This is a genomic window from uncultured Selenomonas sp., from assembly GCF_963528755.1.
GTDB lineage: Bacteria > Bacillota > Negativicutes > Selenomonadales > Selenomonadaceae > Selenomonas.
This window is the reverse complement of sequence record NZ_CAURXA010000008.1, coordinates 1-92,432: the sequence shown is the minus strand read 5'-3', so window position 1 is coordinate 92,432 and position 92,432 is coordinate 1. Positions and strand designations below refer to the sequence as shown.

Genomic DNA, 92,432 nt, shown 5'->3' with positions numbered 1-92,432 from the left:
GCACGCGGGCAGCCTCGCGTCAAATTTCAATCCACGCGCCCACGTGGGGCGCGACCCTGGCAGCGACCATCTCACGGCTGCTTGACAAATTTCAATCCACGCGCCCACGTGGGGCGCGACAAAAAGCCGATCGACATCAAAGGTAAGGCTTCTATTTCAATCCACGCGCCCACGTGGGGCGCGACGCGGGGCTCGCGCACGGCATCCTGTTCGCCGTAATTTCAATCCACGCGCCCACGTGGGGCGCGATCGCCACATCAGATAAAATTATCCGCCGCGCTTCTTATTTCAATCCACGCGCCCACGTGGGGCGCGACTGGCTGATTCTGCGTGCCGCACGCCCGTCACGACATTTCAATCCACGCGCCCGCGTGGGGCGCGACCGTGTTCTCCCCATATTTCCGAACGAGTGTCTTAATTTCAATCCACGCGCCCGCGTGGGGCGCGACGATACTCGGTGCGATCGCCGTGCGTGTGATTGCTATTTCAATCCACGCGCCCGCGTGGGGCGCGACGTAATAAACGATATGAATAGAACCGATCTGACTGATTTCAATCCACGCGCCCGCGTGGGGCGCGACTGGTCGAGGTTCGGATTTTCGTCGCAATCCCAGAATTTCAATCCACGCGCCCGCGTGGGGCGCGACCGCCGATGACGCCGAGGATGTGCGTGGACATGCGATTTCAATCCACGCGCCCGCGTGGGGCGCGACAGTACCTTGTACGAAAATATTTACCTGCATAGATATTTCAATCCACGCGCCCGTGTGGGGCGCGACCGAGCCGCGTCTTGAAATATGCAAGCCCGTTTCGATTTCAATCCACGCGCCCGTGTGGGGCGCGACGAGGCGACGAGCAAAGTTTTCTGAAGTGCCGTCTATTTCAATCCACGCGCCCGTGTGGGGCGCGACTGCCGGGCACGACAGGATCGTTGCACTTGCAGCATTTCAATCCACGCGCCCGTGTGGGGCGCGACCTCAGAAAATACTGCGAACTCCTGCTCGTCCTCGATTTCAATCCACGCGCCCGTGTGGGGCGCGACCGCACTACATCAAAATGCCGCGATCCGCGCCCAAATTTCAATCCACGCGCCCGTGTGGGGCGCGACCCTTTGGAGGCTTGCCCTGCCTCCACGCAGACTGAATTTCAATCCACGCGCCCGTGTGGGGCGCGACTGTCCGCCAACATCTTGGGAAGCGTCGCCCCGCATTTCAATCCACGCGCCCGTGTGGGGCGCGACACTCGATGTTACACAGCAGGCTGTAGGGCGATGGATTTCAATCCACGCGCCCGTGTGGGGCGCGACCAACAAACGTCCTCTGACAGTGTACAGTCAAATAATTTCAATCCACGCGCCCGTGTGGGGCGCGACTCTTATCGCCCGCCCATCGCATCGAGCAATAAGATTTCAATCCACGCGCCCGTGTGGGGCGCGACAAAACAGGCAGCCGGAAGCGCCGTCGCTGATGACGATTTCAATCCACGCGCCCGTGTGGGGCGCGACGCCGTTCGGCAGCTTGATTTCCAGCAGTGGGACATTTCAATCCACGCGCCCGTGTGGGGCGCGACCTCCGTCTCGAGCGAGGGCGATAGTTCCCGACCATTTCAATCCACGCGCCCGTGTGGGGCGCGACCATTTGCCGAGTGGGCGGCGTTCTACGACAAAAAATTTCAATCCACGCGCCCGTGTGGGGCGCGACGGAAGCAGCACGCCATTGATGATCCAACCGATGAATTTCAATCCACGCGCCCGCGTGGGGCGCGACGGCGCAGTAATGCAAATTTTGCCTTTTCTGTGTCATTTCAATCCACGCGCCCGCGTGGGGCGCGACGCAAGCGTGGCGTACTCCTTCAGCGTGTTCAGGTATTTCAATCCACGCGCCCACGTGGGGCGCGACCGGCGTTGGGGAAACACTCCTCGATGAGTTTGTGATTTCAATCCACGCGCCCACGTGGGGCGCGACCGGGCGGCATTGACACCTTTGGCGCGATCAAACAATTTCAATCCACGCGCCCGCATGGGGCGCGACCTCATCCAATGCCGCGCGGACATCGCGCTCACGATTTCAATCCACGCGCCCGCGTGGGGCGCGACAGCGTGCAATCCGACGACATCCACCATGCACGCTGATTTCAATCCACGCGCCCGCGTGGGGCGCGACAAATCCGGCTCTTCGGTCGCCGGGCGGTCAATGAATTTCAATCCACGCGCCCGCGTGGGGCGCGACACTGTCGCAAGTCGATACATATAGTGATTTTATAATTTCAATCCACGCGCCCGCGTGGGGCGCGACTGCGCGTCCGGCTGCTGTACTCATTGCCGAGTGTATTTCAATCCACGCGCCCGCGTGGGGCGCGACGCTGACATCCGTCTGCAGGAGCGTGAGCTGAAGGTATTTCAATCCACGCGCCCGCGTGGGGCGCGACGAGAATGTGTGCGCATCCCGATTGAACTCATCTGATTTCAATCCACGCGCCCGCGTGGGGCGCGACCTGCATCACCTTGTTGCGAGGGGCACGATCGACATTTCAATCCACGCGCCCGCGTGGGGCGCGACGCATAAGATGGTCGCCATACTGCGCGAACTGCGAATTTCAATCCACGCGCCCGCGTGGGGCGCGACGAGCTTGCACAGCCCGATTCTATCCGATCTGCTTATTTCAATCCACGCGCCCGCGTGGGGCGCGACCCTGAACCATTTCTGCTTTTCGGTGGTCAATATATTTCAATCCACGCGCCCGCGTGGGGCGCGACAACCGCGTCGTTTCGATCGATCCAGTAGCTTAGACATTTCAATCCACGCGCCCGCGTGGGGCGCGACGACATTCTGGATCTCCCCATCGCGACAGCACAGGCATTTCAATCCACGCGCCCGCGTGGGGCGCGACGTACACCGACGGCTCTGCAAAATTCTATATCCTCATTTCAATCCACGCACCCGCGTGGGGCGCGACATGAGATGTGGATTTGGTCAAGGATGTTTGACCAATTTCAATCCACGCGCCCGTGTGGGGCGCGACTATACAGCAAAATTGCCGATGTCTGTGTCAGCATATTTCAATCCACGCGCCCGTGTGGGGCGCGACGTCTCGCACTGCGTGCGGGGTTGGCTGTCGAGAAATTTCAATCCACGCGCCCGTGTGGGGCGCGACGACCCGACAAATAATCCAGCACCATGGCACACAATTTCAATCCACGCGCCCGTGTGGGGCGCGACGGCCGGAGGTGTTTGAGGATCTCGTCAAGCAGATGATTTCAATCCACGCGCCCGTGTGGGGCGCGACCGGGGGTAATGACGGGTGATTGGGCTAGAGCATGATTTCAATCCACGCGCCCGTGTGGGGCGCGACGCAGATGCTCAGCATCCCCATGTTCTCCGCGCACATTTCAATCCACGCGCCCGTGTGGGGCGCGACTGCCCGTCTGCCCCTCAATGTCTGCGCGTGTGAATTTCAATCCACGCGCCCGTGTGGGGCGCGACAGATCAAGGACTATGGCGACATCATTCCCGTGTCATTTCAATCCACGCGCCCGTGTGGGGCGCGACGCAATCAGCTCGATGCGCCTCTGCAAACCCTTTTTATTTCAATCCACGCGCCCGTGTGGGGCGCGACTGTCCAACGTGCTCAAGGGCGTAGAGGACGCGCTATTTCAATCCACGCGCCCGTGTGGGGCGCGACGACCTCTCTATCAAGGTGGATCATGACAAAAAGATTTCAATCCACGCGCCCGTGTGGGGCGCGACTATGCCTGTTTACACTGGCTTAATTACAGCGGTCGCGCTATATTTTTCGCGAACCTCATTTTTGGCCGTGCTGTTACAGGCATTTTTCGTCGCAAAGTCCTCTGTGTGATACGGGTTCGCACAGAGATTTTGCGGCTATTCTCGCGAAGGAGACGCCTGCTACAGCATCAAAGTTCCTTCAGGCTCATAACTTGGTTTTGCACCGACGTGCTGCGTTTTTCCTGCGTATTTATTGCCCAAATTATAGAAACGCAGGCTGTCCTTTTCTTGGTCGATCAAAGTAGTCAATTCATGCCGCAGGGCGCAAAATTGCGCTTCATCGAGAACGCATTCAAACACGGAATTCTGCACGCGCTGTCCGTGGCGCACGCAGCATTTCGCCACTTTTCTCAAGCGTGTGCGGCCGGCAGGTGTTTCCGTATTGACATCGTATGTCACGAGAATCAACATTTCCGCCGCCCCCTCCATCTTTCCTGCTTATTTCCACAAAAACGCCGGATATTCCTCCAAGTCCCCGCGTAAATATCGTGCCAGCAGGAGGGATTGGGCATGGGGAACCAAGCCCCAAGGGAGTTTTTCCTTGAGAAACGGATGCGTGATCTGTTCCCGCTTCTTATCCTGCCATTCCTTGAGGACGAGCTTACGCCCAGCATCATTGAGCCAGACGGCGCCGTTCTCTTTTTTCTCAAAATGCTCCGGCTTGATGATGCGATTGTTGATCAGCGTGAGTACGAGGCGATCGACAAAGAGACTTCGCAGTTCCTCCATGAGATCGAGCGCCAAGGATTCCCTGCCCGGGCGATCGCGGTGCAGGAAGCCAACATACGCATCAAGTCCCACGCCTTCCAGCGCGGAGGCACAGTCATGCGCCAGCACGGTATACAGGAAAGACAGCATGGCATTGACGCGATCAAGAGGCGGACGCTTGAGGCGGCCTTCCAGGGAAAATGCGTCCTTGTTCTGCAAAATGAATTGATTGAACAACGAGAAGTACAGATGTGCGGCATTTCCTTCAATACCGCGCATTTCATCAAGCGACTGCACTCGATGCAAGCTCTGCAGGCTGCTTTTAAGTTCCGCGCTCACTTGCGCAAGCGCCGTCAGATCCAAGCTCAGCGGATGGTCGCGCTTCATTCTTTCGACAAGGGTACGCGTGTTGAAGATTTTTCCGAAAAGGAAATCCGCCGCGAGTTTCGCACTCTCCGCATCATCTTCCGAGCGGCGATACTGCTCCTTGCGCAGGAGCACATTGCCTCGCACTTCCCCACAGGAGCGCGCAAGGAATCGCCCACGCGGACTGAAAAAGCAAAGCCCGATTTTCGCTTGGGCGCACGCGCCCATCAAGGCAGGGCTCGCTCCCTTATAGGTGAAGCAAAGGATATTTTCCAAAGTGAGCAGCGGAATCCGTCCCAGCACTTTTTCTTCCTGCAGTACGACGACATTCTCATTTTCCAAAGCCACATACGCATCTTCGGTCAAAATGAACAGGGTATTGAGTATGTGACGCATAGCTCACACCCCCTTCAAGGCAGCTGCATAATAGTCGGAAACATCCACCGCTTTTTCCAGTTTCGGCAGGCACAGGTCTTTCAGCGAACAGCTGCGGCATTTTTTCGTCACCTTGACCTTGGGTGTCGCCCTACGGGAATATTCCTTGTGCATTTCAGCGAGCGTATGCAGAACGAAATCTCGCAAATCTTGCGTGATTTCCACCTTCTGCCGCCGATGGATTTCATCATAAAAAAGATAACCGACAGAGATATGGCAGCAAAGCATTTCCTCAAGGCAAAGCGCCTGCAGGACGAGCTGTGAAACATCCTCTTCGCCGTCTTTCGGCTTGCCACGCTTGTATTCAACGGGGACGGGACGCCAAAAACCTTCCTGCCCGTGCAGCCTCGCGCCTGTCTTTTCCCTGTGAAATTCCACGACATCCGAGACGCCGCTCACACCGAGCTTTGCCGAAGAAATGCGCAGAGCGCGCGCCACGAGCAAATCCCCGCGCGATTCGTGCAGACTGCCGTCATGACATTTCTCGTGGACAATCTGCCCCTCGACTGTACGCAAGTTTTCCTGCCATTGCTGCTCGATCTGAATGAGCGCCCACTGCCTGCGGCAAAAGAGGAAATGCTGGATGCCGGCGACATCCAGCCACTCCTCTTCGCGATATGCCATCAGCTCATGCGCGTGCAGGTCACACCTTCCGGCAGATCTGCTTCATCGACGGTGACCTCATAATCCTGATAGCTGCGCGCCGGCTCCTCCGCCGCCTTCTTTTTGACATGAATGCGCTCAAAAAGCTTGTAGGACGGCGCATTGCCAAGCTCGCTTTCGTGGCGGAAGACGATGAGTTCGCGCGTCGCCATATTGCCGCGCGCCGCCGAGCGGTCAAGCTCAAACATGCGCAGGATCGCCTGCCACAAGAGCGCCAAGTCCTCTTCGGAGAAGCCCGTCGTCTTGCGCGCAAGGTTTGCTGAAACATAGCCTTCGACCTTGTAGAGCGCATAGGGTACGATGAATTTGCGGCCGATTTCCGTCTTCTTCGTCTGCGCGTCCTTGATCGTCGTGATCGCCGTGCGCGTGATGGTGATCTCCTGCGGCAGAATGGGATCGATGCTGCGCGCAAAGCCGAGCTGTACAGGACCGCGTACCTGTCCGCAGTTCAGCGCTCCCTGCACGAAGGTCGTCATGACGGCGCCGAAGGTGCGGATATCGAAGAAATTGCTGCACATGAAGTCGCGAATCTTGCCGTCGATTCCAGGATCCGCCGCCTTGACCTTCTTGATGTCCTTGATGCCGAGGTGGTCACAGGCCTCTTGGTCGCTTTGAGCGAGCGGCACGTTTTCCTTGATGTAAATGCGATAGCCCGGCTTCCCTTCCTGCGCCGTTTCCACGTAGTTGCGAATCTTCCGCTTGAGGCAAACGTCGGTGACCAGTCCGTGTCCGGTCTCTTGATCGACGCGCGGCATGTTGCCCGCATCGGGATCGCCGTTCGGATTGCCGTTTTCGACATCAAAAAGAATGACAAAATCATACCGATTTTTGATTGCTTCCGCCATTTACTTTTCCTCCTTCTTTTCGTACCGCTTCTGCTTCTGATGATAGTAACCAAGGATGAATACACCCTGCTCCTCAAGCGGCAAATGACGCGGCATATCCTTGGCGTCCAGCTTTCCCATGATCTCCGACAGCTTCTTGTCCAAATAGACTCTGGGCGCCGTCTCCAACTTTTTCAAGTGATGAAGCGCGAGCTTCTGCAGCATCGGGAACACGTGCGCCGGCGTTCCACAGGCAGAATCAAAGAAACGGTCGCGAATCGTCGCCTTGATCTCAGGATTCGCCTTCTCCTGCACCTCTTCCAAAACGGCGAACCAGCGTCCGAGCAAATAAGCAACATCGGTCGAGTTTTCATCTAATGCCACAGCGATCTTCCTCCCTCGATTTCGCATCAAATATGCTTTCAAAAAGTCGGCGCGCCTTGCATTGATTTTCCGCTCTCCCTGCTCTGCATGAATGCGCAGCAAAATGTTTTGGAATACGGACACAGGATACTTGCCGCCGGTCAAAACGGCTCGCAGCATAGCTCCTGCCATGATGGGAGAAGCCATCTTCACCTTGGCGTTGGGATTCACCGTTTCGCGCAGGAGCTCCCACAACGGCACATTGCCGCGCGTCTCCCAGCTCGGGCGGACAATCTTCATCTGCTCCATGTGCAGGGCGAGGTTCTTCAAGAAATCCCCGAAAGATCCTTGCAGGAAGAAGCGTACGGAAAGCCGCGCCGCATTGGGCGCCAGACCCAGGATATAGAAGGGATTGGCATAGGAGATTGCCACGCCCTCGTAGTCGATAGCCGCTCCTGCCTGCACCTTTTTCAGCACAGCGTCCAGCAGATCATCGGTCATCTTATCTTCATCGCCAAAAAGCATGCCGCAAAGCAGGTCTTGCGCCGCCTCGCTCTCCTCCTCGGCCCAATAGACCATCGTCGTGTCGCCTATGATCTTCGTATGTTCGCGATCAGCAAGCAAGGCATTGAGCGCCGTACCGTAGGCAAACGCCGCCTTCTTCGACACGGGAGCATTGCCGCCCTGCTCGCCGTCGTGACCGTAGGATTCGTAGGCATTGGCATTGAAGGAGACGAGCATAGCTCCCGTTGCTTGGGCGCCCGTGACACCCTTGAGCGCCGGATGCTTGACGGCGATCGGCGCCAATGCACCCGTCACGAGGCAGCGGCGTTTTTCCTCAGCGCCGCTCGCATCGAGATGCGTTTCCCACGCCTCACGCACGGCCGGCTCTTCGTGCACGAAGGTGCTCGCCACACGGAATACGAGGTTCGCCCCGGCAAGAATCTCATCGGCATAAGACGCGAGAGCCGGATGCGTGCGCACCATCGATTCACCGCCCTGCCAGTGCCCGAAAAAAGCGATGACAGCGCGAGCAGCGTCCGACCCGGCACCATCCAGAATCTCCTCGTGCAGAGCCTTCGCAGCCGCAAAACATTCTGCCGTACGCTTGGGCTTTCCTTTCAGATCAGCGCCTAAAAAATACGACGAATTATCGCAAAGGAAAAACGGGGCTATGCCAGCCGTCCTCGTTTCTCCTGCCGGAACAATAAGTTCCTGCGGTCGATCCACTTCCTTCTTGCCACGCAAAACCTTCTGGATGAGCGGCAATACTTGAAGCAATTCTCCTTCTTTGGAAAGCAAGAGTGCAAAGGAAACATTACGCTTCTCCCAACCATCTCTGGGCAACCGTCCCTCTTTGCACTCCGTCTCATATCTTTCAACCAGTGCTTGGAGCATTTCAGCGGTACACCTCACAATCCCTAAGGTCGAGCACACCGTCCACAAGCTGTGCTTGGAAAAACATCGGCTGAAGATTCTTGGGATCCGAGTAGTCGATATCATAGAGCATGAAGCCCAGATCTTTCGTTTCCCCATTTGTCGGCGGAAGCTCCGCTTCCTCGTACAGCCGGAAGCGCGCGGGAAACTCGCGGCAGCCCAGATACGGTGCATGATAGCACTGTCCCTTACGTGCGCGTCGGCAGAACATCTCACGGAATTTCCCCTCGTTGTCCGATGCCGATGCCTTCTCCGTCATCTCGAAATGCGCTTCAATGATGTAATGCGGTTCCTTCAAGATGGTGGCGGCACGCTGCTGGATATCCTCCTTCGTAGACTGATAGAGTTCCCCACGCTCTTTCTCCGCAAAAGCCTTCACCGTACGCGCAGGAATCTTTGCCTTGAGCTCGTTGCGGCGGACGTTGGTAAACTGAATTTTAGATAGGATAAAAATCCTATCTATACGCCATTTTAGGCCTGGATGCCAAAACACGGCTTCCAAGACCCCTCGCGCTGCGCTCGGCGTCATGACGGCGTAGGAAAAGCGCTCCGCCTTCAACTCCGGCCGCGTGAAGCACGCCGCTTCGCCCCAAACCTCAAGGCGAACGCCATAGGCCATAAAATCACCTCCATATATTTTCTTTTGATATGTAACATGCAAGTAATAGCACAACGAATTACACCTGTCAATTCAAAATTCTATAAATCACTAAGAAAATTGACAGAGATACATAGAAATAATAAAATGATGTTGTCGTGAAGATTGTATCTCACGAGGATTGAAATTTTTGTTAAGTCACATGTTCGAGCAAAAGCGGGGAGATTTTTTCAGATCTCCCCGCTTTCGTCTGTGCGGAGAAACACGATTTCATGCAGCGAATCTACAGGAACATTCCTTCTCCCTCTCCAACATTATTCGATAGTCCCTTTTCTGAGTCATATACCGCCATATCAACGAGCACGGCGAGGTTTTCATCAAGCATGCGGATTTTTCCCTGCGCGGCAAGCTGTTCGAACGGCGCTTCGGCATATCCCGTATAGACAGTCACGATGTAGCGTCCGACCTTTCGCATAAGCGAACGCGATCTCTCTCCTTGTTCCAGCCGCGCCAAGAGCGCCTGTCCCTCCTCGGTTTGCGGAATGAAGATCGGCTTGGTACGATCCTCGATCAGGCGCACATCGTTTGCAATATTGGCAAAGGCAAACTTCCCCGACTGTCCCATGATGTCTTTCTTGTCCAGACGATTCTTACCGCTCAGATCGTACAGCTCTTCAAAGTAGCGGCGGATCGCTTCGGGACTTGCCAAGTCCTCGGCAAAACTCCGCGCCACATTCTTTGTGATCTCAGCTGCCAACTGCGCGCTTTGCGCCAGCTTTTCCAGAGAAAAGACATGCACAACGCTTTCCTCTGCCGACCTCCTGCCCTCGCGATTGCAGCGACCCGCCGCCTGCACGATGCTGTCGAGGCCGTTGATCTCACGGTAGACGCAGGGAAAGTCGAGGTCGACGCCGGCCTCCACGAGGCTCGTCGAAATGACGCGGCACGGCTTGCCGTCCTTGAGCCGTGCGCGAATCTCCTCCAATACCTGCTCGCGATGCACGGGATAGAGATTCGTGGACAAGTGGTATGTTCCTTCGTCTTCCCGCAGCAAATCGAAGACACTCTGCGCCGTCTTTTTCACATTGACGATACAAAGCACCTGCTCATGAGTCGCCAGCTCTTCGGCAAGCTCCTCTTCCGTCATCACCTCTTCGCGCAGCTCGATCTTCGTGCGCCGGAAAAACGCTGCATTTTCCATGAGCGCCGGGCAGATTTCCAGTGGCTGCATATCATCGGAGAAAAACTGTCCCAGAGGCGGCTGCGTCGCCGTACAGAGCACCGCCGTACACGCATAGTGCCGCACGAGCGCCTCGATTGCGGCGAGCGAAGGACGCAAGTAATCCATCGGAATCATCTGCGCCTCATCGAAGATCACGATGCTCTCGGCAAGATTGTGCAGTTTGCGGCATTTCGACGGGCGATTGGAAAAAAGCGATTCGAAAAACTGCACGTTCGTCGTCACGATGACGGGCGCATCCCAGTTCTCCGTCGCCAGCCGCTTGCGGTTCATATCCGTATCCTGCACATCGTCATAATCCACATTCTGATGATGCTCGACGACACTGTCCGACCCCAGCAAATCCCGAAAGACAGCCGCATTCTGCTCGATGATCGACGTATACGGTATGACATAGATGATGCGCCTGCGCTTTCTCTTGGCATGAGCTGCATAATGCAGAGCAAACGCCAGGGAAGAAATCGTCTTGCCCCCTCCCGTCGGTACGGTTAGCCGGTATAAATTCCCTCGTGCTTCTTTTCCTGCGGCGATGCTCTCGGCGAGGAGCGCGGAACGCTTTTCGTTGATCGGCAACCGCAGTTTTCGCTTTTCTTTTTCCGTCTTCGGCTTCGAAAATTTCTCTTCAAGGCTCTCCTGCAGGCGTTCGAGCAAGGTTTCCATAGAAGCAAAACCTTCCCGCTCGACATTCCCCGCCGACATGAAAGCTTCCGTGTCGAGAAAGTCCGCATCGACGAGACAGGAAAAAAGCATGCGCGTATAGAGCATCGCGGAGAGCGGCGCACGCGCGGCTTGCGCCAACAAGAGCGACGGCGGAGGCAAGGTCTGCGGCAGATCCACCTCGTGATAAGCACGGTAATCGGGCAGATTCCGTCGCTTGAGCCTGCCCAAAAGCGTGCCTTCTTCCGCTGTATTTGCCGCCGTACCCTGATTCGGTATGCCGCCATGATGGCCTGCGATGCAGAACGCCATCACCTGCGCCATGCCTCTGCCGAGCCGTCTGCTTTGCTCATCGTCCGCGCTCTGCCGCAGCTTCACGATTTCCTGCGCCCCCGCCGTCGAATGGTCGATGCGCCCCCTGCGCCGTTTCTTCTCCTCCTCGTCCGCACGCATATACGCTTGAAACTCGCGCGAATACTTGCCGATATCGTGGTACAAGCCCAGGAGTCGCCCCATCGCCTCCTCGCCGAAAGCGGCGGCAAAGCGCCCCGCAAGATCGGCAACGCCCGTCAGATGGTCGCACAAAAGCTGCTCGCGCCCCGTTTCCTCATCGAGATGCCCAAGATAAGCAGAAGATTTTGTCATTTCAAACACCTCCAAGAAATTACGAAGAAACTCGTCGGAGATAGAAATTTCCGCTTCCCTTCCAAAAGCCATACATGTTATTTCGACAAACAATTTCCATTTCCTGTATAGATGCTCCTGCACAGCTGGCAGGCAAGCGTCAAAAGAGCCGCCTCGCCATACGACGGCGGGCGGCTCTTTCCTATTTTCTTCAATCCTCAAGCGGCGTGTTGACGATCTTCTTGCGCTCGCGCCAGTCAGGGCAGAACTTGTCCATGAGGCTCTTGAAATGCGCATTGTGGTAGCGCTCCCATAGATGCGTAAGCTCGTGAATGATGATGTATTCGAGGCAGAAAACCGGATATTTGGCGAGCTGCAGATTCAGCCAGATGCGGCGCGCGCGGATGTTGCAGGTGCCCCACTTCGTCTTCATGTTCTTGATACGCCATTCAGCGGCGCTCTTGCCGACGATCGTCTCTGCGCGCGCCAAGAGCGGCGGCACGGCTCGCGCGAGTTCGCGGCGATACCATTCGTTCAGCAGAGCTTCACGCTCGGCGGGGCTGCTCTCGGCCTCCTGCGCCTTGAGGCTCAGGATGAGGCGGCTGCCATCTCGCAGGACGATGTTGCAGCCGCGTCCGAACTTCACGATGAGCCGGAGCGGCTCGCCCCAGACGAAGAAGCGCTCGCCGCTTAGGAAGCGGCGAGCGCTTGGCAGAGGTTTCGCGACGATCTTCGCCTGCTTTTCCTCGATCCATGCCCTATGCTTGGCGACGAAGCGTGCGAGCTCTTCGAGCGTCGCGCGCTTCGGTGCGCTCAGGCGCACCGTGCCTGCGGGCGGCACGACGCGCAGATAGATGTTCTTGATGGACTTTCGTTCAAGCTCGACGGGGATTCCCGCGAGCGCCAGAGATATGACGGGATTTCCCATATCAGTTGTTCTTCTGCTCCATCACGGCGAACGATGCTGCCTTGTCGCCCTCGCCGAGGCGCACGACCTTGACGCCCTGCGTGTTGCGGCTAATGACGGAAATCTCGTCGACCTTCGTGCGGATGACGATGCCGTCCGTCGTGATGAGGATCAGCTCCTGTCCCGGACGCACGACCTTGAGGCCGATGACTGCGCCCGTCTTTTCCGTGACCTTCATGTTGATGAGGCCCTTGCCGCCGCGCGTCTGCAGACGATATTCGCTCGTCTCTGTGCGCTTGCCGTAGCCTTCCGCCGTGATCGTCAGAACCTCGGCATTGCGCGCGAGGTTGTCCATGCCGACGACCACATCGCCCGCCTTCAGGTTGATGCCCTTGACGCCGCGCGCCGTGCGTCCCATCGAGCGCACATCGTCCTCGGCGAAGGCGACCGCCATGCCGCCCGCCGTACCGAGTATCACATGCTTTTCGCCGTCCGTGAACTTGACGCCGATGAGGTCGTCGTCCTCGTCGAGGTTGATCGCATTGAGCCCGCCTCTGCGAATCGACTGGAACTCGGAAAGGCTCGTCTTCTTCACGATGCCCTTCTTCGTCGCCATGAAGAGGTAGCGCTCGGGCAGGAACTCCTTGACCTGGATGACCGCCGTGATCTTCTCCTCGCTCTCAAGCTGCAGCAGGTTGATGATCGCCGTGCCCTTCGCCTGACGGCTCGCCTCGTTGATCTCGTATGCCTTGAGACAGTAGACGCGCCCGCGGTTCGTAAAAAAGAGGATCGTGTGGTGCGTCGTCGTCACGAGGATATTTTCGACGAAGTCGGCTTCCTTCGTGCCCATGCCCGTCACGCCGACGCCGCCACGCTTCTGGCGGCGATAGGTGTCGAGCGGCATGCGCTTGATGTAGTTGTTGTGTGTAAGCGTGATGACGACATCTTCCTGCGCGATGAGGTCTTCGACGTTGATCTCGGAGGTGTCGATCGTGATCTCCGTGCGCCGCTCGTCGCCGTACTTCTCGCGCACGGCAAGAAGCTCGTCCTTGATGATTTTGTCGATCTTTCCCTCGTCGGCGAGAACGGATTTGAGCCAGTCGATCATCTTCAAGACCTCTTGGTACTCTTCCTCGATCTTCTCGCGCTCAAGACCCGTCAGACGCTGCAGACGAAGGTCGAGGATCGCCTGCGCCTGCTTCTCGCTGAGCTTGAAGCCTTCCATCAGGCGCTCACGCGCGATGTCCGCCGTGCGGCTCTCGCGGATCGTCGTGATGACGGCGTCGAGGTGATCGAGCGCGATGGTCAAGCCTTCGAGGATATGAGCGCGCGCCTCGGCTTTCGCCAATTCGTACTTCGTGCGCCGCGTGATGACGTCCTGCTGGTGCTTGATGTAGTAGTGCAGCACCTCTTTCAGCGTGAGCACGCGCGGACTGCCGTCGACGAGCGCGAGCATGATGACGCCGAAGCTGTCCTGCAGCTGCGTGTGCTTGTAGAGCTGGTTCAAGATGACGTTGGCGTTCGCGTCGCGGCGCACGTCGATGACGATGCGCATGCCGCTGCGGTCGGACTCGTCGTTCAAGGCCGTGATGCCCTCGATCGCCTTGTCGCGCACGAGCTCGGCGATCTTCTCGACGAGACGCGCCTTGTTCACCTGATAGGGCAGCTCCGTCACGATGATGCGCGAGCGGCCGCTCGACGTCGTCTCGATGTGCACGCGCGCGCGAAGCTTGATGACGCCGCGCCCCGTCGTATATGCCTGACGTATGCCCTCCGTGCCGAGGATCAGTCCCGCCGTCGGGAAATCCGGCCCCTTGATGACCGTCATAAGCTCCTCAACGGTAGCATCGGGACGGTCAATAAGCATCAACGTGCCATCGATGACCTCGCGCATGTTGTGTGGAGGGATGTTCGTCGCCATGCCGACAGCGATTCCCGCCGTGCCGTTCGTAAGAAGCTGCGGGAACTTCGCGGGCAGCACGGTCGGCTCTTTCAAGGACTCGTCGTAGTTCGGTGCGAAATCCACCGTCTCCTTGTCGATGTCCTGCAGCATGAGCTCCGCGACCTTCGACATGCGCACCTCGGTGTAGCGCATCGCTGCCGCCGGATCACCGTCAACCGAGCCAAAGTTACCGTGACCGTCGGCGAGCATGTAGCGCATGGAAAAATCCTGCGCCATGCGCACGATCGCATCGTAGACAGAGCTGTCACCATGCGGGTGGTACTTACCGAGGACTTCGCCGACGATGCGCGCCGACTTCTTGTACGGCTTGCCCGAACCCATGCCTGCTTCCTGCATCGCATAGAGGATGCGGCGATGCACAGGCTTCAGACCGTCACGCACATCCGGCAGGGCGCGGGCGACGATGACACTCATCGCATAGTCGATATAGGAATTCTTCATCTCACTTGCGAGATTTACAGGAACAATCTTCCCCTCGCCAAAATCCACACTCTCACCCCAAAAATATAGTCGAAATAATATCTAACTCGAATAGTATATCATTTTTCAGTAAAAAAGTCCATGCGGCGAAAGGCGGGGAGGGCGTGCACAAAAGGCAATCTAGAACCACACGCAAAAAGCCGATGCGCGGAGAATCATCCCCCACGCATCGGCTTTCGTTCCCATATATTCCCATATCTATCAAAGTCGGAACTTCGAGACGCCGTCCTGCAGCTTCTGTGCAAGCTCCGCGAGCGTGTGGCTCGCGGCGGCGATTTCCTCGGTCGATGCCGCCTGTTCCTCGGAGACGGCGGAAACGTCTGTCGCCTTCTGCTGCACCGTATGCGACACCGCGCCGACCTGATGCACAATGTCCGTCGTACTCGCCGCATCCTTCGTCAGCTGCCCCGTGATCTTCGTGAGCTTCTCGATCTCCTCGATCAGCGCCTTGACGGCTTCCGCGATGCTTGCGAACTTCTCATCAGCCGCCTGCACCTCGCACACATTCTCCTTGACTGCGCCTTCCTGCTCCTTCGTCAGCGAGAATGCACTCTCAATCTGCGCGGAGTTCTTCCCGATGACATCACTGATTTGCTGCGCTGCCTGCTCGCTCTGCTCAGCGAGCTTTCTCACCTCGTCAGCAACGACGGCGAATCCCTTGCCCTGCTCGCCTGCACGCGCCGCCTCGATGGCAGCGTTCAAGGCGAGAAGTTTCGTCTGCCCCGCGATGCTCGTAATGAGCTCGTTCATTTCCGCGATATTCTTCGAGCCGTCGTAGAGGTGCTGCACAGCAGCGCCGACCTTCACAGCGCCCGATGCGAGGTTCTCAGCGCCTGCAACCGCCTTTTGGAGTGCCTCGCGGCCTTCTCTCGTCGCCTGTCCCGATGCGTCGGCGACGCGCTCGGACGCCGCAACGACCTTGGCGAGATCCTTCGTCTGCCCGTCCATGCTCGTCGCGATCTCTTGAGCATTCTCCACGATGTCATTCTGATGCGCCGCCTGCTCGGCAATGGCGATGACGTCTTCCGCTGCGGACTGTGAGGCATTCGCCGTCTGATTGGCGCTCGCCGTCAGTTCTTCCGACGAAGCGGACACCTGCTCGGCGGCCTTCGACGTATCCTCGACCATCTTACGAAGCGTCGTCATCATCTTGCTGCAACTCGTCTGCAGATCACCGATCTCATCGACACGGTCACTCGCAGGCAATTTATGCGTGAGATCGCCGTTCGCGATGAAGCCAACCGATGCCGAGAGGAATTCGATCGGCGTGATCGCTGCCGTTAGGAAGTAATAGGTGATGCCCCCGAGGAGCGCGAGCGCGACGAGGCAGATCGCCAAAATCACATACGCCATGCGCGTCGCGGCGGCAAACGCCTCCTTCTGCGGCACTTCGATAACGACATGCCAGCCGGTAGAGCCGACGGGCATCTCTTGATAGAACTTCGCCACGCCGTCGAACTCTGCCTCGAACATCTCGGGCTCCTTCGACGTGAAGCGTGCGGCGAGATCCTTGTACTTGCCGCCCTCCATCTCATTGAGCGGCGCGTCGGAAAGCGTGAACTTCTTATGGTAGATGAATTCACTGTTCGGCCCCAAGACGAAGATCGACCCCGTCTGGCCGACCTTCACATCCTTGAGAATTTCCGTCATATCATCGACGGAAATATCAATGCCGAGAACGCCGATGAGCTCGCCATTCTTACGAATCGCCTGACTTAACGTCATAACTTTGGCGCCGTCCGAAGGCGCCTGATAAACATCGGAAATATACAGTCCATCGGATGAGACCGCCGCCTTGTACCATGGACGCGTGCGCGGATCCCAGTCGGGCGCAAACGTCTTGCTCGCTGCATAGCTGCCGTCAGGTCGTCCAAAAAATGCCGCGCGCACGCCGTGCCTCGATGCGATGTGATCGATCGCCTTCTGCAGGACGTCCCCCTCAGGCATAATTTCCGACCAGTCCATCATGACGGTCTCCATCATGGAGATTTCCTCGCGTACATTGCCGTCGAGCTTCGCCGCGTAGTGGTTGGCGCGCTGATTCATGGCGATCTGCACCGTGTCGCGCAAAGCGGCGCTCGCCATCATATAGATGGTGAAGCCCATGATGATGAATACGACGATCAACGGGATGCCGATGCCCATGAGCATCTTCGGTTTTAGTTTCATCTCTCTGCCCCCTGTATTTCCCTTTGGATGGCTTTTCTTCTAATGGACAATTGAAGGGAGCATTCTCTATGCTCCCTTCAACCATCATCCTCCATATTCTTTATCGGAGTTTTTAACCATACCATAACAGGAGGATACACCCATATCCTATGGGTATCACAGCCTGAATTTCGCTACTCCTTGCTGCAGCTGCTGCGCGAGATCTGCGAGCGTGTGGCTCGCGGCTGCGATCTCCTCGGCGGACGCCGCCTGTTCCTCGGAGACTGCGGAGACATCCGTCGCCTTCTGCTGCACGGCATGGGACAGGTCGCTGACCTTCTGCACCGTGTCGACCGTGCTCTTGCAGTCCTTTTCGAGTGCACTCGTGATCTTCGTGAGCTTTTCGACCTGCTCGGTCAAGGCTTCAACAGAACCTGCGATGCTCGCGAACTTTTCATCAGCGGCGCGAACTTGACCGACATTTCCCTTGACTTCGTCCTCCTGCGATTTCGTGAGCGCAAATGCGCTCTCGATCTGCGCGGTGTTCTTGCCGATGACCGCGTTGATTTGCTGCGCCGCCTCCTCGCTCTGCTCGGCAAGCTTTCTCACTTCGTCAGCGACGACGGCGAAGCCCTTGCCCTGCTCTCCCGCACGTGCCGCCTCAATGGCAGCGTTCAAGGCGAGGAGCTTCGTCTGACCTGAGATGCTCGTAATGAGCTCGTTCATTTCCGCGATGTTCTTCGATCCATCGTAAAGATTCTGCACGGCGGCGCCAACCTTCGCAGCGCCCGTCGCAAGATTCTCGACGCCTGCAACCGCCTTACCGAGTGCCTCCCTGCCTTCTCTCGTCGCTGCTTCCGTCTCGTCGGCAACCTTCGTCGAAGCATCGACGACCTTGGCGATGTCCGCGGTCTGTGCTTCCATATTGTGTGCGACTTCGTTCGCCATCTCCGCGATGTTGCTCTGCTCCGCCGCGCGCTCGGCGATGTCGACAACGGCCTCCGCCGCAGACTGCGATGCATTCGCTGTCTGCGTCGAGCTTGCCGTCAGTTCCTCAGAAGACGCGAGCACCTGCTCGCTGGCCTTCGTGGTGTCCTCGACCATCTTTCGGAGCGTTGTGACCATCTGACTTGAACTCGTCTGCAGCACTCCGATCTCGTCGACGCGATCGCTCACGGGCAATTTGTGCGCGAGATCGCCCTTGGCGATGAAGCTCATCGTGTCGGACAGAACTTCGATCGGCGAAATCATACCTGTGAGGAAATAGTACGTGATGCCGCCCAAGAGCGCGAGAGCAACGAGGCTGATGAAAAGAATCACATACAACATCTGCGTTGCCGATGCGAACGCCTCCGCCTGCGGTACCTCGATGATGATGTGCCAACCCGTCGTGCCGATCGGCATCGATTCATAGAACTTCTGCACCCCGTTGAACTCCGCATCGAACATCTGCGGATCCTTCGATGTGAAGCGCGCTGCAAGCTCCTTGTACTTGCCGCCTTCCATCTCGTTGAGCCGCGGATCGTCAAGCGTGAATTTTTTGTGGTAGATGAATTCGCTGTCTGGCCCCAAGACGAAGAGCGATCCCGATTCGCCGACCTTCACACCCTTCAAAATCTCTGTCATACTATCGACGGAAGCATCCATGCCGATGACAGCGACAAGCTCGCCATTCTTATTATAGATCGCCTTGCTCAGCGTTATAACCCGCGTTTTGTCAGGGTCGCTCTGATAGACCTCGGAAAACTCCACATCTTTCGAGTTTACTGCATTCTTGTACCACGGGCGCGTGCGCGGATCGAAACCTTCCGACACCTGATCCTTCACCACGGACGAGCCGTCGGGGAAGCCGACGTAGAAGTCAAAGACGCCGGGGCGTGCCGAGATGTCGTAGACCGCCTGCTGCAGATCGTCTCCCTGAGGCAGGACGGCGCTCCAATTCTGGGCGATGGTCTCCACCATGGCGCGCTTTTCCTGCACGCTGCCGTCAAGCTCCGCTGCATAGCGGCCTGCGCGCTGCTCCATGCCGACCTCTACCGCGCTTTTCAGCCCCGAGCTTGCCATCAGATAGATGATCGTTCCCATGAGGGTGAAGATGACGATGAGCGGAATGCCGATGCTCAAGAGCATCTTCGGCTTGAGTTTCATTTTGTGCTCCTCCCTGTATCCTTCCAAAACTTGTACCTTGCTGCTTCTCTTCTTCTCTATTTTTAAATATTTTGTAATAAAACTCTAATATCTGACTCCAAGAGATCCAGCCGAAGGTGCAGACCGATAAGCTAGACCTCTGTAAATCATGCGGACATACATACCGCGTCTTTTTCAAAGCCGGAACTTCGAAACTCCCTGCTTCAGTTCCTGAGCGAGATCCTCGAGCGCGTGGCTCGCGGCCGCAATCTCCTCGGCAGACGCTGCTTGCTCCTCGGAGACGGCGGATACGTCCGTCGCCTTCTGCTGCACAGCGTGCGAGATGCTGCTGACTTTTTCCACCGTGTCGACCGTGCTCTTGCAGTCCTTTTCGAGTGCCCCCGTAATCTTCGTGAGCTTTTCGACCTGCTCGGTCAAGGCTGTAACAGAACCTGCAATGCTCGCAAACTTCTCGTCGGCAGCGCGAACTTGGCCGACGTTGCCCTTGACCTCGTCTTCCTGCGATTTCGTCAGCGCGAATGTGCTCTCGATCTGCGCAGAATTCTTGCCGATGACCGTGCTGATCTCCTGCGCCGCCTGCTCGCTCTGCTCGGCGAGCTTTCGCACCTCGTCGGCGACGACAGCGAAGCCCTTGCCCTGCTCGCCTGCACGCGCCGCCTCGATGGCGGCATTCAGCGCGAGGAGTTTCGTCTGTCCCGAAATGTTCGTGATGACCTCATTGATCTCCGCGATGTTCTTCGAGCCGTCGTAGAGGTGCTGCACGGCGGTGCCGACCTTCACGGCCCCTTTCGCGAGGTTCTCGACACCCGCAACCGCTTTTTGGAGCGCCTCGCGGCCTTCTCTCGTCGCCTTTCCCGTCTCGTCTGCGACCTTTGTCGAGGCATCGACGACCTTGGCGATATCCCGTGTCTGCTCGCCCATATTGTGCGCGACCTCGTTCGCCATCTCCACGATGTTGTTCTGCTCTGCCGCGCGCTCGGCGATATCAACGACGGCTTCCGCCGCAGACTGCGACGCATTTGCCGTCTGCGTCGAACTTGCCGTCAACGTCTCGGAGGATGTAAGCACTTGGTCTGCCGCCTTCGTTGTATCCTCGACCATCTTGCGCAGTGTTGCAAGCATCGCGTTGGAGCTGTTCTGCAGCACACCGATCTCGTCGACACGTTCACTCGTGGGAAGCTTGTGCGTGAGATCCCCCTTGGAGATGAAGCCCATCGACTCAGACAATATCTCGATGGGCGAAATCATGCCCGTGAGGAAGTAATACGTGATGCCGCCGAGAAGCGCAAGCGCCGCGAGGCTGATGCCAAGGATTGCATACGACATACGCGTCGCCGCCGCAAATGCTTCAGAGAATGGCATCTCGATGACAATGTGCCACCCCGTCGTCCCGATCGGCTCAGAACGGAAGAACTTCTTGACGCCTTGGAATTCCGCTTCAAAAGCCTGCGCTTCATCTGATGTGAAGCGTGCGGCAAGATCCTTGTACTTGCCGCCGTCGAGCTCATTGAGCGGCGGATCGTCAAGTGTGAACTTCTTGTGATAAATATACTCGCTGTTCGGTCCCAAGACAAAGAGCGATCCCGTCTCACCGACCTTGATGTCCTTGAGGAACTCTGTAATCTGCTCGACCGCGAGATTCATGCCGATGACGCCGATGAGCTCGCCGTTTTTGCGCACGGCACGGCTCAGCGTCACGACGTTCGATTGATCCGAAGCCGTACGATAGACGGGAGAAATCTCCACCTTGTCGGAGGCCGCCGCATTCTTGTACCAGTCGCGAGTGCGCGGATCGTAACCCGCAGGAAGCGATTGACTCGCTGCATAGGAGCCATCGGGTTTGCCAATATAGAACGACTGGACGCCCGGTCTGCTGCCCAGATGTGACACAACGTCCTGCAGCGCCTCGCCTTCGGGCATATTGTCTGCCCAGCTCATGGCGAGTGCCTCCATCGTTTCGCTTTTCCCCAGCAAATTTCCATCGATAATCGCCGCATTGTGACCGGAGCGCTCGGTCATGGCAATGAGGCGGCTCGTCTTAAGGCCGTCACTCGCCAACAGATAGATGATGACACCCATGACGGCAAACACGATAATCAAAGGTACGCCGATACTCAAGAGCATCTTCGGTTTCAGTTTCATGATCCTTCTCCTTCATTTTGCTTATGAAAATCTTTACCGAACCTTTCCATACAGGAAGATGGGACGCATACGAATACGCATCCCATCTCCTCATACGTTTCTCTTCTTTTATCGTGTTATTTACAAAATTTCCTAAGTGTGGCGCTCATGTTTTTGGATTAAATATCCATCGGCTCGATTTTCTCGTCCTGCATGAACTTCGCGAGCTTCTTGACACCGCGCATGACTTCGTAGTAGCTCTCAGGCGTCAGCGACTGCGGGCCGTCGGAAAGGGCCTTCGCCGGATTTGGGTGCATCTCCATGATGAGTCCGTCTGCGCCTGCAGCAATCGAGGCGAACGCCATCGGGCGCACGAAGCGCCACTTGCCCGTGCCGTGGCTCGGATCGGCGATGATGGGAAGATGCGACAGGTGCTTGATGGCGGCGACGGCGCTGAGATCAAGCGTGTTGCGCGTGTACGTCTCGTAGGTGCGGATGCCGCGCTCGCAGAAGATTACGTTCGGATTGCCTTCGTTCATGATGTACTCGGCGGCGTTCAGCCACTCGTCGATCGTCGCCGCGAGACCGCGCTTGAGCATGACGGGCTTCGTACTGCGTCCGACCTCCTTCAAGAGGCGGAAGTTCTGCATGTTACGCGCGCCGATCTGCAGGACGTCGGCATACTCGGAAACGAGTCCGACATTCTCGACCTCCGTGACCTCGGTGACGACCTTGAGTCCCGTCTTCTCACGTGCCTCGGCGAGGAGCTTCAAGCCTTCCTCTTCAAGACCTTGGAAGGAGTACGGCGATGTGCGCGGCTTGTAAGCGCCGCCGCGCAGGAACTCGGCGCCGCCCTTCTTGACGATCTCGGCCGCCTCCATGAGCTGCTCGCGCGACTCGACGGCGCACGGCCCCGCCATGACGACGGGCGTTCCTGCACCGATCTTGACACCGCCGACATCGACGACCGTCGGCATCGGATGGAACTCGCGGCTCGCGAGCTTGTAGCTCTTTGAGATGGCAACGCTCTGCTCGACGCCTGCCATCGCGTCGATCGCCAAGGAGCCCATGCGGCGCTTGTCGCCGATGACGCCAACAATCTTCTGCTGTGCGCCCTCCATGATCTTCGCTTCAAGTCCCACACCGTTGATTGCATGGATGACTTCCTTGATGTTTTCCGCTGTTGCGTCCGGATTCATAATGATGACCATAAAGATGCTCCTTTCAAATTTGCAGCCGTCAGCACGGGAAATGCGCCGAGGGTGCGCAGCCAGATGCTCTTTTGGCGCACCGCTTCCACCGAAGCGGCAAGCTCGGCGGCATCCGCCTCCAACTCAAAGAAAAAGATATAAGCTCCAAGCTCCGTGCGCGCGGGACGCGACTCGATGCGCAGCATGTTCACGCCGCGCACGGCGAACTCCTGCAAAACCTCGCACAGACTGCCCGCGCGTTTGCCGTCAATCTGGCAGATTACCAAGAGCTTCTCAGGCACAGGCTCATTCGAAAAACGAAGCGCCGGCGACTTCTTCCCCGCACGCTCAACGAGGAAGAAGCGCGTGCAGTTCGCCATCGTGTCCTGTATGTCCTCGGCCATGGGATAAAGGCCATACAGTTCGCCCGCACGCGCCGTGCAGATGGCGGCACAGCCATCCTTGGGACGGCTCAGAGCGACGAGGCGAGCTGCCTCTGCCGTTGAGGAGACGGCGACGAGTTTCGCCGCCGCATGGTGCTCCTTCAAGTAGGCGCGGCACTGCGAGAGCGGCTGCGCATGAGAGATGACGCTTCGCACCTCGGTTTTCGGGTACTTCATCATCAACTCGTTGCGCACGCCCCAGATGAGTTCCAAGTTCACGGCGAAGGCATCACTCGAACTCAAGGCATCGAGTGTGATGTTCACCGAACCTTCGAGCGAATTTTCCACTGGTACGAGCGCCCCATGTACCTGCCCTTCCTCCACCGCCGAAAGCGCCTGAAAGATGGCAGGAAAGGGCAGAAGCTCGCGCGGCTCATCGAGGAGCCCGTTCAAATGAAGCGCCGCCGCCTCACTGTGCGTACCCAGAGGGCCGAGAAAGCCCAACGTGTCCATTACCCGCCTCCTTCTCCACTTAGAAGGCACGGATAAATCCCGTGCCGCCTTACAAAAACGCCCCCTTGAGCAAGAACGCCAAGGGGGCAGATTGCTGAAAACGCTTCTATATTATCATAGAAACGACAGCTTTGCAAGTTTACAGTTCACGAGCTTTTCGTGTCGGAGTGGGCGGCTTTTTTCCCGCCAGGATCTCGACACACATCCGGCGCTTCGCCGTTCAATCGTTGAAAAGATCCGTCGAAAGATAGCGGTCACCCGTGTCGGGCAGGAGAGCTACGATCGTCTTTCCCTTCGCCTCAGGACGGCGCGCGATCTCGACGGCGGCGGCGAGAGCAGCGCCCGACGAGATGCCGACGAGCGCCCCTTCCGTGCGCGCGAACTCCCTGCCGTAGAGGAAGGAATCGTCGTTCGACACCGTGATGACCTCATCGTACACGCTCGTATTGAGCGTCTCGGGCACGAAGCCTGCACCAATGCCCTGAATCTTGTGCGGACCGGCCTTGCCTTCGCTGAGGACGGGCGAATTCTCCGGCTCGATGGCGATGACCTTCACGTTCGGATTCTTGCTCTTCAAGTATTCTCCGACGCCCGTCACCGTGCCGCCCGTGCCGACGCCCGCAAGAAAATAGTCGACCTTTCCTTCCGTCGCCTCCCAGATTTCAGGCCCCGTCGTCCTCTTGTGCACGGCGGGGTTAGCAGGATTCGTAAATTGCGACGGGATGAAGGCGTTCGGCGTCTCCTTCGCAAGTTCCTCCGCCTTCTCGATCGCGCCCTTCATACCCTTCGCACCGTCCGTCAGCACGATCTCTGCGCCGTACGCCTTCAAGAGATTGCGCCGCTCGACGCTCATCGTCTCGGGCATCGTAAGGATGGCGCGGTAGCCGCGCGCCGCCGCGACGCTCGCGAGACCGATGCCCGTGTTGCCGCTCGTCGGTTCAATGATGACAGAGCCGGGCTTCAGATCGCCGTTTTTCTCCGCCTCCTCGACCATCGCCTGCGCAATGCGATCCTTGACGCTGCCCGCAGGGTTGAAGTACTCAAGCTTCGCGAGGATCGTCGCCTCGACGTCATGCTTCGCGCTGAAATTCTTCGCGTGCAGGAGCGGCGTGCCGCCAATGAGTTCCGTAATGCTTTCGTATATTTTTGCCATGATGTTTTCCTCCCTAAAGTTCAATATATGTAATTCATATCTGTTTGATATGTTATATCTTACATCGTTTTTCCTAGTGTGTCAATAGGCTTTTTGAAAAATTATTCACATCAGGCAAAGCTTCACGCTCGCCAACCACATCGTCACAATCCCGAAACTTTGCGCCGCCGCTGCATCTCCCGAGTCACTTCATTAAGGAAGCACGAATAAATGCAGCACTTCCCTAAGAAATCGCACGGCAGAAAACATATTTCATCACTATGCAATTGACAAATTCACGATTCCCTTATATTATAAATACATAGATAAACTGTATGAAAAGAGGTATACCCTTATGAAAATTTCTGCCAAAGGGCGCTACGGACTGGCTGCCATGGCATTTCTCGCGCGAATCAGCCAGACGAACAGCCCAACGACGATCCTCACAATCTCCGAAAACCTCGGCATATCCAAGATCTACCTAGAGCAGGTCTTCTCCCTTCTGAAGCACGCGCGGCTCGTGAATTCAAGCAAAGGCTCGCAGGGCGGCTACCATCTCGCTCGCGCGGCGCAGGAGATCACAGCATGGGACGTGCTCGCTGCCATCGAACTTCCGCTGACAGAAAAGGCAGGTCCTGCGACAGGAGATGCACAGGAGGATCTTGAACAGGCGTTGACGAACTGCGTCTACGATCCTCTGGACGCCGCCATACGAAAATCGCTTCAAGGCGTGAACCTCTGCGCCATCCTCGAAGAAGCTGACCGACAAAAGTCCAAGGAAAATATCATGTATTTTATCTAGGTGCGAAAATTTCTTTTTCCATTCAAGGATATTCGGTATTCCTCCATCATCCAAATTCCTTTATCTTCCATCATTTTTAGGACTTTTCAGCGGGAAACAGAAAAACCTTGCAATTTTTGTTCGATGGTGTATAATGGGCGTGAGATTCGGAAGAATGATGTTTCTTTCTTCCTGTCTTGTTTCGAGGAAGTCCTACCCAAACGGATTTCCGGTACGGTTGCAACACCGCTGGAGGGATTTTTATGACGATTGACGATGTCACCGTCATCATCGAGAGCGGCGCTCTTTCTGCTAAGGAAGCGGAGCGCTACATCCGTAAAATCCAAAGGCACTCGAAAGGTCGCACGCTTAAGCGTGTTTCATTCAGGTTGGCTGATGGGCATTTGGATTTGCGCTATGCATTCGAGGGCATCCCCTTCGAGCGCATCCGCCGCATCTCGCATGAGACGCCAAAAGAGCGCAAGGCTGTCTGACCACCGCCGGATCGCACGAAAAAGCCGCTGTCGAGGAAACCCGACAGCGGCTTTTTCATTATGTGCATTTCCTGAACGCCAAGGGTCGCTCAGTCGTCCACACCGACCATGACGGAAGTCGCCTTGATGACGGCGTAGGCTTCCTTGCCGATCACAAGGCCGAGCCGCTCGACAGAGCCCATGCTGATGGTCGCCGTGACGACGTTTCCGCCCGCGATCTCGATGCCGACGATGGCATTGACCGCACCTTTCTCGATGGATACAACCTTGCCCTTGAACTGATTTCTTGCACTGAGCTTCATTTCTCACTTCTCCTTCACAAATAGACGAGATCCTCCCTCTGCACTGAACCTTAAAAGAGTGCAGTCAATGCAGTGGTCAGACCGAAGACGATTCCCGGGGCGTTGGCGATGATGATCGGCCAATCGCGCTGCTGCTTGAAGAAGCCGTACGTCACCCAGATCGTGCAGTTGATGAATGCGACGAACGGCTGGATCCAATCGCCTGGGTGACCGGACAGATTGCCGACGATCTGCGGGATATAAGAGACGTACATGCACACGGACAGAATGGATCCGATCGTTCCGACGACCTTCATCTTGTCCTGCACGGCGCTCTTCCCGAGATTGGCAGCCTTCTTCTCCACATGCTCTGCCTCAGATTCCATTTTTTTCAGCGATGTTTCCATTAGGTAAACTTCCTTCCTAAATATTGCAAGTATCGCTTCGCTGCTCATACTAAAAGAGTTCCTACCAAAAGTCAAGAGGCAATCTCAAAATCTTTCGATCTATATATTATATTATAGAAACGTCTCTTTGTGACCTATATAAAATAACCTATCAGAGAAATTTCCTCAAAGAAAACAAACGCCCATTCCTCGCGAATCCATTCTTGACTAACCCTGTAACATCGCATATAATAGGAAAAGTTATCGTGCGATGCACATTTTCTAAACTCTTTGGAGGGGGATTTTCATGATTTTCAGCAAGAAGAGCCTGCGGCTCGCCTGCGCCGTTCTCGGAGCGACACTCTTGGGCAGCGTCTTTGCAGGCTGCGGCTCGAAGGAGTCGGGCGATACGATCAAGGTCGGCGCGAACTTCGAGCTTACGGGCAATGTCGCGAACTACGGCAACGCCACGCTTGAGGGTCTGCAGCTCGCGATCGACGAGGCGAATGAGGCCGGCGGCATCAATGGCAAGAAGATCGAGCTTGTTTCCGTCGACGACAAGTCGGAAGCGGCGGAGTCAATCAATGCGGCAACGAAGCTCATCTCTGACGACGACGTCAAGGTCATCGTCGGCCCTGCGACGACGGGTCTCGTGCTCGCCGAAACGCAGACGGCGACGGACGCAAAGGTGCCGATCATCGCACCGTGCGCTACGAGTCCCGAGGCGACAGTGGAGAACGGCAAGGTCAAGCCCTACGTCTTCCGCAGCTGCTTCATCGATCCGCAGCAGGGCGAAGTAATGGCGACCTTCGCCGCGAAAGAGCTCAAGGCGAAGACGGCAGTCATCTACGTTGACAACAGCTCGGACTACTCGAAGAACCTCGGCAAGGTGTTCAAGGAGAAGTTCGAAGCGGCGGGCGGCAAGGTCGTCATGGAAGAAGCCTTCCTGCAGAAGGATCAGGACTTCAAGGCGACGCTCACAAAGCTCAAGACGGCGAATGCTGACGTCATGTTCGTGCCCGCTTACTACGAAGAAGTCGGCAAGATCGTCAAGCAGGCGCGTGAGATGGGCATCAACTCCGCGATCCTCGGCACGGACGGCTGGGACGACACGAAGGTCGTCGACATCGCCGGCGCGGACGCGCTGAACAACACCTTCTTCAGCACGCATTACTCGGAGAAGGACGCCGAGGTGCAGGGCTTCATCGAAGCGTACAAGAAGAAGTACAACCATGCACCGAACGTCTTCGCAGCTCTCGGCTACGATGCGGGCAAGATGCTCGTCGATGCGCTGAAGCGTGCGGGCAGCAGCGATACGGAAAAGATTCGCGAGGCGCTTGAGGCGACGAAGGATCTCAAGGTCGGTACGGGAACCATCTCTATGGATAAGAACCACAACCCGATCAAGACGGCGGTCATCCTTGAGATGAAGAACGGCGAAAAGGAACTCAAGGCGAAGATTGCGCCGGAGGGGAACTGATTCCGCTTCCAGGCAAGGGAAAAGGCCGCAGAGATGCGGCCTTTTCTATACTTTGATGAAAAATTCGTTTCACAAAAGAAAGGAGAAATCATGGAGCTTTCGGAGCAAATCGCCCAGCAGCTCATCAACGGCGTGTCGCTCGGCAGCATCTACGCCTTGATCGCGCTCGGCTATACCATGGTCTATGGTATCATCAAGCTCATCAACTTCGCGCACGGCGACATCTACATGGTCGGCGCATATCTCGGCTTTTTCGCCGTGACAAACCTCGGGCTTCCCATCGTACCCGCGCTCATCCTCGCGATGGTTATCACGGGACTCTTGGGCATCGTCATTGAGAAGCTTGCGTACAAGCCGCTGCGCCATGCGCCGCGCATCTCAGCACTGATCTCGGCGATCGGCGTCTCGCTCTTCTTGGAGTACGCGATGATGTACTTCGTCTCGCCGACGCCGCGCACCTTCCCGCCGCTCTTTCAGGACGTGGCCTTCAGCGTCGGCTCTCTCGTCATCAACGGACAGCAGATGCTGATCCTCGGCATCACATGCTTCCTCATGGTCGTCCTGACCTACATCGTGCAGTACACGAAGATCGGCAAGGCGATGCGCGCCGCGTCCTATGATACCGAAACGGCGCAGCTCATGGGCATCAATGCCGACCGCGTGATCTCCTTCACGTTCTGGATCGGCTCATCGCTCGCGGCTGTCGCGGGCGTGCTCGTCGGCGTCTACTACAACTCGATTGACCCCCTCATGGGCATCATGCCCGGCATCAAGGCGTTCGTCGCCGCCGTGCTCGGCGGCATCGGCATCCTGCCGGGCGCCGTCGCAGGCGGACTCATCCTCGGCATCGTCGAGGCGTTCGTCTCGGGCTTCGTTTCCTCGACGTTCCGCGATGCAGCGGCCTTCGCCATCTTGATCCTCGTCCTCCTCTTCAAACCTGCGGGGCTTTTCGGCAAGAACACCCGCGAGAAAGTGTAGGTGCGGCATGAATTTACGCAAGCAGGATCTCATCTTTTTCCTCTTCGGGCTCATCCTCTTTGCCGTTCTTCAGGGACTGATCACAGGGCGCGTCATTGGCTCCTTCTGGCAGCTGAACCTCCTGTTCCTCGGCATCAACATCATCCTGACGGCGAGCCTCAACCTCATCAACGGCTATACGGGACAGTTCTCGCTCGGCCATGCAGGATTCATGGCCGTCGGCGCCTATACCGCCGCCATCCTGACGACGAACTTTCATGTGCCGTTTCCTCTCGCACTCCTCGCCGGTGCCATCGCTGCAGCTTTCCTCGGCGTGCTCATCGGTCTGCCGACGCTGCGCCTTCGCGGCGACTACCTCGCCATTGCGACCTTGGGCCTCGGCGAAATCATCCGCGTCGTGCTCATCAACATCGACTACGTCGGCGGGGCGGCGGGCTTCAAGGGCATCGCACGCGACACGAACTTCGCCTGGGTCTTCTTCGCCGTGTTCTTCACCCTGTTCTTCATCAAGAACTTCGTGAACTCCACGCACGGCCGCGCCTGCATCGCGATCCGCGAGGACGAGATCGCCGCCGAGGCCATGGGCATTCCGACGACGCGCTACAAGGTCATGGCGTTCGCCATCGGCGCAGGATTTGCAGGGCTCGGCGGCGGGCTCTTCGCGCATACGCTGACATACCTGAATCCGACGTCGTTCACGTTCATGCAGTCGTTTTTCTTCCTCATCATGGTCGTCCTCGGCGGCATGGGCTCTCTGACCGGCTCTGTCGTCGGCGCGTTCTTCGTCACGATCCTGCAGGCGGCGCTCGCAAGCTGGCCCGAATTCCGCATGATCATCTTCGCCGTCGCCCTGATCCTCTTCATGCTCTACCGCCCCAAGGGAATCTTCGGCTATGTGGAACTCACGGCGTTCGGCCCGTTGAAGCGCATCTTTGGCAAAGGAGGTCAGGCGAATGGCTGAATTACTGAAAGCGGACGGTCTCGCGCAGGTCTTCGGCGGCCTACGCGCCGTGTCAAACTTCAACATGGTCATCGAAAAGGGCGAACTCATCGGCCTCATCGGGCCGAACGGTGCGGGCAAGACGACGGCGTTCAACATGATCACGGGCGTCTACCGTCCGACCGAGGGCGAGCTTACCTTCAACGGCAAGAGCATCGTCGGCAAGAAGCCCAGCGAGATTACGGCACGCGGCATCGCACGCACCTTCCAGAATATCCGCCTCTTCTCCGAGCTAAGCGTCCTTGAAAACGTCAAGATCGCCTACCACACGCGCACGAAATACACGGTCGCCGAAGCCGTGCTTCGCCTTGGCAGGTATTTCAAAGAAGAGCGCGAAATAGAAGAGAAGGCGAAGAAGCTTCTCGCCATCTTCCGCCTCGAAAAGCAGGCGCACGAACTCGCGAAAAACCTGCCCTACGGCGCACAGCGGCGTCTTGAGATCGCGCGCGCTCTCGCCGCGAAGCCCAAGCTCCTCCTCTTGGACGAGCCGGCGGCCGGCATGAATCCGCAGGAGACGCAGGAGCTCATGGAAATGATCCGCTGGATCAAGAAGGAATTCGGCTTGACGATCCTCCTCATCGAGCACGACATGAGCCTCGTCATGGGAATCTGCGAGCGCATCTACGTCCTCGAATACGGCGAAATCATCGCTGAAGGCACACCGAAAGAAATCAAGGAAAATCCCGAAGTCATTCGGGCCTATCTCGGCGGGGAGGCGTAAAGATGGCAGAAATCATGCTGAAAATCGACAACATCCACGTCTACTACGGCGCGATCCACGCGCTGAAGGGCGTGAGCCTCGAAGTCCATAAGGGCGAGATCGTCACGCTCATCGGCGCGAACGGCGCGGGAAAGTCCACGACGCTGCGCACGGTGTCGGGACTGCTCGCGCCCAAGAGCGGCGGCATCTCCTTCCTCGGAGAAAACATCGCGGGCATGCCTGCGCACGAGATCGTCAAGCATGGCATCTCACAGGTGCCTGAAGGGCGGCGCATCTTCGCTGAGATGAGCGTGCAGGAAAACTTGGAGATGGGCGCTTTCACGCGCAAGGACAAGGCGGGGGTAGAAAAAGACTTCGAGATCGTCTACAACCGCTTCCCGCGCCTTAAAGAACGCCGCAAGCAGCAGGCGGGCACGCTCTCAGGCGGCGAGCAGCAAATGCTCGCGATGGGACGCGCCCTCATGAGCCGCCCGAAGCTCCTCCTCTTGGACGAGCCGTCGATGGGCCTTGCGCCGCTCCTCATCAAGGAAATATTTTCCATCATCGAGGACATCAACCGCGAGGGCACGACCGTCCTCCTCGTCGAGCAGAACGCCAACATGGCGCTCTCCATCGCACACCGCGCCTACGTCATGGAAACGGGCAGGATCACACTCCAAGGCGCGGCAAAGGAACTCGCAGCAAGCGAAGATGTGCGAAAAGCCTATTTGGGCGGCTGAAATAGAGGAAAATCTGTTATCCGCGCTTCCTAAAGAAAGGATGCTGACAATGTTTGTAGCAAACCGCATGGCAAAAAATCCCTTCACCGTCACGCCGGACACGAAGGTCTCGGCCGCGAAGGATTTGATGAAGAAGCACCGCTTCCGCCGCCTGCCCGTCGTCGATGAAGACGGCAAGCTCGTCGGCTTCTTGAGCGACCGCGACATCATGCGCGTCTCGCCGTCACCCGCGACGACGCTCTCGCGCTACGAAATCACCTCGCTCTTGGCGAAAATGTGCATCGGTGAAATCATGCAGAAGGACGTCATCTCCGTCAAGGACGACGCGACGATCGAGGAAGCCGCGCTCATCATGTACAACCACAAGATCGGCGGCCTGCCCGTCGTATCGAGCGTAGGCGCCGTCGTCGGCGTCATCACGGAAACCGACATCTTCAAGACCTTCGTCGACGTCATGGGGCTGACGCACGGCAAGACGCGCTTCACCATCGCCGACGTCGGCGACAAAGTCGGCGTCGTGCGCGACCTCGGCGGTATCATCGCCGACTGCGGCTGCAACATCGACAGCCTCGTCACCTGCCAGCAGGAAGACGGCAGCTACGAAATCGTCGTGCGCTTCGACACGACGGACAGCGAAGCCGTGAAAAAGAAGCTCGAAGAAAACGGCTTCCATGTATCGCACGTCGTGAAGATCGGCTGCTGAACCGTCCAAGAGCCAAGTCCGAAGGACGCAGGCGATTGGGCAACGGCTCGTATGCGAAAACGTCCCAAGAACGCGAGCCAGCGGCGAAGCGCGATTGGATGACGTTGACCGCTGCTGAGCCGTCCAAGAAGCAAGCCCACCGGGCGTAGCTGATTGGGTAACGGCTCGTATGCGAAAACGTCCCAAGAACGCGAGCCAGCGGCGAAGCGCAATTGGACGACGTTAACCGCTGCTGACTGTATGCAAAACCCTCAGGGTTTCGATGCGCGAAAACCCGCCTGCCGTTAGATTCGGCGGCGGGTTTTCTTGTGCCTAGCTTGCTGCTTCGAGAAAAATCCTGTTTTCCCTCTTGCCACGAAATAACTTTTAAGGCATAATAGAGGAAGGAGGCACACCTATGTATCCACTATATTTTTACCGCGACAGGCACGGAACCTGCCCCGTTGAAGAATACCTGAACGCACTCTTTGCACGGAACGACAAGGACAGCCGTATCAAGCTGAAGAAGATTCAAGACTACATGAACATTTTACAACAGTATGGTATGTCAGCAGGCGAACCATATATGAAACACTTGGAAGGAAGTATATGGGAACTGCGCCCCTTGCGTGACCGTATACTTTTCGCGACGTGGTATAAAAACGGCTTCATATTGCTCCATCACTTTATGAAAAAGACACAAAAGACTCCTCGCAGTGAAATAGAAAAAGCTCAACGTGAACTGAAAGACCTCAACGAAAGGAGCGATTTATCATGATGAACTCTGCTATTGCAGGCACTTGGGAAGAATGGGAAAAATCCCACTTTACCCCCGAAGAAATCGCCGAGAGCAATCTGCGCGTCGCCTTGATCGGCGAACTCATCAAGGCGAGGAATGAGCGGGGCGTCACGCAGAAGCAGCTCGAAGAGATGAGCGGCGTCAGCCAGCCTGTCATCGCACGCTTGGAGCGCGGCACGACGAGTCCGAACATCTCGACCGTCATGAAGCTCCTCGCCCCCTTGGGCAAGAAACTTTCCATCGTTCCCTTGGAAAGCTAGGGATCACTGATAAATTCAGAGTTGCCCTAAAAAACCGCCCGCTGCAGAAACAAAATTTCCTGCAGCGGGCGGTTTTTCTCTTCTTTTCATTCCTGCCCCATCGCATCAAGCAGCCATTGGCGCAGTACGAGGACGTGATTTTCCACGGCGTTCTTGTTGGCGTAGACGAGCGTCACGGGAGATTCCTGCAGCCAATCCCGGCACTTCGCGGCGAAGGCGGCGGCGTCGGGGCTTTTTTTCAACTCTTCGAGATATGCCTTTCCGAAGAGATCAAAGTTCATCTCGCCACTGTGGTAGAGCTTGCGCAGTTCGGACGACGGCGTGACTTCCTTCGCCCATTCGCTCAAGGCGGCACGTTCCTTCTTCATGCCGCGCGGCCACAGACGATCGACAAGGATGCGTCTGCCGTCCGTCGGCGCAGGCTCTTCGTATATGCGCTTCATTTGCAGTTCGTATGCCATCGTGAAGACTCCTTTCCCTATTGGAACATCACAATATACCTTCTATTTTAGCACGAATGCAGGATTTTTCCAGATGCAGATGCTTCTCAAGAGGTCAGCAGAGCCTCCTGCCAGATTCATTCTCACGAAGAAAGTCCCTGTGTTACGCCTTGCTATCTCCTGCTGTTTCCGCTAGAATAAAAGTATCATTCATCAAATCTTCCCAAGGAAAAGGAGACAATTCGATGGAAAAAATGCTGGAAAACATGTTTCACTTGAAGGAAAACCGCACAACGGTGCAGACGGAGCTCTTAGCGGGGCTTACGACGTTCATGACGATGGCGTACATCCTCGCCGTGAACCCGCTGATCTTGAGCGCTGCGGGCATGGATGCGGGAGCCGTATTCACGGCGACGGCGCTCGCTTCGGGCATCTCGTGCGTCCTCATGGCGTCGTTCGCCAATCTACCGTTCGCGCTATCTTCCGCGATGGGTCTCAACGCCTTCTTCGCCTACACGGTCGTCGGGCAGATGGGATACTCGTGGCAGCTCGCATTGACGGCGGTTCTCATCGAAGGTCTGATCTTCATTGCACTCTCCATGACGAATGTGCGCGAAGCGCTCTTCAATGCGATTCCTCTGACCTTGAAGAGTGCCGTCACCGTCGGCATCGGCTTCTTCATCACATTCATCGGCCTTCAGAACGCACATGTCGTCGTCGCAGGGCCGAAGCTCGTCGCACTCTTCTCGTTTCCCAAGGCGATGGCAGAAGGGACGTTCCACTCCGAGGGAATCACTGTCCTCCTCGCACTCTTCGGCATCCTCCTGACCGCCGTGCTCGTCATAAAGAACATCAAGGGGCACATCCTCATCGGCATCTTCGCCACCTGGGGGCTGGGCATCATCTTGGAGCTTCTCGGCGTCTACATCCCCGATCCTGCACGCGGCTACTTCAGCCTCATGCCTTCGGGCATCATCGCGCCTCCCGTGTCGCTCGCGCCGACCTTCCTGCAATTCGACTTCCATGCGATCCTCTCGCTTGATTTCATCGTCGTCATCTTCGCCTTCCTCTTCGTCGACCTCTTCGATACGCTCGGCACGCTGATCGGCTGCGCCTCGCGCGCCGACATGCTCGACGAGAAAGGGCGTCTGCCGCGCGTCAAGGGAGCGCTCCTCGCCGACGCCTGCGGCACGGCGCTCGGCGCATGTCTGGGCACATCGACGATCTCGACCTACGTCGAGTCCTCGGCGGGCATCGTCGAAGGCGGGCGCACGGGACTGACGGCCGTGACGACGGCGATCTTCTTCCTCGTCGCGCTCTTCTTCTCGCCGCTCTTCCTCGCCGTTCCGGGCTTCGCGACGGCGCCGGCGCTCGTCATCGTCGGCTTCCTCATGATGCAGCAGGTCGCGAAGATTCCTTGGTCGGACATCACCGAGGCGATCCCCTCTTTCATCTGCATCGCCGTCATGCCGTTCGCCTATTCCATCGCCGAGGGCATTGCATTCGGCATCATTTCCTACACACTGCTGCACGTCGCCTCTGGCAAGTTCCGCAACGTGACATGGCTCATGTACTTCCTGACCGTGCTCTTCATCTTGAAATACGCTTGGCTCTGAGATATATCAACGTCAGAAAAGGGCGGAGTATCCATCAGCTCGATGGATACTCCGCCCTTTTTCCCATATTCATTCATACCTTCCGGCAAAGACCTTCTCGGCAGGCCCCGTCATGTAGACATGATTGTTCGCCGCCCACTCAATCTGCAGCCTGCCGCCGTCGAGCTGCACCTCAGCTTCTCTTTTCGTGCGTCCCGTGAGCGCGGCGGCGACAAGTGTCGCGCATGAACCTGTGCCGCACGCGAGCGTCACGGCAGCGCCGCGTTCCCAGACGCGCATGCGGATGTGGGAAGCGTCCTTGATTTCCGCAAACTCCACATTCGTCTTCTTTGGGAACTTCTCGTGCCGCTCAAGGAGAGGCCCGAACTTTTCCATCGGCACGGCTTGTGCATTCTCGACGAAAATCACGCAGTGCGGGTTGCCCATGGAAACGCAGGTCATGGAAAACGTCTCGCCCGCCGCCTCGATCGGCTGCTCAATGACGCGCGATGCGCCAAAGCCCAGGACAGGAATGCGCTCGCCTTCAAGAATCGGCTCGCCCATATCGACGCGCACGCCCGTGAGCCTGTTGTCCGCAAGCTGCAAGCGCGGCACGAGGATGCCAGCGCCCGTCTCGACTGTGAATTCCACCTCGCCGCTCAGCCCTTCCGTATGGACAACGCCCGCGAAGCAGCGGATGCCGTTGCCGCACATCTCCGCCTCCGTGCCGTCCGCATTGAAAATGCGCATGCGAAAGTCCGCCTGCTCCGACGGCAGCACGAGGATCAACCCGTCCGCGCCGATGCCATAGTGCCGGTCACAGACCCTTCGCGAGAGCGCCGCAAGGTCATCCGGGAGTTGCTCCCGAAAGCCGTTCACAAGGACGAAATCGTTGCCGCAGCCCTGCCATTTTGTAAAGGAAAACGCCATATTCTTACCCCCAGGAATGTTTTGCGAGGAATGACCAGAAGGACGCACCGAAAACCCGCTCCTTTTGGCGGCTTTCCTCCAGCACGCGCGCATCTGCCGCCATGCAGTTTTCCTTCATTGTAACGAAGAACGAGCGCTTTGCCAAGCCCTTTTTGTCCGTTTCCCCCTTCGCGGGCGGCAGAGGGCGGCGCACTTCTTCCTTCCCCTCTGCAGAATTCCAGCACAGGAGGATCGCCGAGCTGATGATGACGAGAATCGAGCCAGTGTTGTGGATGAGCGCGCCGAGGACGGGACCGATCTCTCCCGTGACGGCGAGCACGATGGCAAGGAAGTTCAGTGCGAGGGAAAAGCTGAGATTCCAGCGAATCGTCTTCATCATGCGGCGCGAGAGCGCGACGAGATGGGGCAGTCCCTCGACGCTCGCCTGCGTGATGACGATATCCGCCGCGTCCGCTGCGATGCCGTCGCTCGTCTTTGCCATGGCGATGCCGACGAAAGCGCTCTTCAATACGGGCGCGTCGTTGATGCCGTCACCGATCATAGCCGTCCGACTGCCTGCGGCTGCAAACTTCTCGATGATTTCAAGCTTGTCCTCGGGCAGGCAGTGCGCGTGTATCTCCTCGATGTCAAGGCTTTGCGCGACCATTGCCGCCGCGCGCGCATTGTCGCCCGTGAGAAGAGCCGGGCGAATCCCTGCCTTTCTCAGGCGGCGCACCATGGTTTTCGCACCCGCACGCAGCGTATCGGCGAGTGCAATAAGCGCGACGACAGAATCTCCTTCAATGAGATAGACGATCGCCCTGCCCTCGTCGAGCTGCCGCTCCGACGCTTGCGCCGCATGTGCCGTGAGCTTTATACCAAGACGCTTGAACAGGCGCGCATTGCCCGCAGCGAAGCGGACAGTCTCGCCCTCGCGCACCGCGATGCCCTCACCGGGCAGAATGTCGATGTCATGTAGGTCAGAGGCAATCCCGTCCTCCATACAAAACGTTTCAGCCTCGGTACACAACGCTTTCTTATTCCCCTCACAATAGGCGACAATCGCCTTGCCCAAGGGATGCTCCGAGTGGCTTTCAAGAGCGGCGGCAAGCGCGAGCGCGCGCCTCTCGCTCCAACCCTCGACGAGCGGCACGACAGCCGTCACCTGCGGACGCCCCTTCGTCAGCGTCCCCGTCTTGTCGAAAGCGACGGTCGTGACGCACGCGAGGCGTTCCAAGGCGTCCCCCTCCTTGACTAGGAACCCGCGGCGCGCCGCGTTGCCGATCGCCGCCATGACCGCCGTCGGCGTCGCGAGCACGAGGGCGCACGGGCAGAACACGACGAGCACCGTCACAGCACGCAGCACATCGCCCGTGACGAGCCACGATATTGCCGATGTCGCGAGCGCAAGGACGACGATCCACGTCGCCCAGCGATCGGCGAGGCGCACGATCTTCGCTTTGCCCGCGTCCGCCTCCTGCACAAGACGAATGAGACGAGCGAGGGCCATCTCCTCGCCGACCTTCTCGGCAACCATTTCAAACGTTCCGAACTGGTTCAGCGTGCCGCTCCTGACCTCATCGCCGGGATTCTTGTCGACGGGCATCGATTCACCCGTCAGAACGGCTTCATCGACCGCCGTATGCCCTGCCAAAACACGTCCATCCGCCGGAATCTTCTCGCCCGCGAGGACGCGCAGACGGTCGCCAACCGCCACCTCGTCCGCACGTATCTCCACCGGCTTGCCGCCTTCGATGCGCCACGCCATCTGCGGTGCAAGTGAGACGAGCCGCTCGATGCCCGAGCGAGCGCGCCCGACCGTATACTCTTCGAGAAAAGCGCCAAGCTGCATGATGAAGGCGATCTCGCCCGCCGCAAAAATCTCGCCGATGGCGAGCGAAGCGAGGAGCGCCAGCGATACGAGAAGATCGGCGCGAATGTCACGCTCACACACGAGTGCGAGAAATGCACCGCAGACGATCGGTGCGCCCGAGAAGAGGACGGCGCCCCACGCCAGATCGAAGCCGAAAGGCTCGATCCCCGCAAAGCTCAGCAGCAAGGCGGCTGCCGACAATGCGAGAAACGCTCCATCCTTTCTCATTCCACCCCATTCTAACATTTTCTCCAACGCGTCCATAGAGCTCCTCCTTTGCATATACCCCTATTGGTATTTTTATTATACACATGGGGGTATATGCTGTCAAGGAAGAAGTTCTTCTCCTCTTCATAGCGCCAACAGCAGGCGGATGTCCTGTCGCATACGAAAATCCATTCCTCACCTGTAACTATGTATACATAATACCTTAGCAAAACTGTATACTTTTTCTGCCATTTGCGCTATTATATATGAGTGCTTAGCCGCACGATAGTTTTTTCTTATGAAGTTTCAAAGCAAAGGGGTAATCACGCATGACGGAAATGCAGCAGTATGTAGAGGACATCCTCGCTTATGTCGCGAAGAAGGATCCGCAGGAGAAGGAATATCACAACGTGGTCAAGGAAGTCCTGACCTCGATCGTGCCTGTCTTGGAACAGCATCCCGAGTACAAGAAGCACAAGATCCTTGAGCGTATGGTCGAGCCCGAGCGCGTCGTCATGTTCCGCGTGCCTTGGGAGAACGACAAGGGCGAGATTCAGGTCAACCGCGGCTACCGCGTGCAGGCGAACAGCGCCGTCGGCACCTACAAGGGCGGCCTGCGTTTCCATCCGAGCGTGACGCTCTCCATTTTGAAGTTCCTCGCTTTCGAGCAGACGTTCAAGAACTCTTTGACGGGGCTTCCCATCGGCGGCGCCAAGGGCGGCTCGGACTTCGACCCGAAGGGCAAGAGCGACAACGAGGTCATGCGCTTCTGCCAGAGCTTCATGACGGAGCTCTATCGCCACATCGGCTCGATGGTCGATACGCCGGCAGGCGACATTGGCGTCGGCGGCCGTGAGATCGGCTACCTCTACGGCCAGTACAAGCGCATCGTCAACTCCTTTGATTCTGCTGTCCTCACGGGCAAGGGTCTCGGCTACGGCGGCAGCCTCGCACGCACGGAAGCCACGGGCTACGGACTCCTCTACTTCATGAAGGAGATGCTCGAAGACAACGGCAAGAGCCTTAAGGGCAAGACCGTCGTCGTCTCCGGCTCGGGCAACGTCGCGACGTATGCGATCGAGAAGGCCATCGAATTCGGTGCAAAGCCCGTGACCTGCTCCGACTCGAACGGCTACGTCTATGACCCCGAGGGCATCGACCTCGCACTCGTCAAGGAAATCAAGGAAGTGCGCCGCGGCCGCATCAAGGAGTACGTCGAAAAGCGCCCGAACGCCGAGTACCACGAGGGATGCCGTGGCGTCTGGACGGTCAAGTGCGACATCGCCTTGCCGTGCGCGACGCAGAGCGAGCTTGACATCGAAGGCGTCAAGGCTCTCGTGGCGAACGGCGTCATGGCCGTCGGAGAAGGCGCGAACATGCCGACGACGCTCGACGCGACGGAATACCTCTTGGAAAAGGGCGTTCTCTTCGCCCCTGCGAAGGCGGCAAACGCTGGCGGCGTCGCCGTCTCCGCGCTTGAGATGAGCCAGAATTCCGAGCGCCTGCACTGGACGTTCGAGGAAGTCGACAATCGCCTCAAGGGCATCATGAAGAACATCTATCAGAACTCCAAGAAGAACGCGGAGAAGTACGGCATGAAGGGCAACCTCATCGCCGGCGCCAACATTACGGCATTCCTCCACGTCGCAGATACGATGGTCGCACAGGGTTTAGTCTGACCGCCGCAGACAGCGGTATACAAGAAAGAGTGCGTATGAGCCGATTTCGGCTCATACGCACTCTTTCTTAAATTTTCTCATTCACTCTTGACATCTCTATATTATTTGAATACACTGATAACATGGAAATATATTGAAGCACTGTCTTCTTAGGTGCAGGTGAAGCGCTTGATGAAGCAGTTTTTCTTTTTTAGCGCTGAATTGCTGCCCATCCTGCACAAAGGCACCCTTCAATCAACGCGATATGCAAAGGAGGAGATCTCAATGGCAGACGAAAAGAATGTGCCGGTCTACTTGGAGGGAGAAGAGGGACACCATACGAAGAGTTTGATCGCAGCGACCTTGGGGTATGCTGCCGACGGCATGGACATGTTTTTCCTATCGTTCGTACTGGTCTTCATCATCAGCGATTTCGGCCTGACGCCTGGACAGGCCGGCAACTTGACATTGGCAACAACGCTCGGCATCTGGGCCGGTTCCTACATCTTCGGTATCCTGGCTGATCGGATCGGCCGCATCAAGGTACTCGCAGGAACGATCTTCCTATATTCATTCGCAACGGCAGGCATCTACTGGTGCAATGACTACTATGTGCTGCTCGTGCTTCGCGCTCTCGTCGGTCTCGGCATCGGCGGCGAATTCGGTATCGGCATGGCCATCGTCACGGAAACGTGGGCGCCCGCGATGCGTGCACGCGCAACAAGCTGGGTGGCACTCGGCTGGCAGTTCGGCGTACTCGCAGCATCGTTGATCGTCGCCGTCGCAGTTCCCTACATCGGCTGGCGCGGCGTGTTCCTCATCGGACTGATTCCGGCCGCAATCGCCATATATGCGCGCATGACGCTTCGCGAGCCGAAAATGTTCTTGGAGCGGCAAGCGCATCAAAAGGCGCTGCGGGAAAAGGTGGAGAGCGGCACGGCGTCCCATGAGGAGCAGGAAGAGTACGACCGCATCAACGGAACCCCAGTCAAAGCACTGTTCGAGGATCGCCGCACGACGATCACGACGATCGGCCTCATGGTCATGTGTCTCGTGCAGAATTTCGGCTACTACGCGGTCTTCAGTTGGATGCCTGCCATCTTGGCTCAGCAGTACGGCTACACACTCGCCAAGGCAAGCGGCTGGATGGCGATCTCGATTGCCGGCATGCTCGTCGGCATCACCTTGTTCGGCATCCTCGCCGACAAGCTCGGCCGCAAGAAGACGTTCAGCATCTGGTACATCGGCGGCACGATTTACTGCATCCTCTACTTCTTTTTCTTCACGAGCCAGGAGGCCCTGCTCTGGGGCAGCTTCCTGCTCGGCCTCACGGTCAACGGCATGATGGGCGGCTACGGCGCGATTCTCGCGGAGAACTATCGCTCAGAAGCGCGTTCGACGGCAGAGAATTTCATCTTCGGCACGGGTCGTGGGCTCGCTGGCTTCGGACCAGCCTTGATCGGCTGGCTCGCCGCAAGCACAGGGCTTCTGGGTGCTATGAGCCTCGTATTCCTCATCTATCCGATCGCATTCATCGTCATGCATCTGATGGTTCCCGAGACGAAGGGAAAAGTCATGGAATAGGAGGTGCGGCAGATGTTCGATCTTGCCATCAAGGGCGGCTGGGTCGTCGACCCCGTCCGACAGGAGATCAAAAAGCAAAACATCTATGTGAAAGACGGGCGCATCGCCGCCCTGGGCGAAAGTGATGCAAATGCGCAGGAAACGCACGACGCCTCGGAACTCTACGTGCTGCCTGGCGGCATCGATACGCACTGCCATTTTCGTGATCCCGGTGCGACGGAAAAGGAAGACTTCGCCCACGGCACATGCGCGGCGGCAGTCGGCGGCGTGACGACGGTCCTCGATATGCCGAACACAAACCCCGCCGTGCTGGACGGCGTCGATGTGCGAAAGAAAATCGCCTATTTTCACGATAAAGCTTATGTAGACTATGGCATCTGGGGACTCTCTCTCGGCGATCTTAACCTCGACAAGCTGCTCTCCATGAAAGAGGCCGGCGCTGCAGCAATCAAGTTCTTCTGGGGATACGCGATTGACGCCAAGACGCACGCGCTCATCTACAATTATACGAGGGGGCAGGAAAATGTGATTCCGCCTCTCGACGACGGGGAGGTCTACGCGATTTTCCGCCAAATCGCAGCCAATCGACAGATCCTTGCCATCCATGCGGAAAATTCCGCACTGATCCGTCGCTTGACGGAAGAGCTCGATACCAGTAAGACGGCAGACGACGACTATGCGGCATTCCTTTCCACACGCCCATCACTCGCGGAAGAGCTGACCGTCGCGACAGCCATTTCCATGGCGCGGGATACGGGCGCGCATCTGCACATCCTGCATATGACATCGCGACGCGGCGTCGAACTCGTCCGCCGCGCAAAGGCTGAAGGCGTCTCCGTCACAGCGGAAACGGCGCCGCACTACCTCTTCCTATCCGCAGAAGACTTTCCCGCCGTCGGCCCCATGATGAAGGTCTATCCCCTCATCAAGAGCAAGGACGATCAGGCGGCTCTTTGGGCAGGACTCTTGGATGGCACGCTCGACTTCGTTGCCTCCGATCATGCACCGCACCGCATCGAGGAAAAACGCGGCAGCCTCTTCAAGATGCCCTCCGGCATGTGCGGCGTGGAAACCATGCTGCCGTTGATGCTCGACGCCGTCAGCCGTGGGAAGATCACCCTGCCCTTTGTCGCACGCGTGCTCTCTCAAAGACCGGCGGAAATCTACGGCATCGAGCGCAAGGGCAAGCTCGAGATCGGCTTCGACGCTGATCTCATATTGGTCGACATGCAGAAAACGCGCCCCATCCGAAACAAAGACCTCCACAGCAAGCAGCCATTGACAGCGTTCGACGGACGGAGCATCACAGGCTGGCCCGTCAGCACTTACCTGCGGGGGAGGCTCATCGCGGCGGATCACGAGATTATCGGCGATCCCGGTGGACAGCCGACCCACTGCCGTGCAGCCGTATAGATGCAGGACCATGCAGCAAAGCGTACGAAACAGATAGAGAAAGGATCATTTCTATGAATATTCTTGTCATCAATCCTACAAGCGAATCCGAACTCAATGACACGATCTTCCAGGCAGCAGATCAAGCATCGAAGCTGTCGGCACGCAGCGCGGAAGAGTACACGCACACCTCGGCGATCTCACTCGATCAGGCGCCGCGTCGCGTCTCCTCGCCCTTGGAGATCATGGAAGCTTCCATGGCGCTCATGGAGAAAGTGCGTTCCCTCAAGGATGTCTATGACGGTTTCATCATCGCCCATACGGCAGAACTCGGCGCAGACGCCCTGCAGGAGCTGACAGGAAAGCCCGTCGTTTCGAGCGGCGCGGCTGCCGTTTACTCAGCGCCCCTCTACGGGCATCGCATCGCCGTCCTCAGCCGCTCGCTGCGCGACCTCGAAACGCATCGTGAAACGCTGCGCCACTACGGCATCCTTCACGACAATCTCACATTCCTGCCCGTCATGGAAGAAAACGCTCCGCTTGCCGATCTGCGTGAAGCAGTTTCAGAAGCTGCAGAAAAGGCGAAAAAGGAGCATCTCGCCACCGTGCTCGTCCTCGGCGATCCCTCGATGGGCATTCTCGCTGACGATGTTTCCCGCCTAACGCATCTGCCTGTACTCGAAGGCATCACTTCAGCCCTCATCCGCATCGAGTACATGGTCTACCAGCAGGAACGCCTGCGTGAGCACGCAGCCAAGCGCACATGATCAAACCGGAGCGCCTCGCAGCGGATTTTGCAGCGCTCGCTGCCATCACTGCGCCGGGAGGCGGCATCAATCGCTTGGCTTTTACGGACAGTGATTGGCAAGGACGCGCCTATTTCATGCAGGAGATGGAAAAGACGGGACTCACCCTGCATGAGGATGCATTCGGCAACGTCATCGGGCATCTTGAAGGGCGCGACGACAGTCTTCCCGCCGTCATGCTCGGCTCACACGGCGACAGCGTGCCAAACGGCGGCAACTACGACGGCACGCTGGGCATCGTCGGCGCCATCGAGACGGTGCGCAGCATGCAGGACGACGGCTTTCGCCCCCTTCATCCGCTCGAAGTCGTCATCTTCATGTGTGAGGAATCGAGCCGCTTTTCGGCTGCCACTCTCGGCAGCCGCGCCATGCGCGGCAGGATTTCCCGCGAGGACGTCTCCCGCCTGCGCGACCATCAGGGCAATACCCTCTATGATGTGCTGAAGGCGCGCGGTCTGCAGCCCGATGCACTGGAAACTGCCAGATACACAAAAAAGCTCAAGGCATTCCTTGAGCTTCACATCGAGCAGGGAAGAGTCCTTGAGCATGAGCGTCTCTCCATCGGCATCGTCACGGGAATCGCTGCGCCATCGCGCTTTTTCTGCCTGCTGCGCGGCACTGCCGATCACAGCGGCGCGACGCCAATGAATTTAAGAGCTGACGCCTCTTGTGCAGCGGCGGAAATCATCCTCGCCGTCGAGCAGGAAGCCCGCGCGGCGAAGCACACGCCCGTCGTTGGCACAGTCGGCATCGTCGAGGTACAGCCCAATGTCATGAACGTCATCCCGGGCGAAGTGCGGCTCGGCATCGACCTGCGCAGCACTTCCTCGGAGGATCGGGATAATGTAGAGCAGATCATCCGCACTCGCATCGAAGAAATCGCACTTCGGCGCGGCATCTCCTGCGAAATCTCTCCCATCAGCAAGGAGAATCCCGCACACATGGACACTTCCCTCATCCAATGCCTCGCAAAGATCGCCGATGACCTGCATCTGCCGCATCGCATGATGCCGAGCGGTGCGGGACACGACGCCATGCATTGGGCGGACTATGCCCCGACTGCCATGATCTTCATTCCCTGCAAGGATGGCATCAGTCACAGTGCAGCGGAATACGCAAGCCTCAGCCAGATTACAGCAGGCGTCAGGCTTCTTTCCGCCGCCGTGCGGCATCTGACGGCTGATGTATGAAATCAAAGTGCTTCCTACAAAGAGAGACCCAGCGCACATGAATCGTGTGCGCCGGGACTCTTTTCTCTTTTCTTCCGACCATCTACATGACGCCCTTCTGCAGGATCACGCAGCCGTAGGGCTGACGCTCGCCCGTGGAAATCGTCACGAAGGCCGTCTTCGCCTTGTCGTAGAAACTGAAGCGATCGATGAAGCCGATGCTCTTCCTGCCCTGCGGCACATGCTTCTCGACGGCGGCAATGAAATCGTCCCAAACCTTGGGGCGGCCGATCTTTTCGCGCATCTCTTCCATCACATCCATGATCAGCACGGGATGCTCCTCATACTCTGTATCGAGCGGCATGAGCTGCAGGATGCCGTCAATCATCTCGGCGGCGCCGATGCCGTCAGCGTTGATCGTGATTCCCTCGCGCGCCATCGACACGGCTGGATAGAAGTCATCGGCGACAACGACGAGATCTCCGTGTCCCATTTCGGCAAGAGCCTTCAAGAGATCCGGACTGATGCATTTTGGTATTCCTTTCAACATTGATTCTTCCCCCCACGTTTATTCTGCAGCTTTTTTCTGCAGGAATATCGCCAACTCTTCCTGCGTCGGATACGACAACTGCGTACCCTTGCGCGTGACGCTCAAGGCGGCGAACGCGCTCGCTTTCTTCATGGCGGCGAGCACGTCGCCGCCTTTCGCATACTCGCTCGCAAAGCAGCCGATGAAGGCGTCGCCCGCACCCGTAGTATCGACGGCAGTGACCTTGCAGGGCGCAACGTATTGCTTTTCCCGCTGCGTCATCCACAGAGCACCGCGCCCACCAAGAGTGACGATGATGTTCTTGAGACCGCGTACCAAGAGGTTCTTCGCCGCCTCTTCCACGTCCGCCATCGTTTCCGTAGGCAGACCCGTGAGGATAGAAAGTTCCGTCTCATTCGGCACGAAGAAATCGCAGACGCAAACCTTGGCGATGTCGAGCGCTTTTGTCGCCGGCGCCGGATTGAGCAGGACGGGAACACCATGCTTCCTGCCGAAATCGATGGCATGGTAGACGGTTGGCAGCGGCGCCTCAAGCTGCAGGATGATCATGGCGCAAGCCTTAAGATCCGCTGCTGCCGCATCGATGTCCGCCGGTGCGAGCAAATCGTTTGCTCCCTTGACGATCAAGATCCTGTTCTGGCCGCTCTCATCAACGAAGATCGACGCAATGCCGCTCGACGCATCGGGCGCTTTCGTGACATAGCGCGCATCAATGCCAAACTTCTTGAAATTCTCGATCGTATTGTCCGCGAAGAGGTCGCTGCCGACCTTCGATACCATCGTCACCTCCGCACCGCAGAGCGCGGCGGCAACCGCTTGATTCGCGCCCTTGCCGCCGCAGCCGATAGTGAAATCCGGCACTTCCAGCGTCTCTCCCGGCGCGGGCATGCGATGGATGTAAGCGCAGAGATCCACCATATTGGAACCGATGACTGCCAGTTTCATGCACATTTCCTCCCCTATCTTCTACCTCTCTCGCGGTGCGGCGACGCTGCCCCGCACGACGAGGTCGTTGACGATCTCGATGCGCGTCTTTACGGCGCGCGGCTTCTTGATCAGTTCGATGAGCCTCTTGACAGCGAGACGACCGAGCTCTTTCTTGTGCACGCGCACGGTTGTGAGGCCTGGCGAAAAGACTTCGCCGAAACTGATGTCGTCGAAGCCGACGATGGAGACGTCCTCGGGCAGACGCCAGCCATGCGTCTGAAATGCCTGCATGGCACCGAGGGCGATCATGTCGTTGTCGGCAAAGAACGCCGTGGGCATCTCGCACCTTTCAGCGAGAATTTGCAACATACGCTCGTGCGAACCTTGGATCGAGGGCGGCACCTCGAAGAGGAAGCGCTCATCGACGGCAAGCCCATGCGCCTCCATCGCGAGGCGGAAGCCACGCTCGCGCGCTTGGAAGTTCTGGATGCGCAGGCCACCCGAGAGGTAACCGATGCGCTTGTGACCGTGCTCGATGAGGTGCTCGACCGCCGCCATCGCACCGCCTTCATTATCCATGAGCACGGCATTGAAGGCGCGATGCGGCATCCATGCGTCGAGCAGCACGAGGGGTAGCACCGCCTCGTGGAAGGGACGTGCCGTCTCGTCTGTCAGCTCGGTGCCGATGAGCAGCACGCCCGAAGTCGTATCGTTGAGGACAGCCTTGACGCGTTCCTCATAGTCAGCATGACGGCGATAGAGGTTGATGATGGACGTCTCGTAACCGCACTTGCGGCTCTCATTCTCGACGCTCTCCAGAAGGACGGAAAAGAAGGGCGAATCGGAGAAGACTTCGCCGCTGTCACGGTATGTCACGACACGGATGCTCTTGACCTTGTCTTCAGTGATATAGCCTCTTTCCTGCGCGAGGCGCACGATCTGCTCGGCTGTCGCAGGATTGACGCCGCGCTTCTTGTTCAGGGCGTTCGATACGGTAGCGGGAGAAAAGCCCGAAAGCTCGCTGAGTTCCTTGATGCTGATCTTCTTTCCGCTGCCCTTCATGGCATGTCCCCCTCGCTGCAAACTTAGTTTTTCCTATCTTCACCTAATTTCTTTCATCATATTAACAGGATTTGACGCCGTCTGCAAATTTTTTGAAAAATATTTTCATGCGTGCGAGTATCATGCAGGTTTATGCTTCCTTCGACTCGTTTCTCGCCTGCAGTGCCATCTTTGCTTCCATGTTGCGCTGGAACTGGTCGATGATGACAGCGAGGATGATGACGAGTCCCTTGATGATCATCTGCCAGAACTCGGAAACGCCGCACATGACCATGCCGTCGGAGATGACGCCGATGACGAATGCGCCGATGATCGTGCCGCCGATCGTGCCGACGCCGCCCATCATGCTCGTGCCGCCGAGAACGGCGGCGGCGATGGCATTCATCTCCCACGTCTCGCCTGAAGCCGGATGCGAGGCTTCAAGCTGCGAGGCCGTGATGATGCCGACGATGGCGGCACAGATACCGGAGAATACGTAGACAAGAATCGTCACCTTGTTGACTTTGACGCCCGAGAGTTTCGCCGCCTTGCTGTTGCCGCCGATGGCGAAGATATGCCAGCCAAACGTCGTCTTCATGAGGAGCGCTGCAGCAATGACGGCGATGACGGCAAGGATCAACGCACCGACGGGCACGCCCGCGATGCGGCTGCCGAAGAAGTCGAAGCCCGTGTTGCCGAGCGCTGTCTTGCCGAGGATGCTCGAATACGTCGCACCGCCCGAGTGGAGCATGGCGAAGCCGCGCGCGATGTACATCGTGCCGAGCGTGGCGATGAAGGGGGCGACGCCGAAGCGTGTGATGATCGTGCCGTTCAGCAAACCGATGAGCGCACCCGCGAGAACTGTGATGGCGACGACGAGCGGCACGTCGAAGTAGAGCGTGACGCCGAAGGTCTGAAGTGTGACGCCGTTCTGGATCATACCGCCCGCGATCATGCCCGCGAGACCAACGACAGCGCCAACGGAGAGGTCGATGCCGCCCGTGATGATGACGTAGGTCATGCCGATGGCAAGGATGCCGTAGAGTGCGACGTGCTTGGCGAGCAGCAGCATGGTGTTCGCCGTGAGGAAGTTCGGCGTCGCAAGGCTGAAGAAGACGACGAGCACGGCGAGCACGATGAGCGTGCGCCCCTTGAGAAGCGTCATCGCCAAGGAGTTGTTGTTATTGATACGATTGAGGCTCATGATTCTCCCACCCTTTTCTTTCATAATATCAAGATGCTCTGCCCGTCGCATGCCCCTGGTAGGAAGCGAGGACGAGCTTGTCCTGCGTCACTTCTTCGCGCACGAATTGTGCCGTTTTGATGCCGTTCGACAACACAACGATGCGGTCGGCAATCGCTTCGATCTCTTCCAACTCGGAGGAGATGACGATGATGGAAAGCCCTTCGTCGGCGTAGTGGTTGATGATCTCGAAGACCTCCGTCTTCGCACCGATATCGATGCCTCGGCTCGGCTCATCGAGCAGCAGAATCTTCGGCTTCGTCAGGAGACCCTTGCCGATGACGACCTTCTGCTGGTTGCCGCCCGAGAGCGAGAGAATGGGCAGCCGCTTGTCCGCGACCTTGATATGGATGTCTTTGATCTCGGCATCGACGGCAGCATCCTCCTTCTTGTCACTGAGGAAAATGCCCTTAGCGTAGTTCTTGAGACTCGAAAGTGAGATGTTCTTCTTGATGTTCATCGTCTGCACAAGCCCTTCGCGCTGGCGATCTTCAGGCACCATGGCGAAGCCGCGCGCGATCTGCTCCGTAACGTTCCGAATCGCGAGCTTCTCGCCCGCGAGCCAGATCTCACCCGTATGCTCAGGGTGCAGCCCCATGATGCACTCGAAAATTTCCGTGCGCCCTGCGCCCATGAGCCCGTAGATGCCAAGAATCTCGCCCTCCTTGAGGTCGAAGCTCAGGCGATCGAGAAGCCAGCCGCCACCCTTCTTCGGCAGCGAGAGATCCTTGACTTCGAGCACGATCTTGCGCTTCTGCCAGTCAATCCCTTCCTTGCGCTTCGGATACGACTTCTTCGTGCCGACCATCTTCTTGACGATCCACGGCACATCGATGTCAGCGACGGCGGCGCTCGCAACGAGCTTGCCGTCTCGAAGGATCGTCACGAAGTCGCCGATCTGCATGATCTCTTCGAGGCGGTGCGAGATGTAGACGATGGAGATCCCTTCTGCCGTCAGCTCGCGCATGATCTTGAAAAGAACCTGCACTTCCTGCGCCGAAAGCGAGGAAGTCGGCTCGTCCATGATGAGGATCTTGAGGTCGTCCTGTATGAGGTTGCGTGCGATCTCGATCATCTGCTGCTGTCCCACGCGAAGGTCGCCAACGATCACATGCGGGTCGATGGGATGCTCAAGCTTCGCGAGGATTTCCTTCGTGCGGCGCACATGCGCTGCATTGTCGAGTCCGATCTTGCTCTTCGTAATCTCTCGCGCCATGAAGATATTCTGGTACACGCTGAGATTCGGAAAGAGGGAAAGCTCCTGATGGATGATGCCGATGCCGTGCGCACGTGCCGCCGATACGTCGGGGAAGCGGACGCTCTCGCCGCCCATCGTCATCTCGCCTGCCGACGGCTGCTCGATGCCCGCGATGAGTTTCATCAGCGTCGATTTTCCCGCACCGTTCTCGCCGATGAGCACGTTGACCTTGCCCTTGTAGACGTCGAAGGAAACACCGTCGAGCGCCTTCGTGCCCGGATAGATCTTGTCAACCTTTTCCGCATGAAGCACGACGGGAACGTCCGTATGGATGCGCTCCATAGCCTCTTTTTCCGCTGTCATCTCGCTCCCTCCTCACTTCACTTCAATCTCGACGGGAGTCACGAGAATCTCCTTGTCGCCCGCGACGCTGAAGCAGCCCGTAAACGAAATGTTCTTGCCCACAATCGTCTGCATGTCGAGTTTTTCGATGACTTCCTTGTCGACTGCCGCATGAATCGCCTGCGACACCTTCGCCCAGTCGACCTGATTCTTATAATCCTCGTACTTGATGAAGCTCAAAGTATCACGAACGGCAGAACCCTTGTAAACGGGGCCTATCTGCAGTCGCACGGCGATGGGGCCGTCGTAGCCCGCAAGCTTCAGCGTCATGAATCCCGCCTTCTTCTCGCGATTCACTTCCGTGACCGTACCCTCGCCCTTGACGATGTAGCTGAGTTCACCCTTGTCCCCCATCGAATAGCGGCCGTACTTGGCTGCCGGCGCCTTGAGATCGCCGCCTGCTTCAGCGAGCAGCGTCTTCAAATCAACGGCATTTTCCTTGAGTTCAGGCACCGCCTTGCTCGTCCAGATCGCCTCGACGTCCTCTGCGGCATTGAACGTTTTTTCTCCCGTAAGCTCGCCTTCGTGACCGATCTCGACCACCTTAACGCAGCCGCCGAAGGAAAAGGCGGCGACGATGAGCGCGAGCACCACGATCCATTTTTTCTTCATCTCATTTTCCCTCCCGACAAAAGCGCCCCAAGGCATGTGCCCTGGGGCGCTTCTCTGCCCTTGTTTCTGATGCTATTCCTTGTAAACGAACGCCTTGAGCTTCGCGACGTTGTCCTTCGTAATGATGACGCAGTCGACGAGCTGCTTCTCATCAAGTCCCGTCGAGCCGCTCTTGAGATACTTGTCCGCCTGCTCAACCGCCATCTCAGCGATGAGCGCCGCCTGCTGGAGCGCCGTGCCCGTCATCGCGCCGTCACGAATGGCGGCAGCCGCCTCGTCCGAGCCGTCGACACCGATGACGGCGATCTTGCCGGCAAGACCTGCGTTCTTGATCGCGGCAATCGCGCCCATGGCCATCGTGTCATTGCCGCAGATGACGCCCTTTATGTTCGGGTTGGACTGGAGGATCGTCTCGACCTTTTGGTTCGCTTCCGTCTGTTCCCAGTTCGCCGTCTGCTGTGCGACCATCTTCATGTCGGGGTACTGGTCGATAACCTCATGGAAAGCGCCCGAGCGAACGCCCGCGTTCGTGTCGGATTCCTTGCCGAGGAGTTCCGCATACTCGCCCTTCTCGCCCATCTGCTCGACGAACTTCTCGGCGATCCCCTTCGCGCCCTGGTAGTTGTTCGCGACGATCTGGCTGATGGCGATGCCGCTCGAATTGATCTCGCGGTCGATGAGGAACGTGGGACTGCCTGCATCACGCGCCTTCTGCACGGCGGCGACCGTAGCGTCAGCACCCGCATTGTCGCAGATGATGGCGGCAGCCTTGTCGGAGATCGCGTTGTCGAAGAGTTCGGACTGCTTCGTTGCGTCGTCGTCATGCGACACGGCCTTGACCTCGTAACCGAGCGCCTTCGCCTTGGCGGAAGCGGCTTCCGCTTCCGTTTTGAAGAACGGGTTGGAGTGCGACGGCGTGATGATGTAGATGATCTTCGAGCCGCCGCCTTTCAAAGGCTCGCCCGACTTGGCATTCGAAGCGGACTTCGTGTCCTGTGCGCCGCAGCCGGCGAGCATCGCCGCCATGAGGCACAGTGAGGCGACGGTGAGCAGGATCTTCTTGAACTTTTGCATTGCTTTTTCCTCCCCTTGCTTGTTCGTGCTCCGCGCCTTTTCGAAGACGGATCGGCGGGAGCATCCTTCTCAGTTTCTTCCCTTTAGTGCGTTGCCGCCCAAAGCACCTGCGCGACGGCCTTCTTCCAGCCGGCAAGCAGCTTCCCGCGCCTTTCTGCCTCCATCGCAGGGGAAAAGGCTCGGCGTTTGACTTGGGCGAAGATTTCTTCTTTATGATAAAAACCGACGGCGATTCCGGCAGCGAAGCCGGCGCCGAGCGCCGAAAGCTCTTCCGCTTCGGACGCCTCCACGGGGCAGTCGAGGAGATCGGCTTGCATCTGCATGAGGTAAGCGTTCTTTGTCGGGCCGCCGTCGACGCGAAGAACGGGCAGCGACTCGCCCGCATCTTCCTGCATGAGAGATGCGATGTCGGCAATCTGGAAGGCGATGGCATCGAGCACAGCACGCACCATCTCGGCGCGTCCTGTCGTGCGCGAAAGACCCGTGAAGACGCCGCGCGCCTCACTCTGCCAATAAGGCGCACCGAGTCCCGTGAAAGCGGGCACGAAGACGCTCTCATCGGCAGGATTCGCGCACCTCGCGAGCACTTCCGTCTCAGCGGCGCTCGCGACGAGTCCGAGGCTGTCCTTCAGCCATGTGACAGCAGCGCCCGTGTAATTGATGTTTCCTTCAAGGACGTAATGCGCCTCGCCCTCCATCAGCCACGCGAGCGAGGTCACAAGCCCCTTTTGGCTTCGCACGAGGCGTGCGCCTGTCTGCATCATGACGGAAGAACCCGTGCCGTAAGTCGCCTTCGCCTGTCCGGGCGAGAGGCATCCCTGCCCGAAGAGAGCGGCGTGCGAGTCGCCAAGACACGCGTGGATCGGCACCTTCCGTTTGAGAATCCCATCGACGTCCGTCATGCCGAATGAGGCGTCCGATGCGCGCACCTCAGGCAAGGCGCGTGCGGCTATGCCGAAGAGGGCACTGATCTTTGACGACCACGCGAGCTTTTCAATGTCGAAGAGCTGCGTGCGCGAGGCGTTCGATGCGTCCGTCGCATAGACTTCACCGCCCGTCAGGCGATGGATGATGTAACTGTCCATCGTGCCGAGCGCGAGGTCGCCGCTCTTGGCCAGCTCGCGCACTTCCTCGACGTTTTCCAGAAGCCACGCAAGCTTCGCCGCTGAGAAGTACGGCGAGAGCGGCAAGCCTGTCACCTGCTGGATATACGTGGCATGATCCTTTGCCAGCCGCTCGCATATAGCGCGGCCGCGTGCGCACTGCCAGACGATGGCGTTCCCTACGGGAGCGCCCGTCGCGCGATTCCAGGCGAGCGCCGTCTCACGCTGGTTGCTGATGCCGATGGCGGCGATTTCTTCGCCTGTCAGATGCTCCTTTTCGAGCATTTCTCGGACAAGTGTCTTGAGGTTTTGCCAGATTTCTTCTGGATTGTGCTCGACCCAGCCGCGCTCATCGACGATCTGCGCGTGTGCGCGGTCGAGCCGCGCGGCAATGGAGCCGTCAAAGCGCAGCAAGAGCAGCTTCGTTCCCTGCGTGCTCTGATCGACGGCGAGAATGAAGTCCGCCATCTCAGATAAGCTCCCGCACGGCTTTTTCGATGCCCGCCGCATCGAGTCCATAGTGACGGAAGATGTCGGCAGACTTGCCCGTGACGACGGGCGCATCGGGCAGCGTGAGGCTCTTGAGCCGCGCCGGCTGCTTCTCGGCGAGAACCTGCGCGACAAGCGATCCGAGTCCGCCTTGACGCGCATGCTCCTCTACGGTCACGATGGCCTTCGTTTCCTTTGCGGCAGTGAGCACGGCTTCTTCATCGAGCGGCTTCAAGCTGTACATGTCGAGCACGCGCACAAAGATGCCCGACGCCGCAAGCGATGCTGCCGCCTTCTTCGCCTCAGCGACAAGTTCACCGCAAGCGATGACTGTGCAGTCCCGACCGTCCGTCACCGTCACGGCCTTGCCCAGCACGAAGTCTGTCAGCTCGCCTTCGTAGACGTCCTCGACGGCGTTCCGCCCGATGCGGATGTAGGCGGGATCGGTATCAGCAACCAGCTCCTTCATGAGCGCACGCGTCAGGTATTGATCGCTCGGCAAGTAGACGCGCAGCCCCGGGATCGACCCCATCGTCGCGACATCATTCGCCGAGTGATGCGTCATGCCGAGCGCACCGTAGCTCACGCCCCCCGAGATGCCGACGAGCTTGACGTTCGTGTGCGAATAGGCGACATCGACCTTCGCCTGTTCCATGCTGCGCGTCGACAAGAACGACGCGGGCGACACGGCGAAGGGACGCTTGCCGCAAGCGGCAAGACCCGCACTGATGCCGACGAGATTCTGCTCGGCGATGCCCACCTCGATGAACTGCTCCTTGCGTTCCGCCGCATAGGGGCCGAGAGCTGCCGAACCGCGCGAATCGCTGCAGAGTACGACGATGTTCCTGTCCCTTTTCGAGGCCTCAATGAGGAAATCCGCGATGACCTTCTTGCATGCCTCACTCATAGCCGACTCCTCCTTTCGTCCAGTTCCTTCAACGCCTCGGCAAGCTCCGCATCCGACGGCACCTTGTGATGCCAGCCCGCCTTGTTCTCAATGAAGGAAACGCCCGAGCCCTTCGTCGTGTTGGCGATGATGACAGTCGGTTTTCCCTTCGTGCGCTTGGCAAGCTCGACAGCGGCGAGGATCGCCTCGATATCGTTGCCTGGAATCGAGAGCACGTTCCAGCCAAATGATGCCCAGCGCTCCTCGGCGCTGTCCTGATGCATGACGTCTTCCGTCGAGCCGGAAATCTGCAGACGGTTGCGGTCAACGAACGCCGTCAGGCCGTCGAGTTTGTAGTGGCTTGCCGCCATCGCTGCCTCCCAGACGGATCCCTCATCACATTCACCGTCGCCCAAGACGACATAGACGCGGTAACTGCGATCATCCATGCGCGCGGCGAGCGCCATGCCGACGCCAATGGAAAGGCCGTGCCCCAAGGATCCAGTATTCATCTCAATGCCCGGAATCTTGTTGTTCGGATGTCCGATGAACCTCGAACCGTAGGCGGAGTAGCTTTCCAGCTCCTCTTTCGGGAAAAAGCCGCGATCAGCGAGCACGGCATAGAGCGCCTCGACGGAGTGCCCCTTGCTCATGACGAAGCGGTCACGTTCTGGATCGTCGAGCTTATCGGGCGCGACGTTCATCGCTTCGTAGTAAAGCGCCACGAGGATGTCCGTCACGCTGAGGTCGCCGCCGATGTGGCCTGTTCCTGCATGATGGATCATCTTGACGACGTCCTTGCGGATGTCGATGGCTTTCTTCTTGAGATCCATGTCATTCCCCCCTAAGATACGCCTTGACTTCCTCTTCGATCGGATCGTAAAGATCAGGCTTTACGCCGATATATTTGCATGCCTCGTAAAGAACGGGCACGACATCTTTATGAATGCCCACGCAGTGGTGGATGTACGGGCCTTCGACGATCTTCGCTTCCAGGCGCTTGATGTTCTCCACCTCGACCCAAAGGTAGGTTCCCATTCCCTTCGGCCCTTCAACGCCCTTGGCGCGTCCCAAAAGCAACGAATACTCGCCGTTATCTCCATCGAAGCGACAGAGCGTGAGATCGCCGTGGCGCGCCTCCGCCGTCAGACTGCCTGGAAAGTCAAAGGCGAGAGGATACGTCAGATGCGCCTTCTCGCGTGCGAGCGAGATGGGCCACGGACCGCAGTGCTGCAAAAGCTCGCCGTTCTCGATGTCGGGATGACGGATCGTCCAATCGGCGAAGAAGGAACGACACTCGCCCATGCCGGCGGCTTCCGCCATGAGCGCTGTAATCGCGCCATGGATGTCCGTCTCACAGACAACGGGCACGCCCTCATCGTTGAGGAGTGCATTCGCCGCACACGGCATGATGCCCAGCTCGTCCTGCAGCGCGTTCCAACACTGAATCGCTCCTGCATTGCACTGGTACTTGTCGATCAGATGCCGCATTGCGACCTTCAGCGCGGCAACCTTCTCGACCTCATCGTCCTTAATGTCGACGATCATGCGCTCACGGATGTAGGCGATGGTCTCGGAGACCTCCGTCTTCTCCGCCAGAGCACGCTTCACCTCGGCAATCATCTCGGGCATGGGAATTGGCGCGAGCTGCACGTTGAAACGCTCCAAAAGCTCGCCCTCGTTGCACATCGTCGACCAGAAATCGAAGGGACGCGGCCCGATCTGCAGGATGCGGATATGGCGGAACGTCCTGACGACATTGCAGACCGCGAGGAAATCGCGCACGCCGCGCTCAAACACGGGATCTTCGAGTCGGCAGTTCGTCATGTAAGTGAAGGGCACGCGAAAACGCCTGAGCACCTTGCCCGTCGCGAACAGCCCGCACTGCGTGTCGCGAAGCCGCACGCCGTTCTCGTCGGGGCGCTCGTCCAACGGCCCCCAGAGCAGTACGGGCACGCCCATATCCTTCGCGAGCCGCGCACACTCATACTCCGTGCCAAAATTGCAGTGCGGCAGAAAAAGCCCGTCGATCTTCTCGCGTTTGAACTTTTCGACAATTTTCAGCCGATCATTCTCATCATAGAGCAGCCCTTCCTCGTTGATATCGTCAATATCAACGAAGGAAACGCCTAGCTCCTCCAAACGCTTTCTCGTCAGTCCCCGATACTTCACTGCATCCGGCGCACTGAAGATGCTGCGCCGCGTCGGCGCAAAGCCAAGCTTGATCTCTGCCATCAGAATCCCTCCGCTCGCCTCAGGAAAACGATGCCCAGAAGGGATCGCCCTCTCCCGTTTCTTATTTCTCTTCTGCTTTATCGGATTTTCTCTTGCGCCATCATTATATCACTTGATTTTAAAATAATCAATAAAAAATTTATATATATCAATAAAAAATTTATATATTATAGTGTTATTTTTTTATTATTGCCGTATATTTTCGACAAATCCGCACAAGACGAACAAAGACAGTCCGACGAGAAAATCCCTGTCGGACTGCTGCTTTTTCATGTAAGACGTGAGGACATCTGTACAGCATGACGCTGTGATACGCCATCGCAGAAAACGGGAGTAAAAGCAATTATGTCACTATACGTGGCGACTGAACATATGTCCTGAAAGATAAGAATAGATATGAGTTTCCCTCATGAGATTTTCCCTCTTGTCAATATTGTGAGCATGATACATACAAACTTTCCTGCAGGGCTTTTTTTTTTCATGCCTTTACGATATAATAAAGAAGAAAATGAAAAAGTGAACCACATTCGTAATTTGGAAGGACTCTCAAGATTTGGATATGTACCCGATGGACCTGCGCCTTGAAGGGCGCGCCGCGCTTGTCGCCGGCGGCGGGGCGGTGGCGCATCGAAAGGTGCGCGGGCTGCTCGCAGCAGGAGCGGCCGTGACCGTCGTCGCGCCCAAGCTTTCGCCCCCCTTGGCGGCACTTGCGGCAGACGGGCGCATCGCTTGGCTCGCGCAACTTGCGACGGCGGAGGTCTTCGCATCGCTGCCGCGTGCGCTCCTCGTCTTCTGCGCGACCGACGACCGTGCGGCGAACGCCGCCTTCGGCAAGGCGGCGAAAGAGGCTGGCGCTCTCGTCAACGATGCGACGACGCCCGAGCTTTGCGACTTCTTCCTGCCGGCGGCTTTGCGAGACGGCGATCTCCTCGTCACGGTATCGACGGGCGGCGCATCGCCCGCACTCGCCCGCACGCTGAAGAAGCGGCTCGCCGCCCGTATGGGCGCAAGCTGGGGCGCTTGGCTCAAAAGGCTCGCCAAACTGCGCGAGGAAGCGAAGGAACGCATCGAGGGAAGTGCAGGACGCGAGGCGTTTTGGCGCGCGGCTCTTTCGGAGCATATTTTGAATCTTGTCGAAGAAAGCAGACTGGATGAGGCGGAGGCAGAGATAAGACATGCACTTGATTGTTTTGGGACTGAATCATAAGACGGCGCCCGTGGATGTGCGCGAGCGGTTTTCCATACCGAAGGACGCCATCCGCAAGGGGTTCCAGCATCTGGCGGAGTATGCCGATCTCCTTGAAGCGGTCGTGCTCTCGACGTGCAACCGCAGCGAGATTTACGCGGTAACGGCGGACGATGCACACGCGGGCGAGGCCGTGCGCCGCTTTTTCTTCGACCTCACGGGAAACGACGAGGACATCGAAGAATACCTTTACGTGCACGAGGACGAAGAATGCATCCGTCACCTCTTCCGCGTGGCGGCGAGTCTTGATTCGCTCGTCCTCGGCGAGGGGCAGATCCTCTCGCAGGTCAAGCAGGCGTACGCGCTCGCACTCGAAGGGCACGCGACGAGCACCGTGCTGAACACGCTGTTTCACCGCGCGATTGCGACGGGAAAGCGCGTGCGCACGGAGACGCGCATCGCGTGGAGCGCCGTGTCCGTCAGCTATGCGGCGGTCGAACTGGCGAAGGACATCTTCGGCACGCTCGACAAGTCGAGCGTCCTGATTTTCGGTGCGGGAAAGATGGCGGAACTGACGGCCGAGCATCTCGTCTCGCACGGCGCAAAGCGGCTCTACATCGCGAATCGCCACATGGAAAAGGCCGAGGACTTTGCCGCTCGCTTCGGCGGCGAGGCCGTGCCTTTCGAGCGCGCGATGGAAAAGGCCGAGGAGGTCGACGTCGTCGTGACCTCGACGGGCGCACCGCACTACGTCGTCAAGGCGTGGGAGACGCGCCACCTCATGACCCAGCGGAAGGGACGGCCGCTCGTCTTCATCGACATCGCCGTGCCGCGCGACGTTGATCCCGAGGTCGAGGAAATCAAGGGCGTGAAGCTCTTCAATATCGATGCCTTGGAAGCCGTCGTCGACGATCATATGGAGGAGCGCAAGCAGGAGGCGGTCGAAGCCTCGCGCATCGTCGAGGAGGAGATTGTTTCCATCGAGAAGCGCTTCCAATACCTCTCGTGCCGCCCGCTGATGGCACTCCTCTCCGAGCGCTGCGAGCGCATACGATGTCGTGAGATGCAGCGTGCGCACACGAAACTGCCCGAACTCACGGAGGAGCAGCAGCGTGCCGTCGACCACATGACGCGCATGATCGTCCGAAAGATCCTGCGCACGCCGATGATGAAGCTCAACGCATCGGCGGGAACGGCGGACGAGGCATTCTACATCGAGGCGATGCGAAGCCTCTTCAAGCTTGATACGATAGGGGAGACGGGAACTTGTGAAGAAAGACACCATCGTTATAGGTACGCGCAGCAGTAAGCTCGCGCTTTGGCAGGCGGACTATGTAGAGGCGAAGCTCCGGGAGAAATACCCGGAGCTTCATGTCGTACAAAAGCGCATGACGACGAAGGGCGACCGCGTGCTCGATGCGCCGTTGGCGAAGATCGGTGGCAAGGGACTTTTCACGAAGGAGCTTGAGCAGGCGATGCTCGCGAGCGAAATCGACCTCGCCGTGCACAGCCTCAAGGACATGCCGACGGAACTGCCCGAAGGGCTCATGCTCGCCGCTGTGACCGAGCGCTTTGACCCCGGCGACGCCGTCGTAAGTCCGCGCTATCAAACGCTCGCGAACCTTCCTCAAGGCGCGAAGGTCGGCACGTCGAGCCTTCGCCGCCGCGCACAGCTCCTCGCCAAGAGGCCCGACCTTGAGATCGTCAGCCTGCGCGGCAACGTGAACACGCGGCTCAAAAAGCTCGAAGAGGAAAATTTCGATGCCATCATCCTCGCCGTCGCGGGACTCAAGCGCCTGGGCTTCCATGACCGCATCACCGAGGTTCTGTCGCGCGAAATCTGCCTGCCCGCCGTCGGACAAGGCGCACTCGCCATCGAGGCGCGTGCGGACGATGAAACGACGCTCTCCCTGATCGCCTTCCTCGACGACGCGGCGACGCGCGCGGCGGCGAGAGCGGAACGCGCCTTCCTCGCACGCGTCGAGGGCGGCTGCCAGGTACCCGTCGGCGTCTACGCCGAGGCTGCGGACGAGGCACTCGAAATGGAGGCGGTCATCGCCTCCATCGACGGCGAGCGCCTCTATCGCAGGAAAAAGGCGGGCAGCACCCTTGACGCCGAGAAAATCGGCCGTGCGCTCGCCGAGGAACTGCTCGCCATGGGCGGCAAAGAAATCCTGCAGGAACTCGGCCTGCTGCAACCGTAAGGAGGAAAGCGAAGCTATGGTATATCTTGTCGGAGCCGGCCCCGGAGATCCGGGGCTTTTGACAGTCAAGGCGCGCGCGTGTCTGAAAAAAGCCGACACCGTCGTCTATGACTACCTCGCGGACAGCCGCATCCTCGCGCTCGTGCCGCAAGAAGCCGAGCGCATCTACGTGGGAAAAAGCGCGGGCAACCACGCGATGAAGCAGGAAGACATCTCGAAACTCCTCGTCAAGCTCTCCCGCGAAGGAAAATGCGTCGTGCGCCTCAAGGGCGGCGACCCCTTCGTCTTCGGGCGCGGCGGCGAGGAAGCCCTGCTCTTGGCGGAAAACGGCCTGCCGTTTGAAATCGTGCCAGGCGTGACTTCTGCCATCGCCGTGCCCGCCTATGCGGGCATCCCCGTCACTCACCGCGGCGTCGCCGTATCCTTCGCCGTCATCACGGGGCACGAAGATCCGACGAAGGAAGCCTCAGGGCTAGACTGGCAGAAACTCGCGACGGGCGTCGATACGCTCGTCTTCCTCATGGGCGTCGGAAACCTTCCCGCCATCACAGCCGAACTCATGCGCCACGGCCGCGCCGGCAATACGCCCGCCGCCGTCATCCGCTGGGGCACGCGCCCCGAGCAGGAGACACTTATCACGACCGTCGAAAACGCCGCTGACGATGTGGCGCGAGCCGGACTCAAGCCGCCCGCCATCTTCCTCGTCGGCGATGTCGTGCGCTATCGCGAAAAGCTGCGCTGGTTCGACGCGCCCGAGAGGCGCCCGCTCTTCGGCAAGCGCGTACTCGTGACGCGTGCGCGCGCCCAAGCCTCGAAGCTCACCGAAGGCCTCGAAGCGCTCGGCGCCGCCTGCCTCGAAGTGCCCGCGATCCGTATCGCAGAGCCTTCCGACGGCGGCGCAGCGCTCCGTGCTGCCATCGTTCATGTCGCCGACTACGACTGGCTAATCTTCACGAGCGCGAACGGCGTCGAGCATTTCTTCCGCGCCCTTGACGCCGCGGGCAAGGATGCACGCGCCCTCGCCCGCGCCAAAGTCGCCGCCATCGGCCCTGCGACAGCCAACGCGCTCGCCGCCTGCGGCGTCCGCGCCGACTGCGTGCCCGGCGAATACCGCGCCGAAGCCGTCGTCGAAGCCCTCAAGGGCGATGTGCGAAGCGGCACGCGCATCCTCCTCGCACGCGCCGAAGAAGCGCGCGAAGTGCTGCCCGAAAGCCTCAAGGCACTCGGCGCAGAGGTCACCGTCGCCGCCGCCTACAGCACAAAGCAGGCAGAGGCCGACGGCGCTGCTCTCGCAAAAAAACTCACGAGCGGCGAGATCGACATCGTGACTTTCACAAGCTCTTCGACGGCAAAGAACCTCTGTGCTATCCTCGGCGGCGCAGAGCCTCTGCAGCGCGTCAAGTGCGTCGCCATCGGCCCCATCACGGCGAAGACGTGCGAGGCGCTCGGCATAAAGCCCGCTGCCGTCGCCAAAGAATACACGATCGAAGGACTCATCGAAACCATCAAGGAGATGCTGTTATGCTGAAGCAAACCCTTCGTCCGCGCCGCCTGCGCAGGACGGCGAACATCCGCGCCATGGTGCGCGAGACGGAGCTTTCCGTCCGTGATTTCGTCTACCCCATCTTCGTCGTGCCCGGCGAGAATATCAAGGAAGAAATCCCCAGTATGCCGGGCTGCTTCCACCTCTCCGTCGACCGCGCCGTCGAGCAGGCGAAAGAACTCGCCGCACTCGGCATTCCCTCCGTCGAAGTCTTCGGCCTGCCCGAGTACAAGGACGAGATCGGCTCTTCGGCATGGGACGCGAAAAGCCCCGTGCAGCAAGCGATCCGCGCCATCAAACAGGCAGAGCCAGAGCTTGCCGTCGTCGGCGATGTCTGCCTTTGCCAGTACACGTCGCACGGCCACTGTGGCAAGCTATGCGGGCACGAAGTCGACAACGACGCGACGCTGCCGCTCCTTGCCAAGACGGCGGTCAGCCAGGCGGAAGCCGGCGCCGACATCGTCGCGCCGTCCGACATGATGGACGGGCGCATCGCCGCTCTGCGAGAAGCCTTGGACGAAGCCGGCTTCTCCCATGTCTCCATCATGAGCTACGCCGTCAAGTACGCGTCGGCATACTACGGTCCCTTCCGCGACGCTGCGGACTCCGCGCCCTCCTTCGGCGACCGCCGCGCCTACCAGATGGATCCCGCCAACGCACGCGAGGCGATGAAGGAAGTCGCGCTCGATCTCGCCGAAGGCGCGGACATCATCATGGTCAAGCCCGCGCTCGCCTACCTCGACATCGTGCGCCGCGTGCGCGACGCCATCGACCGCCCCGTCGCCGTCTACAACGTCAGCGGTGAATACGCGATGGTCAAGGCGGCGGCAGCGAACGGCTGGATCGACGAAAAGCGCATCGTGCTCGAAACGCTCACAGGCATGAAGCGTGCGGGCGCCGACATCATCATCACCTACCACGCGATCGACGCGGCGAAGTGGCTTCAAGGCTGAAAAGGAGCGAAATATGCTGAACTTAGAAAAATCCCTGGAAGCGTTTGAAGAAGCGAAGACCCTCATGCCGGGCGGCGTCAACAGCCCCGTGCGCTCCTACAGAAACGTCGACTGCAATCCGCCCTTTATCGCGCGCGGCGAAGGCGCGCACATCTTCGACATCGACGGCAACGAGTACGTCGACTATGTGCTGTCGTGGGGGCCGCTCGTCGCCGGACACGCGCACCCCGCCGTCGTAAGCGCACTGGCTGACGCCGCCGCACGCGGCACAAGCTACGGTGCGCCGACGACGCTCGAATCCGACCTCGTGCGCCTCGTGCAGAAGGCATATCCTTCGATGCAGCTCGTGCGCATGGTCAACTCGGGCACGGAAGCGACGATGAGCGCCCTGCGCCTTGCACGCGGCTTCACGAACCGCTCGAAGATCGTCAAGTTCGTCGGCTGCTACCACGGCCACAGCGACAGCCTGCTCGTCGACGCAGGCTCGGGGCTTGCAACCTTCGGCGTGCCATCGAGTCCCGGCGTGACTGAGGGCGTCGCCAAGGACACGATCACCGTGCCGTTCAACGATGCGGACGCCATCACGCACGTCATGACGGAATACGGCAAAGACATCGCCTGCATCATCGTCGAGCCTGTCGCGGGCAACATGGGCTGTGTCCTGCCCGAAAACGGCTATCTTGACACCTTGCGCACACTGACCGAAAAGCACGGCGCACTCCTCATCTTCGACGAGGTCATGTGCGGTTTCCGCGCCTCCTTGGGCGGCGCACAGGCGGCCTACGGCATCACGCCCGATCTCACGTGTCTCGGCAAGATCATCGGCGGCGGCCTGCCGTGCGCGGCCTACGGCGGCCGCCGTGACATCATGGAGCAGATCGCGCCCGCAGGCCCCGTCTATCAGGCGGGCACGCTCTCGGGCAATCCTCTCGCCATGACGGCGGGCATCGAAACGCTCAAGCTCATCTTGAAAGAGCCGCAACCCGGAGAAGCCGATGCGAGCCGCGCGCTCACGCTGAAGACGAAGAAGCTCGTCCTCGGCCTTGAGTCCGCCGCACGCAAGGTGGGAGTCAAGATTCAGGCGCACCAGGCCGGCTCGATGTTCAGCATCTTCTTCAACGAAGGCAAGGTCAAGGACTACGCAAGTTCTGCCGCTTCGGATCAGGAAGCCTTCAAGGTCTGGTTCCGCGCCATGCTCGAACAAGGCATCTACCTTGCTCCCTCACAGTTCGAGACGCTCTTCCTCTCGCTTGCCCACACAGATGAAGACATCGACCGCACGATTGCTGCGGCGGAAAAGGCGTTTGCACAGGTCAAGGAAGCGAAGTGAAGAGGCGTTTCTTGTAGGCTCGCAAAGCACCCGCAGCCATCAAAACACTTGCATCCCGCCAAGAAGATATGCTATACTGTGAGTGGCAAACGTGAGAATACTCAAAGCACACGAAGCACCCCCCAAGCTAGCTCCTTGGGGGGTGCTTCTATTCCCATATGGCAGGCAGGGATCAGCGCCTAGGCCCGTTGCCGTCGTCTCTCTCATCGAGCCATTTGCAGATATGGTTGGCAACCACACCGGCCAAGACGGAGAGAATAAACGTCAGAATACTCATCAAGCACACCCCCTTCCCTTGCCAAGTGTAGGGGCGGCAACGAGCAAAGTATAGCATACTCTTCCCCGAAAGGAAAGAATCGCCGGCATTAGAAAGCCGTATATAACAAAGCCTTATTGATGAATCCAGTATTTTGCTCTATAATAGAAGAAACTATGCAGGCTGCCGCTCGCCTCGTGCGTGATGCAGCTGCACAAATGTCCAACAAAGGGGAAACATTATGGATAAAGAACAATTCCTGCACGTCTATCGCCACTCGTTGGCACATGTGCTTGCAAAAGCCGTCATCGAAGTCTTCGGCAAGGAGACGCAGTATGCCATCGGGCCGGAGATTGCCGACGGCTTCTACTACGACTTTCTCTTGCCGCGCGCGGCGACGAACGACGATCTCAAGACCATCGAAGAGAAGATGAAGGAAATCTTGAAGCGCAAGGAAGATTGGAAGCGCGAGGAGATTTCCAAGAAAGATGCACTCGAACTTTTCAAGGATCAAAAGTTCAAGGTCGAGCTCATCGAGGATCTGCCCGACGACGAGATTTTGACGACGTACCGCACGGGCGATGACTTCGTCGACCTGTGCCGTGGGCCGCACGTCGAAAACTCCGCCGCACTTCTGTCTGCCGCCTGGCAGCTTCGCTCCATGTCCGGCTCCTACTGGCGCGGCGACGAGAAGCGCGACCAGCTCACGCGCATCTACGCCTACGCCTTCCCGACGAAGGAGGAGCTCAAGGCGCACCTCGCGTTCATCAAGGACGCACAGGAGCGCGACCACAAGAAGATCGGGCCGCAGCTCGACCTCTTCATGTTCGACGAGACGGCGCCCGGCATGCCCTACTGGCTGCCGCGCGGCTGGAAGCTCTTCAACGCGCTGTTGGAATTCTGGCGCGGCATTCACGAGGCGCACGGCTATCAGGAAGTTTCCGCGCCCGTCATCAACAACAAGCGCCTGTGGGTCACGAGCGGCCACTGGGCGCATTACAAGGAAAACATGTTCCTGATTCCTGGAGCGGACGGCAACATCGAAGCGGACGACACCTTCGCAATCAAGCCGATGAACTGCCCGAACGCCATCAAGATCTACCAGCGTAAGACGCGCTCCTACCGTGACCTGCCAATTCGCTACAACACGGTCGACGTCATCCACCGCAAGGAGAAGTCGGGCGAGCTCAACGGCCTCTTCCGCGTGCAGCTCTTCCGTCAGGACGACGACCACACCTTCCTCATGGAAGACCAGATCGCCGCTGAGATGGGCGACATCATGGACATCGCCGACGAGATCTATTCGACCCTCGGCATGAGCTGCAAAGCGGAGCTTTCGACGCGCCCCGACGACTTTATGGGCGACATTGAAACGTGGAATATTGCGGAAAAAGAGCTCAAGGAGATCCTCGACCGCAAGTACGGCGAAGGCAATTACGAGGTCAACGAGGGCGACGGCGCCTTCTACGGCCCGAAGATCGACCTCAAGATGAAGGACGCGCTCGGCCGCGAGTGGCAGGTCGGCACCTTGCAGCTCGACTTCCAGCTGCCGCAGAACTTCGACCTCAAGTACATCGCCAAGGATGGCAGCCACAAGCAGCCCGTCGTGCTGCACCGCGCCATCTTCGGCTCGATGGAGCGCTTCATCGGCGTCCTCATCGAGAACTTCAAGGGCGCGTTCCCCTTCTGGCTCAGCCCCGTGCAGGTCGGCATCGTGCCGATCCGCCCCGAGCACAACGACTACGCCAAGAAGGTCGCGCAGAAGCTCTTCAAGAGTCGCGTGCGTTTCGAGGTCGACTATGCCGACAAGAACATGCGCGAGAAGATCAAGGGCTTCAAGCACTACAAGGATCCCTACATCCTCGTCTTAGGCGACAAGGAAGCCGCGGAAAACACCGTTTCCATCAACGTGCGCGGCACGAACGAGCAGCTCAAAGACGTACCGCTCGACACCTTCATCGAGATGTGCCGCACGATGAACGAAGAGCGCAGTCTGGATCTTATGACGAAGATTCCCGAGTAAGCTCGCACAAACACAAGCATACAAAAATGCCCCACCCGCCGCAAAATGCGGCAGATGGGGCATTTTTGTATGCTTGTGCAGCTGAATCAACACGATTCAAGCATCCTTGTTCTAGCTTCGGTCGCTCGCCAGCGCCAGTGCATACACAGAGTCTGCGCCCGCCTGTTTCAGCACGGCGGCGCAAGATGTGAGCGTCGCCCCCGTCGTCAGGATGTCGTCGAGCAGCACGATGCTTTTCCCCTCGATTTCTCCCGCGCCGCCTTTCCCCGCCTCGGCGAGGGAGAACGCGCCGCGCACGTTGTCCGTCCGCTCCCTCTCGCCGAGTCCGTACTGCGGCACGGTCGAGCGCGTCCGCTGAAGCAAGGGGCGTGCGGGGATGCCCTTCGCCTTGAGCCAAGCGGCGAAGATCAGCTCGGCCTGATTGAAGCCGCGCTCCTTCTCGCGTGCTTCATGGAGCGGCACATAGACGGCAAGGTCGGCGGCGAGAAATTGCTCCGGCAGTTTCGCCGCCGCCAGAGCCGCGTGGATATAGGGCAGGACGCCGCGCCGGCCGCGATACTTGAGGTCGCGAACGAGCGTGCCGAGCGTGCCGCCGTAGAAGCCGACCGCCCAAGCATCATCGAGCGCAGCGAGCGCTTCTGCCGAAAGTGCGAGGCGATGCGGTCGCACCGTGCGCGAAAGACAAGCCGCACACCAGCCGCCGCGCCTCTCGCAGTAAGCGCCGCAGGCTGGGCAGCGCGCGGGAAAGACGACGGAAGATACAGCGTCCGCCAAGGCGGCGAGCCATGCCGCGCCCCTCACGAGAGCAGCGGACTCTCGCCGCCCGCGCCCGCAAGCCTCTCGGCGAGCAATGTGTAGCGCCTGCGCGTCTTGTCGTTCGATACCGCCGTGAAGACAGCCGCCTTCGAGCCGAGCAGCACGACCTTTTTCTTCGCACGCGTCACCGCCGTATAAAGGAGGTTGCGCTGCAGCATGATGTGATGCGCGGCGACGAGCGGCAGCACGATCACGGGGTACTCGCTGCCCTGGCTCTTGTGCACGCTCATGGCGTAGGCGAGCGTGAGCATCATGAGTTCGTTCGGCTCGTAGTCCGCTGTCAGTTCGTCGGAATAGCGCACCTTGACGCCGTCCGCCGACACCTCGCGGATGAAGCCGATGTCGCCGTTGAACACGCCCTTCGTATAGTCGTTCTTCGTCTGCATGACCTTGTCGCCGACACGGAACGTGAGCGTGCTGTTACGAAACTCCGCCTTTTCGGGCGCGGGCGGGTTGAGCGCCGCCTGCAAGAGGCGGTTCAGATTGTCGACGCCGCACGGCGTGCGGTGCATGGGCGACAGTACCTGCACCGCTTCCAGAGCGGAAAACCCCTCGCGCGGCAGTTCCTCGCGGCACAGCGCGACGATGCGCCGCGCCGCCGTCTCCTCGTCGGGCATCTCCAAGAACTCGAAATCGCCGCCCGCAGTGAACTGCGGCATGCGCCCGCGATTGATCGCGTGCGCGTTCAGGACGATCGTTCCCTCGCCGCTCTGGCGAAAGACTTCCTTCAAGCGCACGCTCGGCACAGCGCCCGAGCGCAGGATGTCCTTGAGGACCGAGCCTGGGCCGACAGCAGGAAGCTGGTCGACATCGCCGACGAATATGACGCGTGCGCCCTCGGGCACGGCTTCAAGGAAATGCTCCATGAGCACGATGTCCATCATCGACACCTCGTCGAGGATGATGGCGTCGGCGTCCAGAGGATCGTCAGCGTCCTTCTCGAATACAGGCGAGCCGTCGGCCTCCATGCTGCCCTGTGCGCCCAAGAGCCGATGTACCGTCTCCGCCTTGCGCCCCGTCGCTTCTGCGAGCCGCTTCGCCGCGCGTCCCGTCGGCGCACCGAGGAGCACGGAGAGCCCCTGGCTCTCAAGAACTGCGATCATGCCGCGCACGACCGTCGTCTTGCCCGTTCCCGGGCCGCCCGTCAGAACGAAGACCGCATGGTCGAGCACGGCGGCGACAGCCTGCTGCTGCTCTGCGGCGAGCGTGATGCCCGCCGCCCGCTCCCAGTCGGCGACGATGGCTGCCGCCTTTTCTGCGGGCAGCACAGCGGCCTTTTGCTGCAGGAAAAAAAGCATCTGCGCCGTGCGCTTCTCCGCGCGGTAGAGCCACGGCGGATAGATGAGCGTCTCCGCGCCGACCTCCTCGAAGGCGAGCCGTTCGGCGGCAACGGCTTCCTTCAAGACCTCGCGCACCTCCTCCGTCGGCGTGCCGAGGAGCTTCGCCGCACGCTCCGTCAAAGCGGGCGCAGGGATGCAGCAATGCCCCTGCTGGGAGACGGTGAGGAGCGCGTGGCCTAGCCCTGCCTCGATGCGTTCCTTGCTGTCCTCGGCGATCCCTGCGCTCTTCGCAATCGCATCCGCCGTCAAAAAGCCGATGCCGGCGACGTCGCGTGCCAGACGGTACGGATGCTTTTCCATGACCTCGATGGCAAAGGAGCTGTACGTCTCGAAGATGCGTGCGGCGTACGCGCCCGAAACGCCGTGCATTTCGAGCCACAGCATGATCTCTCTGAGCTCCTCCTTCTCCATGTAGGAAGCGTGGATCTTCGCCGCCGTCTTCTTGCCGACGCCCGCGACCTCGGTGAGGCGCGAGGGCTTCTTCTCGATGATCTCAAGCGTTTCCTTGCCGAACTTCTGCACGAGTCGGTGCGCCATCGCTTCACCGACGCCCGCAATCGCACCCGACGCGAGGAAGCGCTCGATGCCCGCGAGACTCGTCGGCGCAGAAACGCGAAGCGTCGCCGCCTTGAACTGCTCACCAAAGCGCGGGTGCTGCACCCACTCGCCCGAAAGCGCAATCTCCTGCCCCACGAGCGGTGCGGGCGCGTTCGCCGTCACCGTCACGAGTCCGCGCCGCCCCGATGGCCGCAGGCGAAAGACCGTGAAGCCCCCCTCGGGCGCGGCAAAGACGACGCTTTGTGCCGTCCCTTCGAGCGTTTCCATGCTGCACCTCCTGTCCCTTGGCGGCTCTTTTCCTTCCTGCGCTTCGCTCCGCGCAAAGGCTCAGTCTCGCCGCGGGCATTTCCCTAGTCGGCGAGTGCTTCCCAACGCGCGTAGCGCTCCTCGATCTCCTGTTCCTTCGCCGCATACAATTCGGCGATTTCCGCACTCTTTTCGGGATCGCCCTGCACCTCGGGCCGGTTCATCTCGAACTCCAATCCCTTGAGTTCCGCCTCCGCCATGGCGATCTCCGCCTCGGCGCGTGCGAGCATCTCGGTGCGCTTGGCGTCCGACAGAGATGCGAGGCGGCGCTGCTCCTGCTCCTTGCGGACGGCAGCACTTTCCTCTGCCGTCTTAGAAGCAGCTGCACCGCTCGCCGCACCTGCGGCAGCGCCCGCCTGCGTCGGCGACACGTCCGACGCCGCACCTGCCGCCCGCCGCATAGCGGAAGCCGCGCTCTTTTTTGCCGCCTTTTTCGCGCCGCCCGCCCTTTCCTCGGCAGCTTCGGCGGCTTCCTTCTCCTCGAGTTCCCTCTTCATGCGGTAGTAGCTGTAGTTTCCCTCGTACTCGCGCAAGCTTCCGTCTGCAAGCTCCGCCGTCGTGTTCGCGACCTTGTCGAGGAAGTAGCGGTCATGCGAGACGACGACGAACGTGCCGGGAAACGCCATCAGCGCCTCTTCGACCGCTTCGCGCGCAGGAATGTCGAGATGGTTCGTCGGCTCGTCGAGCACGAGGAAGTTCGCGCCCGTAAGCATAAGCTTGAGGAACGCCAAACGCGCCTGCTCGCCGCCCGAAAGATCGCCGATGCGGCGAAAGACCTCGTCGCCGTGGAAGAGGAACGCGCCGAGGTACTTGCGCGCCTCATCCTCTGCGATGCCGAAATCGTAGTTGAGCTCGCCGACCAAGGTATTCTCGGGATTCAGCCCCTCATGCTGCTGCGAGAAATAGCCGATCTTCACGCGGCTGCCGATCTTCACGCGCCCCGTCTGCGCCGCAAGCTCGCCCAGAAGCACGCGCAGGAGCGTCGTCTTGCCCGCGCCGTTCGGCCCGACGATGGCGATGCCGTCGCCCTTGCGGACGAGCAAGGAGAGATGCGAAAACACGGCGCGGCTGCCGAAAGCGAAGGTCACATCCTCCAATTCCGCCACGCGGTCGGCGCACTCGGCAGGCGGATGAAAGGCGAAGTAGCTGAAGCTTGCCTTCTCCGCCGGCAGCACGATGCGTTCCATACGGCGCAGCTGGCTCTCGCGCCCGCGTGCCTGCTTCGCCTTGATGCCCGCGCGGTAACGGCGGATGTACTCTTCCGTGCGCTTGATGTGCTCCTGCTGCTTCTCGTAGGCGGCGAGCAGCGACTTCTGCCGCTCGGCGTGCACCTTCTGAAAGTAACTGTAATTTCCCGCGTACGCGGTCACCGTGCCACCCGAAAGGTCGAGGATGTGCGTCGCCACGCGGTCGAGGAAGAAGCGGTCGTGCGAGATGATGATGACGCCGCCCGCATACTCCGAGAGGAAGCCTTCGAGCCACTCGATCATCTTGATGTCGAGATGGTTCGTCGGCTCATCGAGAAAAAGGAAATCCGGCTCGCGCAGAAGCGCCTTCGCGAGACATATTCGCGTCCTCTGCCCACCCGAGAAGTGATGCACATCCTTCTCGAAGTCCTCCGCCGTGAAGCCCAGGCCAAAGGCGACGCGGCGGATGCGGCTCTCGAACGAATAGCCGCCGAGCCGTTCGAACTCGTCGACGACGCGTCCGTAGAGTGCGAGCTTCTCCTCGCTCGATGCGGCGGCGATCTCCTTTTCCAGTGCACGCTTCTTCTCGCCGAGGTCGATGACGTCGGCAAAGGCACGGCGAAACTCCTCGTAGAGCGTGCCCTCGCCGAACGCCGCCTGCTGCTCGACGTAGCCAATCGCCGCGCCGTCGTCGAGCTGCACGCTTCCGGCATCCGCCTCCTCCTCGCCCAGGAGACAGCGCATCAAGGTCGTCTTGCCCGCGCCGTTCGCGCCGACAAGACCCGCGCGTTCGCCGCGGCGCACCTCGAACGATACATCATGAAAAATCTCTTTCACGCCAAACGATTTGGCAAGCCCGACTGCCTTCACCTAAAACTCCCTTTTCCCCATGGCGCACGCATACGTTTCGCCCCCATCTGCACATAGCGAGGGACTTTAGGAATCACTGATAAATTCAGCCATCCATCTTCGCACATCTGGGCGACCTCATTTTATCAGCGCTTCCTTTTCATCCGTGCTTCCCTGGCAACAATGATTTGCAAAATATTTTTATCGCTTCACATAATCTCTGCCGATGTTCACGAGCGCCTCGTCCTTCGCACCGCCCTCCATGAGGATGCACGGAAACGGCATGCCGTAGAAGAGATCGACCGTCCTGCCTCCCGCCGTGATCGTCGTCTGCGCTCGGTCGCTCCTCTTGCCCGTCTCGACGTTGCGGATGACGAAGCCCTTCGCCTGCAGGATCGCCGCGACCTCCGCGCCCGCGCCCGTGATGCCGCTCGAATTGACGACCGTGACGGCGACTGCACTCGGTGCGGGTGGCTTCGTCGGTTCTTCCTTCTTCTTTGCTGCACTCTCGCCCGCCGCTTTTTCGCCCGACTGCGACCCGGCATCGTCAAAGCGGAAGCCCTCGGGCATCTCCTCCTTGTACTTCGCTGCATAGCTCTCAGCGCGCTCCGCCGCCTCGCCCGCAAACGGTACGCCCGCCGCGCGCGCCGCCATACGGCGGATCTCCACGATGTCGGGAATCCAGTAACTAACACCCTTGAACCACGCGGGATTGCCCGGCGCCATCTCCGCCTCCAGCCCGTCTTCCTGCACCTTCTTCATGATCTGCAGGAACTTGAGCATGTCGCTCGTGTCGAGGTCAGTCTTGACGCTCTTCGCCACTTCACCCACGATCTCGGGCAGCTTCGCAAAGATCTCGGGCGTGGTCACCTTCTGCAGGACCGCACGCATGAAGCGCTGTTGGCGGCGGATGCGTCCAATGTCGCCCTCCATGTCACGATAGCGCACATACTCGATCGCCTTCTCGCCCGTCATGTGCTGCATGCCCGGGTAGATGTCGATGACGAGTCCACCATCGTCATCCCAAGGGTCTTCGTAGTACATGCGCTTCTCCACGTCGATGTCGATGCCGTCCAAAGCGTCAATGATGCGCTCGAAGGCATGCACGTCGATGAGGATATAATAGTCCATCGGCACGTCAAGCAGCTGCTCAAGCGTCTTCTTCGTCAGCGCATAGCCGCCGTAAGCATAAGCGGCATTGATCTTGTCGTAGCCCGCTCCCTCGATAGCAACGCGCGTATCGCGCGGAATCGAAAGCAGCGACGCTGTCCCTTTCTCGGGATCGACCGTCGCGACCATCAAGGTGTCGCTTCGCCCCACATCGTCCTTTCGCTCATCGACGCCCAAGATCATCACATGGATCTCGGAACTTCCTGCGATCATGCCGTCCGCCGTCGTGCGGCGCACAAGACCGCCGCCGAAGAAATGCGCCGCAGCCGCCACGACTGCAGCGACGAGCAAGACGGCAACGAGAATCCCGATGCGCCGGTAACTGCGCTTCTGCTCCAAAACTTTCCCTGCTTTCCTTATCGAATACAGACAGCTGCCACCGCCTGCCTTCATATCATATAGTTCAATACAGCAGTATAGCAAAAAAAGCCCGAAGCCGCAATAAAAGGGCGCAAAGGGGCAAAATTTGACAAGATACTGATAAATCGCTATAATGGATCCAAAAGTCTATATTATGCAAAAGTCTTGGGTTTTTAGTCCTAGAGGAGGAAAATAATGTTCAACAAAAAATCTTCGTGCCATTCGCTGGCGCTTTTCGTCGCCCTCACCCTCGGCAGCGGCGCGTTTCTTGCGCCATCAGCGGCGAGTGCAGTCGATGTCAGCGGGCAGAATGTGGAGATTGACGATACACATGCACCAAGCAATAACGCCATTGATCCTGGAGGCGGGCCTGCTTTCGGTACAACCGCAGGTTTTATCGCCAATGTAGCCGACAGCGGCAATATCATGAACAACATATTGACCTTCAATGGTCTATCAGCCCCCTATGGACAGCAACTGTTCGGCGGACTCACTTTCGGCCTGGGCAATGTGACGGGCAACCGAATCATCGTCAATCCTACAACGCTGCCGCTGCTCTCATCCGTTGAAGGCATATACGGCGGTGCTGCAAACGGCGGCGGAAGCGTCCAAAACAATCATGCCGTATTCAACGGCAACCATCTCAACAACGATATGGCCGGCGGCATGACGAGAACAAACGGGACTGGAATCGTCCAAGGCAATACGGCGACCCTCAAAGGCGGTTCTGCACATGCGAACATCTACGGCGGCATGGCCGTGGGCGGAGCAAATGGCGACGTCATCGGCAATACAGCGACCATCGAAGGCGGCACCATCACGGGCGCAGGCAAAATCTACGGCGGATACACCGATGGCACGGGCAAGGTAACGGGCAATACCGCCAGAGTTACAGGTGGCACAGCAAAAGACGTCTATGGCGGCCGCTCGCAGAGCGGCGACGCCGAGGGCAATACTGCCAAAGTTACAGGAGGCTCGGCGCAAGACGTCTACGGCGGCCGCTCGCAGAGCGGTGACACCGATGGAAACTCCGCCGAAATCAGTGGCGGCACGGCACGAACCATCTACGGCGGCTATTCCAGCGGCATGGGCAAAGCCACGAACAATACCGCCACGCTCACGGGCGGCACGCTGAGCAGCGATATTTATGGCGGCGTTGCTGCAAGCGGGGATGCCGTAAAGAACACTGTCAACATCAAGGGCGGCTCCGCAGCAGGCCACGATGTCTACGGCGGTTTCTCGACAAGCGGCAATGCGACAGGCAACATCGTCAATATCACGGGCGGCTCGGTGCGCAACGTGGATGGCGGACGTTCGGCGAGCGGCAACGCGACGGGCAACATTGTCAATATCGGCAGTGCAGACGCCGCCTTCGGCGGAAGCATCACCGGCATTATCAACGGTGGCAGCGGAACCACCTACGGGAATGACTACCGTACAGGCAATAAGCTGAACGTCTACGGCAATGCGACAGCATCCAATATCAGAAATTTCGCCGAGATCAACTTCCACTTCAATGCGCATGTGAATCAATCCGCTTCCTTCCTGACCTTGAATGATGGCGGCGGAACGATGATCGAAAGTCTCAACGACCTCAACGTGGACGGCGAGCACGGACGCAAAGGCGTGCTGCTTCAGAACACGCCAGGCAGCATCACGATTGCAGATGGTCAGAACCGCCGCATCAAGACGAGTGACGACAAAGAACTCATCTTGGAGAAATCTACAGACAACAAAAAGATTACCTATGAAGGCTATCAGTTTGCAAACGCGACGGCGCCGACGACCGTCACGGAAGGCGGCGTCACAAGCACTTGGGGCGGCCACTCGAAAGCAGGCAACACGACGACAGAGAACGCGATCACCGTCGCCAGTGGCACGCACACGAACATATATGGTGGCTGGACGACTGGCTCTGGCTCAACGGCGGCAGCCGATAAGCAGAAGAACAGCACTGCCAACAAGGTCAAGGTCAACGGCTCGGCAAATGTCACGGGCACGGTCTACGGCGGCTTCACCAATGTCGCGGGCGGCAAGGCACAAAATAACGAAGTCACGATTGAAAAGAATCTAGCGGCAAATATCGTCGGCGGCAAATCCACAACAGGCGAAGCCTCAAACAACACCGTCAACCTCGCCAATGCCACGGTCAGCGCCGTCACAGGCGGCGAAGGCGCGGCGACGAACAACAATACGGTGAACCTCAATGGCGGCGCAAATGTCACGGGTGCGCTCAAGGGCGGCTCTGCCGCAAACGGCACGGGCAACACGCTCAATGTCAAGGGCGTGAACAGTGCTGGCAGCGTCACGGGCTTCCAGAAGATGAACTTCGACGCGACGGGCGCATCTACAAACGCAGCGATGCTGCGCACGACGGGCGCAACTGACGTCAACTGGGAAATGCTAACCGTAAAGAATGCCGTCGCAAGCGAAAAGCCGCTGACGCTTCTGGAAAATGCAAACGGCATCAACATCAGTGATCGCATGGGCGACGCTGTGAAATCCGAGCTGAACGCCGACGCCACGATGGAGACGAACATTGATGTTCGCCAGTCGGGCAGCACGATCACCGCCATCACCTACGAAGGCTACACCTTCAAGGGCGCGACGCAGGCGACGACCTACGGCGCAGACACCTGGGCGGGACGCTCCAAGGCGGGCAACACGACGCAGGACAACAAGCTCACGCTCAGCGATGCCAGCAAGACCTACGCGAACGTCTACGGCGGCTGGACGAGCGGCACAGGCACGAAAGCTGCTGCTGATAAGCAAAACAACAGCTTGAACAACACCGTCGACTACACGGCGGGCACGGTCACAAGCACGCTCTACGGCGGCTACGCTGCAAACGGCGAGGCCTCGGGCAACACCGTGAACCTCGGCACAGTCACGACCGCCGCCAACATCTATGGCGGATTCGGCACAGTAACGAAGAACAACACGATCAACCTCAAGGGCGCACGCGTCACGGGCACGGTCACAGGCGGCTCGCAGGCAAACGGCACGGGCAACACGCTCGCCGTCTACAAGCCATCCGAGGTGCACGACTTCGCAGCCATCCAGAACCTCCACTTCTACACCGACGAGATGGCAGCGGGCGCGGCGACGCCCATGCTCAAGCTCGGCACGGCGACGAAGGACATCCGTGGCCTAAATATCGGCGTCGCCAGAAGCGGCGCCGCGCCGAAGCTCAACAAGGGCGACAAGATCCTGCTCATGAAGACGGCGGGGGGCGCACTCACGACGGACGCCACGATTCAGAACAAGGTCGAAGGAATGCAGGGCGTATCGCGCCGCTACGAGTACGAGATCAAGCAGGAAGCGACGGGTGATCTGACGGCGACCGTCACCAAGATGGGCTTTGCTGAGCAGGCGAAATCCCTCGTCGAAACGCGCGCAGGACTCGCCAGCTTCGTCAACCAAGGTGCTGATTACCTCGTGCAGGACGGCCTAGCTGTCGCCCAGATGTCCGTCAGCGCAAGCGACGCCGACAAGGGCGGCAAGAACGCTCAGCGCAAGGCGGTCGCCTCCGACGGCGCAGCCTACCAGCTCTGGACAGGTGCAGGTGCGAACAGCATGCGAGCGGAAAGCGGCTCCTACGTCGACTCCAAGGGCTGGAACCTCGGTGTCGGCTGGGCACGTGAAGATGTTCAGAAAGACGGCGCGAAGGTTCTCTTCAGCCCCTTCGTCGAATACGGCCGCGGCACCTACGACTCCTACCTCGACGACGGCACGCACGGCAACGGCAAGATCAGCTATATCGGCGCAGGCATCCTCGGCAAGCTCACGCAAAAAGACGGTCTCTGGCTCGAAGGATCTCTGCGTGCAGGCCGCGCCAAGAGCGACTACAGTGCCAACCTCAGCGGCACGGCGGCGAGCTACGACGGCTCAAACACCTATTACGGCGCTCACCTTGGCGCGGGTAAGACCTTCGCGATCAAGGAAGGCTCTTCCATCGACGCCTATGCACGCTACTTCTGGTCGCACCAGAACAGCATGACGGCGACGCTCAACACGGGCGACCGCTACGAATTTGGCAGCGTCAACTCACAACGTCTGCGCCTCGGCTTTCGCTACAGCCGCAAGGACAAGACGACGGGCGAATTCTACGCAGGTCTCGCCTGGGAGCACGAATTCGCGGGCAAGGCGGGTGCGACATACGAGGGCGACGCCGCCCCCAGCCCCTCGCTCAAAGGCTCGAGCTACATGCTCGAACTCGGCTATCGCTTCATGCCTGAGAACAGCCGCGTGATCTACGACCTCCACCTCAATGGCTGGCAAGGTCAACGCAAGGGCATCACGGGCGGCGCATCCGTCAAGTGGGCGTTCTGACAAAACAGCAAACATGATGCGGCACTAGGAAAAAATAAACAGCTAGAAGGGCAGTCTCTCTCGACCTTCGTCGAGAGAGACTGCCCTTCTTATATTTCCGTATAGGAAAGAACGCCTTGCGCCGCACTTTTCCCTTATTGACAAGGGCCCCCTTCTTCCCCAAAATTAGAGGATTCTCGCCCATTTCACTTCTTTCTTAAATTGACAATTCCCCTATATCGATGCTAAGATACTCATGTGTTTTAAGAATGAAAGCATATATATTATTTATGCTTTCATTCTGCGGAGAATCAATGCCGCCGTTCGTTAACTTCTATCATCATGAAGAGGTGTTCATTTTGAAAAAGACCAAAATTCTTTCCGCCCTTGTCGGCGCTGCTATGCTCACCACTGCCGTCCCCGCATCTGCTCACGGTGTCTGGTTCGCACCGCGTCTGGATCAGACCCAGCTCGTCCTCGGCGAAGGTTACAAAGACAATGCTTATGACCCAAAGGATGTCACGATGCTTGTCGGCTTCGATAAAACCTATACGCGGGTTCCTCTCGAAATCATTGACGGTGGCAATCACATCACGATCAATCCGTCTCAAAATGTTTCCGTCGCTGTCGTCTATTTTGACTACGGCTATTGGTCGAAAGGACCGGACGGCAAATACGTCAACAAGCCAATGGATCAAGTTCCCGGCTCGACCGTAGGCACGCATGCCATCAAATACAGCGTCAATTATCTCAAAGGCGTCGACAAGGTGGCTCCCTTGCCGGATCTGCCGTACCAGATCGTTCCCCTGAAAGATCCCACCAAGCTCAAAGTCGGCGATTATCTGCCCGTACAGGTACTGCACAACGGTCAGCCGCTGCCAAACGCTGAAATCATCCCCGACGTCGTCAATCACCACACCGTGACAATGACTACAGACAAGGACGGCAAAGCCAATGTTCTCGTCGCCAACGGCAGCATCAATGTCATCGGTCTCGAACTCGCAGAGGATTATCCGCAGTCCGACGGCAAAGCGACGCGCGACAAGATCTTCAGCAGTCTGAGCTTCATGATTTATCCGCCGGAAGACGACTGATCCGCACAGCCATAGGCACGAATACGGGATTTCATAAGCGAAAGCCCGCCCATTTCCTTGAATGCCAGTCAAAATTCTTACTCAGACGAAGCATGTTTGAGTAAGAATTTTGACCGCACGGAAAAGGGCGGGCTTTTTTAGCGTAAAAGTCCAAGAAGTCAAGCCGAAAGCGCCGATCACTGTTCCTTTCCGTTGATTGACGCGTCGCTTCAGCGCGGCGCGTACATGATGACGGCGACGCCCGCGAGCGCGATGGCGCTGCCGATGATGTCGAAGCGATCGGGCGCAATGCCGTCGACGCGCCAGCCCCAGAGGAGCGACAATACGATAAAGATGCCGCCGTAAGCGGCGTAGACGCGCCCGAAACTGCCCTCGGGCTGCAGCGTCGGCACGATGCCGTAAAGGATCAAGATGACCGCACCGAAAAAAGCATACCAAAGACTCGCGCCGTTTCGCAGCCACTGCCAGATCAGATAGCCGCCGCCGATCTCGAACAATCCGGCCAGAAGGAAATACGCAAGAGATTTCAACACAAGCATAATTTTGCCTCCTATTCCAGGGAATCACTGATAAATTCAGCGCTTCCCTAGGGAAAGATTCTCCCTGCCGACTCCTTTTCCCTGCCCAACGCTTCCCTTTGCAGTGGACGGAATGGAGGCATTCCCCGTTCCTTCCCCTAGAGGAGATGGCAGAAAATCATCAAGATATGCCAGTAATCTTTCCATAAAACAACAACATCTAGTTTTTCAGGCGAAAATCCGGCATTTTTCATTTGCCAACGAATACCCTTTATTCTATAATAGACGCTAGCGTTTCAAAACGAACACATATTGTAGGAGGCACATCATTGGAAAAGTGGTTTGACACGGAAATCGGCAGGAACATCCTGCAGGCAAAATATTATCATGCGGGAGAGACAGAGCCGCACGAGTTCATCGAGCGCGTGGCGGGCATCTTCTCACCCGAGGTGCGCGAAAAGATGCGCGCTTACCTTGAGGACGGCGCACTCTCGCCTGCGGGGCGCACACTCTATGCAGCGGGCGCGAAGGGCAAGTTCAAGAGCAGCCTGTCGAACTGCTACATCATGCCGTCGCCGACGGACGACATCGAGTCCATCTTCACCGTCAACCAGCAGATCGCCAAGATCTTCTCCTACGGCGGCGGCATCGGCGTGAACATCAGCGGCCTGCGCCCTAAGGACAGCCGCGTGAACAACGTCGCACGCAGCTCGACGGGCGCCGTCTCCTTCCTCAAGATCTTCAACACGACGGGCGAAGTCATCAGCCAGAACGGCAGACGCGGCGCGATGCTCGTCGCGCTCGACTCGGAGCACCCCGACATCTACGAATTCCTGCACATGAAGCAAGAGAACGAGAAACTCGCCTCGATGAACCTCTCGATCCTCTTCTCCGACGCCTTCATGCAGGCCGTCATCGACGATGCCGAATACGAACTGACCTTCGACGTCGAGGCGACGGGAGAAAAGATCCGCCGAACGATCCGCGCCGCCGAATTCTTCGATGAATACTGTCAGACGCAGTGGGATTGGGGCGACCCCGGCGCACTCTTCAAGGACAGGCTCAACGACTACACACTGCTCTCGGGCTACGACGAATACAAGATCGAGGTCACGAACCCCTGCGGCGAGTTCGGCGGCAATGCCTACAACTCGTGCAACCTCATGAGCCTCAACCTCTATTCCTTCATCGAGGACAAGTTCGGCGACGCGCCGCATCTTGCAGAAGACGAGTTCCGCGCCGCTGTCCGGACGGCGGTTCGTGCGCTCGACGAAGTGCTCGACTACGGCTTCGACACGCAGCCTTTGGAAGAGAACCGTCAATGCATCCGCGATTGGCGCAGCGTCGGGCTGGGTCTCTTCGGTGTCGCCGACGCTTTCGTCGCCATGAAGCTCGCTTACGGCAGCCGCGAGAGCTGCGACTTCATCCAAGGCGTGCTGCGCACGATGTTCACGGAAGCCGCACGCACTTCCGCCGCCCTCGCCAAGGAAAAGGGCGCCTTTGGCAAATACGACTGGGAAAAGACGAAGAAATCGCCGCTCATCCAACGTCTTGCCGAGGAAGCGCCCGAGGTCTATGCCGAGATCGAGCAATACGGCCTTAGAAACGGCACGCTTCTTTCCATCGCGCCGACGGGCACGATCTCGCTCCTCATGGGCGTATTTTCGGGCGGCTGCGAACCGCTCTATCAGATCAGCTACGAGCGCACGACGCACAAGATGGAGGAGGGAAGCGGTTCCTTCCGCGTCTACGCACACTCCGTCAGCGATCTGCTCGACTATCACAAGCTGCCGCACGATCTCACGAACGAGGACATCAAGAAGCGCTTCCCGTGGGTCATCGAAAGCCACGATGTCCCCTACCTGCACCGCGTCGAACTGCAGGCGGCCATGCAGAAGTACGTCGACAACTCCATCTCCTCGACGGTGAATTTGAAGCACGCAGCGACGCCCGCTGACATCAAGAACATCTACCTCGCGGCATGGAAATCTCGCTGCAAGGGCATCACGGTCTTCCGCGACGGCTGCAAGCGCGGCAACATCCTCGGCGTCAAAGAAGCCGCCGAGCAGGAGATCGCCTACGACACCGTGCGCCCGCGCCGCCGCGACAACATCGCGCGGCTCGAAGGCGTGACGCTCCTTCGCCATACGTCGTGCGTCGACAAGATGTACATCACGGTCAACAAGACTTCTGACGGCGACGTCTTCGAGCTGTTCACGAACACTTCGGGCGGCTGCCAGTCGAACATCGCGACCATCACGCGCCTGACCTCTCTCGCACTGCGCTCGGGCGTGCGCGTCAAGGACATCATCAAGCAGCTGACCGTCAGCCGATGCTCCGCCTGCCAGGCCCTGATCCGCAGCGGACGCAAGGACATCTCGCTCTCGTGCGGCAGCGCCATCGGCACGGCTCTCGCTGAAATCTACAACGAATGCCAAAAGGACGAGACGGCGAAGTACAAGGACAAGAGCGACGACAAGGCGATCAACAAAGAATGCCCCGAATGCAAGCGCCACACCCTGCGCCCCGAAGGCAACTGCGTGACCTGCACCTACTGCGGCTGGTCGAAATGTGAATAACAAAAGAAGACGGCTCTCCCTTGAACCGTCCTCTTTTGCTGCAAAATATACTATCAGCTGCGCAGTTTGAAGCGCTCCACAGACCCCTGCAGCTCTGCCGCCATTTCTTCCAGCTTCTTGCTCGCGGAAGCGACCTCATGAACGGAAGCCGTCTGCTCCTCCGTCGCGGCGGAAACTGTTTGCGTCTCTTCGGCAAGTGCGGAGGCAACCGTCTCGATCGCGTGAATGGCTTCCGTGATGCGCTTGCTGCCGCGATTCGTTTCCTTGATCGCCTCAGCAGAACGCTCGATGCGCGCGAGAAGCTGCTCCAGCTGCGCGACGATCTCCTGGAAGGCACTGCCCGCTTCGTTGACGGACTGCACGCTGCCCAGCGTCATTTCTGTGCCGGTCTGCATGGAGACGACCGCATCCTGCGTGCGCTTCTGGATGTCGTTGATGATGCTCGTGATGTTCTCCGTCGCGTTGCCCGACTGCTCCGCGAGCTTTCGCACCTCTTCGGCGACGACAGCGAATCCCTTGCCGTGCTCACCCGCGCGTGCCGCCTCGATCGCCGCGTTGAGTGCGAGAAGGTTCGTCTGCTCGGCAATGCCCGAAATCGTATCGACGATCTCGCCGATCTTCTTCGACTGCTCGCCGAGATCACGGATGATGTCCTCGGTCTCCTTGACCGTGTGCTCAAGCTTGTCCATGTTCTCGACCGCCTGCTCAACCTTGCCCGCGCCGTTTGCAGCGGAGCGGTTTGCCGCCTGGGAAGCATCGGCGATGCTCTTGGAGTTGTCCGAGAGGAGCACGAGCTGCTTTTCCACTTCTTCCACAACATCGATGGCATCCTGCACGGAAGACTTCTGCTTGACCGTTCCTTCCGCCACCTCGACGATGGAGTTCGCCACGAGATTCGCCGCTTCGGACGTCTGCTCCGAGTTCTGCGTGAGCTGCTCGGAAGCAGCAGATACGGACTCCGCACTGTTCTTTGCGCTCTTGAGGACAGCGGACAACCGCTCGATCATGTGGTTGAACGACCGCGCCATACGCCCGATCTCATCGTCTGAATCAACGGGGAGATCGGGAAGCGCCAGGTTGCCACCCGCGATCTGCTCTGCAGCATTGCCGATGCGAAGGAGTGGTTTTGTTGCCACAGAGGCGAGGAAATAGGCAAAGACGCCTGCCGCTACAACAAGGATGAGACCGAGCACGATGATGGGCAATGCCGCATGAATGCCCAGGGAGGTCACATAGTCATGCGGCGTCTCCGTGACAATGACCCAGCCCGTCGTCGGATTCTGAGCGTAGCTCACATAGTGTTCGCCGCCGTCAATACTGACATCGACGATGCCAGACTTACCTGCCAGCGCTTCCTTGATAAACGCATAGCCCGTGACATCCGTGCGGTCTTCTTCCTTCTCAATCTTGCGCTTCGAATGGGCAAGGATCTTTCCTTCGCGATCAATAATGACGACTTCGGTATGATCGTCAGCTTCCGCCTTGACGAAATCCTCTAAGATACTGAGATCATAGGCACGCTGCACCATGCCGATCGGTCGCTTCGCCGCATCGAACACAGGCACGGCGATGACGGAGATGAGGCGTCCCGTCGCTTTGCTGATGACGATGTCCGAAATGCACTCCCTACCTGCCATTGCTTCGCGAGAATAATCGCGCGTCGCCGTGTTCACGAGCGGCTTGTGATCACTTCTGAGGAGCTGCTGACCGTTGGCGTCCGCGATATACATCGGATTGGAATCGCCGAAAATCTCATTCGTGCGTACAAGCGAGTTGTCCACGGCGTCAGCACCTGCGCTCGGATTCTGCAGATAGGCGACCGTCGCCTCGTTCGCCGCCATGGCGCGGATGCCGTTGAGGTTGTTCTCAAACAAGCCCGTGATATTGGCGTTGATGAGCTTCGTTCGCTGCTCACTGTCCGCCTTCACCTGCTCCGTAGCTCTCGTCACCGTGCTGTAGAAGTTCACGCCGATGCTGATGAGAAGCGGCACGGCGCTGATCAGCACGAGGATGACGACCATCTTGGTCTTTACGCTGGCATTATTCAGCATGTGTTTCAAGACCCCTTTCAAATAGATTCGAATAAAACCATTCGCTGCAAAGCGACATCATCTCCAGAGAGCACGATAGGTTTTGCAGCCTCTCATTTTATTATATACGATGATAACAAAAATGTCACATGCAACATTTTATCATTATCAAATTTTCTTTTTATAGAAAATTAATGTCCCTCCCAAATAGACTTCGGGAGGGACTGATGTTCTTTTCACATGTTCGCAATACAAGATTTTCGTATACGAGGCTACGCCTTCGGTTCGATCACGCCGTTCTGATAGGCGATGAGCAAGTTGTAGAGGTCGGCGATCTCCTCCTGGATGTCCTTGCCCTCGTCCGTGTCGCCGAGCGTCGTGAGCTTCGTCTGCAGTTCGACCGTCTCGGAGACGGATTCGATGTCTTTGTTCTCCTTCAGCGCCTGGCGCACGTCAGCTACCTGCTGGTGCATGAGGAGGCGGAAGCCGCGCGAGTTGGAGATGAGCGTGAAGCCCGAAATGCCCGTTTTCTTGTGGTATGCCTGGCAGAAGCCTCCGTCGATGATGATGGCCTTGCCGTGCGCCTTGACGGGCGTCTCGCCCTTCTTGACCTTGACGGGCACATGGCCGTTGATGATGTGCCCGCTCTCGGGCAGACCGAATTCTGCGAGGATGGAGCGGCAGAAATCCTCATCGTCCAGCAGGCGGTAGTAGGGATCGGCCGGCTCCTTCCATGTGCTCTCGTCTTCTAGGAGCGATCGCTCGAAGGTCTTGACCTCGCGTCCCGAGCATGGCGACGTCCTGCCGCACCACAGGAACCACATGAAATCGAGATCTTCCTGCGCACGGAAGAGGTAGGCGCGGCGCGCGCGGCGGTCAGCGTAATCGAAGTAGGCGCGTCCCTTGTAAGCCTTGCCGTCGAAAATGACGTCGCGAAGCGAGCCGTCCTCGTTGACGGGAACGCAGCCGTGGTAAAGAAGGTTGCCGTTGCAGCACTTGTAGAGACTGCCCTTCTTGTAGAGGAAGTCGACGTGCTTCTGCAGCATCTCGCTCTCCGTGAAGTACGATTTGAGGTCGGCGATGATGCGCTCCTCCTCCTCCGAGAGCGCGAACGGATCTTTCGGATCGATCGTCGGGAAGTAGGCGCTCTCCAGCTCATAGCGGCGGTCGCCGAGCATGACGTAGGAGGAGTTGTAATTGATCTTGTCGAGGAGACGGCGACTCTCCATCTCGAAGTCGGGATTCCTTGCGATGAGCTGGCCTTCGAGCTTCAGCATGATCATCGTGATCGCCTTCTCCGAGGCGCGAATGGCATTGGAATCGGGATAGATGCGCGTCGAAAAGAGCGACAGGGGACGCAGGCTGATGCCGTAGCCGCGCTCTAAGACGTCGGTGTTGTGGTAGCGCAGGCTGTTTCTCACGACGCCCGCGATGCAGACCTCGCTGCCCGCTGCCGCGCCCATCCACATGACGTCGTGGTTGCCCCACTCGACGTCGATATCGTGGTAGTCGAGGATCATGTTGAGAATCGCGTCGGGACGGCTGCCGCGGTCGAAGAAGTCGCCGACGATGTGCAGATGATCGACGGCGAGACGCTTGACGAGCACGCAGAACGCTTCGATGAAGCCTGCGCCGCTGTCGATCTGCACGATGGTCGCGAGGAGGCGGCGATGGTACTGCGCCTGTGCCGTGTCCTCCTCGGGGCGCGTGTAAAGAAGCTCGACGATGACGGACTCGTAGCGCTTGGGGATGAAGCCGCGCACCTTTGCCGCCGGGTATTTGTAACTCATGAGTTTCGACAGCTCCAAGAGCCGCGCGAGGTTCTCACGATACCAGGCAGGCGTGTCCTTGCGCTCGGCATGCATGCGCTCGATCTTCTCTTTCGGATAGTAGATGAGCGTGCAGAACTCCGCCTTCTCTTCGTCCGTCATGCGGTCGGCAAAGACGTATTCGACCTTCTCGCGAATGACGCCCGAGCAATTGTTCAAGATGTGGAAGAACGACTCATACTCGCCATGCAGATCGCTCATGAAATGCTCAATGCCCTTGGGCAAACCGAGCTGCGCCTGCAGGGAGATGAGCCTTTCGTAGACGGATTCCAGCGTCGGGTACTTCTCGGCGAGAAGCCCCAAGAGCTTGTTCTTCTTCTGCGTGCCCTGTTCCATCGTGATCCCCTCCAATGTGACCTCTTCTCCTATGCCTATAGACTTCCCCGCAAGCAAGGCGCTTTCCTTCTTACCTGCGACGGTACAAAAATAAATTTCTCCTATAAAATTACCGGAAAACCAAGCGTCCGATTCCATAAAAGAAAAGGACGAGGACAAGCGCGAGGGCGTACTCGCCGAATGAGCCGACGCGGAAGAGGCGCACGCCGACCTTCTTCTTCGGATGAAGGAACGGCACCTTGCCGCAAAGCGCATCCTCGGCGATATGAAAGAGTGCGCCGAGGAGGATGAAACGCCCCGCGAGAATGAGAGAGCGCGCGTCCTCACCCAGTTCCTCGCCGACAGCGCCCAGAGCGAGAAAGCCGAGGATGTAGAGGAGCGGCCAGTGCGACCAGCCGCGATGGGAGAGGAGTCCCGCCCACGGCAGGCGCACGCCTCCGCCCTTGCCCTCTATCCAGTCGGGAAGCACCGCGCCCGCCATGGCGCACACCGTCGGCACGAGACTGCCCGTCAGCGTGTAGACCGCCATGCCCGTCACGACCTCATGGCTGACCCACTTCATGCCCGCACCTCCTGCTTTCGTTGACATATATGCTATAATAGGACGATAAGGAGAATTTCTATGGACGATTATACTTGGCGGCTGCAGCTGCGCGCCCGAAAGATCAGCTCATACAATCGCACGCTCACGATGCTCGTCATCGTCTTCTTCGCGCTTGCCGTCGGCTCCGTGCTCTGGTACTTCTTCATCCACGCGAGAAGCCCCGAATATGCGCTTGCTGAGATTCAAGAAGCGGCGGAGAAGCACGACGCCGAAAAATTCGAGCGCTACGTCAACGTCAGCCTGAGCATGAGCAAAATCTATGACGATCTCACACGCAGTCTCTTCGCCACCGACACTTCCCTGACGAACGACGAGCGCACGGAAGCCGTGCGTTTCTACCAACTCATCAAGCCACAAGTCACGGCGGGGATGCGCACGACGCTCACAGGCCGCATCGAGACGGGTGAGTGGCAGAAGCCCGGCGGCCTCCTGCAGGGACGCCAACTGCGCATCGACTTCGAGAACCTCTTCGAGCGCAGCCTCTTGAAGAACATCACCATCGTCGGGCTCGACTCCATCGACCGCGACGGCGCGACGGCAACGGCGCACGTCAAGGCAAAGGACGAACTGACGGGAACAGAACTCATGCTTCTCCTCGCCATGGAGCAGGCGGGCGACGGTCATTGGCAGGTCTCCTACATCAAGAACTACCGCGACTGCCTCGACCGCCTGACACCGCTCCTCGAAAAGGACGTCGCCTCGTACCTCGAAGCGTCGGCGCCCATCGTCGAGCAGTACAACAAGCGCTTCGCCAAGGAGCAGCAGCGTTTCCATGTGCTGACCGACATGCCATGGGATGGCACGGGACTTCTCTCCAGTGCGCAGAAAGACGGCCTGAAGAAACTCATCCAGACGGACATCATCCCGACCCTCAAGGAGCGCCAGCAAAAGCTCTCGGCACTCTCCGTGCCGCCCGGCGCACGCTATCTGAGTCAGCTGCGCGCAGAATCCACCGAGCTTTCCATCACCGCTTGGGAGCACTTCGTCAACGCGCTCGAAACGGACGATTTTGCGGAGTTCGACACGGCGGAAACCGTACATAAGGAAGCGCTCGACATCGAGATGCGCCTCGAAGACCTCCTACACCACACGGCGCTTTGCAGCCAACCGCCCGAAATGCCGTGACCCCCGAAAAGCGAGAATGCGCCCCGAAGAACTTCCTCTTCGGGGCGCATTTTCGCTAGACCTCCGTCAGCAGGAACGCACCCTCGCCACGCATCGTGTAGTCGCCGAAGCTCGCCGGTATGAAGTACGAGTCGCCCTTCTCCAAGATCTCCTCGCCGCCCGACCACGAAAGCTCCATCGTGCCTCCGAGCGCAACGATGGACTGGAAACTCGTGCGCCCCGCCTGCAGGTGGCAGCGACCCTTGAGGGTGAAGTGATAGACCGTGAAAAACTCGGTTCGTGCGACGATCGTCGTCTCATGCTCGGCGAAGATGGAGAACTTCTCACCACGGTTCACGTCATACGCTGGCGGCGTAAACGAGAGCACGTCGAGCGCCTTGTCGATATGCAGATCGCGCAACTTGCCGTCCGCACCGCGCCGCGCATAGTCGTAGACACGGTACGTCGTATCGGAATTCTGCTGGATCTCCGCGAGGAAGATGCCGCGCCCGATGGCATGAAGCGTGCCCGCCGGAATCATGACGGCATCACCCGCCTCCACCTTGACGCGGCGCACGACGTCCAAGAGCGTGTTCTCCTCGATGCGGCGGCGGCACTCTTCTCCCGAGATCTCCTTCTTGAAGCCGTAGATGATCTCCGCCCCAGGCTCGGCATCAAGAATGTACCACATTTCCATCTTGCCGTACTCACCCTCGTGCTCGAAGGCGTAGCTGTCGTCGGGATGCACCTGCACCGAGAGATCGTCGTGCGCGTCGATAAGCTTGATCAAAAGTGGGAAATACGGATAGCGCGAGCCGTGCGATCCGAGCGCAGCGTGCGCCCCTTCGCGCGCGATGTACGCCTCCAGCGTCAGACCCGCGTCCGCGCCGTTCTCGATGATGCTCTGATCCTCCTTGTGGCACGCAAGTTCCCAGCTCTCCGCGACCTTCGCGAGAGATGTCTCCTTGCCGTACTCCGTCTTGAGGCGCGTACCGCCCCAGAGGTAGTCCTTGAGCGGCGCTCGAAGCTTCATCGGGTATATCATTCGATCCATCCTTTCTCCCGGGCTTGTATTCCTGCCATGCGCATGTTACGATACATGCACGATAATGAAATCTTCGCGAGTCAGCAGGACAAACCCTTGCCCTGCTGACTGAATCCAGCAAAAGAGGCCTCTCATGGACGAAAAACTCTTCCGCATCCTTTACGTATTCACCGACCTCGCTACGCCCCTTCTCGCGGGCTACATCGCCTATCAGCGAGGCCGCATCTCCGACGCGCTATGCAATGCCCTTATTCGCTTCAACATCATCGTCATGGCGACGCTGCTCGCCGTCTTGAGCTTCTGGGTCATGCCGCTGTCGAAAAGCCTCCTTTGGCTGCCGCTCTTCAGTGCGCTCTTCATGCTCGTGCCCGGCTCCATTGCCTATTTAACCTTCGCGCGCCGCCACAAAGACGCCCTTTCGCGCGGCGCCTACTACATGAGCGCCATGCTCACGAACATCGGCACGATCGCGGGGCTCTCCGCCTTCATCCTTTACGACGAGGTGGGATTCGCCTACGTGCAGATCGTCTCATCGTTCCAGGTCGGCCTCCTCGTGCTCGTCTGCTTCCCGCTCGCCGCGATGTTCCGTGCCCAAGGGGCGAAAGAAGGGACTCGCGTCCACCTGTCACTTAGGGAACTCTTTCTCACGCCGAACCAGGTGCCCGTGCTCGGTCTCATCGCAGGACTCGCACTCAACGTCTACGGCGTCGAGCGCCCTGCCGTGCTTGGCACAGCGTTTCAAGCGCTCGTGCATATCGGCGCCTGGACGGCGCTTTTCCCCGTCGGCTGTCTCGTCGACTTCTCGCGCGCGCTTCCCTACATCAAAAAGACCGCCGACCTCATCCCCCTGCGCTTCCTCCTCACACCGCTGATCTTCTTCGGACTCTGCCGCCTGCTTTTTGCGGACTCTGTACTCATCGGCAGCGTGCTTCTCATCGCTGCCGCGCCGACGGCGATCAATGCCGTCTTAACCGCGCGGCTCTACAAGCTCAACGTAGACCTCACCGTCGCAAGTTTCCTCGTCACGACCGTCATCTACCTCTTGCTCTTCTATCCGCTCTTCTTCCTCTACGTGACGCACGGCGGCAGCTTCTGAGACAGCAGCAATACATGCAGCGCTTCCTAAAAAATGGACGTGGATCACTCCACGTCCATATTTGCCTTCTGCTGACGGTTGCGGCGATAGCGCCAGTAAAGACCGGCGACGATGATGCAGCTTACAACGACGAAGGCGATGCTCACCTCATGTCCGACCTTGAGCATGATCTGCCAGCTCTCGCCAAGCGCCATGCCGACGCCGAGGATCAGCGCCGTCCACGGCAGAGAGCCGAGGAACGTGTAGAGGAGAAACTTCTTCATGTCCACATGCGCGAAGCCCGCCGGAAGCGAGATGAACGTGCGCACGACGGGAAGCATGCGGCTGAAGAACACCGCCTTGACGCCATACTTGTCAAACCAACGCTGCGCGATATCGACGTGCGACTTCTTCACGAAGAAATACTTGCCGTACTTGTCGACAAAGGAACGCCCGCCGTAGCGCCCGACAAGATAGGCGAAGATCGATCCCGCCATGCCGCCGACCATTCCGGCAACCAACGCCCCGACGAAACCCATGCGGTCGGCGAAGATCAGATAGCCCGAAAACCCGAGGATCAGCTCGCTCGGAATCGGTATACAGGCATTCTCCAAGGCCATCAAGACGGCGACCGCCACATAACCCCAGGCATCAATGAACTCCAAAAATGTCTGCGTGAACTGCTCCATACGCCCTGCCCTTCCTCAAGAGAAACAATCCTACAGCTTCATTATACACTACCGCCAGCAGAAATGCTATAGCATTTCTGCTGGTGATGGACAACAAAAAGCCGCCCGACGAAACTGCGCTTCCCCCTGGGCGGCTTTTCCTGCTTCCTATAAGTTTCAAGCCATCGTCAGCACCTTTGCAGTCGCCTTATCTCCGCGATCGAGTGACTGCCTCTTCTCCGCCGTTTTCAAAAGCTCATGGAAAGACGCACCGTCCTCCGGATAGTAAGAAACGGCGATGCGGCACTCTAAGCCATAGCCGCCGAACTGCGTATTCTCGCCGCCGAACAGCGTGAGGATTGCCCGTGCCTTCATATCCATGACCTCCGTGCGCTCCATATCCTTGACAAAGACGGCGAACTGGGCATCGCCCAGATGCGCAAGCACGTCTCCCGCACGGAAGAAACTGCCGACCGCCTTGCATATACGCACGAGAAGCTGATCCGTCCAATGCTTACCGCGCTGCTCTGCGAGTTGGCCCATGTTATCGAAGGAAATGACCATCAGAGCGTTACTCTCGTCGCGGCCATGACCTGCAAGGTATGTCTGCACCGCTTTCTCCAGCCCTGCACCGTTCAAAATGCCCGTGACCGAATCGCGCTCCGAGCGGAAATGCGCGAAACTCTGCTCCATCTTGCTCATGCTCGACTCGATGTCCCAGAGGATGCCAATCGTGCGCTGCACGCGCCCCGTCTCGTCACGCAAGAGCTTCACGGCAACCTCATACCACGAATAGCGCCCCTGCGGCACTTCTGCCATATCGAGCAAGACCTCGCGTACACCCGTCGTCTGCCCGCGGAAAAGCGCCACAAGCCGCTCAACCGAATCAGGATGAATCATGCCGCGATTTTCGGTGCAAAGGGTGCGGCAAAATCCCTCGAAGCGCTTCTCCGTCATACCATCGCGCGCCTTCGCCAAAAGAAGCACATCGTGCTCGATATCGTAGTCAAACGTGACCACACCCAGTTTTTCCAATAACAGTTCTACGCATTGATTCTCGTAACCTGCTACCGGAGTCTTATATCTTTCCATAATATAACCCCCTCAAGATAGACAAGCATAACTACCAATGCCTCTCCCCCATAACTTCGCATGTAATGTCCCCACAAAATGGCGAAGTTATTCTAATTTATAGTATAACGCGAGAACGCAAAAAAATCCAGAAAAAAGTGAAAACAACTCAAAATTGTCCTCGAACCCACCAGACCACGCGCAATCTTATTGACAAAAAAGAGGGGCACGCGACCCCTCTTCCATCCTTTTATTCTTTTCAATCCGTACGCACGACAAAGGTACCCAACTCCTCCGCCGCATTCGTGACGCGCGAGAGGTTCGCCGTGATCTCCTCGGTCGAAGCCGCCTGCTCCTGGCTGATTGCACCCGTCGTCTCGATCGTCTTCGAGATCGCCTCGACCGCCTTATTCATCTCCGCGAGCGTCGCTTGGATCTTCTCCGTCGCCTCGCGCGACTGCTCGGCAAGCTTTCGAACTTCTTCCGCGACGACTGCAAACCCTCTTCCCTGCTCGCCCGCACGTGCCGCTTCAATAGCGGCGTTGAGGCCGAGGAGGTTCGTCTGCTGCGCGATGTTGTTGATGAACTCGATGACCTTGATCGTCTCCGCATTGCGCTCCTTGAGGTCGGCCGCCTGCTGCACAGCCTCCTGTCCCGACTTCGCAAGCTCACTCGCGCTCTCCGCGACCTGCTCGACGGCATGGTAGACAGTCTCCGTCGATTTCGTGACCTCGTCGACTGCATGGGCGAGCTTGATGTCCTGCTCAACATCCATCGCCGTTACGAACGTACCGATAATGCCGCCACTGACACCATGAATCGGTGTGATCATACTACGGACGCTACGGCCATAAAGCTTCTCGTCAATCAACCCGACATAGTCCTTCCCCGTCTCAAGAACATGCCTCGTATTGGGGGAAAGCGGCGTACCAATGGCGGGCGAGAAATTGACCTTATCGTTAAGCGCCGAACTCAGAGTCGTCTCCGTATCCGTCACACAGGTAACAACCTCTTGACGAACAACGTGATTCAAATAAGGCGCGACGGCAATAAACGCATTCAAAACATCTTGATCCGTCTTGATCGTATCGGGATAAACCATAGAAATACAACTCCTCTACCTACGCATTCTAAAGAAACAACGGCAACCATGCTTTGCTTTGAACACTCACGAAAAGAAAACATGAAAAAGAACTCCGCTATATTTCATTATATCGTGAAAGTGTCCATAAAATATAAGCGCTTCAGAAAAATCTCTGATAGAATCCGACTTTGGGATGTATTTCTTCTTCCTTCTGGGAGAAACAACGCGCTTCGTGCCATATAGGCGACAAATCACCATAAAAAAAACGCACCCTTGCGGGTGCGTCATCAACCAGCAGCTTTCTATCCTCCCAGGTCGTCTCCAACCAAGTACTTTCGACGTAT

At 58.4% G+C, this 92,432-nt stretch carries 72 protein-coding genes and 1 CRISPR repeat array; of the genes, 28 read left to right on the top strand and 44 right to left on the bottom strand.

Annotation, left to right across the window (positions count from 1 at the left end; translation table 11 throughout):
• Positions 1-23 precede the first annotated feature (23 nt).
• Positions 24-3,746: a CRISPR direct-repeat array (repeat unit 32 nt; unit sequence ATTTCAATCCACGCGCCCGTGTGGGGCGCGAC).
• Between the two features lie 159 nt (positions 3,747-3,905).
• From cas2 to cysK, 15 genes are all read right to left on the bottom strand, one after another.
• Positions 3,906-4,196: a CRISPR-associated endonuclease Cas2 gene (gene cas2, locus RWS31_RS09965; RefSeq protein ID WP_314598009.1), complete on the bottom strand. Its 291-nt coding sequence runs from the start codon at positions 4,194-4,196 to the stop codon at positions 3,906-3,908.
• A 27-nt stretch (positions 4,197-4,223) separates the two neighbouring features.
• A complete protein-coding gene (gene cas1c, locus RWS31_RS09960) occupies positions 4,224-5,255 on the bottom strand; it encodes a type I-C CRISPR-associated endonuclease Cas1c (RefSeq protein ID WP_314598008.1) in 1,032 nt (343 codons plus the stop codon).
• Between the two features lie 3 nt (positions 5,256-5,258).
• On the bottom strand, positions 5,259-5,918 hold the full coding sequence (gene cas4 / locus RWS31_RS09955; protein WP_314598006.1) for a CRISPR-associated protein Cas4: 660 nt from the start codon (positions 5,916-5,918) through the stop codon (positions 5,259-5,261).
• Positions 5,918-6,802: a type I-C CRISPR-associated protein Cas7/Csd2 gene (gene cas7c / locus RWS31_RS09950; RefSeq protein ID WP_009646939.1), complete on the bottom strand. Its 885-nt coding sequence runs from the start codon at positions 6,800-6,802 to the stop codon at positions 5,918-5,920. Before cas7c ends, cas4 begins: the two co-directional genes overlap by 1 nt.
• Positions 6,803-8,542, bottom strand: a complete 1,740-nt coding sequence (gene cas8c / locus RWS31_RS09945) for a type I-C CRISPR-associated protein Cas8c/Csd1 (protein ID WP_314598004.1) — start codon at positions 8,540-8,542, stop codon at positions 6,803-6,805. It lies immediately after the preceding gene.
• A gap of 1 nt (position 8,543) precedes the next feature.
• Entirely contained in the window at positions 8,544-9,200 is a 657-nt protein-coding gene (cas5c, locus tag RWS31_RS09940; protein WP_314598003.1) for a type I-C CRISPR-associated protein Cas5c, read from the bottom strand.
• 262 nt (positions 9,201-9,462) lie between these two features.
• On the bottom strand, positions 9,463-11,721 hold the full coding sequence (gene cas3, locus RWS31_RS09935) for a CRISPR-associated helicase Cas3' (protein WP_314598001.1): 2,259 nt from the start codon (positions 11,719-11,721) through the stop codon (positions 9,463-9,465).
• A gap of 190 nt (positions 11,722-11,911) precedes the next feature.
• Positions 11,912-12,628 carry a SprT family zinc-dependent metalloprotease gene (locus RWS31_RS09930; RefSeq protein ID WP_314597999.1) on the bottom strand — a complete coding sequence of 239 codons (717 nt, stop codon included), beginning with the start codon at positions 12,626-12,628 and terminating at the stop codon, positions 11,912-11,914.
• Between the two features lies 1 nt (position 12,629).
• Positions 12,630-15,059 carry a DNA gyrase subunit A gene (gene gyrA / locus RWS31_RS09925; protein ID WP_314597998.1) on the bottom strand — a complete coding sequence of 810 codons (2,430 nt, stop codon included), beginning with the start codon at positions 15,057-15,059 and terminating at the stop codon, positions 12,630-12,632.
• Positions 15,060-15,251: 192 nt separating this feature from the next.
• On the bottom strand, positions 15,252-17,219 hold the full coding sequence (locus tag RWS31_RS09920; RefSeq protein WP_314597995.1) for a methyl-accepting chemotaxis protein: 1,968 nt from the start codon (positions 17,217-17,219) through the stop codon (positions 15,252-15,254).
• Positions 17,220-17,375: 156 nt separating this feature from the next.
• The gene (locus tag RWS31_RS09915; protein WP_314597993.1) at positions 17,376-19,346 is read right to left on the bottom strand and encodes a methyl-accepting chemotaxis protein; all 1,971 of its coding nucleotides are present in this window, start codon (positions 19,344-19,346) and stop codon (positions 17,376-17,378) included.
• Positions 19,347-19,520: 174 nt separating this feature from the next.
• On the bottom strand, positions 19,521-21,488 hold the full coding sequence (locus RWS31_RS09910) for a methyl-accepting chemotaxis protein (RefSeq protein WP_314597992.1): 1,968 nt from the start codon (positions 21,486-21,488) through the stop codon (positions 19,521-19,523).
• Between the two features lie 158 nt (positions 21,489-21,646).
• Positions 21,647-22,678, bottom strand: a complete 1,032-nt coding sequence (aroF, locus tag RWS31_RS09905) for a 3-deoxy-7-phosphoheptulonate synthase (protein ID WP_314597991.1) — start codon at positions 22,676-22,678, stop codon at positions 21,647-21,649.
• On the bottom strand, positions 22,663-23,553 hold the full coding sequence (gene pheA / locus RWS31_RS09900; protein WP_314597989.1) for a prephenate dehydratase: 891 nt from the start codon (positions 23,551-23,553) through the stop codon (positions 22,663-22,665). The genes aroF and pheA overlap by 16 nt, the downstream gene beginning before the upstream one ends.
• 220 nt (positions 23,554-23,773) lie before the next feature.
• Positions 23,774-24,706, bottom strand: a complete 933-nt coding sequence (gene cysK / locus RWS31_RS09895; RefSeq protein ID WP_314597987.1) for a cysteine synthase A — start codon at positions 24,704-24,706, stop codon at positions 23,774-23,776.
• Between the two features lie 334 nt (positions 24,707-25,040).
• Between cysK and RWS31_RS09890 the strand changes: the two genes are divergently transcribed.
• Together RWS31_RS09890 and RWS31_RS09885 are read left to right on the top strand one after the other, a co-directional pair.
• The gene (locus RWS31_RS09890; protein ID WP_314597985.1) at positions 25,041-25,487 is read left to right on the top strand and encodes an Rrf2 family transcriptional regulator; all 447 of its coding nucleotides are present in this window, start codon (positions 25,041-25,043) and stop codon (positions 25,485-25,487) included.
• 242 nt (positions 25,488-25,729) lie between these two features.
• On the top strand, positions 25,730-25,960 hold the full coding sequence (locus tag RWS31_RS09885) for a ferredoxin (protein ID WP_314597983.1): 231 nt from the start codon (positions 25,730-25,732) through the stop codon (positions 25,958-25,960).
• 89 nt (positions 25,961-26,049) lie between these two features.
• On the opposite strand, the gene RWS31_RS09880 is transcribed toward RWS31_RS09885, so the two are convergent.
• Positions 26,050-26,262 carry a molybdopterin-binding protein gene (locus RWS31_RS09880; protein WP_006193548.1) on the bottom strand — a complete coding sequence of 71 codons (213 nt, stop codon included), beginning with the start codon at positions 26,260-26,262 and terminating at the stop codon, positions 26,050-26,052.
• Positions 26,263-26,312: 50 nt separating this feature from the next.
• Complete coding sequence (locus RWS31_RS09875; RefSeq protein WP_314597980.1) at positions 26,313-26,648, bottom strand: SemiSWEET family transporter; 336 nt, start codon at positions 26,646-26,648, stop codon at positions 26,313-26,315.
• A gap of 286 nt (positions 26,649-26,934) precedes the next feature.
• Here RWS31_RS09875 and RWS31_RS09870 point away from each other — a divergent pair, with 286 nt between their 5' ends.
• The 8 genes from RWS31_RS09870 to RWS31_RS09835 all read left to right on the top strand — a co-directional run bounded on the left by RWS31_RS09870 (position 26,935) and on the right by RWS31_RS09835 (position 33,266).
• A complete protein-coding gene (locus tag RWS31_RS09870) occupies positions 26,935-28,107 on the top strand; it encodes an ABC transporter substrate-binding protein (protein ID WP_314597978.1) in 1,173 nt (390 codons plus the stop codon).
• Between the two features lie 90 nt (positions 28,108-28,197).
• Positions 28,198-29,085 carry a branched-chain amino acid ABC transporter permease gene (locus RWS31_RS09865; RefSeq protein WP_314597976.1) on the top strand — a complete coding sequence of 296 codons (888 nt, stop codon included), beginning with the start codon at positions 28,198-28,200 and terminating at the stop codon, positions 29,083-29,085.
• 7 nt (positions 29,086-29,092) lie between these two features.
• Entirely contained in the window at positions 29,093-30,046 is a 954-nt protein-coding gene (locus RWS31_RS09860) for a branched-chain amino acid ABC transporter permease (protein ID WP_314597974.1), read from the top strand.
• Entirely contained in the window at positions 30,039-30,806 is a 768-nt protein-coding gene (locus RWS31_RS09855; protein ID WP_314597972.1) for an ABC transporter ATP-binding protein, read from the top strand. The genes RWS31_RS09860 and RWS31_RS09855 overlap by 8 nt, the downstream gene beginning before the upstream one ends.
• A gap of 2 nt (positions 30,807-30,808) precedes the next feature.
• A complete protein-coding gene (locus RWS31_RS09850; RefSeq protein ID WP_009647099.1) occupies positions 30,809-31,525 on the top strand; it encodes an ABC transporter ATP-binding protein in 717 nt (238 codons plus the stop codon).
• Positions 31,526-31,574: 49 nt separating this feature from the next.
• Positions 31,575-32,228 (top strand): CBS and ACT domain-containing protein, encoded by a 654-nt coding sequence (locus RWS31_RS09845; RefSeq protein ID WP_314597969.1) that lies wholly within the window; start codon positions 31,575-31,577, stop codon positions 32,226-32,228.
• A 397-nt stretch (positions 32,229-32,625) separates the two neighbouring features.
• Positions 32,626-32,985 carry a type II toxin-antitoxin system RelE/ParE family toxin gene (locus tag RWS31_RS09840; RefSeq protein WP_314597967.1) on the top strand — a complete coding sequence of 120 codons (360 nt, stop codon included), beginning with the start codon at positions 32,626-32,628 and terminating at the stop codon, positions 32,983-32,985.
• Complete coding sequence (locus tag RWS31_RS09835) at positions 32,982-33,266, top strand: helix-turn-helix transcriptional regulator (protein ID WP_314597965.1); 285 nt, start codon at positions 32,982-32,984, stop codon at positions 33,264-33,266. Before RWS31_RS09840 ends, RWS31_RS09835 begins: the two co-directional genes overlap by 4 nt.
• 86 nt (positions 33,267-33,352) lie before the next feature.
• Here RWS31_RS09835 and RWS31_RS09830 read toward each other — a convergent pair whose 3' ends face one another.
• The gene (locus tag RWS31_RS09830; protein ID WP_314597964.1) at positions 33,353-33,727 is read right to left on the bottom strand and encodes a DUF488 family protein; all 375 of its coding nucleotides are present in this window, start codon (positions 33,725-33,727) and stop codon (positions 33,353-33,355) included.
• Between the two features lie 224 nt (positions 33,728-33,951).
• On the opposite strand from RWS31_RS09830, the gene RWS31_RS09825 reads away from it, so the two are divergent.
• A complete protein-coding gene (locus tag RWS31_RS09825) occupies positions 33,952-35,322 on the top strand; it encodes an NCS2 family permease (RefSeq protein WP_314597962.1) in 1,371 nt (456 codons plus the stop codon).
• Positions 35,323-35,391: 69 nt separating this feature from the next.
• Here the strand turns inward: RWS31_RS09825 and dapF are convergent, their stop codons facing one another.
• A complete protein-coding gene (gene dapF, locus RWS31_RS09820; protein ID WP_314597960.1) occupies positions 35,392-36,231 on the bottom strand; it encodes a diaminopimelate epimerase in 840 nt (279 codons plus the stop codon).
• A gap of 4 nt (positions 36,232-36,235) precedes the next feature.
• Positions 36,236-38,311: a cation-translocating P-type ATPase gene (locus RWS31_RS09815; RefSeq protein ID WP_314597958.1), complete on the bottom strand. Its 2,076-nt coding sequence runs from the start codon at positions 38,309-38,311 to the stop codon at positions 36,236-36,238.
• Positions 38,312-38,619: 308 nt separating this feature from the next.
• On the opposite strand from RWS31_RS09815, the gene gdhA reads away from it, so the two are divergent.
• From gdhA to RWS31_RS09790, 5 genes are all read left to right on the top strand, one after another.
• Positions 38,620-39,969 (top strand): NADP-specific glutamate dehydrogenase, encoded by a 1,350-nt coding sequence (gdhA, locus tag RWS31_RS09810; protein WP_314597956.1) that lies wholly within the window; start codon positions 38,620-38,622, stop codon positions 39,967-39,969.
• Positions 39,970-40,233: 264 nt separating this feature from the next.
• Positions 40,234-41,532 carry an MFS transporter gene (locus RWS31_RS09805; RefSeq protein ID WP_037370668.1) on the top strand — a complete coding sequence of 433 codons (1,299 nt, stop codon included), beginning with the start codon at positions 40,234-40,236 and terminating at the stop codon, positions 41,530-41,532.
• Between the two features lie 12 nt (positions 41,533-41,544).
• On the top strand, positions 41,545-42,945 hold the full coding sequence (gene allB / locus RWS31_RS09800) for an allantoinase AllB (RefSeq protein ID WP_314597953.1): 1,401 nt from the start codon (positions 41,545-41,547) through the stop codon (positions 42,943-42,945).
• A gap of 53 nt (positions 42,946-42,998) precedes the next feature.
• Positions 42,999-43,691 (top strand): aspartate/glutamate racemase family protein, encoded by a 693-nt coding sequence (locus tag RWS31_RS09795; protein WP_314597951.1) that lies wholly within the window; start codon positions 42,999-43,001, stop codon positions 43,689-43,691.
• Entirely contained in the window at positions 43,688-44,920 is a 1,233-nt protein-coding gene (locus RWS31_RS09790) for a M20 family metallo-hydrolase (RefSeq protein ID WP_314597949.1), read from the top strand. The genes RWS31_RS09795 and RWS31_RS09790 overlap by 4 nt, the downstream gene beginning before the upstream one ends.
• An 82-nt stretch (positions 44,921-45,002) precedes the next feature.
• Here RWS31_RS09790 and RWS31_RS09785 read toward each other — a convergent pair whose 3' ends face one another.
• The 11 genes from RWS31_RS09785 to RWS31_RS09735 all read right to left on the bottom strand — a co-directional run bounded on the left by RWS31_RS09785 (position 45,003) and on the right by RWS31_RS09735 (position 56,659).
• The gene (locus RWS31_RS09785; RefSeq protein ID WP_314597947.1) at positions 45,003-45,449 is read right to left on the bottom strand and encodes an RbsD/FucU domain-containing protein; all 447 of its coding nucleotides are present in this window, start codon (positions 45,447-45,449) and stop codon (positions 45,003-45,005) included.
• Between the two features lie 18 nt (positions 45,450-45,467).
• Entirely contained in the window at positions 45,468-46,394 is a 927-nt protein-coding gene (rbsK, locus tag RWS31_RS09780) for a ribokinase (protein ID WP_314597945.1), read from the bottom strand.
• A 21-nt stretch (positions 46,395-46,415) separates the two neighbouring features.
• Positions 46,416-47,438, bottom strand: a complete 1,023-nt coding sequence (locus tag RWS31_RS09775; RefSeq protein WP_314597943.1) for a LacI family DNA-binding transcriptional regulator — start codon at positions 47,436-47,438, stop codon at positions 46,416-46,418.
• Between the two features lie 130 nt (positions 47,439-47,568).
• Positions 47,569-48,621, bottom strand: coding sequence for an ABC transporter permease (locus RWS31_RS09770; RefSeq protein WP_314597941.1), 1,053 nt, complete (start codon positions 48,619-48,621; stop codon positions 47,569-47,571).
• Positions 48,622-48,649: 28 nt separating this feature from the next.
• Positions 48,650-50,221, bottom strand: a complete 1,572-nt coding sequence (locus tag RWS31_RS09765) for a sugar ABC transporter ATP-binding protein (protein ID WP_314597939.1) — start codon at positions 50,219-50,221, stop codon at positions 48,650-48,652.
• 12 nt (positions 50,222-50,233) lie between these two features.
• A complete protein-coding gene (locus RWS31_RS09760; protein ID WP_265070803.1) occupies positions 50,234-50,872 on the bottom strand; it encodes a DUF2291 family protein in 639 nt (212 codons plus the stop codon).
• A 72-nt stretch (positions 50,873-50,944) separates the two neighbouring features.
• A complete protein-coding gene (locus RWS31_RS09755; RefSeq protein ID WP_314597938.1) occupies positions 50,945-51,946 on the bottom strand; it encodes a D-ribose ABC transporter substrate-binding protein in 1,002 nt (333 codons plus the stop codon).
• Between the two features lie 83 nt (positions 51,947-52,029).
• Positions 52,030-53,517 (bottom strand): glycerol kinase GlpK, encoded by a 1,488-nt coding sequence (locus RWS31_RS09750; protein WP_314597936.1) that lies wholly within the window; start codon positions 53,515-53,517, stop codon positions 52,030-52,032.
• A 1-nt stretch (position 53,518) separates the two neighbouring features.
• Complete coding sequence (locus tag RWS31_RS09745; protein WP_314597933.1) at positions 53,519-54,445, bottom strand: transketolase C-terminal domain-containing protein; 927 nt, start codon at positions 54,443-54,445, stop codon at positions 53,519-53,521.
• Positions 54,442-55,257: a transketolase gene (locus RWS31_RS09740; protein WP_314597931.1), complete on the bottom strand. Its 816-nt coding sequence runs from the start codon at positions 55,255-55,257 to the stop codon at positions 54,442-54,444. The genes RWS31_RS09745 and RWS31_RS09740 overlap by 4 nt, the downstream gene beginning before the upstream one ends.
• 1 nt (position 55,258) lies before the next feature.
• Positions 55,259-56,659 carry an L-fucose/L-arabinose isomerase family protein gene (locus tag RWS31_RS09735; RefSeq protein ID WP_314597929.1) on the bottom strand — a complete coding sequence of 467 codons (1,401 nt, stop codon included), beginning with the start codon at positions 56,657-56,659 and terminating at the stop codon, positions 55,259-55,261.
• A 559-nt stretch (positions 56,660-57,218) separates the two neighbouring features.
• Between RWS31_RS09735 and RWS31_RS09730 the strand changes: the two genes are divergently transcribed.
• The 7 genes from RWS31_RS09730 to thrS all read left to right on the top strand — a co-directional run bounded on the left by RWS31_RS09730 (position 57,219) and on the right by thrS (position 66,154).
• On the top strand, positions 57,219-57,866 hold the full coding sequence (locus RWS31_RS09730) for a bifunctional precorrin-2 dehydrogenase/sirohydrochlorin ferrochelatase (RefSeq protein ID WP_314597927.1): 648 nt from the start codon (positions 57,219-57,221) through the stop codon (positions 57,864-57,866).
• Positions 57,835-59,154, top strand: coding sequence for a glutamyl-tRNA reductase (gene hemA / locus RWS31_RS09725; RefSeq protein ID WP_314597925.1), 1,320 nt, complete (start codon positions 57,835-57,837; stop codon positions 59,152-59,154). The genes RWS31_RS09730 and hemA overlap by 32 nt, the downstream gene beginning before the upstream one ends.
• Positions 59,114-60,049 (top strand): hydroxymethylbilane synthase, encoded by a 936-nt coding sequence (hemC, locus tag RWS31_RS09720; RefSeq protein WP_314597923.1) that lies wholly within the window; start codon positions 59,114-59,116, stop codon positions 60,047-60,049. Before hemA ends, hemC begins: the two co-directional genes overlap by 41 nt.
• A 16-nt stretch (positions 60,050-60,065) precedes the next feature.
• Positions 60,066-61,577 carry a uroporphyrinogen-III C-methyltransferase gene (gene cobA, locus RWS31_RS09715; protein WP_314597921.1) on the top strand — a complete coding sequence of 504 codons (1,512 nt, stop codon included), beginning with the start codon at positions 60,066-60,068 and terminating at the stop codon, positions 61,575-61,577.
• Positions 61,571-62,545 carry a porphobilinogen synthase gene (hemB, locus tag RWS31_RS09710; protein ID WP_314597919.1) on the top strand — a complete coding sequence of 325 codons (975 nt, stop codon included), beginning with the start codon at positions 61,571-61,573 and terminating at the stop codon, positions 62,543-62,545. Before cobA ends, hemB begins: the two co-directional genes overlap by 7 nt.
• A gap of 13 nt (positions 62,546-62,558) precedes the next feature.
• Positions 62,559-63,875 carry a glutamate-1-semialdehyde 2,1-aminomutase gene (gene hemL / locus RWS31_RS09705; protein ID WP_314597917.1) on the top strand — a complete coding sequence of 439 codons (1,317 nt, stop codon included), beginning with the start codon at positions 62,559-62,561 and terminating at the stop codon, positions 63,873-63,875.
• 497 nt (positions 63,876-64,372) lie between these two features.
• A complete protein-coding gene (gene thrS, locus RWS31_RS09700; protein WP_314597915.1) occupies positions 64,373-66,154 on the top strand; it encodes a threonine--tRNA ligase in 1,782 nt (593 codons plus the stop codon).
• 111 nt (positions 66,155-66,265) lie between these two features.
• Here the strand turns inward: thrS and RWS31_RS09695 are convergent, their stop codons facing one another.
• From RWS31_RS09695 to RWS31_RS09680, 4 genes are all read right to left on the bottom strand, one after another.
• Positions 66,266-66,955 (bottom strand): phosphoribosyltransferase family protein, encoded by a 690-nt coding sequence (locus tag RWS31_RS09695; protein WP_314597913.1) that lies wholly within the window; start codon positions 66,953-66,955, stop codon positions 66,266-66,268.
• The gene (locus RWS31_RS09690) at positions 66,952-69,135 is read right to left on the bottom strand and encodes an ATP-dependent RecD-like DNA helicase (protein WP_314597911.1); all 2,184 of its coding nucleotides are present in this window, start codon (positions 69,133-69,135) and stop codon (positions 66,952-66,954) included. Before RWS31_RS09690 ends, RWS31_RS09695 begins: the two co-directional genes overlap by 4 nt.
• 83 nt (positions 69,136-69,218) lie before the next feature.
• Positions 69,219-71,231: an ABC-F family ATP-binding cassette domain-containing protein gene (locus RWS31_RS09685; RefSeq protein WP_314597909.1), complete on the bottom strand. Its 2,013-nt coding sequence runs from the start codon at positions 71,229-71,231 to the stop codon at positions 69,219-69,221.
• Positions 71,232-71,411: 180 nt separating this feature from the next.
• On the bottom strand, positions 71,412-72,719 hold the full coding sequence (locus RWS31_RS09680) for an LCP family protein (protein WP_314597907.1): 1,308 nt from the start codon (positions 72,717-72,719) through the stop codon (positions 71,412-71,414).
• A 216-nt stretch (positions 72,720-72,935) separates the two neighbouring features.
• Between RWS31_RS09680 and RWS31_RS09675 the strand changes: the two genes are divergently transcribed.
• Together RWS31_RS09675 and RWS31_RS09670 are read left to right on the top strand one after the other, a co-directional pair.
• On the top strand, positions 72,936-77,072 hold the full coding sequence (locus RWS31_RS09675) for an autotransporter outer membrane beta-barrel domain-containing protein (protein WP_314597905.1): 4,137 nt from the start codon (positions 72,936-72,938) through the stop codon (positions 77,070-77,072).
• 329 nt (positions 77,073-77,401) lie between these two features.
• Entirely contained in the window at positions 77,402-78,145 is a 744-nt protein-coding gene (locus RWS31_RS09670) for a DUF4198 domain-containing protein (protein WP_314598014.1), read from the top strand.
• A 209-nt stretch (positions 78,146-78,354) separates the two neighbouring features.
• Here the strand turns inward: RWS31_RS09670 and RWS31_RS09665 are convergent, their stop codons facing one another.
• Entirely contained in the window at positions 78,355-78,684 is a 330-nt protein-coding gene (locus tag RWS31_RS09665; protein WP_314597903.1) for a YnfA family protein, read from the bottom strand.
• A gap of 308 nt (positions 78,685-78,992) precedes the next feature.
• On the opposite strand from RWS31_RS09665, the gene RWS31_RS09660 reads away from it, so the two are divergent.
• Positions 78,993-81,242 (top strand): adenosylcobalamin-dependent ribonucleoside-diphosphate reductase, encoded by a 2,250-nt coding sequence (locus RWS31_RS09660; protein WP_314597901.1) that lies wholly within the window; start codon positions 78,993-78,995, stop codon positions 81,240-81,242.
• 53 nt (positions 81,243-81,295) lie between these two features.
• On the opposite strand, the gene RWS31_RS09655 is transcribed toward RWS31_RS09660, so the two are convergent.
• The 3 genes from RWS31_RS09655 to RWS31_RS09645 all read right to left on the bottom strand — a co-directional run bounded on the left by RWS31_RS09655 (position 81,296) and on the right by RWS31_RS09645 (position 85,999).
• Positions 81,296-83,293, bottom strand: a complete 1,998-nt coding sequence (locus RWS31_RS09655; RefSeq protein WP_314597899.1) for a methyl-accepting chemotaxis protein — start codon at positions 83,291-83,293, stop codon at positions 81,296-81,298.
• A 251-nt stretch (positions 83,294-83,544) separates the two neighbouring features.
• Positions 83,545-85,437: a fructose-bisphosphatase class III gene (locus tag RWS31_RS09650; protein ID WP_050992489.1), complete on the bottom strand. Its 1,893-nt coding sequence runs from the start codon at positions 85,435-85,437 to the stop codon at positions 83,545-83,547.
• Positions 85,438-85,546: 109 nt separating this feature from the next.
• A complete protein-coding gene (locus tag RWS31_RS09645; protein ID WP_314597897.1) occupies positions 85,547-85,999 on the bottom strand; it encodes a metal-dependent hydrolase in 453 nt (150 codons plus the stop codon).
• A gap of 60 nt (positions 86,000-86,059) precedes the next feature.
• Here RWS31_RS09645 and RWS31_RS09640 point away from each other — a divergent pair, with 60 nt between their 5' ends.
• Positions 86,060-87,166, top strand: coding sequence for a hypothetical protein (locus RWS31_RS09640; RefSeq protein ID WP_314597896.1), 1,107 nt, complete (start codon positions 86,060-86,062; stop codon positions 87,164-87,166).
• Positions 87,167-87,221: 55 nt separating this feature from the next.
• Here the strand turns inward: RWS31_RS09640 and RWS31_RS09635 are convergent, their stop codons facing one another.
• A complete protein-coding gene (locus RWS31_RS09635) occupies positions 87,222-88,190 on the bottom strand; it encodes a type I phosphomannose isomerase catalytic subunit (RefSeq protein WP_314598012.1) in 969 nt (322 codons plus the stop codon).
• A 133-nt stretch (positions 88,191-88,323) separates the two neighbouring features.
• Between RWS31_RS09635 and RWS31_RS09630 the strand changes: the two genes are divergently transcribed.
• Complete coding sequence (locus RWS31_RS09630) at positions 88,324-89,286, top strand: transporter (RefSeq protein ID WP_314597894.1); 963 nt, start codon at positions 88,324-88,326, stop codon at positions 89,284-89,286.
• 44 nt (positions 89,287-89,330) lie between these two features.
• Here the strand turns inward: RWS31_RS09630 and RWS31_RS09625 are convergent, their stop codons facing one another.
• From RWS31_RS09625 to RWS31_RS09610, 4 genes are all read right to left on the bottom strand, one after another.
• Positions 89,331-89,954 (bottom strand): DedA family protein, encoded by a 624-nt coding sequence (locus tag RWS31_RS09625; RefSeq protein WP_314597892.1) that lies wholly within the window; start codon positions 89,952-89,954, stop codon positions 89,331-89,333.
• 156 nt (positions 89,955-90,110) lie between these two features.
• Complete coding sequence (locus tag RWS31_RS09620; RefSeq protein ID WP_314597890.1) at positions 90,111-91,025, bottom strand: diguanylate cyclase domain-containing protein; 915 nt, start codon at positions 91,023-91,025, stop codon at positions 90,111-90,113.
• 238 nt (positions 91,026-91,263) lie between these two features.
• Complete coding sequence (locus RWS31_RS09615; RefSeq protein ID WP_314597888.1) at positions 91,264-92,106, bottom strand: methyl-accepting chemotaxis protein; 843 nt, start codon at positions 92,104-92,106, stop codon at positions 91,264-91,266.
• A gap of 142 nt (positions 92,107-92,248) precedes the next feature.
• Positions 92,249-92,432: hypothetical protein (locus RWS31_RS09610; protein ID WP_314597886.1), on the bottom strand; the 184-nt coding region annotated here is incomplete at its 5' end.

What these genes read in the sequence shown, in the direction of transcription:
- cas2 (WP_314598009.1), bottom strand. Translation starts at nt 4,196, where the DNA reads ATGTTGATTCTCGTGACATACGATGTCAATACGGAAACACCTGCCGGC.
- cas1c (WP_314598008.1), bottom strand. Translation starts at nt 5,255, where the DNA reads ATGCGTCACATACTCAATACCCTGTTCATTTTGACCGAAGATGCGTAT.
- cas4 (WP_314598006.1), bottom strand. Translation starts at nt 5,918, where the DNA reads ATGGCATATCGCGAAGAGGAGTGGCTGGATGTCGCCGGCATCCAGCAT.
- cas7c (WP_009646939.1), bottom strand. Translation starts at nt 6,802, where the DNA reads ATGGCGGAAGCAATCAAAAATCGGTATGATTTTGTCATTCTTTTTGAT.
- cas8c (WP_314598004.1), bottom strand. Translation starts at nt 8,542, where the DNA reads ATGCTCCAAGCACTGGTTGAAAGATATGAGACGGAGTGCAAAGAGGGA.
- cas5c (WP_314598003.1), bottom strand. Translation starts at nt 9,200, where the DNA reads ATGGCCTATGGCGTTCGCCTTGAGGTTTGGGGCGAAGCGGCGTGCTTC.
- cas3 (WP_314598001.1), bottom strand. Translation starts at nt 11,721, where the DNA reads ATGACAAAATCTTCTGCTTATCTTGGGCATCTCGATGAGGAAACGGGG.
- RWS31_RS09930 (WP_314597999.1), bottom strand. Translation starts at nt 12,628, where the DNA reads ATGGGAAATCCCGTCATATCTCTGGCGCTCGCGGGAATCCCCGTCGAG.
- RWS31_RS09920 (WP_314597995.1), bottom strand. Translation starts at nt 17,219, where the DNA reads ATGAAACTAAAACCGAAGATGCTCATGGGCATCGGCATCCCGTTGATC.
- RWS31_RS09915 (WP_314597993.1), bottom strand. Translation starts at nt 19,346, where the DNA reads ATGAAACTCAAGCCGAAGATGCTCTTGAGCATCGGCATTCCGCTCATC.
- RWS31_RS09910 (WP_314597992.1), bottom strand. Translation starts at nt 21,488, where the DNA reads ATGAAACTGAAACCGAAGATGCTCTTGAGTATCGGCGTACCTTTGATT.
- aroF (WP_314597991.1), bottom strand. Translation starts at nt 22,678, where the DNA reads ATGGTCATCATTATGAATCCGGACGCAACAGCGGAAAACATCAAGGAA.
- pheA (WP_314597989.1), bottom strand. Translation starts at nt 23,553, where the DNA reads ATGGACACGTTGGGCTTTCTCGGCCCTCTGGGTACGCACAGTGAGGCG.
- cysK (WP_314597987.1), bottom strand. Translation starts at nt 24,706, where the DNA reads ATGGCAAAAATATACGAAAGCATTACGGAACTCATTGGCGGCACGCCG.
- RWS31_RS09890 (WP_314597985.1), top strand. Translation starts at nt 25,041, where the DNA reads ATGAAAATTTCTGCCAAAGGGCGCTACGGACTGGCTGCCATGGCATTT.
- RWS31_RS09885 (WP_314597983.1), top strand. Translation starts at nt 25,730, where the DNA reads ATGACGATTGACGATGTCACCGTCATCATCGAGAGCGGCGCTCTTTCT.
- RWS31_RS09880 (WP_006193548.1), bottom strand. Translation starts at nt 26,262, where the DNA reads ATGAAGCTCAGTGCAAGAAATCAGTTCAAGGGCAAGGTTGTATCCATC.
- RWS31_RS09875 (WP_314597980.1), bottom strand. Translation starts at nt 26,648, where the DNA reads ATGGAAACATCGCTGAAAAAAATGGAATCTGAGGCAGAGCATGTGGAG.
- RWS31_RS09870 (WP_314597978.1), top strand. Translation starts at nt 26,935, where the DNA reads ATGATTTTCAGCAAGAAGAGCCTGCGGCTCGCCTGCGCCGTTCTCGGA.
- RWS31_RS09865 (WP_314597976.1), top strand. Translation starts at nt 28,198, where the DNA reads ATGGAGCTTTCGGAGCAAATCGCCCAGCAGCTCATCAACGGCGTGTCG.
- RWS31_RS09860 (WP_314597974.1), top strand. Translation starts at nt 29,093, where the DNA reads ATGAATTTACGCAAGCAGGATCTCATCTTTTTCCTCTTCGGGCTCATC.
- RWS31_RS09855 (WP_314597972.1), top strand. Translation starts at nt 30,039, where the DNA reads ATGGCTGAATTACTGAAAGCGGACGGTCTCGCGCAGGTCTTCGGCGGC.
- RWS31_RS09850 (WP_009647099.1), top strand. Translation starts at nt 30,809, where the DNA reads ATGGCAGAAATCATGCTGAAAATCGACAACATCCACGTCTACTACGGC.
- RWS31_RS09845 (WP_314597969.1), top strand. Translation starts at nt 31,575, where the DNA reads ATGTTTGTAGCAAACCGCATGGCAAAAAATCCCTTCACCGTCACGCCG.
- RWS31_RS09840 (WP_314597967.1), top strand. Translation starts at nt 32,626, where the DNA reads ATGTATCCACTATATTTTTACCGCGACAGGCACGGAACCTGCCCCGTT.
- RWS31_RS09835 (WP_314597965.1), top strand. Translation starts at nt 32,982, where the DNA reads ATGATGAACTCTGCTATTGCAGGCACTTGGGAAGAATGGGAAAAATCC.
- RWS31_RS09830 (WP_314597964.1), bottom strand. Translation starts at nt 33,727, where the DNA reads ATGGCATACGAACTGCAAATGAAGCGCATATACGAAGAGCCTGCGCCG.
- RWS31_RS09825 (WP_314597962.1), top strand. Translation starts at nt 33,952, where the DNA reads ATGGAAAAAATGCTGGAAAACATGTTTCACTTGAAGGAAAACCGCACA.
- dapF (WP_314597960.1), bottom strand. Translation starts at nt 36,231, where the DNA reads ATGGCGTTTTCCTTTACAAAATGGCAGGGCTGCGGCAACGATTTCGTC.
- RWS31_RS09815 (WP_314597958.1), bottom strand. Translation starts at nt 38,311, where the DNA reads ATGAGAAAGGATGGAGCGTTTCTCGCATTGTCGGCAGCCGCCTTGCTG.
- gdhA (WP_314597956.1), top strand. Translation starts at nt 38,620, where the DNA reads ATGACGGAAATGCAGCAGTATGTAGAGGACATCCTCGCTTATGTCGCG.
- RWS31_RS09805 (WP_037370668.1), top strand. Translation starts at nt 40,234, where the DNA reads ATGGCAGACGAAAAGAATGTGCCGGTCTACTTGGAGGGAGAAGAGGGA.
- allB (WP_314597953.1), top strand. Translation starts at nt 41,545, where the DNA reads ATGTTCGATCTTGCCATCAAGGGCGGCTGGGTCGTCGACCCCGTCCGA.
- RWS31_RS09795 (WP_314597951.1), top strand. Translation starts at nt 42,999, where the DNA reads ATGAATATTCTTGTCATCAATCCTACAAGCGAATCCGAACTCAATGAC.
- RWS31_RS09790 (WP_314597949.1), top strand. Translation starts at nt 43,688, where the DNA reads ATGATCAAACCGGAGCGCCTCGCAGCGGATTTTGCAGCGCTCGCTGCC.
- RWS31_RS09785 (WP_314597947.1), bottom strand. Translation starts at nt 45,449, where the DNA reads ATGTTGAAAGGAATACCAAAATGCATCAGTCCGGATCTCTTGAAGGCT.
- rbsK (WP_314597945.1), bottom strand. Translation starts at nt 46,394, where the DNA reads ATGAAACTGGCAGTCATCGGTTCCAATATGGTGGATCTCTGCGCTTAC.
- RWS31_RS09775 (WP_314597943.1), bottom strand. Translation starts at nt 47,438, where the DNA reads ATGAAGGGCAGCGGAAAGAAGATCAGCATCAAGGAACTCAGCGAGCTT.
- RWS31_RS09770 (WP_314597941.1), bottom strand. Translation starts at nt 48,621, where the DNA reads ATGAGCCTCAATCGTATCAATAACAACAACTCCTTGGCGATGACGCTT.
- RWS31_RS09765 (WP_314597939.1), bottom strand. Translation starts at nt 50,221, where the DNA reads ATGACAGCGGAAAAAGAGGCTATGGAGCGCATCCATACGGACGTTCCC.
- RWS31_RS09760 (WP_265070803.1), bottom strand. Translation starts at nt 50,872, where the DNA reads ATGAAGAAAAAATGGATCGTGGTGCTCGCGCTCATCGTCGCCGCCTTT.
- RWS31_RS09755 (WP_314597938.1), bottom strand. Translation starts at nt 51,946, where the DNA reads ATGCAAAAGTTCAAGAAGATCCTGCTCACCGTCGCCTCACTGTGCCTC.
- RWS31_RS09750 (WP_314597936.1), bottom strand. Translation starts at nt 53,517, where the DNA reads ATGGCGGACTTCATTCTCGCCGTCGATCAGAGCACGCAGGGAACGAAG.
- RWS31_RS09745 (WP_314597933.1), bottom strand. Translation starts at nt 54,445, where the DNA reads ATGAGTGAGGCATGCAAGAAGGTCATCGCGGATTTCCTCATTGAGGCC.
- RWS31_RS09740 (WP_314597931.1), bottom strand. Translation starts at nt 55,257, where the DNA reads ATGGATCTCAAGAAGAAAGCCATCGACATCCGCAAGGACGTCGTCAAG.
- RWS31_RS09735 (WP_314597929.1), bottom strand. Translation starts at nt 56,659, where the DNA reads ATGGCAGAGATCAAGCTTGGCTTTGCGCCGACGCGGCGCAGCATCTTC.
- RWS31_RS09730 (WP_314597927.1), top strand. Translation starts at nt 57,219, where the DNA reads ATGTACCCGATGGACCTGCGCCTTGAAGGGCGCGCCGCGCTTGTCGCC.
- hemA (WP_314597925.1), top strand. Translation starts at nt 57,835, where the DNA reads ATGCACTTGATTGTTTTGGGACTGAATCATAAGACGGCGCCCGTGGAT.
- cobA (WP_314597921.1), top strand. Translation starts at nt 60,066, where the DNA reads ATGGTATATCTTGTCGGAGCCGGCCCCGGAGATCCGGGGCTTTTGACA.
- hemB (WP_314597919.1), top strand. Translation starts at nt 61,571, where the DNA reads ATGCTGAAGCAAACCCTTCGTCCGCGCCGCCTGCGCAGGACGGCGAAC.
- hemL (WP_314597917.1), top strand. Translation starts at nt 62,559, where the DNA reads ATGCTGAACTTAGAAAAATCCCTGGAAGCGTTTGAAGAAGCGAAGACC.
- thrS (WP_314597915.1), top strand. Translation starts at nt 64,373, where the DNA reads ATGGATAAAGAACAATTCCTGCACGTCTATCGCCACTCGTTGGCACAT.
- RWS31_RS09690 (WP_314597911.1), bottom strand. Translation starts at nt 69,135, where the DNA reads ATGGAAACGCTCGAAGGGACGGCACAAAGCGTCGTCTTTGCCGCGCCC.
- RWS31_RS09675 (WP_314597905.1), top strand. Translation starts at nt 72,936, where the DNA reads ATGTTCAACAAAAAATCTTCGTGCCATTCGCTGGCGCTTTTCGTCGCC.
- RWS31_RS09665 (WP_314597903.1), bottom strand. Translation starts at nt 78,684, where the DNA reads ATGCTTGTGTTGAAATCTCTTGCGTATTTCCTTCTGGCCGGATTGTTC.
- RWS31_RS09655 (WP_314597899.1), bottom strand. Translation starts at nt 83,293, where the DNA reads ATGCTGAATAATGCCAGCGTAAAGACCAAGATGGTCGTCATCCTCGTG.
- RWS31_RS09650 (WP_050992489.1), bottom strand. Translation starts at nt 85,437, where the DNA reads ATGGAACAGGGCACGCAGAAGAAGAACAAGCTCTTGGGGCTTCTCGCC.
- RWS31_RS09645 (WP_314597897.1), bottom strand. Translation starts at nt 85,999, where the DNA reads ATGAAGTGGGTCAGCCATGAGGTCGTGACGGGCATGGCGGTCTACACG.
- RWS31_RS09640 (WP_314597896.1), top strand. Translation starts at nt 86,060, where the DNA reads ATGGACGATTATACTTGGCGGCTGCAGCTGCGCGCCCGAAAGATCAGC.
- RWS31_RS09635 (WP_314598012.1), bottom strand. Translation starts at nt 88,190, where the DNA reads ATGATATACCCGATGAAGCTTCGAGCGCCGCTCAAGGACTACCTCTGG.
- RWS31_RS09630 (WP_314597894.1), top strand. Translation starts at nt 88,324, where the DNA reads ATGGACGAAAAACTCTTCCGCATCCTTTACGTATTCACCGACCTCGCT.
- RWS31_RS09625 (WP_314597892.1), bottom strand. Translation starts at nt 89,954, where the DNA reads ATGGAGCAGTTCACGCAGACATTTTTGGAGTTCATTGATGCCTGGGGT.
- RWS31_RS09620 (WP_314597890.1), bottom strand. Translation starts at nt 91,025, where the DNA reads ATGGAAAGATATAAGACTCCGGTAGCAGGTTACGAGAATCAATGCGTA.
- RWS31_RS09615 (WP_314597888.1), bottom strand. Translation starts at nt 92,106, where the DNA reads ATGGTTTATCCCGATACGATCAAGACGGATCAAGATGTTTTGAATGCG.